The 87,455-nt window shown below is 69.7% G+C and carries 86 protein-coding genes, 2 tRNA genes and 1 pseudogene (1 of these 89 cut by a window edge); 54 read left to right on the top strand and 35 right to left on the bottom strand.

What is annotated here, in order from left to right:
- Positions 1-770 carry the 3' portion of a hydroxymethylbilane synthase gene (gene hemC / locus QSV35_RS15090; RefSeq protein WP_286289631.1) on the top strand. The gene continues 127 nt to the left of window position 1, outside the view, so the window shows 770 of its 897 coding nt (coding positions 128-897); its start codon lies off the left edge, out of view; the stop codon is at positions 768-770.
- Positions 771-791: 21 nt separating this feature from the next.
- Here the strand turns inward: hemC and QSV35_RS15095 are convergent, their stop codons facing one another.
- Entirely contained in the window at positions 792-2,384 is a 1,593-nt protein-coding gene (locus tag QSV35_RS15095) for a dolichyl-phosphate-mannose--protein mannosyltransferase (RefSeq protein ID WP_286289632.1), read from the bottom strand.
- Between the two features lie 95 nt (positions 2,385-2,479).
- Between QSV35_RS15095 and QSV35_RS15100 the strand changes: the two genes are divergently transcribed.
- From QSV35_RS15100 to QSV35_RS15120, 5 genes are all read left to right on the top strand, one after another.
- Entirely contained in the window at positions 2,480-3,697 is a 1,218-nt protein-coding gene (locus tag QSV35_RS15100; RefSeq protein ID WP_286289633.1) for an ATP-binding protein, read from the top strand.
- Entirely contained in the window at positions 3,694-4,743 is a 1,050-nt protein-coding gene (locus QSV35_RS15105) for a tetratricopeptide repeat protein (RefSeq protein WP_286289634.1), read from the top strand. Before QSV35_RS15100 ends, QSV35_RS15105 begins: the two co-directional genes overlap by 4 nt.
- Positions 4,740-5,558 (top strand): 16S rRNA (cytidine(1402)-2'-O)-methyltransferase, encoded by an 819-nt coding sequence (gene rsmI / locus QSV35_RS15110; protein ID WP_286289635.1) that lies wholly within the window; start codon positions 4,740-4,742, stop codon positions 5,556-5,558. Before QSV35_RS15105 ends, rsmI begins: the two co-directional genes overlap by 4 nt.
- A gap of 94 nt (positions 5,559-5,652) precedes the next feature.
- Entirely contained in the window at positions 5,653-7,218 is a 1,566-nt protein-coding gene (metG, locus tag QSV35_RS15115) for a methionine--tRNA ligase (RefSeq protein ID WP_286289636.1), read from the top strand.
- Complete coding sequence (locus QSV35_RS15120; protein WP_286289637.1) at positions 7,215-8,111, top strand: TatD family hydrolase; 897 nt, start codon at positions 7,215-7,217, stop codon at positions 8,109-8,111. Before metG ends, QSV35_RS15120 begins: the two co-directional genes overlap by 4 nt.
- On the opposite strand, the gene QSV35_RS15125 is transcribed toward QSV35_RS15120, so the two are convergent.
- Complete coding sequence (locus tag QSV35_RS15125; RefSeq protein ID WP_286289638.1) at positions 8,090-9,364, bottom strand: MFS transporter; 1,275 nt, start codon at positions 9,362-9,364, stop codon at positions 8,090-8,092. The genes QSV35_RS15120 and QSV35_RS15125 overlap by 22 nt on opposite strands.
- A 45-nt stretch (positions 9,365-9,409) precedes the next feature.
- Entirely contained in the window at positions 9,410-10,876 is a 1,467-nt protein-coding gene (locus QSV35_RS15130) for a sugar porter family MFS transporter (RefSeq protein WP_286289639.1), read from the bottom strand.
- Positions 10,877-10,966: 90 nt separating this feature from the next.
- Between QSV35_RS15130 and rsmA the strand changes: the two genes are divergently transcribed.
- Genes rsmA through QSV35_RS15155 form a run of 5 tightly spaced genes read left to right on the top strand, consistent with a single transcriptional unit; the run spans position 10,967 to position 16,036 of the window.
- Positions 10,967-11,809, top strand: coding sequence for a 16S rRNA (adenine(1518)-N(6)/adenine(1519)-N(6))-dimethyltransferase RsmA (rsmA, locus tag QSV35_RS15135; protein ID WP_286289640.1), 843 nt, complete (start codon positions 10,967-10,969; stop codon positions 11,807-11,809).
- 9 nt (positions 11,810-11,818) lie between these two features.
- Positions 11,819-12,898: an aldo/keto reductase gene (locus QSV35_RS15140; protein WP_286289641.1), complete on the top strand. Its 1,080-nt coding sequence runs from the start codon at positions 11,819-11,821 to the stop codon at positions 12,896-12,898.
- Between the two features lie 18 nt (positions 12,899-12,916).
- A complete protein-coding gene (locus QSV35_RS15145; RefSeq protein WP_286289642.1) occupies positions 12,917-13,846 on the top strand; it encodes a 4-(cytidine 5'-diphospho)-2-C-methyl-D-erythritol kinase in 930 nt (309 codons plus the stop codon).
- Between the two features lie 58 nt (positions 13,847-13,904).
- Positions 13,905-14,195: a DUF427 domain-containing protein gene (locus tag QSV35_RS15150; RefSeq protein WP_286289643.1), complete on the top strand. Its 291-nt coding sequence runs from the start codon at positions 13,905-13,907 to the stop codon at positions 14,193-14,195.
- A 29-nt stretch (positions 14,196-14,224) separates the two neighbouring features.
- A complete protein-coding gene (locus QSV35_RS15155) occupies positions 14,225-16,036 on the top strand; it encodes an ABC-F family ATP-binding cassette domain-containing protein (RefSeq protein WP_286289644.1) in 1,812 nt (603 codons plus the stop codon).
- Between the two features lie 10 nt (positions 16,037-16,046).
- On the opposite strand, the gene gdhA is transcribed toward QSV35_RS15155, so the two are convergent.
- The 3 genes from gdhA to QSV35_RS15170 are packed head-to-tail and all read right to left on the bottom strand — an operon-like array spanning position 16,047 to position 18,417.
- Positions 16,047-17,384, bottom strand: a complete 1,338-nt coding sequence (gene gdhA, locus QSV35_RS15160) for an NADP-specific glutamate dehydrogenase (RefSeq protein WP_286289888.1) — start codon at positions 17,382-17,384, stop codon at positions 16,047-16,049.
- A 17-nt stretch (positions 17,385-17,401) separates the two neighbouring features.
- Positions 17,402-18,007 (bottom strand): helix-turn-helix transcriptional regulator, encoded by a 606-nt coding sequence (locus QSV35_RS15165; RefSeq protein ID WP_286289645.1) that lies wholly within the window; start codon positions 18,005-18,007, stop codon positions 17,402-17,404.
- Positions 18,004-18,417 carry a group III truncated hemoglobin gene (locus QSV35_RS15170; protein ID WP_286289646.1) on the bottom strand — a complete coding sequence of 138 codons (414 nt, stop codon included), beginning with the start codon at positions 18,415-18,417 and terminating at the stop codon, positions 18,004-18,006. Before QSV35_RS15170 ends, QSV35_RS15165 begins: the two co-directional genes overlap by 4 nt.
- 46 nt (positions 18,418-18,463) lie before the next feature.
- Between QSV35_RS15170 and QSV35_RS15175 the strand changes: the two genes are divergently transcribed.
- A complete protein-coding gene (locus QSV35_RS15175; protein WP_286289647.1) occupies positions 18,464-19,075 on the top strand; it encodes a flavin reductase family protein in 612 nt (203 codons plus the stop codon).
- A gap of 10 nt (positions 19,076-19,085) precedes the next feature.
- On the opposite strand, the gene QSV35_RS15180 is transcribed toward QSV35_RS15175, so the two are convergent.
- The gene (locus QSV35_RS15180) at positions 19,086-21,401 is read right to left on the bottom strand and encodes an FdhF/YdeP family oxidoreductase (RefSeq protein WP_286289648.1); all 2,316 of its coding nucleotides are present in this window, start codon (positions 21,399-21,401) and stop codon (positions 19,086-19,088) included.
- Positions 21,402-21,570: 169 nt separating this feature from the next.
- Between QSV35_RS15180 and QSV35_RS15185 the strand changes: the two genes are divergently transcribed.
- A complete protein-coding gene (locus tag QSV35_RS15185) occupies positions 21,571-22,149 on the top strand; it encodes a hypothetical protein (RefSeq protein ID WP_286289649.1) in 579 nt (192 codons plus the stop codon).
- Positions 22,150-22,247: 98 nt separating this feature from the next.
- Here the strand turns inward: QSV35_RS15185 and QSV35_RS15190 are convergent, their stop codons facing one another.
- On the bottom strand, positions 22,248-24,251 hold the full coding sequence (locus QSV35_RS15190; RefSeq protein WP_286289650.1) for a primary-amine oxidase: 2,004 nt from the start codon (positions 24,249-24,251) through the stop codon (positions 22,248-22,250).
- A 59-nt stretch (positions 24,252-24,310) separates the two neighbouring features.
- Entirely contained in the window at positions 24,311-24,808 is a 498-nt protein-coding gene (locus QSV35_RS15195) for a MarR family winged helix-turn-helix transcriptional regulator (protein WP_286289651.1), read from the bottom strand.
- Positions 24,809-24,895: 87 nt separating this feature from the next.
- Here QSV35_RS15195 and QSV35_RS15200 point away from each other — a divergent pair.
- The 6 genes from QSV35_RS15200 (at position 24,896) to QSV35_RS15225 (ending at position 30,447) form a co-directional block, all read left to right on the top strand.
- Positions 24,896-24,967, top strand: a tRNA-Gln gene (locus QSV35_RS15200).
- Between the two features lies 1 nt (position 24,968).
- On the top strand, positions 24,969-26,429 hold the full coding sequence (glmU, locus tag QSV35_RS15205; protein ID WP_286289652.1) for a bifunctional UDP-N-acetylglucosamine diphosphorylase/glucosamine-1-phosphate N-acetyltransferase GlmU: 1,461 nt from the start codon (positions 24,969-24,971) through the stop codon (positions 26,427-26,429).
- Positions 26,404-27,438 (top strand): ribose-phosphate diphosphokinase, encoded by a 1,035-nt coding sequence (locus tag QSV35_RS15210; protein WP_286289653.1) that lies wholly within the window; start codon positions 26,404-26,406, stop codon positions 27,436-27,438. The genes glmU and QSV35_RS15210 overlap by 26 nt, the downstream gene beginning before the upstream one ends.
- A gap of 99 nt (positions 27,439-27,537) precedes the next feature.
- Positions 27,538-27,960, top strand: coding sequence for an FMN-binding protein (locus tag QSV35_RS15215; protein WP_286289654.1), 423 nt, complete (start codon positions 27,538-27,540; stop codon positions 27,958-27,960).
- Entirely contained in the window at positions 27,957-28,829 is an 873-nt protein-coding gene (locus QSV35_RS15220; protein ID WP_419956852.1) for an FAD:protein FMN transferase, read from the top strand. Before QSV35_RS15215 ends, QSV35_RS15220 begins: the two co-directional genes overlap by 4 nt.
- 46 nt (positions 28,830-28,875) lie before the next feature.
- Positions 28,876-30,447, top strand: a complete 1,572-nt coding sequence (locus tag QSV35_RS15225) for an FAD-dependent oxidoreductase (RefSeq protein WP_286289655.1) — start codon at positions 28,876-28,878, stop codon at positions 30,445-30,447.
- A 14-nt stretch (positions 30,448-30,461) separates the two neighbouring features.
- Here QSV35_RS15225 and QSV35_RS15230 read toward each other — a convergent pair whose 3' ends face one another.
- Both QSV35_RS15230 and QSV35_RS15235 read right to left on the bottom strand, forming a co-directional pair.
- Positions 30,462-32,033: a sensor histidine kinase gene (locus tag QSV35_RS15230; protein ID WP_353618983.1), complete on the bottom strand. Its 1,572-nt coding sequence runs from the start codon at positions 32,031-32,033 to the stop codon at positions 30,462-30,464.
- The gene (locus QSV35_RS15235; protein ID WP_286289656.1) at positions 32,030-32,764 is read right to left on the bottom strand and encodes a response regulator transcription factor; all 735 of its coding nucleotides are present in this window, start codon (positions 32,762-32,764) and stop codon (positions 32,030-32,032) included. The genes QSV35_RS15230 and QSV35_RS15235 overlap by 4 nt, the downstream gene beginning before the upstream one ends.
- A 117-nt stretch (positions 32,765-32,881) precedes the next feature.
- Here QSV35_RS15235 and QSV35_RS15240 point away from each other — a divergent pair, with 117 nt between their 5' ends.
- Positions 32,882-34,195 (top strand): FAD-binding oxidoreductase, encoded by a 1,314-nt coding sequence (locus tag QSV35_RS15240; protein WP_286289657.1) that lies wholly within the window; start codon positions 32,882-32,884, stop codon positions 34,193-34,195.
- A gap of 59 nt (positions 34,196-34,254) precedes the next feature.
- On the opposite strand, the gene gndA is transcribed toward QSV35_RS15240, so the two are convergent.
- Positions 34,255-35,703 (bottom strand): NADP-dependent phosphogluconate dehydrogenase, encoded by a 1,449-nt coding sequence (gene gndA, locus QSV35_RS15245; protein WP_286289658.1) that lies wholly within the window; start codon positions 35,701-35,703, stop codon positions 34,255-34,257.
- A gap of 225 nt (positions 35,704-35,928) precedes the next feature.
- On the opposite strand from gndA, the gene QSV35_RS15250 reads away from it, so the two are divergent.
- The 5 genes from QSV35_RS15250 to QSV35_RS15270 all read left to right on the top strand — a co-directional run bounded on the left by QSV35_RS15250 (position 35,929) and on the right by QSV35_RS15270 (position 41,256).
- A complete protein-coding gene (locus QSV35_RS15250; RefSeq protein ID WP_286289659.1) occupies positions 35,929-37,155 on the top strand; it encodes a branched-chain amino acid ABC transporter substrate-binding protein in 1,227 nt (408 codons plus the stop codon).
- 163 nt (positions 37,156-37,318) lie between these two features.
- Positions 37,319-38,305, top strand: coding sequence for a branched-chain amino acid ABC transporter permease (locus QSV35_RS15255; protein WP_419956853.1), 987 nt, complete (start codon positions 37,319-37,321; stop codon positions 38,303-38,305).
- A 107-nt stretch (positions 38,306-38,412) separates the two neighbouring features.
- Positions 38,413-39,486, top strand: coding sequence for a branched-chain amino acid ABC transporter permease (locus QSV35_RS15260; protein WP_286289891.1), 1,074 nt, complete (start codon positions 38,413-38,415; stop codon positions 39,484-39,486).
- Between the two features lie 251 nt (positions 39,487-39,737).
- Positions 39,738-40,556: an ABC transporter ATP-binding protein gene (locus QSV35_RS15265; protein ID WP_286289892.1), complete on the top strand. Its 819-nt coding sequence runs from the start codon at positions 39,738-39,740 to the stop codon at positions 40,554-40,556.
- On the top strand, positions 40,543-41,256 hold the full coding sequence (locus QSV35_RS15270; protein WP_286289661.1) for an ABC transporter ATP-binding protein: 714 nt from the start codon (positions 40,543-40,545) through the stop codon (positions 41,254-41,256). The genes QSV35_RS15265 and QSV35_RS15270 overlap by 14 nt, the downstream gene beginning before the upstream one ends.
- Before the next feature lie 12 nt (positions 41,257-41,268).
- Here the strand turns inward: QSV35_RS15270 and QSV35_RS15275 are convergent, their stop codons facing one another.
- Complete coding sequence (locus QSV35_RS15275) at positions 41,269-41,397, bottom strand: hypothetical protein (RefSeq protein ID WP_286289662.1); 129 nt, start codon at positions 41,395-41,397, stop codon at positions 41,269-41,271.
- 208 nt (positions 41,398-41,605) lie between these two features.
- Here QSV35_RS15275 and QSV35_RS15280 point away from each other — a divergent pair, with 208 nt between their 5' ends.
- Positions 41,606-42,226 (top strand): 50S ribosomal protein L25/general stress protein Ctc, encoded by a 621-nt coding sequence (locus QSV35_RS15280; RefSeq protein ID WP_286289663.1) that lies wholly within the window; start codon positions 41,606-41,608, stop codon positions 42,224-42,226.
- 66 nt (positions 42,227-42,292) lie between these two features.
- Positions 42,293-42,877 carry an aminoacyl-tRNA hydrolase gene (gene pth, locus QSV35_RS15285; protein ID WP_286289664.1) on the top strand — a complete coding sequence of 195 codons (585 nt, stop codon included), beginning with the start codon at positions 42,293-42,295 and terminating at the stop codon, positions 42,875-42,877.
- 15 nt (positions 42,878-42,892) lie between these two features.
- Here the strand turns inward: pth and QSV35_RS15290 are convergent, their stop codons facing one another.
- Positions 42,893-43,546, bottom strand: coding sequence for a hypothetical protein (locus tag QSV35_RS15290; RefSeq protein WP_286289665.1), 654 nt, complete (start codon positions 43,544-43,546; stop codon positions 42,893-42,895).
- An 80-nt stretch (positions 43,547-43,626) separates the two neighbouring features.
- Here QSV35_RS15290 and mfd point away from each other — a divergent pair, with 80 nt between their 5' ends.
- The 4 genes from mfd to QSV35_RS15310 all read left to right on the top strand — a co-directional run bounded on the left by mfd (position 43,627) and on the right by QSV35_RS15310 (position 50,034).
- Positions 43,627-47,214: a transcription-repair coupling factor gene (gene mfd / locus QSV35_RS15295; protein WP_286289666.1), complete on the top strand. Its 3,588-nt coding sequence runs from the start codon at positions 43,627-43,629 to the stop codon at positions 47,212-47,214.
- A gap of 42 nt (positions 47,215-47,256) precedes the next feature.
- On the top strand, positions 47,257-48,951 hold the full coding sequence (locus QSV35_RS15300) for an MFS transporter (RefSeq protein ID WP_286289667.1): 1,695 nt from the start codon (positions 47,257-47,259) through the stop codon (positions 48,949-48,951).
- Between the two features lie 61 nt (positions 48,952-49,012).
- Positions 49,013-49,384: a VOC family protein gene (locus tag QSV35_RS15305; RefSeq protein ID WP_286289668.1), complete on the top strand. Its 372-nt coding sequence runs from the start codon at positions 49,013-49,015 to the stop codon at positions 49,382-49,384.
- A 50-nt stretch (positions 49,385-49,434) separates the two neighbouring features.
- On the top strand, positions 49,435-50,034 hold the full coding sequence (locus QSV35_RS15310; protein ID WP_286289669.1) for a gamma carbonic anhydrase family protein: 600 nt from the start codon (positions 49,435-49,437) through the stop codon (positions 50,032-50,034).
- 31 nt (positions 50,035-50,065) lie between these two features.
- Here the strand turns inward: QSV35_RS15310 and QSV35_RS15315 are convergent, their stop codons facing one another.
- Positions 50,066-51,235, bottom strand: a complete 1,170-nt coding sequence (locus QSV35_RS15315) for a phosphotransferase family protein (protein WP_286289670.1) — start codon at positions 51,233-51,235, stop codon at positions 50,066-50,068.
- Positions 51,236-51,242: 7 nt separating this feature from the next.
- Positions 51,243-53,915 (bottom strand): phosphoenolpyruvate carboxylase, encoded by a 2,673-nt coding sequence (locus QSV35_RS15320; RefSeq protein WP_286289671.1) that lies wholly within the window; start codon positions 53,913-53,915, stop codon positions 51,243-51,245.
- An 84-nt stretch (positions 53,916-53,999) separates the two neighbouring features.
- Here QSV35_RS15320 and QSV35_RS15325 point away from each other — a divergent pair, with 84 nt between their 5' ends.
- Together QSV35_RS15325 and QSV35_RS15330 are read left to right on the top strand one after the other, a co-directional pair.
- Positions 54,000-55,157, top strand: a complete 1,158-nt coding sequence (locus QSV35_RS15325; RefSeq protein WP_286289672.1) for a Na+/H+ antiporter NhaA — start codon at positions 54,000-54,002, stop codon at positions 55,155-55,157.
- Complete coding sequence (locus QSV35_RS15330) at positions 55,154-55,813, top strand: nucleoside triphosphate pyrophosphohydrolase (RefSeq protein ID WP_286289673.1); 660 nt, start codon at positions 55,154-55,156, stop codon at positions 55,811-55,813. The genes QSV35_RS15325 and QSV35_RS15330 overlap by 4 nt, the downstream gene beginning before the upstream one ends.
- A gap of 105 nt (positions 55,814-55,918) precedes the next feature.
- Here QSV35_RS15330 and QSV35_RS15335 read toward each other — a convergent pair whose 3' ends face one another.
- Positions 55,919-56,398, bottom strand: coding sequence for an SRPBCC domain-containing protein (locus tag QSV35_RS15335; RefSeq protein ID WP_286289674.1), 480 nt, complete (start codon positions 56,396-56,398; stop codon positions 55,919-55,921).
- On the bottom strand, positions 56,395-56,724 hold the full coding sequence (locus tag QSV35_RS15340) for an ArsR/SmtB family transcription factor (protein WP_286289893.1): 330 nt from the start codon (positions 56,722-56,724) through the stop codon (positions 56,395-56,397). The genes QSV35_RS15335 and QSV35_RS15340 overlap by 4 nt, the downstream gene beginning before the upstream one ends.
- Before the next feature lie 87 nt (positions 56,725-56,811).
- Here QSV35_RS15340 and QSV35_RS15345 point away from each other — a divergent pair, with 87 nt between their 5' ends.
- The 3 genes from QSV35_RS15345 to QSV35_RS15355 are packed head-to-tail and all read left to right on the top strand — an operon-like array spanning position 56,812 to position 58,915.
- The gene (locus tag QSV35_RS15345; RefSeq protein WP_286289895.1) at positions 56,812-58,074 is read left to right on the top strand and encodes a histidine--tRNA ligase; all 1,263 of its coding nucleotides are present in this window, start codon (positions 56,812-56,814) and stop codon (positions 58,072-58,074) included.
- Between the two features lie 52 nt (positions 58,075-58,126).
- Positions 58,127-58,564 (top strand): YdeI/OmpD-associated family protein, encoded by a 438-nt coding sequence (locus QSV35_RS15350; RefSeq protein ID WP_286289675.1) that lies wholly within the window; start codon positions 58,127-58,129, stop codon positions 58,562-58,564.
- 39 nt (positions 58,565-58,603) lie between these two features.
- Complete coding sequence (locus tag QSV35_RS15355) at positions 58,604-58,915, top strand: hypothetical protein (RefSeq protein ID WP_286289676.1); 312 nt, start codon at positions 58,604-58,606, stop codon at positions 58,913-58,915.
- 12 nt (positions 58,916-58,927) lie between these two features.
- On the opposite strand, the gene QSV35_RS15360 is transcribed toward QSV35_RS15355, so the two are convergent.
- Positions 58,928-59,431 (bottom strand): VOC family protein, encoded by a 504-nt coding sequence (locus QSV35_RS15360; RefSeq protein ID WP_286289677.1) that lies wholly within the window; start codon positions 59,429-59,431, stop codon positions 58,928-58,930.
- 74 nt (positions 59,432-59,505) lie between these two features.
- Here QSV35_RS15360 and QSV35_RS15365 point away from each other — a divergent pair, with 74 nt between their 5' ends.
- The 11 genes from QSV35_RS15365 (at position 59,506) to QSV35_RS15415 (ending at position 68,839) form a co-directional block, all read left to right on the top strand.
- Positions 59,506-60,270: an AraC family transcriptional regulator gene (locus tag QSV35_RS15365; RefSeq protein WP_286289678.1), complete on the top strand. Its 765-nt coding sequence runs from the start codon at positions 59,506-59,508 to the stop codon at positions 60,268-60,270.
- A 60-nt stretch (positions 60,271-60,330) separates the two neighbouring features.
- The gene (locus QSV35_RS15370) at positions 60,331-60,687 is read left to right on the top strand and encodes a GntR family transcriptional regulator (protein WP_286289679.1); all 357 of its coding nucleotides are present in this window, start codon (positions 60,331-60,333) and stop codon (positions 60,685-60,687) included.
- The gene (locus tag QSV35_RS15375; protein WP_286289680.1) at positions 60,677-61,732 is read left to right on the top strand and encodes a DUF1648 domain-containing protein; all 1,056 of its coding nucleotides are present in this window, start codon (positions 60,677-60,679) and stop codon (positions 61,730-61,732) included. The genes QSV35_RS15370 and QSV35_RS15375 overlap by 11 nt, the downstream gene beginning before the upstream one ends.
- A complete protein-coding gene (locus QSV35_RS15380) occupies positions 61,729-62,733 on the top strand; it encodes a CPBP family intramembrane glutamic endopeptidase (RefSeq protein WP_286289681.1) in 1,005 nt (334 codons plus the stop codon). The genes QSV35_RS15375 and QSV35_RS15380 overlap by 4 nt, the downstream gene beginning before the upstream one ends.
- Before the next feature lie 31 nt (positions 62,734-62,764).
- Positions 62,765-63,463: an O-methyltransferase gene (locus QSV35_RS15385; protein WP_286289682.1), complete on the top strand. Its 699-nt coding sequence runs from the start codon at positions 62,765-62,767 to the stop codon at positions 63,461-63,463.
- Positions 63,464-63,577: 114 nt separating this feature from the next.
- On the top strand, positions 63,578-64,858 hold the full coding sequence (gene eno / locus QSV35_RS15390; protein ID WP_286289683.1) for a phosphopyruvate hydratase: 1,281 nt from the start codon (positions 63,578-63,580) through the stop codon (positions 64,856-64,858).
- An 85-nt stretch (positions 64,859-64,943) separates the two neighbouring features.
- On the top strand, positions 64,944-65,372 hold the full coding sequence (locus QSV35_RS15395) for an FtsB family cell division protein (RefSeq protein ID WP_286289684.1): 429 nt from the start codon (positions 64,944-64,946) through the stop codon (positions 65,370-65,372).
- A 60-nt stretch (positions 65,373-65,432) separates the two neighbouring features.
- A complete protein-coding gene (locus QSV35_RS15400; protein ID WP_286289685.1) occupies positions 65,433-65,984 on the top strand; it encodes a DUF501 domain-containing protein in 552 nt (183 codons plus the stop codon).
- Complete coding sequence (locus QSV35_RS15405) at positions 65,981-67,243, top strand: S8 family serine peptidase (protein ID WP_286289686.1); 1,263 nt, start codon at positions 65,981-65,983, stop codon at positions 67,241-67,243. The genes QSV35_RS15400 and QSV35_RS15405 overlap by 4 nt, the downstream gene beginning before the upstream one ends.
- Positions 67,244-67,275: 32 nt before the next feature.
- Positions 67,276-68,697 carry an NAD(P)/FAD-dependent oxidoreductase gene (locus tag QSV35_RS15410; protein ID WP_286289687.1) on the top strand — a complete coding sequence of 474 codons (1,422 nt, stop codon included), beginning with the start codon at positions 67,276-67,278 and terminating at the stop codon, positions 68,695-68,697.
- A 69-nt stretch (positions 68,698-68,766) separates the two neighbouring features.
- Positions 68,767-68,839 (top strand) — tRNA-Leu (locus QSV35_RS15415).
- 666 nt (positions 68,840-69,505) lie between these two features.
- On the opposite strand, the gene QSV35_RS15420 is transcribed toward QSV35_RS15415, so the two are convergent.
- The 3 genes and pseudogenes from QSV35_RS15420 to QSV35_RS15430 all read right to left on the bottom strand — a co-directional run.
- Complete coding sequence (locus QSV35_RS15420; protein ID WP_286289688.1) at positions 69,506-69,985, bottom strand: hypothetical protein; 480 nt, start codon at positions 69,983-69,985, stop codon at positions 69,506-69,508.
- Positions 69,982-70,416 carry a MarR family winged helix-turn-helix transcriptional regulator gene (locus tag QSV35_RS15425; RefSeq protein ID WP_286289689.1) on the bottom strand — a complete coding sequence of 145 codons (435 nt, stop codon included), beginning with the start codon at positions 70,414-70,416 and terminating at the stop codon, positions 69,982-69,984. Before QSV35_RS15425 ends, QSV35_RS15420 begins: the two co-directional genes overlap by 4 nt.
- 107 nt (positions 70,417-70,523) lie before the next feature.
- Positions 70,524-70,751, bottom strand: a pseudogene (locus QSV35_RS15430) (IS30 family transposase); the annotation flags it as partial.
- A gap of 61 nt (positions 70,752-70,812) precedes the next feature.
- On the opposite strand from QSV35_RS15430, the gene QSV35_RS15435 reads away from it, so the two are divergent.
- Genes QSV35_RS15435 through QSV35_RS15445 form a run of 3 tightly spaced genes read left to right on the top strand, consistent with a single transcriptional unit; the run spans position 70,813 to position 72,651 of the window.
- Complete coding sequence (locus QSV35_RS15435; RefSeq protein ID WP_286289690.1) at positions 70,813-71,373, top strand: RNA polymerase sigma factor; 561 nt, start codon at positions 70,813-70,815, stop codon at positions 71,371-71,373.
- Positions 71,363-72,193, top strand: coding sequence for a hypothetical protein (locus QSV35_RS15440; RefSeq protein ID WP_286289691.1), 831 nt, complete (start codon positions 71,363-71,365; stop codon positions 72,191-72,193). Before QSV35_RS15435 ends, QSV35_RS15440 begins: the two co-directional genes overlap by 11 nt.
- Before the next feature lie 38 nt (positions 72,194-72,231).
- Positions 72,232-72,651: a DUF6924 domain-containing protein gene (locus QSV35_RS15445; protein WP_286289692.1), complete on the top strand. Its 420-nt coding sequence runs from the start codon at positions 72,232-72,234 to the stop codon at positions 72,649-72,651.
- A gap of 91 nt (positions 72,652-72,742) precedes the next feature.
- Here QSV35_RS15445 and QSV35_RS15450 read toward each other — a convergent pair whose 3' ends face one another.
- The 3 genes from QSV35_RS15450 to QSV35_RS15460 are packed head-to-tail and all read right to left on the bottom strand — an operon-like array spanning position 72,743 to position 74,657.
- Positions 72,743-72,961, bottom strand: coding sequence for a hypothetical protein (locus tag QSV35_RS15450; RefSeq protein WP_286289693.1), 219 nt, complete (start codon positions 72,959-72,961; stop codon positions 72,743-72,745).
- A 47-nt stretch (positions 72,962-73,008) separates the two neighbouring features.
- Positions 73,009-73,980 (bottom strand): ATP-dependent DNA ligase, encoded by a 972-nt coding sequence (locus QSV35_RS15455; RefSeq protein ID WP_286289694.1) that lies wholly within the window; start codon positions 73,978-73,980, stop codon positions 73,009-73,011.
- Positions 73,981-74,012: 32 nt separating this feature from the next.
- Complete coding sequence (locus QSV35_RS15460; protein WP_286289695.1) at positions 74,013-74,657, bottom strand: hypothetical protein; 645 nt, start codon at positions 74,655-74,657, stop codon at positions 74,013-74,015.
- A gap of 243 nt (positions 74,658-74,900) precedes the next feature.
- Between QSV35_RS15460 and QSV35_RS15465 the strand changes: the two genes are divergently transcribed.
- Both QSV35_RS15465 and QSV35_RS15470 read left to right on the top strand, forming a co-directional pair.
- Positions 74,901-75,380, top strand: coding sequence for a hypothetical protein (locus QSV35_RS15465; protein WP_286289696.1), 480 nt, complete (start codon positions 74,901-74,903; stop codon positions 75,378-75,380).
- A gap of 12 nt (positions 75,381-75,392) precedes the next feature.
- On the top strand, positions 75,393-75,536 hold the full coding sequence (locus tag QSV35_RS15470) for a hypothetical protein (protein ID WP_286289697.1): 144 nt from the start codon (positions 75,393-75,395) through the stop codon (positions 75,534-75,536).
- A gap of 46 nt (positions 75,537-75,582) precedes the next feature.
- On the opposite strand, the gene QSV35_RS15475 is transcribed toward QSV35_RS15470, so the two are convergent.
- Complete coding sequence (locus QSV35_RS15475; protein WP_286289698.1) at positions 75,583-76,008, bottom strand: hypothetical protein; 426 nt, start codon at positions 76,006-76,008, stop codon at positions 75,583-75,585.
- A gap of 267 nt (positions 76,009-76,275) precedes the next feature.
- Here QSV35_RS15475 and QSV35_RS15480 point away from each other — a divergent pair, with 267 nt between their 5' ends.
- Positions 76,276-76,497: a helix-turn-helix domain-containing protein gene (locus QSV35_RS15480; protein WP_286289699.1), complete on the top strand. Its 222-nt coding sequence runs from the start codon at positions 76,276-76,278 to the stop codon at positions 76,495-76,497.
- Positions 76,498-76,649: 152 nt separating this feature from the next.
- On the opposite strand, the gene QSV35_RS15485 is transcribed toward QSV35_RS15480, so the two are convergent.
- Both QSV35_RS15485 and dinB read right to left on the bottom strand, forming a co-directional pair.
- Positions 76,650-77,537 carry a zinc-ribbon domain-containing protein gene (locus QSV35_RS15485; protein ID WP_286289700.1) on the bottom strand — a complete coding sequence of 296 codons (888 nt, stop codon included), beginning with the start codon at positions 77,535-77,537 and terminating at the stop codon, positions 76,650-76,652.
- Positions 77,538-77,576: 39 nt separating this feature from the next.
- Positions 77,577-78,773, bottom strand: a complete 1,197-nt coding sequence (gene dinB / locus QSV35_RS15490) for a DNA polymerase IV (protein WP_286289896.1) — start codon at positions 78,771-78,773, stop codon at positions 77,577-77,579.
- Between the two features lie 218 nt (positions 78,774-78,991).
- On the opposite strand from dinB, the gene QSV35_RS15495 reads away from it, so the two are divergent.
- On the top strand, positions 78,992-79,213 hold the full coding sequence (locus QSV35_RS15495) for a hypothetical protein (protein ID WP_286289701.1): 222 nt from the start codon (positions 78,992-78,994) through the stop codon (positions 79,211-79,213).
- Positions 79,214-79,281: 68 nt separating this feature from the next.
- Here the strand turns inward: QSV35_RS15495 and QSV35_RS15500 are convergent, their stop codons facing one another.
- From QSV35_RS15500 to QSV35_RS15530, 7 genes are read right to left on the bottom strand one after another with little or no spacing between them, the layout of a single operon-like run.
- Positions 79,282-80,454 (bottom strand): glycerate kinase, encoded by a 1,173-nt coding sequence (locus QSV35_RS15500; RefSeq protein WP_286289702.1) that lies wholly within the window; start codon positions 80,452-80,454, stop codon positions 79,282-79,284.
- A complete protein-coding gene (gene glpK / locus QSV35_RS15505; protein WP_419956854.1) occupies positions 80,381-81,967 on the bottom strand; it encodes a glycerol kinase GlpK in 1,587 nt (528 codons plus the stop codon). The genes QSV35_RS15500 and glpK overlap by 74 nt, the downstream gene beginning before the upstream one ends.
- The gene (locus QSV35_RS15510) at positions 81,964-83,694 is read right to left on the bottom strand and encodes a glycerol-3-phosphate dehydrogenase/oxidase (protein ID WP_286289704.1); all 1,731 of its coding nucleotides are present in this window, start codon (positions 83,692-83,694) and stop codon (positions 81,964-81,966) included. Before QSV35_RS15510 ends, glpK begins: the two co-directional genes overlap by 4 nt.
- 14 nt (positions 83,695-83,708) lie before the next feature.
- Positions 83,709-84,569, bottom strand: coding sequence for a fumarylacetoacetate hydrolase family protein (locus tag QSV35_RS15515; protein WP_286289705.1), 861 nt, complete (start codon positions 84,567-84,569; stop codon positions 83,709-83,711).
- Between the two features lie 31 nt (positions 84,570-84,600).
- Positions 84,601-85,665 carry a Gfo/Idh/MocA family protein gene (locus QSV35_RS15520; RefSeq protein ID WP_286289706.1) on the bottom strand — a complete coding sequence of 355 codons (1,065 nt, stop codon included), beginning with the start codon at positions 85,663-85,665 and terminating at the stop codon, positions 84,601-84,603.
- A gap of 40 nt (positions 85,666-85,705) precedes the next feature.
- On the bottom strand, positions 85,706-86,536 hold the full coding sequence (locus QSV35_RS15525; RefSeq protein WP_286289707.1) for a carbohydrate ABC transporter permease: 831 nt from the start codon (positions 86,534-86,536) through the stop codon (positions 85,706-85,708).
- A 3-nt stretch (positions 86,537-86,539) separates the two neighbouring features.
- A complete protein-coding gene (locus tag QSV35_RS15530; RefSeq protein WP_286289708.1) occupies positions 86,540-87,307 on the bottom strand; it encodes a carbohydrate ABC transporter permease in 768 nt (255 codons plus the stop codon).
- Positions 87,308-87,455 lie beyond the last annotated feature (148 nt).

Genomic DNA, 87,455 nt, shown 5'->3' on the forward strand with positions numbered 1-87,455 from the left:
CCTCCCTCGGCGGCACCGGGGTGTTCGCCAAAGCCCTCCGCGACGCACTCCTCGCCGGAGAGATCGACGCCGTCGTGCACTCCTTCAAGGACCTCCCCACCACGCCGACGCCGGGTCTCTCCATCGCCGCCGTCCCGCGTCGCGCCGACGCGCGCGACGCGCTGTGCGCGCGCGACGGACGCACCCTCGAGACCCTTCCCGCGCACGCCCGCGTCGGCACCGGGTCGCCGCGTCGCCGCGCCCAGGTGGCCGAGCGTCGCCCCGACCTCGAGCTCGTCGACATCCGCGGCAACGTCGACACGCGCCTCGGACGGCTCGACGCCGACGACGCCGAGCGCCGGCTGGATGCCGTCATCCTCGCGGTCGCCGGCCTCGAGCGCGTCGGACGGGCGGATGCGATCACCGAGCGCATCGACATCGACGTCTGGCCCACCGCCCCGGCGCAGGGCGCGCTCGCCGTCGAGACGCGCACCGGCGACGAGAAGCTCGTGTCACGTCTCGACCACCGCGCGACCCGCCTGACGGCGACCGCCGAGCGGGGCGTCCTCGCCGAGCTCGAGGCCGGGTGCGCGGCACCCGTGGGAGCACACTCGTTCATCGAGGACGGGATGCTGTTCCTCACGGCACGCGTCTACGCCCCGGACGGCTCAGGCCATCTCACGTCGTCGCACGCGACGGTCCTGCAGAAGGATGCCGCCGAGGACCTTGCGGCGCGCGTGGCCGCCGACCTCCTCGCCGACGGCGCCGCGGAGCTGGCACCTCTGGGCTGACGCGATCGCCGACCCGGGGGATCAGATCCAGGTCTGGATCCAGTTGTGCAGGCGCCAGAAGTCGTACGGGATCGTCATCCCGGTGATCGCCGGGTACCAGAGCGCAGAGACGAGGGCGACCACGATCAGGTAGATCCAGACGACCCGCTGCCCGACCAGTCGCCGATGCCTGTCGCCTGAGGAGGCGCCCGCCAGGGCCTGCAGTGCGAACGTCAGCGCGAGGATGAGGAACGGCAGCATCGCGATCGTGTAGAACTGGAAGATCGTGCGCTCGGGGTACAGGAGCCACGGCACGTACGTCGCGGCGAGCGCGGTGAGGACCACCGCGTAGCGCCAGTCGCGGGCGACGATGAAGCGGTAGACGAGATAGATCGCGGCGGCCACCGACCCCCACCAGATGAGCGGGTTGGGGATGCTCGAGATCGCCTGCACGCAGCTGCTCGCGAACGTGCAGCCGTTCTGGCCGAACTGGTCCTGGTGCCAGTACATCGAGGTCGGGCGGATGAGGAACGGCCACTGCCACGCCGGGCTCGCGTAGGTGTGCGGTGTCGTGAGACCCACGTGGAAGCCGTACATCGCCTGGTGGTAGTTCCACAGGGCGCGAAGCGGAGCGGGCACCCACGACCAGAACCCGCTCGCCGGCGCTTCCGCGGAGGTGCGGTCGTAGCCGCCGGAGGTCACGAGCCATCCGGTCCACGAGACGAGGTAGACGACGAGGGCCGCCGGCACCGCCCACAGGGCGGCGACGAGACCCTGGCGCAGCGAGTCGAGGCCCCACATGACGACGCCCGCGCGACGACGGGCGAGCGCATCCGTCACGATCACATAGATCGCGAACCCGACGAGCACGTACAGGCCCGACCACTTCACCGCCGTGGCTGCACCCAGCGCGATGCCGGCCGCGAGCAGCCATGGCCGGCGCCACAGCACCGGGCCCCAGCGCAGCCGTTCGTCGTCGGCGGTGCGGGCGACGATCAATTCAGCGAGCCGTTCCAGGTGGGAACGCCTGTCGAGCAGGATGAACCACACCGCCAGCAGGATGAAGAACGTGAGGAAGATGTCGAGGATCGACACACGGCTCATGACGATCGCGAGCCCGTCGATCGCCATGAGGAGTCCTGCGACCGTCGCGAACCGCGTCGACCCGGTCATCTCGCGGGCGACGAAGTACAGGACGAGCACCGTCATCGTCCCGACGAACGCGACCGCCACGCGCCACGCGAACGACGACTCGGCGCCGAAGATCCACATCCCGAGGCCGATCAGATACTTGCCGAGCGGCGGGTGCACGACGAAGCTGCCGGTCTTCGTGAAGATGTCGGTGTGACCCGCCGCGAAGTCGCGGTCGGCGTTGTTGGGCCACGTCGACGGATACCCGAGGATCCACTGGCTCCAGGCATCCTTCACGTAATACGTCTCGTCGAACACGAGCGCGTGCGGCTGGGCGAGGTTCCAGAAGCGGAGGATGCCGGCCAGCACGGTGACGAGGATCGGGGCCGCCCAGTCGTAGAACCGCGCACGGCTCGGGTCGGCGTGGATGCGTCCGACCCACCGGTCGTACAGCGACGGGCGCACAGCGGCGTGAGCCAGGAGGGGCTCGTCGATCGACGTCACGGGCACAAGCGTACGAGGTGAACCGATGTGATCGCGGCACGATGCGCACGGCGTAGCATCGCTCTGTCGTCGCTGTCCCTCGGGAAAGGTGTGCGGTGGACCCTCTCATCGACTCATTGCGTCGCGCGATCGAAGCCGCACCGGATGATGTTCCGCTTCGGGTGCATCTCGTCCGGATTCTTCTCGAGAGAGGACACGTCGACGAGGCGAGAGCGCAGGCGGGAGCCGCGATCGCGCTCGCGCCCGCCGATCCCGCCGCGCACGCCGCGATGACTGCTGCCCTCGCGGCCGGTGCGGCGGAGCCGGCGGATGGCGCGCAGGACGCCCGATCCGAGGCGGCAGACTCGGCAGGGACTGCGGGCTTCGATTGGCATGCGGCCGAGGACGACGTGAAGGACGTCGCGGATCCGCTCACGAGCGCTGATCCGTCGGGCATCGACGTCGAGCGCCCGGTCGTCACTCTCGCCGACGTCGGGGGACTGGAGGAGGTGAAGGAACGCCTGGATGCCGCGTTTCTCGCTCCGTTGCGCAACCCCGAGCTGCAGCGTCTCTACGGCAAGCGAGTGCGCGGCGGCCTCTTGATGTACGGGCCACCCGGATGCGGGAAGACGTACATCGCGCGGGCATTGGCCGGCGAGCTGGGCGCACGGTTCCTGTCCGTAGGCATCGCCGACGTCCTCGACCCGTTCGCCGGCGTCAGCGAACAGAACATCCGCAGAGCGTTCGCGCTCGCGCGTCAGAGCTCCCCGTGCGTCCTCTTCCTCGACGAGATCGACGCGCTCGGTCAGAAGCGTTCGCTCGCGCGGAACTCGACCACGATGCGGAACGTGGTCAATCAGCTTCTCGTCGAGATGGACGGCTTCGACGCGAACGACGGCGTGTATGTCCTCGCCGCCACGAACCAGCCCTGGGACGTCGATCCGGCCCTGCGGCGCCCCGGGCGATTCGACCGCACGGTGCTCGTCCTGCCGCCGGACGAGGCTGCGAGGGAAGCGATCTTCCGCAGCGCGCTCGAGGGTCGACCGCTTGAAGGCGGGATCGACTTCGCGAAGCTGGCCAAGCTCACGGCCGGGTTCTCCGGGGCGGACATCGCTGGAGCGTGCGAGCACGCGACCGAGAACGCGCTCCTCGCAAGCGTGCGCTCCGGGGTCGCACGGCCCGTGGGATCGGAGGATCTGGTGGTGGCCATCCGTGCGACGACCCCCTCGACAGGACCGTGGTTGGACAGCGCCCGCAATGTCGTGCAGTTCGGTGTCGACGACGGGACGTTCGTGCAGTTGCGCGCCTACCTCAAGTCCGCCAAGCGCTCGTGAGCAGCGTCCCCAGCGAGAGGCAGCGCGCCGCGCTGTTCATAGACGCCGGCCGGCCGACGGAGGCGATGCAGGTGCTGGGCCCGCTCGCTGCGGCGGATCCGGACGACGCGGAGATTCAGCGACTCATCGCGCGCGCACTCATCGAGTTGCGGCGATTCGGCGAGGCCAGAAGAGCGGCCCGCCGCGCGTTGAGCCTCGAGCCCGGCGATGCCACCGCATACCGGCTCATCGCAGTCGCGTCGATCCGCTCCGGCGATCCCGAGGATGCCGCGCAGGCCGCGCGCACGGCGCGCAAGCTGGCGCCGACGGATTGGCGCACGCATTTCCTCGTCGTACTCGCGGATTGCGCGGCGAAGGGCATCGTGCCCGATACGCGACTATCGGCGGCAGAGGCCCGGAGATTGGCTCCGAACGTCGCCGAGCCGATGTTCGCGGCAGGATTGCTTGCGCAGACGGTCGAAGAATGGGGCGAAGCCGAGCGGTGCTACCGGGAGGCGCTCCGGATCGACCCGATGCACCCGGACGCGCGGAACAACCTCGCCGTGCTCCGGATGCGCAAGGGCGACCACGGGTACGCGGCGCAGACTTTCGCGGATCTCGTGGGAGAGAATCCGAAAGCCGACCGAGCACGGCACAACGTCGCGGTCGCGTACCGGTCAGCAATGCGCTGGGGCATCACGGGAGTTCTCGCGGCGGCGATGATGCGCATGTACGCGGAGCTCGCGCCGCTCGGGGAGGAGGTCGCGCCCGTCGCACTCGCGTTCAGCGCGATCATGACGGGAGGGGCGATCATGGTCGTCCTCGCGATCGGGATACGGTTCGTCGTCAGACTCGGTGCGCGTCGCCGCACGATCCTGACCGCGATCGCACGCGATCCACTCGTCTTCGGATCGGTCGTCGCCCTGGCGATCGCGCTCGTGAGCGTGATCGCCTCCTTCGTCGTGTGGCCGGTCGCGCTGTCCGCAATCGGGCTGGTGGCGGCGTTCGCCTCCAACGTATTCCTCCGGGCGGCTGTCGCGCGGGCCCGCAATAGGCTGGGGCGGTGATCATCCTCGCGGCGACTCCGATCGGCAATCTGGGGGACGCGTCGCGGCGGCTCGTGGAGGCGCTGGAGAACGCGACGGTCGTCGCGGCGGAGGACACCCGGACCACGCAGCGGCTGCTCGCGGCCCTCGGCATCGGCAACCGCCCGCGCCTGGTCGCGCTCCACGACCACAACGAGAAGGAGCGTTCCGGAGACCTGGTCGCGCTCGCGCGGGACGAGGACGTCCTGGTGCTCTCGGACGCGGGGATGCCGACGGTCAGCGACCCCGGCTACGCCCTCGTTGCACTCGCGGCCGCGGAAGGCGTCACGGTCACGGCGATCCCCGGACCGAGCGCCGTCGTCACCGCGCTCGCGGTTTCGGGGCTTCCCACGGACCGGTTCACGTTCGAGGGCTTCCTGCCGCGCAAGCCCGGCGATCGCGGCTCGACCCTGCGGGCGCTGTCGGCCGAGCAGCGCACGATGGTGTTCTTCGAATCGCCCGCGCGGCTCGCCGCATCCCTCGCCGACATGGCCGAGGCGTTCGGCGCCGACCGGTCCGCAGCCGTCTGCCGGGAGCTCACGAAGCTCCACGAGGAGGTCCGGCGAGGCGGCTTGGACGAGCTGGCCGAATGGGCGGACGGCGGGGTCAAGGGCGAGATCGTCGTCGTCGTCGCGGGTGCGGCGGCGCGCGAGGTCGCGTTCGACGACGCCGTGGCGCAGGTCGCGGCGCTCGTCGCCTCCGGGACGCGGCTGAAGGATGCCGCCGGCGAAGTCGCGGGTCACACCGGGCACTCGAGTCGGGAGCTGTACCAGGCCGTCCTCGCGAGCAGAAGCTGAGCGACTGTTACTTTTCCGCTCGCTGAGCGCGCCCTATGACGTGCTTCGGACACACGCGGCGGGACGCAGCATCCGTCCTCACTAGAATTCTCGGGTGAGTTCGTTCTACATCACCACGCCGATCTACTACCCCAGCGACGTGCCGCACATCGGCCACGGCTACACGACCGTCGCCGTGGACACGCTGGCGCGCTGGCACCGTCAGGCGGGCGACGACACCTGGATGCTGACCGGGACGGACGAGCACGGACAGAAGATGCTGCGCGCGGCCGCCGCGAACGGCGCGACGCCCCAGGAGTGGGTGGACAAGCTGGTGGCCGAGTCCTGGTTCCCGCTGCTCAACACGCTCGACGTCGCCAACGACGATTTCATCCGCACGACGCAGGAGCGCCACGAGGAGCGCGTGCAGAAGTTCGTGCAGGCGATCTACGACCGCGGCTACATCTATGCGGGCGAGTTCGAGGCGCTGTACTGCGTCGGGTGCGAGGAGTTCAAGACCGAGTCCGAGATCGTCGACGGCACGGGTCCGTTCGAGGGCCTCAAGGTCTGCGCCATCCACTCGAAGCCGCTCGAGCTCCTGCAGGAGAAGAACTACTTCTTCAAGCTCAGCGAATTCCAGGACCGCCTGCTCGAGCTGTACAAGACGGTGCCGGACTTCGTGCGACCCGAGTCGGCGCGCAACGAAGTGGTCTCGTTCGTCAAGAACGGGCTGAAGGACCTGTCGATCTCGCGCTCGACCTTCGACTGGGGCATCAAGGTGCCGTGGGACGACTCGCACGTCATCTACGTATGGGTCGACGCGCTCCTGAACTACGCCACCGCGATCGGCTACGGCGCCGACGAGTCCGAGTTCGGCCGCCGCTGGCCCGGCTACCACGTCGTGGGCAAGGACATCCTGCGCTTCCACGCGGTGATCTGGCCGGCGATGCTGATGGCCGCGGGCCTCGAGGTGCCCCAGGGCGTCTTCGCCCACGGCTGGCTGCTCGTGGGCGGCGAGAAGATGTCGAAGTCGAAGCTCACCGGCATCGCCCCCACGGAGATCACCGATGTCTTCGGGTCCGACGCGTATCGCTTCTACTTCCTGTCCGCCATCCCGTTCGGCCACGACGGCTCGTTCTCGTGGGAGGACCTGTCCGCCCGCTACCAGGCCGAACTCGCGAACGGATTCGGCAACCTCGCGTCTCGCACGGTCGCGATGATCGAGCGCTACTTCGAGGGGATCGTGCCGCCGCCCGCGGACTACACGGACGGCGACCTGGCGATCCAGAAGACGGTGCGGGATGCCGCGGCCGCCGCGGACGCGGCGATCGAACGGTTCCGCACCGACGAGGCCATCGCCGCGATCTGGACCATCGTGGATGCGCTGAACCTCTACATCACCGAGAACGAGCCCTGGGCGCTCGCGAAGGACGACGCGCAGCGCGCGCGGCTCGGCACCGTCCTGTTCACGGCGGCGGACGGCCTGCGGGCGCTCGCGGTGCTGCTGTCGCCGGTGATGCCGATCGCGACGGACAAGCTGTGGGTCGCGCTCGGTGCGGCGGAGACGATCGGCCGCATCGCCGACCAGCCGATCCGCGAGGCGGGGGAGTGGGGTGTGCTGCGCCCCGGAACCTCGGTGAACGGACTGGCGCCGCTGTTCCCGCGCATCGAGCAGGCATGACCGACCCTTCCAACTACGTCCGGCAGCGCGAGAAGGGCTCGCGCGACGTCAGCTACCCTGACGCGCCCGAGCCCCTCGCGGTGCCGGTGTACGACAACCACTGCCACCTCGAGATCGAGGACGGCCCCTCGACGGGCTCGGGGACCGGACTGTCGCTGGACGATCAGCTGGAGCGCGCTGTCGCCGTCGGCATCGCCGGCGTCGTCCAGGCCGGGGGCGACATCGAGTCGAGCCGGTGGTCGGCATGGGCCGCGGCATCCCATCCGCGCGTCCTCGCCGCCGTCGCGATCCACCCCAACGAGGCGCCCGCCTACGCGGAGGCCGGCCGCCTCGACGAGGCCATCGCGGTGATCGACGAGCTTGCGGCGCAGCCGCGCGTGCGGGCGATCGGCGAGACCGGGCTCGACTTCTTCCGCACCGGCGAGGAGGGCCTGCCCGCCCAGTTCTTCAGCTTCGAGGCGCACATCGCCCTCGCGAAGAAGCACGGCATCGCGATGCAGATCCACGACCGCGATGCGCACGACGCGGTCCTCGAGACCCTCGTGCGCGTGGGAGCGCCCGAGCACACGGTGTTCCACTGCTTCTCCGGCGACGCCGGCATGGCGCGCATCGCGGCGGATGCCGGCTACTACCTGAGCTTCGCCGGCAACGTCACGTTCAAGAACGCCCAGAATCTGCGCGACGCCCTCGCGGTGACGCCGCGCGACCGCATCCTGGTCGAGACGGATGCGCCGTTCCTCACCCCCGTCCCGCACCGCGGTCGGCCGAATGCGCCGTACCTCGTCCCTGTGACGATGCGCTTCCTCGCCGAAGAGCTGGACGCCGACCTGGACGAGCTGTGCGCCCAGGTCGCGGCGAACACCCTCGAGGTCTACGGGGACTTCGAGGACTGAAGCGGCTCCTCCTCGGGCGCGGGCTTGGCCGCTGCGATGTGCGAGATCGACCGCCAGACGAGGAGCAGGGTGATCGCGGATCCGCCGAACGCGAACCACCACGGTGCCGTGAGGCCCCACACCTGGGCGATGAGGCCGCCGAGCAGCTGGCCGACCACCATCCCGCCGAAGACGCCGACCATGTTCACAGAGGCCATGCGACCCTGCAGCTCCATCGGCACGAGGCGCTGGCGCACGGTCGTGGAGATCGTGCCCCACACGAAGGCGTACAGGCCGAAGACGAACATGACCACGAACGCGACGATGCCGGACGAGGTCAGCGCGAAAGTCAGGTGCATGAGCACCTCGAGCGTCAGGCACACGCGCATCAGCGTCGCGAACGAGACGTGCTTCTCGAGCCAGCCGAAGATCCCGACCGCGAGGAGGCCGCCGAGCGCAGAGGCGGTCGTCAAGGCGCCGTAGCCGACCTCGCCGATGTGCAGATAGTCGGTGGCGTACAGGACCAGGACGCTCCAGGGCGCCGACCACGTGATGTTGAAGACGAGGATGATGAGCACCAGCGTGCGCACCGGCGGGTTGTGCCGCAGCCAGTGCAGGCCCTCGCGGATCGGGTGATCCTTCTCACCGGACTCCCGCGTGGCTTCTGTCCGTGCCGGAACAGGCGTCGCCGCGATGCGCGAGATCAGCAGCACCGCGAAAAGCACGCAGACGACCTGCACCGCGAACGGCCAGAATGCTCCGATCGCGAACAGGAAGGCGCCGAGCGGGGGACCTGCCATCTGGTTCGCGACGAGGTAGCCGGCCTGCATCCGAGCGTTGCCGATCCCGAGGTCTTCGCGCCGCACCATCATCGGCAGCAGCGTGTTCGCGGCGGAGTCGACGAAGACCTCCGCCGTGCCGTAGAGGAAGGCGGCGACCAGCACGATCCAGATGTTCGCGATGCCGGTGACAAGGAAGACGCACAGCGCTGCGACCACCGCCCCGCGCAGCGCGTTGGCGAGCATCACCATGCGCCTACGGTCGTGGCGATCCGCGACGGCGCCCGCGTGGAGCCCGAAGACGAGCCACGGGAGGACCGGCATCATCGCGCCGATCGCGACGAGGGCCGGCGCGCCGGACATCGAGGCGATCAGGAGCGGGGATGCCGACAGGGCGATGCCGTCGCCGAGATTGCTCGTCCAGAACGCGCCGAGCAGCCATCGGAAGTCGCGGCCCAGGCGCGGAGGCGCGACGAGGTCGACGACGTTCGGCATCCCTCCATCGTACGAAGGGCGGCCGACATGCGCCGACCCCGCAGGCTACGCCTCCGTCTCGACCACCGGTGCGGGCGCCTTGAAGAACAGCGTCTCGGTCTGCTCGAGCTCCATGCCCTTCGTCTCGGGGATCCGCCACAGCACGTACACGAAGGACAGCGCCGCGAAGATCGCGTACATGAGGTACGTCCCCGACAGGGACCATGCCGACATCACCGGGAACGACACGGTGATGAGGAAGTTCGCGATCCACTGCGCGGCCGCGGCGACGCCGAGGGCCTTGGCCCTGATGCGGCTCGGGAAGATCTCGCCGAGAAGGACCCACACGAGCGGCCCCCACGAGGCGCCGAAGCCGATCACGAAGAGGTTCGCGGCCACGAGTGCGATGGGACCGAACGGTGCGGGAAGCGTCACAGCGCCGCCGGCGCCCTTCACCGCGTACGCGAAGCACAGCGCCATCGAGGCGAGCGAGAGCGTCATGATGATGGATCCGGTGAGGAGGATGGGTTTCCGGCCGACCCGGTCCACGAGGAAGATCGCGATGAGTGTGACGAGCACGTTGACGATGCCCGTGACGACGCTGATGCCGAACGACGCGCTCTCCGGGAATCCGACCGACTGCCACAGCGTCGTCGAGTAATAGAAGATGACGTTGATCCCCACGAACTGCTGGAACACCGACAGGATGATGCCGACCCACACGATCGGCTGCAATCCGAACCTCGGGCCGCGCAGCGACACCCCCGCGTTCTTGCGGTCGGTCTCGATGACGTTGGTGAGCTCCGTCATCGTCTTGTCGAGGTCGGCGGGCGGCACGAGCCGCGCGAAGATCGCGCGCGCCTCGTCGGTGCGTCCCCGCGCGATCAGGTAGCGCGGCGACTCCGGGAGCGTGAACGACAGGATGCCGTAGACGGCGGCCGGGATGACCCCGACGATGAACATCCAGCGCCACGCGTCCAGACCGAACCACAGCGGGCTGTTCGCGCTGCCGGCTGTCCACGCCAGCACGGCGTCCGAGAGCAGCGCGACGAAGATGCCGAGCGTGATCGCGAGCTGCTGCAGCGACGCGAGGCCGCCGCGGATCTGCTTCGGCGCGATCTCGGCGATGTAGGCGGGCGCGATGACCGACGCGATGCCGATGCCGAGGCCGCCGATCACGCGCCACAGGGCGAGGTCCCACACCGCGAAGGCGAGACCGGCGCCGAGCGAGCTGGCGAAGAACATGATCGCTCCGAGAAGCATCACCCGCAGGCGCCCGAACCTGTCCGCGAGGTTGCCGGCGATGATGGCGCCGACCGCGCAGCCCAGCAGCGCGATCGCGACGACGAACCCCGTGACGACGGAGTTCAGCGAGAAGTCGTGCTGGATCGAGTCGACCGCGCCGTTGATGACGGAGGAGTCGAAGCCGAAGAGGAAGCCGCCGACGGCGGCGGCGACGGCGAGTCCCACGGCGCGCTTGCCGTAGGGGCTGCGGAGCGAGAACGCGTTCGCGGGGATGCTTCCGGTGCTCATGCCCGCACCCTATTCCCGCACCGGCGACGGCGCCATGGCCCCGGCGGCGTGTTCCGGGTGGCACAGCGGCCAGAGGCTACAGTGAAACGCATGCCCGTGACCCTCCTCGGCGCCGCCGAGATCCGCGCCCTCGCCGCCGACCTCGACGTCACGCCGACGAAGAAGCTCGGGCAGAACTTCGTCGTCGACGCCAACACGGTGCGCAAGATCGTCCATGTCGCCGGCGTCCAGGCGGGGGAGCGGGTCGTCGAGGTCGGCCCGGGCCTCGGATCGCTGACCCTCGCGATCCTCGAGGCCAGGGCATCCGTCACCGCCGTCGAGATCGACCACCGCCTCGCCGAGCGTCTCCCCGAGACCGCCGCCGAGCACGGTGTCGCCCCCGGCGCGCTGACCGTCGTCGACGCCGATGCGATGCGGGTGACCGACCTGCCCGGGGACCCGACGGTGCTCGTGGCCAACCTGCCGTACAACGTGAGCGTCCCGGTGCTGCTGCACTTCCTCGAGACGTTCCCGCACCTTCAGCGCGGGGTCGTGATGGTGCAGGCCGAGGTCGGCGAACGCCTCGCCGCGCCGCCTGGGTCGAAGACCTACGGCGCGCCGAGCGTGAAGGCCGCGTGGTACGGCCCCTGGCGGCTCGCCGGCACGGTGTCCCGGCAGGTCTTCTGGCCGGTTCCGAACGTCGACAGCGTCCTGGTGGCGTTCGAGCGGGATGCGGAGCCCCGCGGCGACGAGGAGCTCCGTGTCAGCACCTTCCGACTCGTGGATGCGGCGTTCCAGCAGCGCCGCAAGATGCTCCGGCAGGCGCTGTCGCAGGTGCTCGGCGGGTCGGCCGCCGAGGCATCCGCCGTCCTGGAGCGGGCGGGGGTCGCGCCGACGGCGCGCGGCGAGGACCTCACGGTCGACGAGTATGTGCGCATCGCGCAGGCTCGCTAGCCTGGAGCGATGAGCGAGCAGCAGCGCTTCAGCGACAACGTCCCCGATCTCCACCGTCCCTACGCCGCAGCCGCGGACCGATACGCCGGCGCCCGATTCCGCCAGGTCGGCACATCGGGTCTCTACCTGCCCGCGATCTCACTCGGGCTGTGGTGGAACTTCGGCGACAACATCCCGATGGACAACCAGCGGGCGCTCCTGCGCCACGCGTTCGACCGCGGCATCACGCACTTCGACCTGGCGAACAACTACGGCCCGCCGTACGGCTCGGCCGAGAAGAACTTCGGGCGCATCTATGCGGAGGACTTCCGCCCGTACCGCGACGAGCTCATCATCTCCTCGAAGGCCGGCTGGGACATGTGGCCCGGGCCGTACGGCGAGTACGGCTCGCGCAAGTACATCCTCGCGAGCGCCGACCAGTCGCTCGCCCGGATGGGTCTCGATTACGTCGACATCTTCTATTCGCACCGCTTCGACGACGTCACCCCGATCGCCGAGACGATCGGGGCGCTCGACACGCTCGTGCGCCAGGGCAAGGCGCTCTACGTCGGCATCTCGTCCTACAGCGCGGAACGTACGGCGGAGGCGGTCGCCGTCGCCCGCAGCCTCGGCACGCCGCTCGTCATCCACCAGCCGTCGTACTCGATCCTGAACCGGTGGATCGAGGACGGCCTCACCGGCGTCCTGCGCCAGGAGGGCCTGGGTGCGATCGCCTTCACGCCGCTTGCGCAGGGCCTGCTGACCGACAAGTACCTGTCCGGCGGGCACGCCGACCGGTCGCAGAAGCGCGGGTCGCTGCCCGACTCGCCGCTGTCGGAGAAGGGCCTGGCGATCGTGCGCGGGCTCGATGTGATCGCGAAGGAGCGGGGGCAGTCCCTCGCCCAGATGGCGCTCCAGTGGATCCTGCGCGACCCGGTGGTGACCTCCGCGCTCATCGGCGCATCGCGCCCGCAGCAGCTCGATGAGAACCTCGCCGCGCTCGACGGCCCCGCCTTCACGGCGGAGGAGCTGCAGCGCATCGACACCCTCTCGAGCGGCCTCAGCGACGAGGACGACGTGGACCTCTGGGCCGTGTCCTCCACCCTCTGAGGCCGAACCGGAGCTGACGTGAGCGAGGCGCTGACGACCGATCGCGTGCACGTGCGCGCCCCGGGGAAGATCAACGTGTTCTTCGAGGTCGGCGACCTCGACGACCACGGATACCACGAGGTCGCCTCGGCGTATCAGGCCGTGTCCGCGTACGAGGACCTGTGGGCCGAGGCATCCGATCTGTTCACGATCTCCGTGACCGGGACGGTGGATGTCTCGGGCGTCCCGCTCGATGACCGGAACCTCGCCGTGCGCGCCGCGCGCCTGCTCGCGGCGGAGACCGGCTACGGCGGCGGCGTGCACCTCGAGATCCGCAAGGGCGTGCCCGTCGCGGGCGGGATGGGCGGCGGGTCCGCGGATGCGGCGGCCGCCCTCGTCGCGTGCGACGCGCTGTGGGGCACGGGTCTCTCCTCGACGGACCTCCACGCCCTCGGCTCCCGCCTCGGCGCTGACGTCCCGTTCGCGCTGCTGGGCGGCACCGCCGTCGGCACGGGGCGCGGCGACGAGCTCAGCCCGGCGCTCGCGCGCGGGCGATTCGACTGGGTGATCGTGACGAGCGGCGACGGCCTCTCGACGCCCGCCGTGTACAGCGAGCTCGACCGCCACCGCGCCGAGCACGCGGCCGATATCGCCCCCATTCCGCGCCGCCCGGCGGTGGAGCCGGCCGTGCTCCAGGCGCTGCGGGCGGGGGATGCGACGGCCCTCGCCGTCTCCGCACGCAACGACCTGCAGGTCGCAGCGCTCCGCCTGCGTCCGGATCTCGCCGGAGTCCTCGAGCGCGGCGAGCGCTCCGGGGCGCTCGTCGGCATGGTCTCCGGGTCCGGGCCGACCGTCGCGTTCCTCGCGGAGGATGAGGAGTCCGCCATCGATCTCCAGGTGCTGCTCAGCGCCGACGGGTTCGAGGCGCTGCACGTCCACGGTCCGGTTCCCGGCGCGCGCGTGCGCTGAGGAACATCCCGCCGTACCGCGGCGTTGGCGCTGACAAGACGTTCTTGAGGAGGAATCGATGAAGGCAGTGCTCGACGGCGTTGTGATCGCCGAAGCGCCGGAAGAGGAACTGATCTCGATCGAGGGCAACTGGTATTTCCCACCCGAGGCCGTGACCCCGGGGGCACTGGTCGTGAGTCCGACGCCGTATACCTGCCCCTGGAAGGGCGCGGCGACCTACTACACGGTCAACGGGCTCGAGGACCGCGCGTGGTCATACCACGACCCGCGCCCCACCGCCGTCGCGCGCGTAGGCCGCGACTTCGCCCGTTACGTGGCCTTCTGGAGGGGCGTCGAGGTCATCGACTGACCCCAGGCGTCGCCTACGCTGGTAGGGACATGGCGCATCTTCTGGGGGCCGAGGCCCTGCACCTCGAGTACCCGACCCGCGTGGTCTTCGACTCTGTGACACTCGGTGTCGAGGAGGGCGACCGCATCGGGATCGTCGGCCGCAACGGCGACGGCAAGTCGAGCCTGCTCGGGATGCTGGCGGGCCTGCGCAGCCCGGATGCGGGACGCGTGACGATGCGCGGCGGCGTCCGGATCGGCGTGCTCGATCAGGCCGACACCCTCGACGACGACGGCACGGTCGGGTCGACGATCGTCGGAGACACCCCGGAGCACGAATGGGCGGGGGATGCGCGCGTCCGCGACGTCATCGCGGGTCTCGTCGCCGACCTCGACTGGGAGGCGCGCCTGGGCACCCTGTCCGGCGGGCAGCGGCGGCGTGTGGCGCTCGCGCGCCTGCTCGCGGGGGACTGGGACATCCTCTTCCTCGACGAGCCGACGAACCACCTCGACGTCGAGGCGATCGCATGGCTCGCCGACCATGTCAAGCGCCGCTGGGCGCCGAGCGCCGGAGCGCTCCTCGTCGTCACCCACGATCGGTGGTTCCTCGACGAGGTGTGCAACGCCACGTGGGAGGTGCACGACCGCATCGTCGAGCCGTTCGAGGGCGGGTATGCGGCGTACATCCTGCAGCGCGTCGAACGCGACCGGCAGGCCGCATCCATCGAGGCCCGCCGGCAGAACCTCGCCCGCAAGGAGCTCGCGTGGCTCCGCCGGGGAGCGCCCGCCCGCACGAGCAAGCCGAAGTTCCGTATCGACGCGGCGAACGCGCTCATCGCCGACGTCCCCGAGATCCGCAACAAGGTCGCGCTGCAGTCGCTCGCGGTCTCCCGGCTCGGCAAGGACGTCGTCGACCTGCTCGACGCGTCCGTGTCCTACCCCTCGACGGGCTCGGGGACCGACCGCGAGGTGCTGCACCGTGTCGAATGGCGCATCGCGCCGGGGGAGCGCACCGGCATCCTGGGTGTGAACGGCGCCGGGAAGTCGACGCTGCTCGGCCTCGTCGACGGGACGGTCACGCCGACCGAGGGGCGCGTGAAGCGCGGCAAGACGGTGCGCGTGGCCGCCCTCAGCCAGCGGCTCGCGGAGCTCGACGAGCACATGGACGACCCGGTGCGGATCGTCATCGAGCGCCTGCGCACGAGCTACACGATCGGCACAGGGTCCAAGGCGCAGGAGCTCACGCCCGGCCAGCTCCTCGAACGCCTCGGGTTCTCCAGCGCCCAGCTGTCGACGCCCGTCAAGGACCTCTCCGGCGGCCAGCAGCGCCGCCTGCAGCTGCTGCTCATCCTGTTCGACCAGCCCAACGTGCTGATCCTCGACGAGCCGACGAACGACCTCGACACCGACATGCTCGCCGCCCTCGAGGACCTCCTCGACTCGTGGTCGGGGACGCTCCTCGTCGTCTCCCATGACCGCTACTTCATCGAGCGCGTCACCGACCAGCAGTACGCGATCCTCGAGGGGCGCCTCCGGCACCTCCCCGGCGGCATCGACGAGTACCTGCGCCTGCGGGCCGCGCAGGGGCGCGAGCCCCGGTCGGCCGCCGCCGCATCCGCCGCCCCGGTCCCCGCGGGCCTGCAGGGCGCCGAGCGCCGCGCGGTCGAGAAGGAGCTCGCAGCCCTCGAGCGCCGGATGTCGAAGATCCAGGAGCAGATCGACGGCGACCGCACGGCGCTCGCCGAGCACGACCAGTCCGACTACGTCGGCCTCGGCGCGAAGATGTCCGAGATCAGCGCTCTCGAGTCCGAACTCGAGTCCCTCGAGGAACGCTGGCTGGAGCTCGGCGAGCAGCTCGGCTGAAGACCAGCGATCAGATGACGCCGAGGGCGAGCATCGCGTCGGCCACCTGGATGAAGCCCGAGATGTTCGCGCCCGCGACGTACGATCCGGGCGATCCATAACGGTCCGCGGTCTCGAGGCACCGGTCGTGGATCGACGCCATGATCTCGGACAGCCGCTGCTCGGTGTGCTCGAACGTCCAGGAGTCGCGCGACGCGTTCTGCTGCATCTCGAGCCCGCTCGTGGCCACGCCGCCGGCGTTGGCCGCCTTGCCCGGCGCGAAGCGCACGCCCGCCTCGATCAGGATGCGGGTCGCCTCCGGCGTCGTCGGCATGTTGGCGCCCTCGGCGACCACACGGCAGCCGTTCTTGACGAGCGTGACCGCGTGCTCCGCATCCAGCTCGTTCTGCGTCGCGCAGGGCAGGGCGATGTCGCACGCGACATCCCAGATGGTGCCGGAGGCCTGGAACACGGCGCCGTCGCGGTCCTCCGCGTAGTCGGCGATGCGTCCGCGGCGGACGTTCTTGATCTCCTTGAGGAGCTCGAGATCGATGCCGGCCTCGTCCACGACGTAGCCGCTCGAGTCCGAGCAGGCGATGACGGTGCCGCCGAGCTGGTGCACCTTCTCGATCGCGTAGATCGCGACGTTGCCCGAGCCCGACACGACGACGCGCTTGCCCTCGAACGACTCGCTGGTGGTCTTCAGCATCTCGTCGACGAAGAAGACGACGCCATAGCCGGTCGCCTCCGTGCGCACCTGCGAGCCGCCCCACGTGAGGCCCTTGCCTGTGAGCACGCCCGACTCGTAGCGGTTCGTGATGCGCTTGTACTGCCCGAAGAGGTACCCGATCTCGCGGCCGCCGACGCCGATGTCGCCCGCAGGCACGTCGGTGTTCTCGCCGATGTGGCGGTACAGCTCGGTCATGAACGACTGACAGAAGCGCATGACCTCCGCATCCGACCGGCCCTTGGGGTCGAAGTCGGAGCCGCCCTTGCCGCCGCCGATCGGCAGGCCCGTGAGGGCGTTCTTGAAGATCTGCTCGAAGCCGAGGAACTTCACGATCCCGAGGTAGACGCTCGGGTGGAAGCGCAGCCCGCCCTTGTACGGCCCCAGGGCGGAGTTGAACTCGACGCGGAACCCGCGGTTCAGCTGCACGTGGCCGGAGTCGTCGAGCCACGGCACGCGGAAGATGATCTGGCGCTCCGGCTCGCACAGGCGGCGGATGATCTCGGCGTCGGTGTACTCGGGGTGCTTCGAGACGACCGGCCCGAGGCTCTCGAGCACTTCGCGCGTGGCCTGGTGGAACTCGGTCTCCGCGGGGTTGCGGCGCACGACCTCGTCGAAGACGTCGACGAGCCGTTCATCCATAACAGCCATGAATCTCCTTAGCGTCTCCTCGACGCTACCTTGTCGCCGGAGGCCTCCTCGACGTGCGACAGAGCCACGAAGCATCCCTCGGGACCCGCGAACGGGACGAGCTCGGCCCGCGCCGTGCTGCCTTCGAGGACGCGGTCGATGATCCCGCGATGGACTTCGCAGACGATCCCGGGGTGTGCGCGGGCGGCGTCGGCGAACGGGCATGCACGCAGACGGATACCGGCGTCCTCGTGCGCGGGGGCGAATCCGAGCCGCTCGAGCACGGCTGGGAGGCCGGTGGCCTCCGGAAGCCCCGACGCCCACGCGCGCCCCGCCGCGCGTGCTCGCGCCGCGCCGTCGGGCGCGCCGTCGAGCGCATCCGCGAGGGCTGTCACCATGGCCGCGCGCGCGGGGTCGCCTCGGACGCCCGCGGCGGGGGAGTAGCGCACGCGCGGACGTCCGACGGCCCCTTCCGGGTCGGGTGCGCGCATGACGGAGCCACCCGCGACCAGCTGGTCGAGGTGGAAGCGGGCGGTCGTGACGTGGATGCCGGTCGCCTCGGCGACGGCCGCGGCATCCATCGGCCCGCCCGCCTCCGCGAGCAGACGCGCGATCGCCTCGCGGGTGGTCGTCATGACTCGGGACGGCGGGAGAGCGAGACGAACTCGCTCCCGCTCTCACCGCTCAGGCGCCGCTGCAGCGACCCGGCGATGCGGTCCGCCTGCAGCTTGGCGCGTTCTGCGATGGGGCCGTGGAATCGCGCGTCCAGCGTCGCCGTCCACAGCTCGAGCCACCGCTCGAAATGCTCCGCCTCGAGCGGATGCCGCGCGTTCAGCACGTAATGGACCTGCAGCGCGTTGCGCTGGTACTTCCCGGCGCGGAAGAGGACCGTCTCCCAGAAGTCGGCCATGATCGGCAGGTGCCGCTCGAGATCGAGGCGGGCGACGTCGGTGAAGATCGGGCCGAGGAGCGCATCGGCGAAGGCCGCCCGGTAGAAGGCGACGATGTGCTCCTCGATGTCGGTCCGGCCGGCGATGTCATCCACGTGTCATACCGTAGTCGAATAAAAAGGATGCTGATACTTTCAATTCGTGCACACCGTGATCGAGCCGAGCGTCCTCTACGTCGGCACGCCCGCCTACCTGATCGCGACGATGAACCCCGACGGGGCGCCGAACCTGGCCGCTGCGTCGTCCTACTGGGCGCTCGGGCGCATGCTCGTGCTCGGCATCGAGACCGACGGGCAGACGTCGGCCAACCTGCACGCGCACGGAGAGCTGACGGTCTCCTTCCCGTCGGCCGCGCTGTGGCCGTCCCTCGTGCGCCTCTCGACGCTCACGGGGCGCGACCCCGTCCCCGCGCACAAGGCGAAGCGCTATCGGCACGAGCCGGACAAGTTCGCCGCCTCGGGCCTCACGCCGCAGCCCTCCGAGCTCGTCGCCCCGCCGCGGGTCGCGGAGTGCCTGCTGCAGTTCGAGGCACGGGTGCGCCGCCTCACGCCCGGCCTCGACGGCAGCTACGACATGGTCGAGGCGGAGGTCGTCCGCGTGCACGCCGACGAGGCGATCGTCCACGCGAACGGTCAGGTCGACCCGGAGGCGTGGCATCCGCTCGTCTACGCCTTCCGGCACTTCTTCGACCGCGGCTCGGAGGTCGGCTGGCTCGCCTCCAGCCCGACCGCGCCGCATCCGCCGGTCGTCTGACGGGTTCCGCCTAAGCGGCGACGGCGGTCGTCGTCGCCTCGATGCGGATCACCGTCGACTTGGATGCGGGCGTGTTGCTGACCTCCGCGGTCGCCCCGAGCGGGACGAGCGGGTTGGCCTCCGGGAAGTAGGCGGCGGCACATCCGCGCGCGGTCGGGTACGACACCAGCCGGAAGCCGCGGAGCACCCGATCGACGCCATCGGTGAACTCGCTGTGCACGTCGACGCGCTGGCCGTCGGTCAGCTTCAGCGCGGCGATGTCGAGAGGGTTGACGAAGATGACGTCGCGTCCCTGCTTCACGCCCCGATACCTGTCGTTGAGGCTGTAGATCGTCGTGTTGAACTGGTCGTGCGCGCGGATCGTCTGGAGCAGCAGGCGTCCGGGCGGGCATTCCACGACCTGCAGCTCGTTGAGCGTGAACTTCGCCTTGCCGGTGTCCGTCGGGAACGTCCGCGAATCCCGTGGTCCGTGGGCCAGCACGAATCCGCCCTCCTGCCGGATCCTGCCGTTGTAGTCCTCGCACCCCGTGCACACGTGGGCGATGTGGTCGCGGATGCGGTCGTAATCCGCCTCGAACCCGGCCCAGTCGACGTCCACCTTGTCGGCAAGCGTCGCGCGCGCGAGCCGCGTGACGATCGAGATCTCCGACAGGAGGTTCGGCGACACCGGATCGACCTTGCCCCACGACGGATGCACGGCGCACACCGTGTCCTCCACCGAGACGAACTGCTCGCCCGACGCCTGGAGGTCGATCTCGGTCCGTCCCATCGTCGGGAGGATGAGCGCCTCCCGGCCGACGACCGCGTGCGACCTGTTGAGCTTCGTCGACACCTGCACCGTCATCTCGGCCTTCTGGACGGCGCTCTCCGCGACGTCGGTGTCGGAGATCGCGGCGACGAGGTTGCCGCCCAGGGCGAACCACACCGTGACCCGGCCGTCCGCGAGCGCGCGGATGCCGTCGACGCTGTCGACGCCGTCGGCGCGTGGAGGATCGAAGTGGAACTCGTTCTGCAGCTTGTCGAGGAACGCCGGAGGCATCTTCTCCCAGATGCCCATCGTGCGGTCTCCCTGCACGTTGCTGTGGCCGCGGATCGGGGAGGCGCCGGCGCCGGGCCTGCCGATGTTCCCCCGCAGGAGCAGCAGGTTCATGATGTCCTTGATCGTCGCCACGGCCCGCTTGTGCTGGGTGAGCCCCATCGCCCACGTGATGATGACGCGATCGGCGGCGATGTACCGGTCAGCCAGCCCGCCGATCTCGCCGCTCGTGAGGCCCGTCGCCCGAAGCACCTCGACTTCGTCCAGGGCTTCGAGGCTCGCCGCGAACTCGTCGAACCCCTGGCAGTACGTGTCGATGAAGTCGTGGTCGAGCACGGTGCCCGGTGCGGCCTTCTCTGCCTCGAGCACCCTCTTGGCGACCGCCTGCATGAGCGCCTGGTCGCCGCTGAGGCGGATCTGCAGATAGTCGTCCGCGAGGCCGGTGCCCTTGCCGATCCAGCCGTTCACCTTCTGCGGATTCTTGTACCGCATGAGCCCGGCTTCGGGCAGCGGGTTCACTGCGACGATCGTCGCCCCGGCTTTCTTCGCCTCCTCGAGCGCCGTCAGCATGCGGGGGTGATTGCTCCCCGGGTTCTGCCCCATGATGACGATGAGGTCCGCCTGCGCGAAGTCGTCATAGGTCACGGTGGACTTGCCCACGCCGATCGCCTCGCTGAGCGCGGCCCCGGTGGACTCATGGCACATGTTGGAGCAGTCGGGCAGATTGTTGGTCCCGAAGGCCCGCGCGAACAGCTGGTAGACGAAGGCGGCCTCGTTCGAGGTGCGGCCGCTGGTGTAGAACGCGGCGCGGTCGGGGGAGTCCAGCGACCGCAGCTTGTCGCCGATGATCCGGAACGCCTCGTCCCAGCCGATCGGCGTGTAGGCGTCGCTGTCCGCGGCCTTGTAGACGGGCTCGACGAGCCGCCCCTGCATCCCGAGCCAGTAGTCGGACTTCTCCAGCAGCACCGGGATCGGATGCTCCGCCCAGAACGAGGTCGGGACCGTGATGGGCGTCGCCTCCCACGTGACGGCCTTCGCGCCGTTCTCGCAGAACTCCGCGATCTTCCGGTGCGACGGGTCGGGCCATGCGCAGCTCATGCAGTCGAACCCGTCCTTGTGGTTCATCGACGTGAGCAGTCGCGCGGCGCGGGTCGGCCCCATGTCTCGGACGGCAGGCCCGACCGAGTGGGTGATGCCGGGGATGCCGGCGGCCCATTTCTTGGGGGGCGAGATCTGGACGTCCTCGACGTCGTCGATGGCGCGTTCGCTGGGCGCTTCGTGGATCGTCATGCTGCACGTCCTTCCGCAGCAAGGGGGAGACGGACTCACTACCTCGATCGTCGTCCCGCAGGAACAATGCCTGGTCCGTGCGGGCTTGAAGTTGCCTGTGAACCGATCCCGCGCCCCGGGTCGCGCGCATCATGGTAGGCGAGGGGAACTGACCCTAAGAAGGTTCACCATGCAGTTCGCAGTGTCGATGTTCCCGCCTCTGGCACTCGGATTCTTCGGCCTCGGCACCGGCTACCTGATCTACGGCCCCCAGGAACTGATCGGCTGGCCGAAGCGCGACGAGCGCGTCGACCGCGCGACCGGGATCTGGGGCATCTGGATGCCCGGCTTCTGCCAGTTCGTGACCGGGATCATCCTGTTCATAGGCCTCACCTGGTTCCAGGTCTTCAAGGGCGCGCCGCTGTACATGGCCGCGGTCGCGTTCTCCGCGTATGGCATCCACTGGTTCGCCATCGGCTACAACCGCTACCGCGGGAACGACCCGAGACCGAACGCCGGCATGTCGGTCGCGTTCTTCATCCTCTCGGTGGTCGGCCTCGTCGTCTTCTTCGTCTCCGCCGACTGGCCGGTCGGGCTGCTGTTCCTCGGGCTGGCGCTGATCTACCTGTCCGACTTCTTCGCATCGATCGGCATGGCGTGGGGCGAGCGGCTCCTGGGCCTCTTCCACGTCATCACCGGGCTGTGGCTCATGTATCTGATGCTCGCGGTCGCGTTCAACTTCGCACTCGGATGGAAGCTGCCCGTCTGACGGCGCGCATGACAACCGGCCGTCGTCGGCGCACCATTTCTCCCCTCACGCCGCCGACGACGCCGGCGCCGTGCGCTGCGGAGGGGAGCGGCCGGACGTCAGTGGTGGTGGTGCCCGTGCCCGTCGTGATCGTGCTTGTGCCCGTGATGCTCGTGCCCGTGGTGCTCGTGCTCATCGTGCGCCGTGCCGGGCAGGGCCGGGGCGCAGTGGTCGGACGTCGTGCGCGGCGCATCCAGTGAAGGATTGCGGTCGAAGAACCCGAACGGCTTCAGCCAGAACGAGATGGTGTCGGCCGGCATGATCGGCCAGTCCTCGACGCGCGTGATGTGGTGGATGCCGAACACGTACCAGAGCACGACGTCCTCGTCGACGAGCCGCTCGTCGTCGGCGATCCACGCGCTCATGCCGTTGTGGCTGTCGTCGACCGACTGCGTCGGATAGTCGCCCGCGGGCCACATCTCCGTGTCGTGGTGCTTCGTGACCCAGAGCGTGTTCCCGATGACGGGGTTGCGCGTGAGGATCGGCGACGACTCGTCGAACATCGCCGGGAAGGATGCCGTCGGCACGAGCTTGTACGCGACGGGGGCGCCCCACGCGTTGAGCTTGTCCGGATTGGTCACCTTCCAGGAGCGCTGGCGCTCCCACGAGAAGGTGCGGCCGGACTGCGCCTCCGACTCGACGACGGTGGACACCGTGTTGAGGTCGAGCCCCAGGGGGTTCGCCTCGGTGATGGGCGCTGCCACCGAGTCCGACTCGACGACGGTGTTGCGGTCGCCGTCGACGTCGAGGTCGAGGCGGGCGACGAGGAAGTGCTGGTGGAAGGGCGCGTACGTGCGCAGGTCGATCGTCGTGCCGGTCGCGCTCGCGTCGCCCTGCTTCTCCATCGGCGTCGAGACCATGATGCCGGTGGCCCGCACCTCGCACTCGATGTTGCCGTCCTGGTAGAAGCGCCAGTAGATCAGGTACTCGTAGTTCGCGACCGTCGCGTGCGCGGAGAGGACGAACCGGCGCTGGCGGCGCACCTCGGCGCCCGTGTCCGGGTCGACGTGCTTCCACAGCACGGCGTTGTCCTCCTCATGGAGGCACAAGGCGTTCTTGATCTCCCACGGCTGCCCGGCGGTGTCCGGCAGGACCGCATCCAGATAGGTGATCTCGCCGAGGCAGTCGCAGCCGAGCTCGAGCGACGTGCACATGTAGCCGAGGCCCCACTCGCCGATGTCGAACGCCGTGCGGCGGTAGTGGTCGAAGCTCGAGTCGCGGTACGGGACGATCATCTCGGCGAACGACAGCCGGTACGCCACATCCCGCTGCGTCCCCTGGTCGTCGAACGCGACCTGGTAGATCACCGGCCCTTCGCGGTAGTTGAAGCCGACGCGGAACGACCAGTTCTGCCAGCGGATCTCGGTGCCGTCGACCGTGAAGGAGACGCCGTCGGGCTGGACGATCTCCAGCGGCTTGAGGTCCTCGCGCGGCGTGATGCCGCGGAGCTCCGGGACGTACTCGGCGTCGACGTCCGGCATCCCGTAGTCGTGGTGGTCCTCGATCTCGAGCACCTCGAGGGTGTTCATGTCGACGATGATCTTGAGCCCCGACACCGGGTGGGCGTAGGGGTTGCCGCCGGGCATCGCCTTCATCCACAGGTCGATCCAGCCGAGGCGACGGTCACGCCACTGCTCCGGGATGACGGCTCCGCCGTACGTCCACACGTCGAACAGGACGGTGTCGACATCGTGGATGCCGCGCCGCGCGAGCGCGGCCTTGACGTCCGCATTCTCCTTCATCGCGTGATCGCAGTCGTGGTACTCGTCGAGCGTGAAGTTCGGAGTCACGCCGGGCACGTGCGTCCAGGAGTCGACCGACTCGGAGTTCAGATCGACGACCGCCTCGTAGACCTCGTTCGTCTGCTTCTTCCACAGCACCGCAAGCGCGCGCCGCTCGATCGGGTCGCCGTCGCGCCAGGCCTTGACGGCGGTCTTCGGCGGCTCCTGCAGGATGATCGACGCGTAGCGCCAGCCCGCGTCGACCCCGTGCTCGCGGCTGAGGACCGCGGCCGTGCGCGAGAACTCCTCACCGGTCAGCGAATCCAGCGGATGAGCGCCCATGGCATCCCCCTTCGAATGTGAGACTCACTCTGCCCTATGGCGGGGGCCTCACGACAGGGTCAGCCGTCGAAGCCGAGGCTCAGTTTCCGCAGGAGGGCCGCGAGGCGCTCGGCCTCCGCGCGCGACAGGCTCTCCAGCAGGATCGCCTCCGCATCCACGAGCCGGGTGATCGCCGCATCCACCCGCGTACGCCCATCCGCCGTGAGGGTGACGAGGATGCTGCGCCCGTCATCGGGGTCCGCCTCGCGCCGCACGAGCCGTCGCCCGACGAGGCGGTCGATGCGGTTCGTCATCGTGCCGCTGGAGACGAGCGTCTGCTGCAGCAGCTGCTTGGGGCTGAGCTGGTACGGCTCACCCGCGCGGCGCAGCGCCGACAGGACATCCCACTCCCACGACTCCAGGTCGCTGCGGCGGAACGCCTCACGGCGCGACCGGTCGAGGTGCCGCGACAGGCGGTCGACACGGGAGAGCACCTCGAGGGGGGAGAAGTCGAGGTCCGGGCGCTGGCGCAGCCACGCGTCGACGATGCGGTCGACCTCGTCCGTCTCCTGTGCCACGGCTCCATCATCGCAGGCGTCCAGGCACACCGTGGCGGCACGCGCGGCGCAGGCCTGGCAGACTGGAGGACGGTCCCGATGGGGCTTTCCGCCGTGGTGTAACGGCAGCACGACAGCCTTTGGAGCTGTGAGGACCAGGTTCGAATCCTGGCGGCGGAGCATGAGCACCACACCGCTGGCCGTCATCGTCCTCGCCGCAGGGCAGGGCACCCGCATGAAGTCCGCCACCCCGAAGGTCGTCCACTCGATCGGCGGCCGCACGCTCGTCGGGCACGTCCTCGCGACGGCGCGCGCCCTCGAGCCCGCGAGCATCGCGGTCGTTGTGCGCCACGAGCGCGACCTCGTGGCCGCGGCGGTGCTGGCCGAAGAGCCGGCCGCCGTCATCGTCGACCAGGACGAGACGCCCGGCACCGGCCGCGCTGTCGAGGTGGCACTCGCAAGCCTCGGCGGCTTCACCGGCGACGTGCTCGTCCTCTCCGGCGACGTGCCCCTCCTCGAGGTGGGCACGCTGTCCGCCCTCGTCGGCGCGCACCGCTCGAGCGGCGCCGCCGTGACGCTGCTCAGCGCGGTCGTCGACGACCCGACCGGCTACGGTCGCGTCATCCGCGGCGCCGACGGATCGGTCGCCCGCATCGTGGAGCAGAAGGACGCCTCGGCCGCCGAGGCCGCGATCCACGAGATCAACGTGGGTGTCTACGTGTTCCGCGCGGACCCCCTGCGCACTCACCTCCCCTCCGTAGGCACGGGCAACGCGCAGGGGGAGAAGTACCTCACCGACGTCGTCGGGCTCCTGCGCGACGCATCCCTCCCGGTCGCCGCGTCCGTCGCCGCCGATGCGACCGCCGCCCTCGGCGTCAACGACCGCGTGCAGCTGTCGGACGCCGGCCGCACCCTGAACGCGCGCACGGTCCGCTCCTGGCAGCTCGCCGGGGTCACGGTCCTCGACCCTGCGACGACGTGGATCGACGTCACCGCGACGCTCGCGGAGGATGTCACCGTCTTCCCGAACACCCAGATCCTGCGTGCGACGACCGTCGCGACGGGCGCCGCGATCGGTCCGGACACGACGCTCGTGGACACCGAAGTGGGGGCGGGCGCGACGGTCCGCCGCTCGGAGGCGACGCTGGCCGTCATCGGCGCGGGCGCCACCGTCGGACCGTTCTCCTACCTCCGCCCCGGCACGACGCTCGGCGCCGAAGGGAAGATCGGAGCCTTCGTCGAGACGAAGAACGCCGCGATCGGCGACGGCACGAAGCTCCCGCACTTCATCTACGTCGGCGACGCCGAGGTGGGCGACAGCGTGAATCTCGGCGCCGGGACGATCACCGCGAACTACGACGACGTGAACAAGCACCGCACCGTGATCGGCGATGAGGTGCACACCGGCGCGCACACGGTGCTCGTCGCGCCCGTTAGGCTGGGAGACGGCGCAAAGACGGGGGCCGGCGCCGTCGTCCGCAAGGACGTGCCTGCCGGTGCCCTCGCCCTCAGCGTCGCCCCTCAGCGCAACATCGAGGGGTGGGTCGAGAAGAACCGAGCCGGAACGCGCGCCGCTGACCTCGCGGCGAGCGCCCGGACTGCATCGAAGGCGGACGATGGCGCGCAAGAACAAGACCGTTGACCTCGACCGGGAGAACGGCATCGCCCCCGGCATCATCGTCAAGACCAAGAAGCGGCTCGTCGTCGCCTCGGGCCGCTCGCACCCCGAGCTCGCCGCCCAGGTGGCCGAGTCGGTCGGCACGGAGCTCGTGCCCACCGAGTACCGCACCTTCGCGTCCGGCGAGCTGCTGACGCGCTTCGAGGTGTCGATCCGCGGCTGCGATGTCTTCCTCATCCAGTCGTTCGGCCCGCCGGTCAACGAGTGGCTCATGGAGCTGCTCATCATGCTCGACGCCGCCAAGCGCGCTTCTGCCAAGCGCATCACGGTCGTCGCCCCGTACTACCCGTACTCGCGCCAGGACAAGAAGGGGCGCGGGCGCGAGCCGATCAGCGCGCGCCTCGTCGCCGATCTCATCAAGACGGCGGGCGCCGACCGCATCATGAGCGTCGACCTGCACGCCGCGCAGATCCAGGGCTTCTTCGACGGCCCCGTCGATCACCTGTTCGCCAAGCCCGTGCTGCTCGACTACTTCGAGCGCACCCTCTCGGCGGAGGACCGCGAGAAGCTCACCGTCGTGTCGCCCGACACCGGCCGCGTCCGCGTCGCCGACCAGTGGTCGGACAGCCTGGATGCGCCGCTGGCGATCATCCACAAGCGCCGCGACCCCAATGTCGCGAACCAGGTCACGGTCGCCGAGATCGTCGGCCGCGTCCGCGGTCGCGTCTGCCTCCTCGTCGACGACATGATCGACACCGGCGGCACGATCGTCAAGGCCGCCCAGGCGCTCAAGGCGAACGGCGCCGAGCGCGTCATCGTCGCGGCGACCCACGCCGTCTTCAGCGACCCCGCATCCGAGCGCCTGCAGGACTCCGCGATCGACGAGGTCGTCGTCACCGACACGATCCCGCTGTCCGAGGAGAAGCGCTTCCCGACGCTCACGGTGCTGCCGATCGCGCCGCTCCTGGCCCGCGCCATCCACGAGGTCTTCGAGGACGGCTCGGTCACGAGCATGTTCAACGGCGAGGCCTGAGCCCTTCGACCATAGGGAGCGCATAGGGCGGGCCCAGGGGACGCTGGGGCCGTGCGCCTAGCGTGGAAACACGTCGCACGGCCGCAGAAAGGATCAGCCATGCTCCGCCCCTCCGCCCTCCCGAAGCCCGTCCGCATCGGCTCCGCGCTCACGGGCGTCGCCGGCATCGTCGCGCTCGCAGGCTGCACGGCCGGAGCGGGCGGCGCCACCTCCGCCGGTGCGGCGACCTACAAGGACGGCACGTACAGCGCCTCCGGCACGTACCAGACGCCCGAGACGACCGAGACGATCACCGTCTCGATCACGCTCAAGAACGACCTCGTCACGAACGTGCAGGTGACGGGGGAGCCGCGCCGTCCGGAATCGCAGCAGTACCAGTCGCAGTTCATCGGCGGCATCTCCGACGTCGTGGTCGGCAAGGACATCGATCAGCTCTCCGTGAGCCGCGTCGCCGGCTCCTCGCTGACGAGCAACGGCTTCAACCAGGCCCTCGATCAGATCAAGAGCGAGGCGGCGAAGTGATCGCCCCGGCGACCCGCGTCGTGTGGCGGTTCGAGGCGATCGGCACGCTGTGGGAGATCGAGACGGATGCGGAGCTCGGAAGCGCCGCACGGCTCGCGGTCGAGCACGCGATCGCCGACTTCGACCGCGAATGGTCGCGCTTCCGGCCGGACTCGCTCGTGTCGTCGCTCGCGCGCGGAGCGGGCGTCGTGCCTGCGCCCGCCGACGCGGCCGACATGTTCGCGCTGTTCGCCGAGGCCGCGGAGGCGACGGACGGCGCCGTCAACCCCCTCGTCGGCGCGTCCCTCGAGCATCTCGGTTACGACGCCGACTACTCGTTCCGTTCGCGGGGCGCGCTCGCCGCTCCGCGCGACTGGCGTGAGCGCCTCGCCTGGACGGACGATCGCATGATGCTCACGGAGCCTGCGACGATCGACGTCGGCGCACTCGGCAAGGGGCGTCTCGTCGACATCGTGCTCGCGATCGTCTCGCAGTGGACGGAGGGCGACGTCGTCGTGGATGCGAGCGGCGACATCGCGATGACCGGCACGCCGGTGCGGGTCGCCCTCGAGCACCCCTTCGACCCGAATCGGGCGATCGGCGTCGTCGAGGTCGCCGACGGCGCGCTGTGCGCCTCGGCCGTCGGACGTCGTGCGTGGGGTGAAGGACTGCACCACGTCCTGGACGCGCGCACGGGGGTCCCGGTGCGCACGTACGCGGCGACGTGGGCGATCTCGGACTCCGCGATGCGGGCGGATGCGGCCGCGACGGCCCTGTTCTTCGAGGGCGGCCCCGAACTCGCCGCCCGCTGGGGCGTCGAGTGGATCCGGATGACGACGGACGGCCGCGTGGAGTGGTCGCCCGGCAGCCGGGCCGACCTTTTCCTCTGAGCGGATAGCGTGGAGGGGTGATCGTGTCCCCGTCGCCCGCTCTGTCGTGATCGCCAATCTCACCGCGGTCTGGAACCGCGTCTTCGCCCTCCTCGGCCGCGTGTCGATGTACCGCACGGCCTTCCTCGCCCTCGCCGCACTCGCCGTCATCGCCTTCGCGCTCTCGTTCGCGGGGCTCGTCGCGCCGAGCCCGCTCCAGCTCGTCGTGACTGCGGCCGTCCTGGCGATCGTGTGCGGGGCGGTGGATGCCGGCGCCCAGCGTCTCCTGCGCCTGCCGTGGCGTGTCGAGTCCTCGCTCATCACCGCGGGGATCCTGCTGTTCGTCCTGCGCCCGACGATCGACCCCCTGGGCCTCGTCGGCATCGTCGTCGCCGGCGTGGCGGCATCCGGGTCCAAGTACGTCCTGGCCTACCGCGGGCGCCACATCTTCAATCCAGCCGCCGTCGGCGCGGCGGTCGTCGCGATCATCGTGGCCGTCAGCGGTGCCTACGCGCTCGGCGGCCCGTCGTGGTGGGTCGGCACGCCCGCCCTCGGGCCCATCGTGCTGCTGCTCGGACTCGTCGTGCTGATCCGCGCCGAGAAGGTGCGGGTCGTGGCCCTGTTCTGGGTCGTCGCCATCGTCGTGTCGATCGTGCGCACGACGATCCAGGTCGGCGGGGCGATGCCGTTCGGCGACATCGTCGCTCAGCAGCTGTGGTCGTCGCCGTTCCTCTTCCTCGGGGCCTTCATGGTCTCGGAGCCGCTGACCCAGCCGCCGCGACGCTGGCAGGCGCTCACGGTCGCGGCCGTCGTCGGTGTGCTCGCCGGCTGGCCGATCGACCTCGGCGTGATCACACTGGGCCAGGAGCGTGCGCTTCTCATCGGCAACCTCATCGCCTTCGCGTTCTCGGTGCGCTCGGCGGTGCGGCTCGTCCTCGAAGGCCGCTCGAACCCGACGCCGACGACCCAGGAACTCACGTTCCGCACGCGGCGCCGGCTGTCGTTCCTGGCGGGGCAGTTCCTCGAGCTCGAGGTTCCGCACCGCCACCCCGATGCGCGCGGCACGCGTCGGGAGTTCAGCATCGTCTCCGCCCCCGAGGACCAGCCGATCGTGCGCATCGCCTTCCGCGACGATGCGGCAGGATCGCCCCACAAGGCGCAGTCGAGCTACAAGCGGGCGCTGGCGGCCGCATCGCTCGGCGACACGCTCGCCGTCACGGGCGTGTGGGGCGACTTCCTGCTGCCGCGCGGTGCGGACAGCCGCATCCTGCTCGTCGCCGCCGGCATCGGCGTCACGCCGTTCATCTCGCAGCTGCGCCAGCTGCAGGCGACCGGGGTGCGCCGCGACATCGTCCTCGTCTACGCCGCGTCGCAGGCGTCCGAGCTCGCGTACCGCGGCGAGATCGAGGATGCCGGCATCCCCGTCGTCGTCTTCACGCGAGACGAGCCGCGCGACCTGCCCGCGCAGTGGACGTGGGCGGGCGGCACGCGGATCGACGCCGAGGGGCTGCATGCCGCCGTGCCGGACCTCCGCGAGCGCCACGCGCTCGTCTCGGGGCCCGCGGCCCTCATCGCGGACCTCGCCCCGGCGCTCGACCACGCGAAGTCCCTCACGACCGACGCGTTCAGCGGGTACTGAGCCGGTTCGGCCGGTCAGCCCGCCTTGGGCTGCCGCATCGGCAGCCGGACGGTGAACGTCGTGTCGCCGGGGACGCTCTGCACGCTGATCGTGCCGCGGTGCGCCTCGACGATCGCGCGGGCGATCGAGAGGCCGAGACCCGTGCCGCCGGTCTTGCGCGCGCGGGAGCGGTCACCGCGCGAGAAGCGCTCGAACAGCTCGTCACCGATGGCCGGGTCGATCCCGGGGCCGTCGTCGTGCACCGTGATGACCGCCTGCCCGCGCTCCTTGTGCAGCCCGACCGTGACGCACGTGCCTTCCGGCGTGTGCGTGAGCGCGTTGGCGAGGAGGTTCGCGACCACCTGCTGGAGCCGGCCGGCGTCGCCGGAGATCGAGATCGGCTCCTCCGCCAGATCCAGCAGCCACACGTGCTCGGGGCCCGCAGGCCCGGCGTCGCTCACGGCTTCGACGATGAGACGCGTCAGGTCGACCTGGCCGTAGACGAGCTCCTGGCCCTCATCGAGGCGGGCGAGCAGCAGCAGGTCCTCGACGAGGGTCGTCATGCGCAGCGACTGCGCCTGGATGCGCTCGAGCGACGACGACGTGGTCTCCGCGGCGAGCTCCGGAGGAGCCTGCTGCAGCGCGCGGAGGGACAGCTCGGAGTAGCCGCGGATCGAGGCCAGGGGAGTGCGCAGCTCATGGCTCGCGTCGGCGACGAACGTCCGCATCCGCTCCTCGTTGCGCTGGCGTGCGGCCAGCGACGAGTCCACGTGGTCGAGGAGCGTGTTCAGCGCGGCGCCCACGCGCCCGATCTCGGTGCGGTCGTCCGCTTCGTCCACGGGGACGCGCTCGGAGATCGACACCTCGCCCTCGGCCATCGGCAGGGTCGCGACGCGCGTCGCCGTCTCGGCGACGGCGCGCAGGGGCCGGAGGCCGACGCGGATGATGACGGCGATCGCGGAACCGAGGAGCAGGAGTCCGCCGGCCGTGACGAGCGCGACGGTCACGAGGATCTGCGTGACCGTCTCGTTGAGCTCCGAGAGCGGGAGACCGCCGACCACGATGTACTGGTTATTGGGGAGGACCCGAGGCTGAAGCCGGTAGGCCCCCAAGTCGGGGATCTCGACGGTCACGGGCTCGAGTCTGCCGTTCTGGCTGTTGAAGGCCTGGACGACCGCCGCCCGCTGGGCGGTGCTGAGCGCGACGATCCTGCCGTCGGAGTTGATGTAGGCGGCGTCCTGCGACGTCGGCGCTTGCTGGAAGAAGAGGAAGCCTGCCGGGAAGTGACCGAGGTTCAGCACGTCCTCGGCGCCGACGGTGTGCAGCAGCGCCGTGTTGCGCGTGAGCAGCTGGTACTGGTCTGCTGCCACGGAGGTCGAGTCGCCCACCTTGTTGTCCAGGTTCTGCTGCAGCACGCCGCCGAGGACGGCGCTCGTCGCGACGGCGACGGCCACGAGGATGAGCGCGACGAAGCCGGTGATGGTGACCATGAGCCGTGTCTGCAGGGTCCAGGGACGGCGGGCGCGCTGCCACCAGCGCGGGGGAGACGGGCTGCTCGGGATCTCCTCGTCGATGGACGGCGGCGGTGCGGTCTGAACGGCTGTCACTGCGGCGCTTTGATCATGTAGCCGACGCCCCGCACCGTGTGGATGAGGGGCTCGCGGCCCTGATCGATCTTCTTCCGCAGGTAAGAGATGTACAGCTCGACGACGCTGGAGCGCCCGCCGAAGTCGTAGTTCCAGACCCGGTCGAGGATCTGCGCCTTCGAGACGACACGGCGCTGGTTGCGCATGAGGAAGCGCAGCAGCTCGAACTCGGTCGCGGTCAGCTCGATCTCCTCGTCGCTGCGGATGACCTCGTGGCTGTCCTCGTTGAGCGACAGATCGCCCACGCGCAGGATCGGCTCGGCCTCGTTCGCGCGGGCCGTGCCGGCGCGGCGCATGAGGGCGCGCAGGCGCGCGACGACCTCTTCGAGGGAGAACGGCTTGGTCACGTAGTCGTCGCCGCCGGCCGTGAGCCCGGCGACGCGGTCGCCCACGGCATCCTTCGCGGTGAGGAAGAGGACGGGCACCTCATTGCCGGAGTGGCGGAGTCGCTGGAGGACGGACATGCCGTCGAGGTCCGGCATCATGATGTCGAGCACCATCGCGTCGGGCTCGAAGTCCCGCGCCACCTGGAGCGCCTGGAATCCCGAGCCGGCGGCCTTGACGTCCCAGCCCTCCATGCGCAGCGCCATCGAGAGCAGATCGGTCAGCATCTGCTCGTCGTCGACGACGAGGATGCGCGGAGCCGTGCCGTCCGCGCGACGCAGGGTGGTGGAGCTGGCGAGTGTCGACATGCCTTCGATTGTGCTCCGGTCACGGGAGACAATCCATGGTGCACCCTATGTTGTTGCTGTGAATGACATCGCTCGTACCTCTCCGGAGTGTCGGAGGTGCCGGTTAGCTTCTCCGGCATGAGCACAGAACTTCTGAGCGAATCCGTCGCAGGCGCTGTCGTCCGTCCCGGAGACCCGGGGTGGGACGACTCCCGCCTGTTCCACACCGGCATCGGCGAGCCCGACGCGGTGGTCCATGCCGCATCGGTCGCCGACGTGCAGGCGGCCGTGCGCTACGCCGCCGCGCACGATCTTCCCCTTTCGATCCGGGGCGGCGGCCACAGCGCCTGGGGCACGGTCCCCGGCGGCGTCCTCGTCGACCTTGCGGCGCTCTCCGACATCGAGGTGGACGGCACGCGCGTCCACGTCGGGGGCGGCGCCGTGTGGGGCGCTGTCGCGGAGGCGCTCGCCCCGCACGGCATCGCGCTGAGCTCGGGCGACACGGCCTCCGTCGGCGTCGGAGGGCTCGCCCTCGGCGGCGGCATCGGATGGATGGTGCGGTCCTGGGGGCTCGCCTCCGATCAGCTGGTCGGTGCGCAGCTGGTCACGGCCACCGGGGAGGTCGTCGAGGTCGACGACGAGACGCATCCCGACCTCATGTGGGCACTGCGCGGCGGCGGCGGCAACTTCGGTGTCGCGACACGACTCGACTTCGAGGCGCACCCGCTCCCGGCGCTGGTCCACGTGGAGCTCACCGCATCCGTCGCGCCGCGCGACCTGCTGCCGGTGCTGCGCGAGACGCTGGCGGATGCGCCGCGCGAGCTCACGGTGACGTACATGGACGTCCCGCCGATGGATCCGAGCGCGGCTCCCGGTGCGAGGATCGTCGCGTGCTGGATCGGCGGCGACCCCGACGACGCCCGGCGGGCGCTCGCCCCGCTTCTCGCGCTCGACGGCGTGACGGAGGTGTCGTGCGGTGTGAAGCGGTATCGCGACGTCCTGGCAGAGATGCCGGGATACGACCCGGCACGTCCGGTTCCGGGGTTCATCGGCGGCAACACGCTCGCGCCGATCCTCGACGACGGCCTCATCGACGGGCTCGCCCGCTTCCGCGAGCGGTTCCCGGCATCCGTCGTCTTCCTGCGGTCGCTCGGCGGAGCGTACGGCGACGTCGCTCAGGGTGCCACGCCCTTTCCGGCACGGGATGCGACGTGGTTCGTCATGGCGGGGGCGTTCGACGTCCCCGGTGCCGATCGCGACGGCGCCGCGGCCGCGTGGCAGGCGCTGGAGGCGCGGGGGGCGGGCGTCTACGGCAACTTCACCGTCTCGACGTCCCCCGACGTGGTGGCCAAGATGTTCGACGCGGAGACCACGGCACGCCTCGTCGAGGTCAAGCGGACGTGGGATCCGGACAACCTGTTCCGGCGCAACCACAACATCGTGCCGGCCTGAGACGACGAAGGGGGCCGGGCGCACAGCGCCCGGCCCCCTTGGTGATCCGTCGAGCGGACTCAGTGGGTGTCTTCGGCCTCGATCTCGGTGCGGTCACCCGACCACAGGGTGTGGAAGGTGCCCGGCTTGTCGATGCGCTTGTATGTGTGCGCGCCGAAGAAGTCGCGCTGGCCCTGGATGAGCGCGGCGGGGAGGCGCTTGGCGCGCAGCCCGTCGTAGTAGGCGAGCGACGAGGAGAACGCGGGGGAGGGGATGCCGGCATCCGCCGCCGTCGACACGATCCGGCGCCACGCGCCCTGGGCCCGCCCGAGCGCCTCGACGAAGTAGGGCGCGGTCATGAGCACGGCGAGATCGGGCGTCTGCGCGTACGAGTCGGCGATGCGGTTCAGGAACTGCGCCCGGATGATGCACCCGCCGCGCCAGATCTTCGAGATCGCGCCGAGGTCGATGCTCCAGCCGTACTGGGCCGCACCGGCGCGGATCTCGTCGAAGCCCTGCGAATAGGCGACGATCTTCGAGGCGAACAGCGCCAGACGCACGTCCTCGACGAAGGCGTCGGCATCGGCCACGACCAGCGCCTCGGCGGGGCCGGGCAGGACGCCCGAGACGATCCGCTGCTCGGGGTGCGAGGAGAGGGAGCGGGCGAACGTCGCCTCGGCGATGCCGGAGACGGGGACGCCGAGGTCGAGGGCGGTCTGGACGGTCCAGGCGCCGGTGCCCTTGGCTCCGGCCTGGTCGAGGATGACGTCGACGAGCGGTGTGCCGGTCGCGGCATCCACCTGGCGCAGCACCTCGGCGGTGATCTCGATGAGGTACGACTCCAGCTCGCCGCGGTTCCACTCGGCGAAGACGTCGGCGATCTCGGCGGGCGACTTGCCGGTGCCCCGGCGGATCAGGTCGTACGCCTCCGCGATCAGCTGCATGTCCGCGTACTCGATGCCGTTGTGCACCATCTTGACGAAGTGACCGGCGCCGTCGTGGCCGACGTGCGTGACGCAGGGCTCGCCCTCCGCGACCGCGGCGATCGAGCGGAGGATCGGTCCGAGCGTGACCCACGACTCGTCCGAGCCGCCCGGCATGAGCGACGGGCCGAGCAGAGCCCCCTCCTCGCCGCCGGACACGCCCATCCCGACGAAGTTGATGCCGGTGTCGCGCACGGCCTTCTCACGGCGGATCGTGTCGGTGAACAGGGCGTTGCCGCCGTCGACGATGATGTCACCGGGCTCGAAGACGCGCACGAGCTCGTCGATGACCGCGTCGGTCGGGCCTCCGGCCTTCACCATGATGACGGCGGTGCGCGGGACGGAAAGGGATGAGGCGAACTCCTCGTACGAGAAGGCCGGGACGAAGCCGGCCTCCGGGTGCTCGGCGATCAGCTCGTCGGTCTTGGTGCGGCTGCGGTTGTACACCGCCACCGTGTTGCCCTCGCGGCTCGCGAGATTGCGGGCGAGGTTGGATCCCATGACGGCGAGGCCGACGACCCCGATGTTGGCGGCGGCTTCGGGCACAGTGCTCTCCTCGGAAATCGGGTGCGTGGATGCCCTTTCAGCGTAGTGCGCGCCCGGGAGACCCTCCGCGTCGTATGTCGGCGCATCACGGGCGGATACCGATCCGGATGCAATCCAGATCCAACGGGTGCGAGCCGACCGGTTCCGCGATACTCTCGCTCCCACCTTGAACTCGCCGATGAGTGAACCCGCTCTCCGGCGATTCTGAAATCGGAAGGCAATCACATGATTCGAAAGAAGGCAGTGGCGGGGGTGGCCTCCGCGGCCGCTGCACTCCTCCTGCTCGCGGGCTGTGCCAACACGGGCGGCGGCGGTGCGACCGCCAGCGCCAACACCGGCGTCCCGAACATCCCGGCGGTGACCTCGGTGGAGACGCCGAAGAATGCGGTGCTCCCGGCCGGCGACGGCAAAGCGACGTGCCCGGCCACGACGACCATCGCGTACGTCGGGGCGGAGACCGGCCCGAACGCGCAGCTCGGCATCAACATCTACAACGGCATCCAGCTCGCGGTCGACCAGCACAACAAGTCGAACCCGGGCTGCCAGGTCGCGTTCAAGAAGTTCGACACCGAGGGCGACCCCGGCAAGGCCGTCGGCCCCGTGACGCAGGCCGTCAGCGAGGCGGACATCGTCGGCGTCATCGGCCTCCCGTTCTCGGGCGAGTCGAAGGCGACGGGCAACATCTTCCAGCAGCAGGGCCTCGTGCACATCACGCCCTCCGCGACGAACCCGAGCCTGACCAAGAACGGCTGGACGACGTTCTTCCGCGGCCTGGGCAACGACGCGCAGCAGGGTCCGGCCGCCGCGAAGTTCCTCACCGACACGCTGAAGGCCAAGAAGGTCTACCTCGTGCAGGATGACTCGGACTACGGCATCGGCCTCGCCGGCACCACCTCGGCGGCCCTCGGCAGCGCGCTCGTCGGGACCGACAAGGTGACGACCGGCCAGAAGGACTTCTCGGCCACCGTGTCGAAGATCCTCAACGCCAAGCCGGACGCGGTCTACTACGCGGGCTACTACGCCGAGGCGGCTCCGTTCGACCAGCAGCTGGTCAACAAGGGCTTCAAGGGCGCCTTCGTCGGCCCCGACGGTGTGAAGGACGACCAGTTCATCAAGCTGGCCGGCGACGCGTCCTCCAACGCGTTCTTCACCTGCCCCTGCATCCCGGGCGAGCTGCTGACGACCTTCGCCGGCCAGTACCAGACGCTCGCCAACGCGGCGCCGGGCACTTACTCGGTCGAGGGCTACGACGCCGCGACGGTGCTCCTGTCGGGCATCGACAAGGGCAAGCAGTCCCGCGCCGACCTGCTCAGCTGGGTGACGAGCTACGATGCCGACGGCCTCGCCAAGCACTACAAGTGGGACTCCACGGGTGAGCTGCAGGCGCCGGCCGTGTACGGCTACAAGGTCCAGGACGGCAAGATCGCCTACATCGGCCCGATCGGCCAGTAGTTCCGACACGCCGGATGCCGTGGCGGGGTGCGCACACCCCGCCACGGCATCATCGAGTCAGCCGCACACAGACGCAGAGTCGCGTCACACCCGAGGAAGCGGAGCCTGAATGCTCGACCTTGCCCTTGCTTCGGCGCATCTGGCCGTTACGGCCTCTTCCGCCGTGGTCCACACCGACAATTCGTGGATCAACTTCGACGTCAATGCACTCGCCCAGAACTTCTGGAGTGCGACGTTCGACGGCATCACGTTCGGCTCCATCTACGGACTGATCGCCGTCGGCTACACGCTCGTCTACGGCGTGCTGAGCCTCATCAACTTCGCCCACTCGGAGGTGTTCATCGTCGGCGCGTACGGCGTCGTGATCACCCTCACGAGCCTGGGCTTCGGCCCGAGCGCCCCGACGCTCGGACCTGCCGCGATCATCGGGGACCTCCTGCTGGCGTTGGTCGTCGGCATGGCCTGCTCCGCCGCGACGGCACTGCTCATCGAGCGGCTGGCGTATCGGCCCCTGCGCAGACGCAACGCCCCACGCCTCGCGTTCCTGATCACCGCGATCGGCGCGTCGTTCGTCATCCAGTACCTGATCTTCATCATCCGCGGGGCGAACGCCGAGCCGAGCGTCACGATGTTCGTGCAGAACCCGGTCTTCGAGGTCTTCGGCACGACCATCTACGACCAGCAGATCATCATCGTCGTCGCGGCGATCCTGCTCATGGTGAGCACGGACATGTTCATCCGCCGCAGCCGGACGGGCCGCGGCATCCGCGCCGTCGCGCAGGATCCGGACACCGCGACCCTCATGGGTGTGAACAAGGAGCGCGTGATCATGATCACGTTCGTCCTGGGCGGCCTTCTCGCCGGCGCCGCGGCGCTGTTCTACGTGATGCTCGTGCCGTCGGGCGTGATCTACAACGGCGGATTCATCCTCGGCGTCAAGGCGTTCGCGGCGGCCGTCCTCGGTGGCATCGGCAACGTCCGCGGTGCCCTCCTCGGCGGCATCATCCTCGGCGTCATCGGCAACTACGGGCAGATCCTGCTGGGCGACTCGCAGTGGTCGGACGTGGTCGCGTTCGTCGTGCTGGTCCTCGTGCTGCTGATCCGGCCCGAAGGCATCCTCGGCACCACCCTCGGTAGGAGCAAGGCATGAGTTACGATCCGCTGAGCAGCCCCCGCATCATGCCCGACGAGGAGTCGCAGCGTGAGACCATCGAGACGGAGTCCATCGCGACGCCGCGACGCGGACCGTTCCGCAACATGCGCGGCAGGTGGAACGAGCTGTCCCGTCCCACCCAGTGGGCATGGATGGTTCCGGTCGTCGCCATCGCGTTCGCGCTGCCGTATCTGAACTTCTTCCCGCTGACGACGGAGCCCGGCAACAACTGGGCGCTCGCGTGCTTCTCGATGGCGGTGTACGCGCTCGTCGCGGTCGGCCTGAACATCGTGGTCGGCTACGCGGGTCTGCTCGACCTCGGCTACGTGGCCTTCTTCGCCGTCGGCTCGTACACCGCGGCGATGTTCACGAGCCCGGACTCCCCGCTCACCAAGATCCCGTACCTGTGGACGCTGCCGATCGCCATCGCGATCACGATGTTCTTCGGCGTCATCCTCGGCGTCCCGACGCTCCGCCTCCGCGGCGACTACCTCGCGATCGTGACGCTCGGCTTCGGAGAGATCGTCCGCATCCTCGCCACGATCATCCCGGCCATGAAGGGGCAGGTGGGCTTCCAGAACGTCGGCCGGCCGCCCGGAACGGATGCGAACGGCGTCCCGATCTTCTCGAACTCCGCCGGGGTGCCGTGGTACTGGATGACCCTCGTCATCCTCATCGTCGTGATGCTTCTCGTCGGAAACCTCGAGCGCAGCCGCGTCGGCCGCGCGTGGGTCGCGATCCGCGAGGACGAGGATGCCGCGGAGACGATGGGCGTCCCGACCTTCAAGTACAAGGTGTGGGCGTTCGCCATGGGCGCCGGCGTCGGCGGCCTGTCGGGCGCCCTGTTCGCCGGCCAGGTCGGGTTCGTCAACAACCAGAGCTTCACGGTCCAGCAGTCGATCCTGTTCCTCGCCGCCGTCGTCCTCGGCGGTGCGGGCAACAAGGTCGGCGCAGTCCTCGGCGGAGCGATCGTGGCGTACATCCCGCTGCGGTTCACCGCCATCGCCGACTACAAGTACCTGATCTTCGGATTCGCCCTCGTGATCCTGATGATCTTCCGGTCGCAGGGCCTCATCCCGGCGAAGATGCGTCTGCTGGCGTTCGCGCGGCGCGCGATGCACTGGACGCCGGCGCCGCCGCCGAAAGAGAAGCCCGCCGGGGAAGGAGACGCATCGTGAGCGACGACGCACGCGAGAACCCGAACGCCGACGATTTCGCGACCCCGGAGCAGTCGGAGCCGGTCGAAGTGCCGGAGTCGGCGGCTGAGACCGCAGACGAGACGGCCGCAGCGGGCGCCGGCCCGGAAGCGACGGAACGCGCGCAGGAGGAGGCGGAGGAGATCGAGGTCGCCGCGGAGGCCCACGAGCCGGTCGACGACGATGAGATCGGCGCGCCGATCGTCCCCGAGCACGGCGAGGCGCCGCCGCTCGTGGAGGGCGCCGAGTCCGAGCGCGAGCTGGCCGTCGACGTCGGCGAGGTCCTCGTGGAGGTGAAGAACCTCACGATCAAGTTCGGCGGTCTCGCGGCCCTCGACAACGTGTCCTTCGTGATCAAGCGCGGCGAGATCCTCGGGCTCATCGGCCCGAACGGCGCCGGCAAGACGACGTGCTTCAACGCGATGACCGGCGTCTACAAACCGACCACCGGCGACGTCCTCCTCGAGGGGGTCTCCGTGAAGGGGCGCAAGCAGCACCAGATCACGCGCATGGGCATGGCGCGCACGTTCCAGAACATCCGCCTCTTCGGCGAGATGTCCGCTCTCGAGAACGTCGTTGTGGGTCTCGACGCGCGGCACCGCACGTCTGTGCCCGGCGCGCTGCTGCGCATGCCTCGCCATGTGCGCGAAGAGGCCTCGTCGATCGACCGTGGAATGGCGCTGCTGGAGTTCGTCGGCATCGCCCAGCATGCCGAGAAGCGGGCGCGTGAGCTGTCCTACGGCTCTCAGCGCCGACTCGAGATCGCACGAGCCCTCGCGACGGACCCGAAGCTGCTGTGCCTCGATGAGCCCGCCGCCGGCTTCAACCCCGCGGAGAAGGAGGACCTCATGGCCCTCATCCGCACGATCCGCGACGAGGGCTACACCGTCCTGCTCATCGAGCACGACATGAAGCTCGTCATGGGCGTCACCGACCGCATCGTGGTGCTCGAGTTCGGGCGCAAGCTCGCCGACGACGTGCCCACCGCCATCCGCAACGATCCGCGAGTGATCGCCGCCTACCTCGGGGAGCCCGAAGATGACGCTGCTTGAGCTGAAGGACGTCGCCGTCCACTACGGACGGATCAAGGCGATCCACGACATCTCCTTCTCCGTCGACGAGGGTGAGATCGTGTCGCTCATCGGGGCGAACGGCGCCGGCAAGACGACGACGATGCGCACGATCTCGGGCCTGCTGCACCCGTCGAGCGGATCGATCACGTTCGACGGTCAGGACATCACCAAGATGAAGGCGCATCTGCGCGTGCTGCACGGCATCTCGCAGGCGCCCGAGGGACGCGGGATCTTCCCCGGTATGACGGTGCTGGAGAACCTCGACATGGGCACGTTCGGGCTGAAGAGCCGCGCGGGCGTCGCAGAGGCGTACGAGCGGGTGTTCTCGCTGTTCCCGCGGCTCGACGAGCGCAAGAAGCAACTGGGCGGGACGATGTCCGGCGGCGAGCAGCAGATGCTGGCCATCGGGCGGGCCCTCATGTCGCAGCCGCGCGTCCTGCTGCTGGATGAGCCGTCGATGGGTCTCGCGCCCCAGTTCATCCGTCAGATCTTCAACATCATCACCGAGATCAACCAGCAGGGCACGACGGTGCTGCTCGTCGAGCAGAACGCCAACCAGGCTCTTGCGCGCGCCCACCGGGCGTTCGTGCTGGAGACAGGGGCCATCATCCGCTCCGGCTCCGGCAAGGAGCTCCTCGCGGACCCGGCCGTGAAGGAGGCGTACCTCGGCGTCGGATGACGCTGAGGCGGCTCAGTCCTTGCGGTAGGCCTGGCGCCCCATCGACCAGAAGGCGAAGACGGTGCCGACGAGGCCGAGGGCGGCGATGAAGCCGATGATCCCCATGATGGCGCCGGAGAGGGTCACGCTGTCGAACGTCATGGGGTGCCTCCTGGTGCGAAACGGTGCGTGTTCATCGTAGCGGCACGGCTGGTAGACTTTCGGACTGTACTTCGGCGAGGGATGCCGCGCCTGCGCGCCATCCGTGATCGACGCGGTGGAGCAGGGCCTTCAGCTTTCCTCACGCGCGCGCGTTCGAGTCGAGAACAGAAACCGTCCGGGCTCCCACGCCCGCTTGAGGAGAAGAACCATGTCGGAAGACACCAAGGTCCACGCCGAGCTGCGCGACAGCTTCGGCAAGGGCTTCGCCCGCCGCCTGCGCGCCGCGGGCAAGATCCCTGCCGTCATCTACGGCCACGGCACCGACCCGGTGCACGTCGCACTGCCGGGCCACCAGGTCTCGCTGATCGTCCGCCACGCCAACGCCGTGCTCGAGCTCGACGTCGACGGCAAGGAGCTCCTCACGCTCGTCAAGGACGTGCAGAAGGACCCGGTGCACCAGATCATCGAGCACATCGACCTCCTCGTCGTGAAGAAGGGCGAGAAGATCTCGGTCTCCGTCCCGGTCGTCGTGACCGGCGAGTCCGCTGCCGGCACGATCGCGAACCTCGACAACGCGTCCGTCGCGCTCCAGGTCGAGGCGACCCACATCCCTGAGCACATCGAGGTCTCGGTCGAGGGCCTGGAAGACGGCGCGCACGTCACGGCCGGCGACCTGCAGCTGCCCAAGGGCGCGGTCCTCGAGGCCGACCCGGAGACCCTCATCGTCGCGATCTCGGTCCCGGCCGCCGGTGCCGGCGCCGAGACCGAGGAAGAGGCGGAGGCCGACGAGACTGCCGCCGCCGCCGCCGACGAGGCCGCTGCGGAGTAACACTCTGAGACGAGGGGGATGCGGTTCGCCGCATCCCCCTCGTTTCTGCATGGGAAGGATGCGAACGTGGCGCAGACGTGGCTCGTTGTCGGCCTCGGCAACCCCGGACCCCAGTACGAGCTGACCCGGCACAACGTAGGGCAGCTCGTCGTCGACGAGCTCGCCGACCGCCGCAGCGAGCGGTTCTCGGCGCACAAGGGGAACGCGCGCGTCGCGGAGACGTGGCTGCGGCCCGGCGGCCCGAAGGTCGTGCTCGCGAAGCCGAACTCCTTCATGAACGTGTCCGGCGGGCCGGTGTCCGCCCTTGCGAAGTACTACGGCGTGGACCCCGAGCACGTCATCGTCATCCACGACGAGCTCGACATCCCGTTCGACACCGTGAAGCTCAAGATCGGCGGCGGCCACGGCGGACACAACGGGGTCCGCGATGTCGCGAAGGCGCTCGGAACGCCGGACTTCCCGCGCGTGCGCGTGGGCATCGGCCGCCCGCCCGGCCGGCAGGATCCTGCCGACTGGGTGCTCGACCCGTTCAGCTCCGCGGACCGCAAGCAGCTCCCGCTGCTGCTGTCGGACGCCGCGGACGCCGTCGAGAAGCTCATCGACGAGGGCCTGCTCGCGGCTCAGCAGAAGCACCACGCGCCTCGCGCCTGACGTCGTCCGCGCGGGTCAGGCGTTGGGCGGGACGGATGCCGCTGCGCTGACGCCCAGCGTGATGATCAGCACCAGGTAGTAGGCGAACGGCCCGATCGCGGCGATGACGATCGCGGCGACGCCGAACGCCCGCCCGCGGCGTGTCACGACGGCCACGATGCCCTGCGCGATCGCCCACAGGCCGAGCACGGTTCCGCACCAGAACGCGATCTCCGCCATGAGCACGTCGCCGCGGACAGGGATGAGCATGTCGAACCGGGTCGGGTCGTCGAAGAACGTCTGGATGCCGTCGTTCCCGAGCGTCGTGCCGATGCGCCATGCGGCCACCCCCGCGATGATCGGGACGACGACCGTCGCCACGAGCGACAGGACGAACGAGACCGCACCGAGGACGCGCGGCAGCGGGGGCTGCGCCGGAGGCGCGTAGCCCGGGACCGGGGGAGCGGCGTACGGCGCCGCGAAGCCCGACGGTGCAGGCGTGCCATACGCCGGAGGAGCGGGCGGACCCGGCTGCGCCCACGGCGCGGGCTGCCCAGGTGCCGGTGGAACGGGTGCAGGCGGCGCCGGCTGCGGTGCGGGATGGGGCTCCGGTTCAGACTGCGGCGCCGGCCCGGGGTTCGGTGAGCTCGGCGGCGGGGTCTGCGGGGCGCCTGGTCCCTGGTCGGTCACGCGTCCATCCTAGGAGCGTGCCCGCGTGGTCGGGAGGGGCTTCGCGACTGCGTGTCGGGGGTCGAACATAGAATCGTCCGGTGACAGTTCCCGGGATCGCGCGCGCCCTCGCGTCGTCTGCAACGTTCCGCGATGCCGGGGCCACCGCCTCCGTCGACGCCGACCTTTCGCTTGTCGACGGACTCGATGCGCCCCTGCTCGCAACCCTCCTCGAGAAGCGCCGCGGTGGGGGCAAGCCCGGGGTCCTCCTCGCCGTGGCCCCCACGGGTCGTCGCGCCGAGACCCTCGGTGCGGCCCTCCAGGCGCTCCTGCCCGGTGCGGCGGTCCTGCATTTCCCGGCGTGGGAGACGCTGCCGCACGAACGGCTGAGCCCCAGTGCAGAGACCGTGGGCCGCCGCCTCGATGTCCTGCGGACGGTCGACGAGTGGGACGGAACGGCGCCCCTCGTCATCACGGCGTCGGTGCGCGGCGCGCTCCAGCCGCTCGCCGCCGGACTCACCGACCGGGCCCCGATCGCACTGACCGTGGGCGGCCGAGGCTACGACCTCGAGACCGTGACCGCCGAGCTCGTCGAGCGCGCGTACCATCGCGTCGACATGGTGTCGCGCCGCGGCGAGTTCGCGGTGCGCGGCGGCATCCTCGACGTCTTCCCGCCGACCGCCGACCACCCGTCCCGCGTCGAGTTCTTCGGCGACGAGGTCGACCAGATCCGCGCATTCTCGGTCGCGGACCAGCGCAGTCTTCCCGGCGAGGTGCGCGAGGTGGAGCTGCTTGCGGCGCGCGAACTGCTGCTCACCGACGACGTCCGCGCACGGGCGCGGGCGCTCATGGCCGACCTTCCTGGGCTCGCCGGAATGCTCGAGCGCATGGCCGAGGGCATCCCGGTCGAGGGGATGGAATCGCTCACCCCCGTGCTCGTCGAGAACGTGGTGACGCTCGCGCACTACCTCCCCGAGGGCGCCGCGGTCGCGCTCGTCGACCCGGAGAGGTCGGTGACGCGCGCGACGACGCTGTCCGAGACCAATCGGGAGTTCCTGGATGCCGCGTGGAGCGCGGCCGTCGCCGGGGCCGCGACCCCCGTCGACCTCGGCGCGGGCGACTTCGTCTCGCTGCCCGGGCTGCGCGAGGCCGCGAGCGATCGTGGCGGCGTCTGGTGGACGCTCAGCGCGTTCGACTCGGGTTACGCGGACATCGCGGAGGAACTGGAGATCGACGACTCCGAGTTGCGCATCCGTGCGACCGCCGTGCCGTCGTTCCAGGGCAACGTCGAGGGTGCCACCGCACACGTCGGCGAGCTCTTGGCCGCGGGGTGGAGTGTCGTGGTCGCCGCATCCGGCGCGGGCCTCGCCGACCGCGCGCGCGACGTGCTCGCTGAACGCGGCATCGCCGCCCGGCGTGTCGACACCGTGGAGACCGCGCCCGAGCCGGGCGTCGCCCATGTCGTGGTCGCGGCCCTCGAGCGCGGCTTCGAGGCGGAGGGCGCGAAGCTGGCCGTCCTGACCGAGACGGAGTTCTACGGCCGCACGATCGGCAGTGACACGCGGGTCGTCAAGAAGCTCGCGTCGCGCCGGCGGAACGTCGTCGATCCGCTGCAGCTCAAGGCCGGCGACTACGTCGTGCACTCGACGCACGGCATCGGGCGTTTCGTCGAGCTGCAGCAGCGCGAAGTGTCCAGTGGCGGCCGCAACGCGGTCAAGAGCATGCGCGAGTATCTCGTGCTGGAGTACGCGCCGTCCAAGCGCGGGCACCCGGGCGACAAGCTCTACGTGCCCACCGACCAGCTCGACCTGCTGTCGAAGTACGTCGGCGGTGAGGCGCCGGTGCTGTCGAAGATGGGCGGCAGCGACTGGGCTGCGGCCAAGGGCAAGGCCCGCAAGGCCGTGCGCGACATCGCGGTCGAGCTCGTGAAGCTGTACTCGGCGCGTATGGCGGCGAAGGGCTACGCGTTCGGCCCGGACACGCCCTGGCAGCGCGAGCTCGAAGAGGCGTTCCCGTTCGCGGAGACCCCTGACCAGCTTCAGACGATCGACGAGATCAAGGCCGACATGGAGAAGCCGATCCCGATGGACCGGCTGCTGTCCGGCGATGTCGGCTTCGGCAAGACCGAGGTGGCCGTGCGGGCGGCGTTCAAGGCCATCCAGGACGGCAAGCAGGTCGCGATGCTCGTTCCGACGACCCTCCTCGTCAAGCAGCACCTCGAGACCTTCACCGAGCGCTTCGCCGGCTTCCCGGTGAAGGTGCGGCCGCTCTCGCGCTTCCAGACCGACAAGCAGGCGCGCGACACGCTCGAGGGCCTCACCGACGGCACGGTCGACATGGTCATCGGAACGCACCGCATCCTGACCGACAAGGTGATCTTCAAGGACCTCGGTCTCATGATCATCGACGAGGAGCAGCGGTTCGGAGTCGAGCACAAGGACGCGCTGAAGAAGCTCAAGACGAACGTCGACATCCTCGCCATGAGCGCGACGCCCATCCCGCGCACGCTCGAGATGGCCGTCACCGGCATCCGCGAGATGTCGACCCTGCAGACACCGCCGGAGGACCGGCATCCGATCCTCACGTACGTCGGCGCCCGCAGCGACAAGCAGGTCGCCGCCGCGATCCGCCGCGAGCTCCTGCGCGAGGGTCAGGTCTTCTACGTGCACAACCGGGTGCAGTCGATCCAGCGCGTCGCCGCGCACCTGTCCGAGCTCGTGCCCGAGGCGCGCATCGTCGTGGCGCACGGTCAGATGGGCGAGCACCAGCTCGAGCAGGTCGTCGACGACTTCTGGGAGCGGCGCGCCGACGTCCTGGTGTCGACCACGATCATCGAGACCGGCCTCGACATCTCCAACGCCAACACGATCATCATCGACCGCGCCGACAAGTACGGCCTGTCGCAGCTGCACCAGCTGCGTGGGCGCGTCGGCCGTGGGCGTGAGCGTGCGTACGCGTACTTCCTCTATGACGACCTGAAGCCGCTGTCCGAGACGGCGGCCGACCGGCTGGAGACGATCGCCGTCAACAACGACCTCGGCAGCGGGATGCAGGTCGCCCTCAAGGACCTCGAGATCCGCGGCGCGGGCAACATGCTCGGCGCCGAGCAGGCCGGGCACATCGCCGGCGTCGGCTTCGACCTCTACCTGCGCATGATCGGGGAGGCGGTCGCCACATTCCGCGGCGAGGAGGTCGAAGGACCGGCGGAGCTGCGGCTCGAGCTCCCGGTTCAGGCGCGGATCCCGGAGGACTACATCGACAGCGAGCGGCTGCGCCTCGAGGCGTACCAGAAGCTGTCCGCCGCGGCGTCCGCGACCGCCAAGGACGACGCGATCGATCTCGTCGTCGATGAGCTCCGCGACCGGTACGGCGAGCCGCCGTCCGAGGTCGAGGGGCTCCTGGCGGTGGCGCGCCTGCGCCGTCGCGCAGCGCGTGCCGGCCTCGCCGACGTCGTCGCGATGGGGCCCAATCTCCGTGTCGCCCCGGCGAACCTCCCCGACTCGATGCGGGTGCGGCTGCAGCGGCTCTACCCGAAGGCGAAGCTCGTCGCCTCCGGTGAGGCCGTCGTCGTCCCGCTGCCGACCGCCGACGGGGAGCCGCTCGGCGACGTCGATCTCATCTCGTGGGTCGCGCAGCTGCTCGACCAGCTGTGGCCGGTGCCCGCACCCGGGGCGGCGCCGCCCGCCTGATCCCGCTGGCCTCGCGCCGGTCGCAGGCCATAGAGTCGCCGCATGGTCCTGCTGGGGAGTCGGGCTCGCCTCGCCGAGGCCGGGCTGGCGTTCGCCACGACATGGCGGAACGTGAGCCTGCGCCGTGCGCAGCTGAGCTTCTTCGCGATGTGGGTCGCCGAGAGCGCCTTCAGCGTCGCCCTCAGCATCGTGGCGTACAACGCGGGCGGAACGCTGGCGGTGGGGGTCGTGGGTCTCATCACCTTCCTGCCGTCGGCGGTGCTGACGCCTCTCCTCTCGCCCTTCGCCGATCGCGGTCGCCGCGAGCGGGTGCTCGTGATCGTGGAGGTGCTGCGGGGAACGGCGATCGCGGCAGCGGCGGTCGTGGTCGCGCTCGCCGGCCCGGTGTGGATCGTCTTCGTGCTGGCCGCCGCATCCGCCGTACCCGCGACGCTGTACCGGCCTGCCCACTCCGCGCTGCTGCCGACCCTCTGCCGGACGGGGAGGGAGCTCGCGAGCGCCAACGTCGTGCGGGGGCTCCTCGATTCGACCGCGAGCCTCGTCGGACCCCTGATCGCCGCGGTGCTCCTCGCCGTCTCCGACGCGGCGGTCGTGTTCGCGGTCGCCTCCGCCTCCGCGTTCGTCGCCGCCCTGCTCGTCGTCGCGCTCCGCTACGAGGCGCCTCTCGCCGAGGCCCCCGCCCGGCGCCCGGCGCTCCTCCGCGAGGCCCTCGAGGGGCTCGCGGCCGCGTGGCAGAGCCGTGACCTCCGCCTCATCCTGTCGCTCGTCGCCGCCCAGACGCTCACGCGGGGCGCGCTCACGGTGTTCTCCGTCGTGGTCGCGATCCAACTCCTGCACATGGGCGACTCGGGTGCGGGCTCGCTCATGGCCGCACTCGGCGCCGGCGCGGTCATCGGGTCGCTCGCCGCATCCATCCTCGTGAGCACGTGGCGCCTCGGCGCGTGGTTCGCGATCGGCGTCGGCGTGTGGGGGCTGCCGATCGCCCTCATCGGGGTGTTCCCGGAGCAAGCAGCCGCCCTGGTTCTCCTGGCGTTCGTCGGCGTCGCGAACGCGCTCATCGACGCCGCCGGGTTCACCCTGATCGGACGGCTCACCCCGGATGCCGTCATGGCGCGGGTGTTCGGGGTCCTCGAGAGCCTCGTCGCCGTCACGATCGGCATCGGCTCGATCCTCGCCTCGGCGCTCATCGAGTGGTTCGGCATCCAGCCAGCGCTCATCGTCATCGGGCTCATCTGCCCGACGCTCGCGGTCGCGTCGTGGTGGCGCCTGCGCCGCCTCGACCGGTCGGTCGAGGCGCTCGATCACGAGATCGGACTGCTCAAGCGCGTGCCGATGTTCGACCCGCTGCCCCTGCCCGCGATCGAGCAGCTCGCCCGGAGCCTTGAGCCCGTCGCCGTTCCGGAGGGCGGAACCGTCTTCGCGCAGGGGGACATCGGAGACCGCTACTACGTGATCGAGGCCGGAGCGGCGGACGTCGTCGGCGACGGCCGGATCGTGGCGACGCTCGAAACCGGGGACGGGTTCGGCGAGATCGCCCTGCTGCGTCGCTCGCACCGGACGGCGACGGTCCGCGCCCGCACCGCCCTGCGGCTGCGGGCGCTCTCGGCGGAGCGGTTCACGACGGCCGTCCTCGGATACACGCCGAGCTCCCGCGCGGCCGACGCGGGAATGGACGGGGCTCTCGAGCGCTACACGCCGGATGCGGCGGACGCGCCGGACGCGCCGGAAGGGTCTTGAAGGGCGGCGCGCGCAGGTTCAGACTGGCGGCATCCCCAAGTCCTCCCCGGAAGGATGCATCATGCCGCACGGCGACATCACGCACATCGAGATCCCCGTCACCGACTTCGCGGCGGCAGGAGCGTTCTACTCGGCCCTGTTCGGCTGGCAGATCGCCGAGGCGCCCGGCTTCGAGGGCTACCCCATGTGGCAGGCGCCGAACAAGATCTCGGGTGGAGCGTTCACCAAACGCGAAGACGGGTCCACGAGCCCGCTCTCGTACGTCGAGGTCGACTCCATCGACGACACGCTGGCGGCCGCGCGTGCTGCGGGCGGCACCGTCGTCGCCGAGAAGGCGCCCATCACCGACACGAGCTGGTGGGCCGTCGTCGCCGACCCCGACGGCAATACCCTCGGCCTCTACGAGGGCATGACGACGCCGCCCGAGGGGTGACGTCCGCCTCGCCCGGGGCGTGCGTCCCCGGGCTTCGCTAGGGTGTGCACATGCAGTTCGAGCACGTCGGGGCGCAGCCTCGCATCCATCCGGACGCGGTCGTCGCGGCCACCGCGGTCATCAGCGGCGACGTCACGATCGGTGCGGGCTGCCAGATCCTGCACGGAGCCGTCATCACGTCCGAGGGCGGGCCGATCACGCTCGGCGAGCACGTCATCGTGATGGAGAACGCGCTCATCCGAGCGACGTCGGTCAATCCGGTCCACATCGGCGATCACGTGCTCGTGGGGCCCATGGCCAGCATCTCGGGCGCGACGATCGCCGACGAGGTGTTCCTCGCGACCGGTACGCGCATCTTCAACGGCGCGCGCATCGGGGAGCGGTGCGAAGTGCGCATCAACGCGGTCGTCCACCTGCGGACCACGCTGCCGCCCGAAACCGTCGTCCCGATCGGATGGGTCGCGGTCGGCGAGCCGCTCGTGATCCTGCCGCCCGAGCGGCACGCGGATATCTGGGCGTCGCAGCGCGAGCTCGACTTCCCGGGCTACGTCTTCGGGCTCGACAGGGACACCCCCGACCTCATGGTGCAGCTCACCGAGCGCTACGGCTCGAGTCTCGCCCGTCACGCCACGGACCGCCGCATCGACTGAAGCCGCTCGACGGGGCGACCGCGTAAGCCCCTCAGCGCGTGAGCTCGGCCGCGCGAGCCAGCCACATCGCCGGATCCTGCGCGTGGTACGGGTGCTCGGACGGCTCGATCCGATCGAGGAACGCGCGGTACAGCGTCGCCTGTCGCACGGCTGCGTAGGGCCGGACGAGTTCGAGCGCCCGCGCCGGGTCGGAACCCGGTACCGCGCGTCGCCACGCGGCGAGCCAATGCTCCGTGACGCGGGCCGCGAAAGGCGGCGGCATCCGTTCGGTGAACGCAGCCACGTCGAGCAGGGGATGACCGATGCCGCTGTCGCCCCAGTCGAGGATCACGAGGTGATCGTCGTCGCCGCGGACGTTGCCCCCGTGAAAGTCGCCGTGGACGAGGGTGTCGGACAGCCCGCAGGCATCGAGGGACGGCTGCAGCTCCGGGAGTCCGTCGATGATGGTCGAGACGGCGTCGCGGTCGGCGGGTGCGACCTCGGGCGCGAGTCGCAGGGTGCGCTCGGCGACCGGAGCGAGGGATGCGGGCGTCCACGCCGGCATCGGAGGCAGCGTCGCGGGATCCACGGACGTCTGGATGTCGATCAGGAGGTCGACCATCCGGCACGCGGCGCCGATGGGCGGGTCGTACCGGTCGTCGCCCGGCACCTCGGCGATGAGCACGGCATCGGCGGTGCGGGCGATCAGCCGCGGCACCGGGAAAGCGCTCAGGCGTTCGAGCAGGGCGCCTTCGTGCGCGAAGAAGGACGGCACGGCCTTGAGCCACACCGGGCCCGCCGAGGTCGGGAGCATCCACAGCGTGGACAGGTTCCAGCTGCGCACCTGCACGGGGTCGCCGACAGCGGGACGGCCGATGTCGGCCAGAGCCTCCCGGGCCCACGCGAGGTATTCGCCCGGTCCGCCCGGGCGGGCCCATGTCAGCCGCAGCGGGTCGTCGGCGACGAATGCCGGGTCGACCGGGTCGAGCGCGATCGCGGGGATGTCGGCCACCTCGGCGGTGTACACGGCGTCCGGGACCGACCAGGCGGCGATGCGGAGCAGGACGACGTCGATGCCCAGCGCGCCGCGCGCAGCATCCACGATCGCAGCCGCATCCTGCTCGTACGGGCTGTCGATGCGGAAGGCGGCCGTGAGTCCGACCGGGGTGCCGTCGGGGAGGACGAGCGCGAGACGGGCGCGTCGCTCGTCCTGCGGGGTCATCCCGTCATCATCCGGTGTTCTGCAGGCCGGCCGCGACCCCCGACACCGACAGCAGCAGCAGACGCTGCAGGTCGGGGTCCGGCGCCGGCGCATCCTGCGGAGCCTCGCGGAGCGCGCGCAGGGCGCGCAGCTGCAGCAGGGACAGGGCGTCGACGTAGGGGCTGCGCAGCTTCACGGCGCGCTGCAGGATCGGCTTGTTCTCGAGCAGATCGCCGCCCGTCACCCGCGACACCCACGAGCTCGTGAGCTCCATCTCGTCCATGACGAGGGCCGCGAGGTCGTCGCGGTCGCCGAGGTCGAGATAGTGGCGGGCGATCCGCGGATCGGCCTTCGCGAGACTCATGGCGACGTTGTCGATCAGGGTGCGGAACAGCGGCCACCGCGCGTAGGCGGTGCGCAGGCGCTCCTCGTCCCCGACGGCCTCGAGGGCGGTGCCGAGGCCGAACCAGCCCGCGAGGTTGATCCGCGCCTGCGTCCACGCGAACACCCACGGGATCGCGCGGAGGTCCTCGAGCGACTCGACCGACAGCCCGCGGCGCGCGGGGCGCGACCCGAGGGCGAGGAGGCCCAGTTCCTCCATCGGGGTCACGGTCGCGAACCACGGAGCGAAGCCGGGCGCCTTCACGAGGGCGAAGAAGCGCTCGCGGGATGCGGCATCCATCGTCGCCGCGACGTCCGCGTACTGCTCCGCCGCGGTGCTGTTGCGCTCCTCGATCTCGGGGGAGGAGGCGAGGAGGATGGCGGCGCCCACCTGGTCGATGTGCCGCATCGCGATCGCCGGGTCGCCGTAGCGGGCGAAGATGACCTCTCCCTGCTCGGTGAGCTTGAAGCGTCCGTCGACCGAGTGCGGCGGCTGGGCGAGGATCGCACTGTTGGCCGGGCCGCCGCCGCGGCCGAGTGCACCGCCGCGCCCGTGGAAGAGGGTGAGTTCGATCCGCTCGGAGCTCGCCCACGCGGCGATCGCCTCCTGCGCCTCGTACAGGGCGAGGTTGGCAGCGACCGGTCCGACGTCCTTCGACGAGTCGGAGTAGCCGAGCATGACCTCGAGGCGCCGGCCCGTGGCCTCGAGCCGCGCGGCGAACTCGGGGTGCTGCACGATCTCGGCCAGGATGCCGGGCGCCGCCTGCAGGTCGGCGAACGTCTCGAACAGCGGGATGACATCGAGCACCGGAGGCGTGCCGTCGGCGCCGACCGCGTGACGGGCGAGGCGGTGCACGTTCGCGAGGTCGTCGGCCGACTGCGTGAAGGACACGATGTAGCGGCCCGCGGCGCGCGGGCCGAAGCGCTGCTGCAGCCCCGCGATCGTGCGGAAGACCTCGAGCACCTCCTCGGTCTGCGCCGTGGCCGCGGCGCCGGACTCGAGCTCGGCGAGCACCTTCGCGTGCACGGCGGAGTGCTGACGCACCTCGAGCTCGGCGAGGTGGAACCCGTAGGTCTCGACCTGCCAGATGAGCTGCTGCAGGTGTCCGTACGCCTGGCGGAGCGCGCCGGCGCCTGCGAGCGACTCCTGCACGACACGGAGGTCGGTCAGGAGCTCCTCGGGATCGCGGTACGCGAGGTCGGCATCGCGCGTGCGGGTGGCGGCGATCTTGCGTGCGAGGAGCAGCACGATCCGCCGGTGCGGCTCGCCCGGCGAGCGCTTGGCGACGTCTGCCGCCGCATCCTCGTCCGCGTCCCGCAGTCGACGCCACAGGGCCTGGAGCTCGGCGCTCGGGTGAGTGACGGCCTCGTCGAGGGTGAGCACGCGCCCGATGCGGTTCGCGGCTGCCTCCAGGCCCAGCAGTACGTGCTCGGCCGCGATTCCCGCCGCCTTGCGCGTGACGGATGCGGTCACGAACGGGTTCCCGTCGCGGTCGCCTCCGACCCACGAGCCGACGCGCACGAACGGCTTCACGATCGGAGGGGCAGCGCCCGCTCCTGCGCCCTGCAGCAGGTCGTCGATGCGACGGTAGACATGCGGGACGGCGGTGAACAGCGTGTCGTCGAAGACCGTCATCACCGCACGGACCTCGTCCGTCGGCGCCGGCTTCTCCGGGCGCAGGGGCGCCGTGCGCCACAGCGTGTCGATCTCCTCGAGCAGGCGCCGCTCGGCGCGGCGCTTGTCCGCGCCGCCTTCGGCGAGGGCGTCGTACTCGGCGAGCAGGCTCGAGAGACGCCGGATGCTGCTGGACACCGCGCGGCGACGGGCCTCCGTCGGGTGCGCCGTGAAGACGGGGTGGAAGCGCAGCGCCTGGAGCCGGTCGCGCGCGGTCTCCTCCCCGAGCTCGCCGACGAGGTGCGTGTAGGCGGCGGCGATCGAGTCGCCCGGGTCGTCGCGGTCTGCCCGGCCGTTGCGCTCGCGGAGGACGCGGACGCGCTGCTGCTCCTCGGCGAGGTTCGCGAGGTGGAAGTAGACCGTGAACGCGCGGGCGACCTCGTCTGCGCGAGAGATCGAGAACGAGTCCGCGATGCTCGCGGCGCGCGCGAACGCCTCCGGCGTCTCGTCCGTGTACGCCTGGATCGTCGCGACGCGCAGGCGCTCGACATCCTCGAACAGTCCGGGGGAACCGGCCTCCCGCAGCACCCGTCCGAGGAGGGCGCCGAGCACGCGGACGTCCGCGCGCATCTGCTCCGGGATGCGCTCGCCGGCCTCGTATCGTCCGACGAGGTCGATGGCTTCCGTAGGGGTGGGTTCGCGCATGGAACCCACGGTATATGCGTGGGACAGACCGTCCGAATCCGCCCGTTCGTCCGGACGTAACAGGCGCGTCGATAGGCTGTCGGGGTGAACGGGGATGCAGGCGCGAAGAGGTCCCTGCTGCGCTCCGAGCGGTTCCCCGCGATCCTTCTGCTGGCCGCCGCCATCGCCGGGCTCGTCGTCGCCAACACCCCCGTCGGCACCTCCGTCATCGCCTTCGCGCATCAGCACCTCGGCTTCCTGCCGTTCGACCTGTCGCTGACCCATTGGGTCCAGGACGGCCTGCTCGCGATCTTCTTCTTCGGCGTCTCGGTCGAGCTGCAGTTCGAGCTGACGCGCGGCGAGCTGCGCAGCATCCGTCGTGCCGTCCAACCCGCGATCGCCGCTGCCGGCGGCGTCGTCGTCCCCGTCGTGCTGTATCTCGCCCTGTCCGGAGGCGGGGCGGCGGCGTCGGGGTGGCCGATCCCCACCGCGACGGACGTCGCCTTCGCCCTCGGGGTCCTCGCCGTGTTCGGGCGCGGGCTGCCGTCCTCCGTCCGCGTGTTCCTCCTCGCCCTCGCGATCCTCGACGACATCGTCGGCATCGTCCTCATCGCGGTGCTGTACGCGACGGATCTGCAGTTCGGGATGCTGGCGCTCGCGTTCGTGGCGGTCGTGCTGTTCGCGATCCTCTCGCGCGTGGACACGCGGCACGGGGTGCTCCTGGGCATCGGGCTCGGGGTCCTCGCGCTGGCGACCTGGGCGTTCATGCTCCTCTCCGGCGTGCACCCGACGATCGCCGGGGTGCTCCTGGGCCTGGCCATGTCGCAGGATCGCGCGCTCATCACCCGCCACGCGGTCGAGCCGTGGATCAACGGGGTCGTGCTGCCCCTCTTCGCCTTCACGGCTGCGCTGGTGCCGTTCCCGTCGGGATCGGGAGGTCTTCCTCCCGTGTTCTGGGCGGTGCTCGTCGCGCTTCCGGTCGGCAAGCTCGTCGGCATCGCCGGGGCCGCGTGGATCGCACAGCGCGTGCTCGGGGGCGAACGGATGCCCTTCGGCGACCTCGTCGCCGCGGGCGCGCTCGGCGGTATCGGATTCACGGTGTCGCTGCTCCTCGCGAACCTCGCGTTCGCGAGCGACGCCGGGCTGCGGGATGCCGCGACCCTCGGCGTCCTCGCCGGCTCCCTCGTCGCGCTCGTCCTGTCCGCCGCGCTCGTCTTCTGGCGCGCGCGGACGTATCGTCTCGCCGGAAGGGAGACCTCATGACCGACGCACTGCGCGCCGCCGCCGACACGATGCACGCGGTGCGCGACCGCTGCGTGTGGACGCAGCAGATCACCCACCGCGACCTGATCCCGTATCTCGTCGAGGAGAGCGCGGAACTCATCGACGCCGTCGAGGACGGGTCCCGCGCCGACCTCCGCGAGGAGCTCGGCGACCTCCTGTGGCAGGTGCTGTTCCACGCCGAGATCGCCTCGCGCGACCCGGAGGACCCGTTCGACATCGACGACGTCGCCCGCGGGCTCACCGACAAGATGGTGCGCCGGCATCCCCACGTCTTCGGCGATGCCGTCGCGCGCACGCCCGAGGAGGTCCTCGTGCTGTGGAATGCGGCGAAGGCGGCGGAGAAGAGCACGCGCACGAGCGTCCTCGACGGGGTGAGCGAACGGATGCCGTCCCTCGCCCTCGCGCAGAAGCTCCTCGGCAAGGCGGCCTCCGTGGGCGCCTCCCCGCAGGTCGTGGAGCGAGCGGAGCGAGACGAAACGCGGGTGGGTCCGTCGCAGACCGAAGCCGAGCTCGGCGACGCCCTCCTCGCTCTCGTCACCACCGCCCGCGCGAACGGGTGGGATGCGGAGCGGGCGCTGCGCGAGCGGCTGCGCGGCCTCGAGGACGAGATCCGCGCAACCGAGTCGACGCTCTGACTCCGGCCCCCGCCGAAAGCTCCTGTTCTGGCGAGGACAGGACGATCGGCGAAGGATCATCCTGTTCTCGCCGAAACTCCTGTTTCGGGTGAATCGTCCGTGGACTCAGACGAGCGTGGCGAGGAGCGCGTCGATGCGCTCGAAGTCCTCGTCCATGCCGGCATCCATCCCCGACGCGAGCATCGCGTCGCACGCCTCCTTCGACGTGTAGGTCGACGTGACCTCGATGGCGCTTCGGCCGCCCGGGAGGTCGACGAAGCGGAGGGTCTCCAGCGTCGGTCCGGGCTCGCCCTCGTACTCCCACGTGTGGACGATCAGGCCGGGGGAGACCTCGTGGTATGCGCCCCGGAACGCCCACGCGCCGCCGTCGGGCGCCTCGACGACGTAGCGGAACGAGCCGCCCGTCTGCGCATCGAACCGGTCGAGGCGGACGCTCGTGCCCTGCGGGCCCATCCACTGCGAGAAGAGGTCCGCCTCGGTGTGCGCGCGCTGCACGAGCGCCGCGGGTGCGGCGAACTCGCGGCGGTGGAAGATGCTCTGCTCTCCCGTGCGGGTGTGCGCGGTGAGCGATGTGGTCTCGGTCATGCTCTGTCTCCCTGTTCTGGTGCGGTGAGTCCGGCGAGGACGTCGTCGAGGCGTGCGTAGCGCTCCTCGAGGCGGCGGCGCCTCGCATCCATCCATCCGGCGGCCTCGTCGAGGCGCGCCGCCTGGAGGCTGACGCGGCGGGTGCGGCCCTCGCGCCGACGGGTGACGAGGCCTGCGCGCTCGAGGACGTCGATGTGCTGCGAGACGGCCTGGAACGAGATCTCGAACATGCTGACGAGCTCGCCCACGGTCGCGTCGGAGTGCGTGAGCCGGTCGACGATCGTGAGGCGGACCGGATCCCCGATCGCCGCGAACGTCTGCGCCATGGTCACGCGAACTATTATTCAAGCAATCACTTGAATGTCAAGACCTGGAACAATAGGAGCGTGGCATCGGTCAATCCGCCGCGCGGCATGCGCGACTTCCTCCCCGCAGACAAGGCCCGTCGCGAGCGCGTCCTCGCCGTCATCCGCGAGCGCTACCGCGCGCACGGGTTCGATGAGATCGAGACGCCCGTCGTGGAGGAGTATGCGCGCCTGCACGCGGGCATCGGCGGCGACAACGAGAAGCTCGCCTACAACGTGCTCAAGCGCGGGCTGGATGCGGACGCCATCCGCGCCGCGGCCGAGGCGCCCGCGGACCTCACCGACCTGGGCCTGCGCTACGACCTGACCGTGCCGCTCGCGCGCTTCTATGCGAGCAACCGCGGGCAGCTGCCGACGGTGTTCCGGTCGATCCAGATGGCCCCCGTGTGGCGCGCGGAGCGACCGCAGAAGGGCCGCTACCGCCAGTTCGTGCAGTGCGACATCGACGTGATCGGGGATGCCTCGGCCCGCGCCGAGGCGGAGCTCGTGATCGCGACCCTCGACACGGTGGACGCGCTCGGGCTCGAGGGCGGCACGATCCGCATCAACGACCGCCGCGCACTCGACTTCATGCTCGACAGCTTCGGCTTCGATCCGTCCGAGCGTCCCGGCGTCCTCATCACGATCGACAAGCTCGACAAGATCGGGCCGGAGGGCGTCGCTGCCGAGCTGCGCGAACGCGGGGCCACGGCGTCCGCGGTCGACGCGTTCGAGGCGTTCCTGCGCCGCCCGATGACGATGGAGTACAACCCGTACGGCGAGCGGCAGATCCGCAAGGTACTGCCGGACGGGGCGCCCGACGACGTGGTGGCCCACCTCGTCGGCATCGGCGAGGCGGTGCTCGCGGCTCGCGGCGCTTCGAGCCCGATCGGTGACGTCCCGCTCGTGTTCGACCCGTTCCTCGTGCGCGGCATGGGGTACTACACCGGCACGATCTTCGAGCTGGCACACCCGTCGGTCGACTACTCGCTCGGCGGCGGCGGGCGGTACGACGGCATGATCGGTCGCTTCCTCGGCCAAGAGGTGCCCGCGGTGGGCTTCTCCATCGGCTTCGAGCGGATCGTCGACCTCGTCGAGGGGCTCGAGGATGCGGACGCCCGCTCGGTCGTGCTCGTCCACGACCGCGACGTCCCGGTCCCCGAGCTCATCGCGCACAAGGCGGCGCTCGTCGGGGCAGGTGCCCGCGTGAGACTCGAACAGCGGACGAAGAACCTCAAGGCGCTCCTCGAGCGATCGGCCGCCGACGGCTACACCGAGTTCGCGACGGTCGCGCCCGGGGACGCCGAGCTGGAGTTCAAGGCGCTCGACTGAGTCGGGTGCGTCGGCGCTCGACTGAGTCGGGCGCCTTCGGCAGGATGAACGCATGACCCTGCAGATCCACACCGTCCTCGAACCGAACGGGCCCGCGACCGCGATCGAGCTGACCGACGCCCAGGTCGAAGAGCTCGGCGGCGGGAAGCGCGCCGCCGTCGTCGTGACGATCGGCGCGACGACCGTTCGCCTCCGGCTCGGCGTGATGGGCGGAAAGAACCTCATCGGTCTGTCGAAGGCCGCGCGCGCCGAGTTCGGCGTCGAGATCGGCGATACTGTCGACGCCGTCGTCGCCCTCGACGGTGCAGAGCGCGACGTGGTGGTCCCTTCCGACCTCGCGGATGCATTGGCCGCCGCGGGAGTGCGCGCGGCGTTCGACGCCCTGTCGTTCACGCGGCGTAAGGAGCTCGCACGCGGCGTCGCCGAGGCCAAGCGCGCGGACACACGGGAGCGCCGCATCGCGGCCGCGGTCGAGGAGGTCCGCGGCTGACGGCCGCGGACCCGGGATCACGAGACGGACGGAGACGACATGCCCGCAACGCTGACGCTCGCGCACACGACGATCGGTGCGGAGGTGCGCCGCGGCAGGTACGACATCCTCGTCGACGGGAAGCCCGCCGGTTCCGTGGAGATGAACGAGACCGTCGACATCCCCGTCGAGGCGGGCAGCCACACGCTGAAGGTCACAAGCGGCAAGGACTCCAGCCCCACGAAGACGTTCTCCGTCGCCGACGGCGGCGTCGTCCGGTTCCGCGCGACGGGGAAGAGCTTCCTCCCGGTGTTCCTGCTCTCGTTCGTCGTGCGCGGGCTCAGGCTCAACCTCAAGGAGCTGAAGGCCTGAGCCCAGCGGGCATCAGCTCTGCGCTGCGGCCCACTCCGCGACGCGCGCGGTGCTCTCCTCCTCGGAGAGGTCCTCGACGCGCGTCATGATCGACCACCGCACCCCGAACGGGTCGCGGATGCTCGCGTACCGGTCGCCCGAGACGAACGTCGACGGTGCTTCGCGCACGGTCGCGCCCGCCGCCACGGCGCGCTCGACCACCGCGTCGACGTCCGGCACGTAGAGCGCGATCGAGTAGCAGTCCTCGTCGCCTTCGGGCGCGGCCACGAGCCCGTAGGCCGGCATCGGCTCGCCGAGCTGCAGCATGCCGAGCCCGAAGTCGACGCTCGCGTGCACCACCAGGCCGTCGAACTCCGTGGCATCGACGATCCGAGCGCCGTAGACGTCGCGATAGAAGTCGAGCGCCTCCTTCGCACGGCGGACCGCAAGGAAGGGCGTGAGGCTCGTGGCCGTGTTCGGTCGGCCGTTCGTCGTGTGGATGCCGGTCACTCCGTGGATGTTCTCTGTCGTCGTCATGCGTTCAGCCTCCCGGGTGAGGGACACCCGGGGCTTGGAGATTCGCGTCATCCTCCCCGCCCTACGCTGGCATCGTGACGGATCCCAACCGCGGTGTGCTGTATCCGGGAGATCTTCCGCGCTTCACGCGCATCGCCGCGGAGGGCGACGTCGCCGACCTCGTCGAGTGGTTCTGGATCCCGCAGTGGGATCTGCCGGACGGCGTCTCGTCGGCGCAGCGAACGCTCGGCTATCCGGCGGCCAACCTCGTCATCGAGGGGGATGACGTCGGCCTGTGGGGCGCAACCACGCACGTCGCCGAGCGCGTGCTGGAGGGGAGCGGCTGGGCGGTCGGCGCGCTCCTGACCCCCGCCGGCTTCGCCGCGCTCACCGCCGCACCGCGCGACCTCGTCGACACCCATGTGCTTCTCGACGCGCCGGAGGTCGTCGCATCCGTCTCCGCCGTCATGCCGGAGGACCACTCCGCAGCGATCGCGGCGTTCGGCGCATGGCTGGTGGACCGCGCGGGCGCGCTCACCGGAGAGGGACGCCTCGCGAACGACATGGTGCGGATGCTGATGAACGACAGCTCCATCCTCCGCATCGAGGACGCCGCGGCGCGGCTCGCCGTCTCGCCGCGGACGCTCCAGCGTCTCGCGCACCGGACGGTCGGCCTGCCGCCCGCGGCGATCATCCGTCGCCGCCGTCTGCAGGAGGCGGCCCAGCGCGTCCGCGAGGCGCCGGGGGTGCGGCTCGCCGATGTCGCGGCGGAGCTCGGATACGCCGATCAGGCGCACCTCGCGAACGACTTCCGCACGGTGCTCGGTCTCACGGCGTCGGAGTACCGCGAGAACCCCTGACCCCCACCCGTGGTTCCGCACTATAGACATGGATAGTTCTAGTGCATATAGAATAAGTTCATGCTTGTGCGGATCGACCCGGAGAGCGGCGCGCCCCTGTTCGCGCAGGTCGCCGCCTCCGTACGCGCGGATGCCGCGGCCGGTCGGCTCGCGGCAGGCGATCGCCTGCCCGCCGCCCGCGATGTCGCGCAGGCGCTCGGCATGAACGTGCACACCGTGCTGCGCGCCTACCAGGAGCTGCGCGACGAGGGGCTCGTCGACATGCGGCGTGGCCGTGGCGCCGTCGTGACCGAGGCGGCCGCATCCCTCGCCGCGCTCCACGTCGACATCCGCGACCTCGCCGCTCGGGCGCGCGCCCTCGGTCTTTCGCCTGAATCCCTGTCGTCTCTCGTGAAGGAGGCCTCTCGTGACCGCTGAAGGCACTGCACGCTCTGATCGCACTCCGCCCCGTGATCGAGCCGTATCGCGCTTCGTGATCGTGGCCCTCGTGCTGCCGCTCCTGCTCACCGTCGTGTCCGTGGTGGTGCAGCTCCTGCTGATGCCGAGCATGCCCGATCCCGTCGCGACGCACTGGGGGCCCGGCGGTGCGCCGAACGGCTTCGGCTCCGCATGGGTGTCCCCGGTGCTCACGGTCGTCCTCGGGCTCCTGCTGCCCGGGCTCATCGCCATCACCGTGCTGCCCGGGCTCAGGCGCGGGCACCGCGGTGCCGCCTATCGACTCCTCGGCGCGATGGCGCTGGCGCTCGCCGTGCTCGCTGCGGTCCTCATGACCTGGACCTACGCCATGCAGGCGGGGCTCGCGTCGGCGAAGGACGGGCCCTCCGCGACCGTTCCGCTCATCGTCTCGTTCGCGGCCTCCGTCCTCGCCGGCTTCGCGGGCTGGTTCCTCCAGCCGAAGCAGGAGGAGGCCGGCGCCGCGTCCCTCCCGTCGGCGCCCGTGGCGCTCGCGCCGGGAGAACGGGCGGTGTGGATGCAGACGACCACGTCGTCGCGTCCCGCCGTCATCGCGATCACGGCCGCGGTGCTGCTCACCGCCGCACTCACGATCTGGATCGCCTTCACCGGCGAGGCTCGCGCTGCCTGGATCCTCGGGATCGTCACCGTCATCCTGATCGCCGCTGCGGCGTCGACCCTGAGCTTCAACCTCCGGGTGGACGACACCGGCCTCACGGTGACGTCGGTGGTCGGCATCCCGCGGTTCCACGTGCCCCTCGCCGACATCACCGCCGCCCGCGCCACCACGGTCACGCCGATGGCCGACTTCGGCGGCTGGGGGATCCGCTACCTCCCAGGACGCTTCGGGGTCGTGCTGCGCACGGGGCCCGCGATCGAGGTCGCGCGGACGAGCGGACGCCTGTTCGTCGTGACGGCTCCGGATGCGGCGACGGGAGCCGCCTTGCTGACGGCCTTCGCCGACCGCGCCACGAGTACGGAGAGCCCGGAGAAGGAGGTTCGGTCGTGACCGCCGTACCGGCCCCGAACACGGAGCCGTCTGCGCACGCCGGGCCGGTCCCGGCGCCTGCCGCGAACGCGCGGGTGCGATGGGGTGCTGTGGCGGCGTTCTTCGCGATCGCGTGCGGCCTCGCCTGGCTCGTCGTGTCGCCGCTCTGGCTCTCGGGCCGCGGTCTCGCGACCCCGGGTGCGCTGGTGCTGCTGATCGCGATGATGTACACGCCCACGATCGCCGTGCTCATCGTCATGTTCACGTTCAAGGCGCCGGCGTCGGATCGCCTGCGCTCGCTCGGGATGTGGCCGCTGCGGCCTGCGAAGCAGGTCGTGTGGATGATGGTCGTCGGGCTTCTCGCGCCGTTCGTGATCTACGGGGTCGCCGTCGCGATCGCCGGCTCCGTCGGTCTCGTCCGCCTCGATCTCCTCGGCTTCTCCGGAATGGCCGAGAACCTCAAGGCCGCGGCCGCCGCTGTCCCTGCCGGGAAGGCGCTCCCGCCCGTGGGGCTGCTCGTCGTGCTCGAGCTCGTCGCGCTGCCGTTCGGCGCGATCTTCAACGGGCTCGCGACGTTCGGCGAGGAGCTCGGCTGGCGCGGCTGGCTCGTGCCCGCTCTGCGCCCGCTCGGCACGTGGCCCGCGCTCGTGATCTCCGGCGCGATCTGGGGTTTCTGGCATACGCCGATCATCCTGCTCGGTTACGACTTCGGCCGCCGGGATGTCGGAGGCGTCCTGCTCATGATCGGCGCGTGCATCGCGTGGGGCGTGCTGTTCGGGTGGATGCGGCTGCGCAGCGCATCGCTGTGGCCGTCGGTGCTCGCGCACGGGATGCTGAACGCGTCCGCGGGGCTGCTCCTGCTGTTCCGCGCCGCCGGTGCCCCGATCGATCAGATGATCGTCGGGCCGCTCGGGTTCGTCACCTGGGGCGTCCTCGCTGTCGTCGTCATCGTCCTGGCCGCGACGGGTCAGTTCCGCATCCAGCCAGAGCTCGCACCCCGGCGCGTCCGCGTGAAGGCTTGACGCCGGACGCAGGCGCCGCGACGCTGGGGGGATGGCCGAGCTGACCCCCGAGAACTGGCGCCGCGTCGACGCGTACTTCACCGACACGCTCGTCGGGCACGACGAGACCCTCGAGCACGCGGTGGCGGATCAGGATGCGGCGGGCCTGCCCGCGATCGAGGTCGCCCCCGTCGCGGGCAAGCTGATCCATCTCCTCGCCCGCATCAGCGGGGCGCGACGCGTGCTCGAGATCGGCACGCTCGGCGGCTACTCGACGATCTGGCTGGCCCGCGGCGTCCCGGATGACGGCCTCGTCACGACGATCGAGGCCGAGCCCGCCAATGCGGCGATCGCCCGCGCGAGCATCGACCGCGCCGGAGTGGGGCACAAGGTGGAGATCCGCATCGGGCGCGGCGAAGACGTGCTGCCCACCCTCACCGGGCCGTTCGACCTGGTGTTCATCGACGCCGACAAGGAGTCCAACGCGCTCTACCTCGACTGGGCGGCGCGCCTGGGACACCCCGGCACGGTCGTGGTCGTCGACAACACCGCGCGCGGCGGTGACGTCGCGGACCCCGCCGTGACCACGGCACAGATCGAGGGCGTGCGCCGCGGGCTCGCGATGCTCGGCGCCGACCCCCGCTTCGACGCGACCGCGCTGCAGACCCTGGACCGCAAGGGATGGGACGGCGTCGCGATCGCCGTGCTCACCGAGGTGGTCGAGGGGTTCGACGACGTCGGCGAGCCCTGAGCGCGCGGACGGCCACGGTCGTCATGGGATGGGGTGCCGCGGCACCCCGTCACTAGACTCGTGCTCGGACCGACGACGCTCCGAGCAACCCTCACTCAACTCAAGGAGTCCTCCGTGGCACTTATCGAGGCCGTCAACGCGCGCGAGATCCTGGACTCGCGCGGCAACCCGACCGTCGAGGTGGAGGTGCTGCTCGATGACGGCGTCGTCCAGCGCGCCGCCGTCCCGTCCGGGGCATCCACCGGCGCGTTCGAGGCGTACGAACTGCGCGACGGCGACAAGAGCCGCTACGGCGGCAAGGGCGTCCTGAAGGCCGTCGACGCGGTCATCGACGAGCTCGGCCCCGCGATCGAGGGCGTCGACGCCGGCGAGCAGCGCATCATCGACGAGATCCTCATCGAGGTCGACGGCACCGACAACAAGTCGCGCACCGGGGCCAACGCGATCCTCGGCGTCAGCCTCGCGGTCGCGAAGGCCGCCGCCGACAGCGCCGACCTGCCGCTGTTCCGCTACCTCGGCGGTCCGAACGCGCACATCCTCCCCGTGCCGCTGTTCAACGTGATCAACGGCGGCTCGCACGCCGACAACGGCATCGACATGCAGGAGTTCTTCCTCGCCCCCATCGGCGCGGAGAGCTTCGCCGAGGCGCTGCGCTGGGGGACCGAGGTCTACCACGTCCTCAAGGGCGAGCTGAAGGCCGCCGGCTTCGCCACGGGCCTCGGCGACGAGGGCGGCTTCGCGCCCGACCTCCCCAGCAACCGCGAGGGCCTCGACTTCCTCATCAAGGCCATCGAGAAGGCCGGCTTCCACCCGGGCCGCGAGATCGCGCTCGGACTGGATGCGGCCGCGACCGAGTTCTACAACGACGGCGTCTACCGACTCGACGGCAAGGACTGGACGGGTGAGGAGCTCATCGGCTACTACGAGACCCTCGTCGAGGCGTACCCGATCGTCACGATCGAGGACGCCCTCGCCGAGGACGCATGGGACGACTGGAAGACCTTGACCGACCGGCTCGGCTCGAAGATCCAGCTGGTCGGCGACGACCTGTTCGTGACCAACCCGGAGCGCCTGGCGAAGGGCATCGAGCTCGGCGTCGCCAACTCGCTGCTCGTCAAGGTCAACCAGATCGGCACGCTGTCCGAGACGCTGGACGCGATCGAGCTCGCGCACCGCTCGGGCTACACCACGATGCTCTCGCACCGTTCGGGCGAGACCGAAGACACCACGATCGCTGATCTCGTCGTCGCCGTGAACTCGGGTCAGATCAAGAGCGGCGCGCCCGCCCGTTCCGAGCGCGTCGCGAAATACAATCAGCTTCTGCGCATCGAGGAGGAGCTGGGCGACGCGGCGGAGTACATCGGCCGCCGGGCGTTCCGGCGCTTCCAGGGCTGACGCGCACTGAGACGTGACGGAAGGGGGAGACGTGGCACGACCGATGCCTCCCCCTTCCGGCGTCTCGCGACAGCATTCGGCGCGCGTGGACGTCGCACGCTGGCTGGGCGGCATCCGCGTCTCGGGCTTCGCCGCGATCATGCTCGGTCTCGTCGTCCTCGGCGTCTTCGTCCTGGTGCCCACGATCGGCACGTATGCCCAGCAGCAGCAGGAGCTCGCGTCGCTGCGATCGTCCGTCGCGGTCACGAAGGAGCAGGTCGCAGCCCTCGAGCGCGAGCGCGAGCGCTGGAAGGATCCGGCCTACATCACGACGCAGGCCCGGGCGCGCCTCTACTACGTGAAGCCCGGCGAGGTCGTCTACCTCGTCGACAACGACCTGCCGGCGGCCGCGCAGCCGCGCGAGCAGGCGAAGGTCAGCGCGAAGGTCGAGCAGACGCACACGGACTGGATGTCGCAGCTCGTGCGATCGGTCGCCGCGGCCGGTGCCGCGCAGACGGCGACCCCGACGCGCTGACACACCCGCCGCAGGGCCCGTATCGGGCTCGATCCCAGCCGCGGCCGGTACCCTGACGGGGTGACCACGCCCCCCTTCGCCCCTGTCGACGACGCCGACCTGGCCGTGCTGAGCGAGCAGCTCGGCCGCCCCGTGCGCGGTGTCGTGGGGGTCGCGGCGCGCTGCGTCTGCGGCAACCCGACGGTCGTCGCCACGTCTCCACGGTTGCCCGACGGCACGCCGTTCCCGACGTTCTACTACCTGACGCATCCCGCGGCCACCGCCGCGATGTCCGTACTCGAGGCCGACCACGTCATGCGTGAGCTGTCTGAGGAGCTCGACGCCGACGAAGAGCTCCAGGCCGCCTACCGGCGGGCGCACGAGGCGTATCTCGCCGACCGCGAGCAGTTCGGCGAAGTGGCCGAGATCGAGGGGATCTCGGCGGGCGGGATGCCGACGCGCGTCAAGTGCCTGCACGCGCTCGCCGGCCACGCCCTCGCCGCAGGCCCGGGCGTGAATCCGATCGGCGATCGCGCGCTCCTGCGATCGACATGGTCGCCCGACCGCTGCGTATGCGCCGTGCCTGGTGCCGCCGGACAGCGCGCCTCCGGACAGGACGAGTCCGCCGGATGAAGCGGGCGCTGGTGGCGCTTCTCGCGGGGGCCCTCGGGGTGCTCGCGCTGACGGGCGCCGCCGTCCCGCCGGACGACCCGAACGACACCGTCCGCACCTCGGAGTACTGGCTCGACTCGTACGGCATCCGCACGGCGTGGGACAACACGCGGGGTGCGGGCGTGAAGATCGCCGTCATCGACACGGGTGTGGGACACGCACCCGAACTCGACCCCGCCGTCGTCGGCGGGACCGACGTCTCCGGCGTCGGCACGCCGGACGGCCGCACGCCCGTCGGCGCCGTGGACGCCAACCACGGCAGCTGGGTCGCCTCCCTCGCCGCCGGGCGCGGAACGGGGCCCGGCACCGGGATGATCGGCGTCGCGCCGGAAGCGAGCATCCTGTCGATCTCCGTCGGGTTCGGCACGTCCTCGCGCGTGCCGTTCGCCCAGCAGATCGCGGACGCGATGCGCTGGGCGGTCGACCATGGCGCGGACGTCATCAATCTCTCGTTCACGACGAACACGCTGGACTGGGATCCGAGCTGGGACTCCGCATTCCAGTACGCCTTCGACCATGACGTCGTCGTGGTGGTCGCCGCCGGCAACCGCGGCAGCGGAACGACGCGCGTCGGCGCGCCCGCCACGATCCCGGGCGTCCTCACGGTCGCGGGGGTCGATCCGCAGGGCAAGGCGAGCGTCGAGGCATCCACGCAGGGCATCACGATCGGCGTGTCCGCGCCGAGCGAGCAGCTGCTCGGGGTCTCGGCCGACGGGCGGGTCGTGCAGTGGAGCGGGACGAGCGGCGCGGCACCGATCGTCGCGGGCATCGTCGCCCTCGTGCGCGCCGCGCACCCCGACCTCGACGCGAACAACGTCATCGAGCGCATCATCAAGACCGCGCATCCGGCGACGGGGGAGAAGGTTCCGGACGCGATCTACGGCTACGGACTGGTGGATGCCGCGGCCGCGGTGTCCGCATCCGTCCCGAGCGTCTCGTCCAATCCGATGGGCAGTCTCTCGGACTGGGTGCACCTGTACCGGCGCGCGGCCGCGACGACACAGCCGGAGCCGGATGCCACGCCGTACGCCGTGCCGGCGCTGCCGCCCGTTGAGGCGGTGAACCACCCGTCGGCGCTGCTCCCGTCCGAGAACAGCCTGGTGTACGGCACCCTGCCGCTCGCGGCACTCACGGGTGCCGGTATACTAGTGGCGCTCGGCGTCACCGCTGCTGTCCGACGCATCCGATCGGCGCGCACCCCTCGTTCGCCGAGCCGTTGAACCCTAGGAGTTCTCCCCCTGTGACTACCAGCGTGCCCAGGATCCTCATCGTCGGTGGTGGCTACGCGGGCTTCTACACCGCGTGGAAGCTCGAGAAGCACCTCCGCAAGGGCGAGGCAGAGGTGACGATCGTCGACCCGCTGCCCTACATGACCTATCAGCCGTTCCTTCCCGAGGTCGCCGCAGGCTCGATCGAGGCCCGCCACTCCGTGGTCGCCCTCCGTCGCCACCTGAAGCGCACCACCGTCGTGACCGCGAAGGTGACCGGCATCGACCACGCCAACAAGGTCGCCACGATCACGCCGCCGATGGGCGACTCGTGGCAGCACGAGTACGACCAGATCGTCGTCACGGCGGGCGCCGTCTCGCGCACGTTCCCGATCCCGGGCATCGCCGACAACGCGATCGGCCTGAAGACGATCGAGGAGGCCGTCGCCATCCGCGACCGCCTGATGTCGAACTTCGACAAGGCCGCATCCCTGCCCCCGGGCCCCGACCGCGACCGCCTGCTCACCGTCGTCGTCGTCGGCGGCGGCTTCGCCGGCATCGAGGTGTTCGCCGAGCTCCGCTCGCTCGCCTCGTCGCTCGTGTCGAAGTACCCGACGCTCACGTTCGACGACACGCACTTCCACCTCATCGAGGCGATGGGCCGCATCATGCCCGAGGTCTCGCTGAAGACGAGCGAGTGGGTGCTCAAGAACCTCGCGAAGCGCGGCGCCTCGGTGCACCTCGACACGCAGGTCCAGGGCGCCATCGACGGCAACGTCGCGCTGTCGACGGGTGAGGTCATCCCGACCGACCTCATCGTCTGGACCGCCGGCGTCATGGCGAACCCCACCGTCGTGCGCGGCGGCGACCTCCCCGTCGAGGAGCGCGGCCGCATCCGCACCCGCGCCGACCTCCGTGTCGGCTCCGAGGACGAGGTCGTCGAGGGCGCCTGGGCCGCCGGCGACGTCTCCGCGGTGCCAGACCTCACCGGCGGCGGCGTGGGCGGCTACTGCGTGCCCAACGCGCAGCACGCGGTGCGCCAGGCGAAGCTCCTCGCGAAGAACCTCGTCGCGGTCCTCCGCGGCGAGCTGCCGAAGGAGTACTACCACAAGAACATCGGCGCGGTCGCCGGCCTCGGCCTCTGGGTCGGCGTCTTCCAGTCCGGCAACTTCGCTCTCAAGGGCTGGATCGCCTGGCTCGCGCACCGCGGCTACCACGGCCTCGCCATGCCGTCGTGGGAGCGCAAGTGGCGCGTCCTGTGGGGCTGGTGGAACAACTTCTGGCTCGGCCGCGACATGGTCAACCTCGAGACGGTGCAGAACCCGCGCTACGTCTTCGAAGAGTTCGCCGCGCGTCCGCGTCCGCCGAAGCCCGTCGAGGCTCCGGCACCCGCTGCCGCCCCTGCGGCTGCGGCCGGCGGCAGCGCGCCCGCCAAGAAGGCGCCTGCGAAGGTCGCCGCCAACTGAGTTCGAAGGATGCCGCAGGCTCGTCTGAAAGGATGAGCCTGCGGCATCTGCGTTTCTGCTGACCGCCGCGCCCCCATAGCCCAACGGCAGAGGCAGGCGACTTAAAATCGCTTCAGTCTGGGTTCGAATCCCAGTGGGGGCACCGTCCAGGACCCCAACTCCCGCGTCATGACGCGGAAGTTGGAGGTTGATGGGCATGGATGAGGTCGCCCCACTCGGGCTTGCTTGTGGCCGGAAAATGGCCAGAAATACGTCTGTGGGGGACACTCAGAGTGAGCGTCCCCCGCAGTTGGTTGTTCCTCGAGGGGATCAGGCCCATCCTGATTTCGTTGTCGCTCACGTCGCACCGGCCGGTGAACCGGTAGTCCTCCGTGGCCCGTCCCCAGATGGGAAGCGCAAGCGGGAACGCCAGGCGCGACGCCATTGCTTCGTTGACCACGCTGTAGGGAGAAAGCGTCTCGACGATCCCGTTATGGGCGTAGCCGTCGTAGCGCTCCTCGACGCGACCGTCGGGAGGCGCGAGCGCGTATTACAGGGTCGTGGGGGAGACCTCAAGCAGTACCGTCTGGCCGGGTCTACGCCGATTCTGCACTCGACAGTGGCCTGGTACGGCGGCACGAGGACCACTTCATGAGCAATGACATTCCGCGCTGGACCGTTTTGAATGGCGGGTCCCAGTCATCAGGTTCTACGTCTGCACCGTAGCGGACCCCACGAGAGGCAACGCCGCAACGCATCTCGGGGCGATGTTCACGGCTGTCAGGGCCGTTGGCGTCGACGCGAGAAGGGCAGTGTCACTTGTTGATCCTCAACTGAGCGGGACCTTCAGTGGTGCAGCCGCCGCGGCGGGGTGGGGCACGGAGCCGGCGTGTCGGGGGAGCGGAGCCACGTCGGGTTCAACCCAGCCTGCACGGGCTTGGGAGCCGGCCAGGGTGGCCGAGCGGTAGAAGCGGGTGAGCAGCTTCTTGTCGAGCAGCTCCGGGTACAGGTTGATGAAGGTGTCGAAGTCGGGATCGTCGCACTGGTGCACGTGGTAGCCGACCAGTTCGACCCAGGCGCGGCTGACGGTGGCGTTGTACTTCTGAGGGGCGCCGGCGTAACGGGCAGTGCGCTGAATGCCGTCGCTGACGATGTCGACGGCGGTGCTGGTGCCGTAGCGCCGCACGGCGAGCCAAGTGAGCTGGAGATGCTGGCGGTGCCCGAAGCGCTCGGCGGTCGCCATGACCTTGCCCATCAACTGCCCGAACTGCGCCGTGTCGGTGTCGGTGTCGGTGGCCCCTGCGGTCATGACCCCTCCTTGATGAGCGCGTCCAGAACGGAATGGAAGCCTGCGATGGCTCCGGCGGGCAAACCAGCAAGAGCCCGGCTCTCGACATCTGCCAGCGTCTGAGCAACGACCGCGGCCGCTGCCCGCCCCGAGCCGGTCAGCTCAATGAGAACCGACCGGCGATCGTTGGCGCGGGTGGTGCGGGTGATGTGGTCCCGCCGCTCAAGCCGATCCAGCACACTGGTCAGAGTGGTGGGCCGCGCGCCGACCGCTGCGGCCAGCTCCGAGACCGTGCGGCCCCGACCATCGGCCAGGTTCGCCAGGGCGTTGATTTCGGAGGCCGTGAGATCGAGGTCGACCAGCTCCGTGGTGATCAGGTGCAACGTGGCGTGGGTCGCACGCTGCAACGCGAGCAACGCAGACCGGCCAGATAGTACGATTTCGGATGACACGATATCGGATAGTACCATATCGTAGTGTCGGTGGTCCACAACCGACCGCGTCGCCGGTCCGCCGCAGCAGTGTCGGACGCACGATGATGCTCTCATTCCGAGGCGCACAGTTCGTCGGCGACGGCGTCGAGCTCGGCCTCGGTGTATCCGCCCAGCGGCGTGCCTTTCGGGAAGTACTGGCGCAGCAGCCCGTTGGTGTTCTCATTGATGCCCCGCTGCCAGGGTGAGTGCAGGTCGCAGAAGAACACCTCGATCCCGGTATCGATCCGCACGTGTTCCCAGTCCCGCATCTCGGGGCCCTGATCCCAGGTGAGCGTGCGGCGCGGTCCTGTCGGTGTTGCAGTAGGTCGGTTCGTCGGTATGTAACGTTTGGTGGTCGAGTGGACACTACATAGCGTGACGGGTGATGACGAGGCGTTGTGGGCGAGAGCGGTCCGCGGGGATGGTGAAGCGTTCGGTGTCGTCTTCGATCGGCATCGGGATCGCGTCCGCCGCCACGTCACCGGGCTTGTGGCGGTGCCCGCCGATGCTGACGACGTGCTCGCCGTGGTGTTCCTCGAGGCCTGGCGTAAGCGTGACGTGATTCGGTTCGTCGACGGGTCGATCCTGCCGTGGCTGCTGCGGACCGCGACCTACACGTCGAGCAACCTTGCCCGTGCGAGCAGGCGGTACCGCCAAGCGTTGCAACGGCTTCCCCCGCCCGACAATCCAGTCGCGGACCGGGTCGATGAGCCGCACCCTGTGATGGCGGTCCTGAACACGATGTCCGTGACCGACCAGGAAGTCATCACTTTGTGCGTGCTCGAGGAGTTGTCAGCGGAGGACGCCGCGCGTGTCCTCGGCGTCCGCGCGGGCACGGTACGCACGCGGCTCACGCGCGCGAAAGCGCGCCTGCGACAGCGGTTCGATCCGCATACCCGTGAACTCCGCACAGAAGAGGCGACCAATGTCCAGTGAACTCACCACGCGGGATCGTCAGCTGCGAGAGATGCTCGTGGCCACTGCCGCAGCGGCGCCCACCGGCCCCACCCCTCGACGCCGGACGATCATCCTGTCCCTGATCGCGTGCGTCGCGGCGGGCGTGCTCACCGGCGGCGCCGTCTCGGCAACCGCGTTCACCGCCCCCGCCGTGTCGACCACGGTCAGCATCGATGACATGACCCGCGACCTGGTCCGTGACAACACGAAGCTGTTCGGGACGCCGTTCATCATCACAGGGCAGGGCGAGACGACCGTCATCCTCGGCGAACAACCCCAGGGTGCGACCGACCTCATCGTCGCGTTCCACTGTGTGGATCCCGGCACATTCGGCTTCGAGGTCGACGGGAGGAACGCGGGGACCACAACATGCGACCGCGAGGCGACCGGAGCGACCAATGGCGGAAGTCTCATCCCGATCGCGTCTGCCACGGCCGGGGACCACCGCCTGAGCATCCAAACTGGACGATCGGCCCGGTACGTCCTCTGGGCGTCGTGGGCGGCGCCGGCACCCCTGCCCGCGCCATCAGACGCGCAGCGGGAGGCGCTGGCGGACGGAGTCGTAACCGAAGCCGAGTACCGCGACGGATTCGCCCGCTACCGGCAATGCATGGCCGACGCCGGCTACCCGCTTGCCAACGTCGACGAGAGCGGCACCATCATCAGCTATGTCAATATCGGCGCCGCCGTCTGGTCAGGCGCCGAGGACCGCTGCTACACGGAAGAATTCGGCGGCCTGGATGCGGCATGGCAAGTTGCGCAGGAGGGCGATTCCGGCACGACCCGACCCACACCATGAGCTCTCGCAGTGTCGCGGCGCCACGGCTGACTCGTCTCATGGCTCAGCTGCCGATCTCAGACACGTCATTTCTTGTCCGAACCGACGCGGACCACAGCGATGCGTGGGAACGCCTGATCAGCGCCGTCAGGACAGAGACGAAAGACGGGTTCCGTGCCTATGTCGATTTCGTGGACGACGCACGCTGGTACCGCGGCACTGAGGATCAATTGCGAGCGGCCGCGCCGCGTCACGAGATGATGCCCTCCGTGCTGTTCATCGCCGATGACCTCACTCTTACGACGGAAGGTCTTCTTGTTCTCGTGGTCGATCTCGATGAACGTCGGACCGGATTCCGGTACGTCGCCTCTGCGCTCTGTCAGATCGAGAACAACCTCAACATCGCCAACATGGACTGGGAAGAGTTCGAGGGTGCGACCGACGCTCAACGTGTCTTCCACGGCTTCCCCGAGGTGTGACTGAGCTCGACCGCGACACGACGCCGAGCGACGACCTCGAGCTGAGACGGCCGCGCGCCGACCCGGTCGCAATAGCGGGCGACCCAGGACGCTAGTCGGTCACATCTTCATCCGAGCCCTGCCGGCCGTCCTGGAGCCGTCGTTGCCGTCGGCGCTCGTTGATCGCCATCGTGACGATCGGAGCTGCGACCATGCCGAGCACGCCCGCGACCACGGGGTAGAACCACGGCGTCGCAGCCAGGGCCGCCGGAAGGTACACCACGACGCCCACGATGCCGAGGAAGCCGGCCATGAATGAGTCGTCGAGCATAGCCGCACGCTAGTGCAACTTCCCGGAAGTCGCGCGCAGAGTGCCAGTCAGCTGGGCAACGGCTCGTCGGGCCTCACCCGGACGAACCGCACGCTGTGCCGGAACGACGTCGCTGTGCGTGCCGAGTCAGCGGAGACCTCCGCCACTACGGGCTCGACAAGAGTGAGCCGTACGGGCTCCTGGGCTGACGAGAACGGTCCAAGCCGGCCGGGCGAGAGCACCTCGGGCCACGGGTGCTCCCCGGTCGGCGGACGCAGCAGCTCGCCGAGGCTCCGGGCTTGCTCCGGCCGAAGGGCCGCCGACTGGCCGGCGATTCTCAGCTCGCCGTCGACAACGAGCCCGACCACCACGGCCTCCGGTCTCTCGATCGGGCCGATGACCGCACCGATGACGACGTCGACGGTCTCGCGTCGCTTCACCTTGATCCAGAGGCGCCGCCCGGGCAGATACCGCTGAGCGCCGCCCTTGACGACGAGCCCCTCGATCCCGGCGGGCGCCATGTCTGCGAACCAGCCGTCGGCCACTGACTTGTCTCGCGTCATCGGCGACAGAGCGATCGGAGGCCGGACGTGCTCAAGCGCAAGCTCGCACAGCTCACGGCGCTCGTCGTAGGCCAGCCGGCGCACGTCCGTCCCGTCGAGCGCGAGCACATCGAACAGCACCAGGCTTGCGGGCAGCTCGCGGGAAAGCCGGCCAGCTCCGCGGGCACCAGTGCTCTGGCGCCGCAAAAGCGCTTCGAAGGAGAGCCGGTCGTCCTGCCAGATCACGAGCTCACCATCGAACAGCGAACCAGTGGGCAGCTGCCGGCCGGCAGCTGCGATCTCGGGGAAGATCCCCGTCAAGTCAGACCCACGACGGGACCACAGGGACACGACCGCGTCGCTGACGATCGTGACCCGGAACCCGTCCCACTTCGGTTCGTACCTGCATCCGCCGGGGAGGACGCCGGGCTCTGGGATCTGCGCTGCTGCGTGGGCGAGCACGACCTCTGGTGGGAAGCGAACTGATGCCGGGATCACCGGGTGGCTTCCGCTCTTCTTTCGGGTGGCGGCTACTTGGTCGGATCCCGGCTGACCCGTCGGTAGTAGCGGCCAAGGGACAGAGCCAGAGGCGCACCGATGAGGTAGCAACCGACCGCGGCGGGCACTGTCAGGGCGGTGAGTGAGGGCGCAGTCACGACCTCGACCGCACTCGCGATCGAGAGGATGATCCCGATCGTGATGATGACCAGGCCGACGACTGTGGTGTTCCAGACTCGTGCGGGTGTGCGGTCGCGGAACTCGGCGATCGAACTCGCCGGGGGTGGCTTCTGGCCGAGCCGTATCTTCTCCAGGTTGGCCAGGAACGTGGTGATCGACTCCGATCCGCCGCGCAGGAGGGCAGGAGGTACCGGGCTGTCGTCGCCAGCGCGTTGCGGGGCAAGGTATCGCCCGGCGGCTAATGTTGCTTGCTTGGACCATCGGAGGGCCTTTACTAGGTAGGTGAGGAATCCAGCCAGCAGCACGGTGGCGACCAGGACCCCGAAGTCGAAGACCACCCAATTGCGCAGGGCCTCGGAGACGGCGACGGTGGCGGGGAACAGGACCAATTCGACGAGGAAAAGGGTCACGGCGATGCGGGCGAACCTTTGACTCTGCCGCCATGCGGCTGACGCGTCAGGGCCGATGAGGTCGGTCAGGTCACTCTGTGACGACATTTCGCTCCCCGTTTACGAGCTCCGAGGAGAACGGTACTCGGCCGCACTTCTTGGGTGTGGTCGAGTTCGTAGGAATCAGGGCCGGTTCTTCCCCTGTAGAAGAGTTCGAGCCGCCCCAACCAGGACTCGTGGGTCTGGCCCGACTCCTTGTCGACATAGGTGTCGAACTCTAAGGCGTGGACCCCCTTGCGGCGTCGACCGAGATGCTGTATCGATGTGGTCACCGTCGGAGTGGGGACTGAGATGGCCACGTTCACTGAAGCGCAACTCGAAACGGCCAGTGCGCAACTGGACCTGCTCAATACCGAGCTCGACACGGCGCTCGCGACGCAGTCTTCGACCAGTAGCGCGATCGACAGTCGGGCGGGATTGCTGACCGGAGCCTCGGCGATTCTCGGGACGGTGCAGGTGACAGCGACCTCTTCGCCGTGGTTGAGCATCGCACTGATCCTGACCGGACTGGCGATTGCCGTCGGTCTCTTCGTCGTGTGGCAGCGATGGGACTACGCGCTCGAGCTGCCCAAGGTGGAGCTGATGCTCCTCTCACGCACGCCCAAGGAGGCGTTGTATCGCCTCATCCAGGAGAAGCAGTGGGTTCTGGCGACCCGGCAGGGCGGCGTGGAGCGTCGCGCACGATGGCTCTTCGCCGGATATGTCGTCTTGGCGTTGAGTCTTGTGGCGTGGCTCGTGCTGTCGTTCATCCCTGGGGGAATCCCGAAGTAGAGAGCAGCGGCCATGACACTCATCCCACCTTTGGACGACGATAAGCCCGGGTCTGCGTCGAAAAAGATGCCGACGTTGGCACCGGACCGCGTCGACATCGACGCACACTTCGACAAGGTCGAGGAAGTGGCCGAGAAGCCTGCCGAACCCGCCTGACAAGGTGCGGATCTGGTTGCGAGGCGATACAACGCCACGCTGAGTCTCAACTTGTGCCACCAGGCGTCGCCTCAACATCGTGCACTTCACCTTGCGGGTTTTGCGTACATTGCCGGCTGCGGATGTCTTCGGCTGCCGCATGCAATCGGCCGGATGCGCGGTGAGGGACCGGCTTGCGTACTCGGCGGTACAGGTTGTATTTCTGCATGACGCCGTCGATCTCTTCATCACTTGCGCGCCACGGGCGGCGGTGGTCGGCGATCGTTACCAGTCCGAGCAGCGCAACCGGATTCTCCGCCGTGAAACGCGCGAACGAGGTCTTGGCGACGAACAACTCGCCGTGCTGTTCGACCGTGAATCCAAGGCTCTGGAGCACAAGAATCGCTGGCACGAGGGTGTCTCCGGCGTGGGAAATGTCGACGCCCTCCCGCGCGAGGTACGTGACAACACAGCGATACGGGACGCTGGGCATCCACCCGCGTCGCATTCGATGTCCGGATCGCCTCGGTGCTCAAACTGATAGTGGAAGCAGACGTAGTGCATCCGCTCAAATACGTCGAATTGCGGAGCGGAGGCGACCACTGGCCGACCACACCGTCGACACACGAGGGCATCTGTCGTGCGGCCACAGTATCCGGAGCGCGTGAACGACCGGCCCCCGATTGCGGATCGACTATGAGGCGCGTACCCAGGTCTGCTCTCGAAGCTGGGGGAATGGCGCTCCCGGTGCCCTGATCGCGTGGAACGGATCGATGGCACGGCGGGCGAGATCATCGGCGCGCGAGTCCGCCAACGGCGTCTTCATTCCGGGTCGTCGCAGCGGGCGCTGGCTGACCTTTCTCAAATCGACGTGTCACATGTGGCCCGTATCGGGACCGGTGTGTCGAACCTCGCCGTCTCGACGTTGATCCGGGTTTCGGCCGCACTCGACACCACGGCGGACCCGCTATTCTGCCGGTAACGCGGGAGCACCAGTGCCCTGAACCTGGATCGCTTCAGTCGCAGCAGCAGAACGGCTCGCGCCTGCCGAATGGGGGAACAGATCGAGTATCTGGGGCAGGTGGGCTCACGCGGTCGACGGCTTAGCAGCGTCGAGGCTCGCCAGGTTCGTCGCTAGGCCAGATACGCGTCGACGAGCAGCGGCCCGCGGATATCCCTCAGAGCGTCGATGAGGCGCTCGAGCCCCTTCCGATTCCACGCCGACATCTGCAGGTCGTGCGGTCCGAGAGGTTCGAGCTTGCCGGTTCGGATTCTCACGACCTCCCATCCCGCAGCCCGCAGCGAGCGGTCCTTACGGCGGTCGGCGTCCGCGCGTCGGCCGACATGCTCGAGGCCGTGCCGGCCGGTGCTGTCGTACTCGATGGCGATGCGCAACTCCGGCAGCAGGATGTCCGGCCAGACCTCCAGGTGGTCGAAGAACGGGCGCGCCACTCGCACCGCGTTCAATCCCAGTGTCATCGCGAGCCGGGCGAGCAGGTCTGCGCGCACCTGTGCTTCCACGGCCGACGCGGGCTTGGGTGCGCACTCGGACCGGAACGGATCCCCGACCGGCAGGACAGGTGTCTTGAGGCACAGCTGCAGCTTCCGGGGCGGCTTCCGCGGCCGCAGGAGCGTGCGCTCGACCGGGTTCGCGATCGCAGCCGGAACCGGGGAGCCGGGAAGCGCCACGGTGTCGCGCATCGGCAGAGCACGGGCGGGCCGGGCGAGGTCCGCGCACTCAGGACACCAGGCGGAGCGGCGGCGTTGGCGTCCCGGGCGGTTGCGCTGCTCGTCGGGGGTGGCCGCGAAGGTGTGGCCGGCCTCGCACTGCCACAGGAGCAGTACGTCGGCCGCGGGTGGGATCTGGCTCAGGACGATGCCGGCGTTGAGCTCAGGGTGGTACTGGCGCACGAGGGCCGGGAACGACGCCCACACCTCCCGGTAGCTCCCGACCGGGTAGGGGATCGCGGCGCCCTTGGAGAACTGGCGCCGCGCCCACCACAGTTCGACCCGTTCCGCCATGGGAGCAGGGTACGCGCGGCCGCCGACATCCTCCCCGACTCACTCATGTTCCGGCAGCAGCGGCGCCGACCAGCCGGGATCGCGACCGAGCTGCGCGGCCCGGGCGACGGAGGCTGCCCCGAAGCGGTCGCGCACGGCGTCGAGCACCGAGTCGAGGCGGACCCCCTCGTCCCAGTCGATCGGGAGTTCCGGCTGCGCGCGGTCGGCGCGACCGAGGTGCGACAGCGAGACCCCGATGAGGGTGATGCCGCGTTCTGCGATCTCGGGCTGAGCTGCGGCAAGCAGGCCTTGGGAGACCGCGAGCAGCACGGCCGTGCGGTCGGTCGGCGCGGGGAAGGTGCGCGACCGTGTGGCCTTCGCGAAGTCGCCGTAGCGGAGGCGGAGCACGACCGTGCGGCAGACGCGGTCGTGGTCGCGCAGGCGGCGGGCGAGCCGATCGACGATCTGGGTGAGGATGAGCTCGAGTTCGCCGGCGGAGGGCGGGCGGCTGCCGAGCGCCCGCTGCGAACCGATGGATCCGCGGCGACGCGTGCTGTCGACGGGGCGTGGATCGCGCAACCGGGCGAGCGCGTGCAGGTGCGCTCCGGCGGCCTTGCCGAGCAGCCTCTCGGCGGTCGCGGCTTCCAGATCCGCCAGCTGCCCGACGGTGTGGATGCCGAGCCGGTGCAGCTTCTCGGCCGTCACCGCCCCGACGCCCCACAACCGCTCCACGGGGAGCGGCAGGAGGAACTCCTGCTCCCGCTCGGGCTCGACGACGAGCAGCCCATCGGGCTTGCTGACGGCGCTCGCGACCTTGGCGAGGAACTTGGTGCGGGCGACTCCGACCGAGATCGCCAGGCCGACCTCCGCGCGCACCCGCTCCCGCAGCCCCACCGCGATGTGCTCGGGCGTACCCGCGAGGCGTCTCAGTCCGCCGACCTCAAGGAACGCCTCGTCGATCGAGAGGCCCTCCACGAGGGGCGTCGTGTCGCGGAAGATCGCGAACACGGCCCGGCTGGCCGCGGAGTACGCCTCCATCCGCGGCGGGACGACCACAGCATCGGGACACAGCTCGCGCGCCTGCCGGCCGCCCATCGCCGTGCGCACGCCACGGGCCTTGGCCTCGTAGCTCGCCGCCAGCACCACGCCGCCCCCGACGATGACCGGCCGGCCGCGCAGCTCGGGCGCGTCACGCTGCTCGACAGAGGCATAGAAGGCGTCGAGGTCGGCGTGGAGCACGGTCGCCTCGCCCCGCATCCCGTCCTCCCGCCCGTTGTCTTCCCAGCGGATCATCGCACGCACCACAGACATGGGGCGGGCAGCGGAAGGTCATGCGCCGGCCCGGACACCCACCATGTTCAGACCCGTCCCGAGATCCGATCGGCCACGCTGAGGACTCTACCCGAACTAGTAACAGTGTTCTATGGTGTTAACCCATAAACTCGCCGACTATCGAACAGCATGCGACGATCTGGATGGTTGACGACCTCCCCACGCGGATGGTCTACGCGGGCCACCGCTGGCGGATCACCGACACCCCGACCCGGATGCGCGAGTCCGTCTGGGCGGCCCCCCGCGAGCACCAACATGGCCTGTACGGGTGGAGGTTTCAGGCTACCGACGAAGAAGGACACGCCGTCGTCTTCGATGTCTGCGAGGCGGACGACGGGTGGCACGTCCACCACATGTGGGATTGACCGTGCGAGCATGTCGCGCCGGAGCCGTCGGAGCGGCCGGAGCCCGAATGGCCGGGGAGCGCGACTGTTCATGGTCCATGAAAGATGCGCGCGATGCGGGATCCCGCAGCCTGTGCCCAGATGGACGGATTCCGAAGAGCTTCCTCACTGCTGCCGGCGATGTCCGTCAGACTCACGTGCGGGGTTCCCGGGTCGTGGAGGATGCGGCCCGCGATGATGGCGCCCCGCACTCCCATCCGCTCCGCGCGGTCGAGGATGCTGCCCACGACCTTGCCGCGCCTGCTCTGGCTGTCGAACGACCCCTCTCCGGTGATGACCAGATCGGCGGACGCGATGCCCGTGTCGAGATCTGTGATCTCCGCCACCCGGTCCGCACCGGACACGATCTCCGCGCCGTACGCAACGTGGAAGCCGTACGCCGTGCCGCCGGCCGCGCCGGCGCCGATGAGCTGCGGGGGTGCGCCGCAGATTTCAGCGAAGTGCGCGAGTGCTGAGTCCAGGATGGCGACGTCGCCCAGGCTCGCTCCCTTCTGCGGACCGAAGACCGCCGCAGCACCTGAGGGACCTGTCAGCGGGGAGGTGACGTCGGTCAGCAGAGTCACGCCTCCGGGGATCTCAAGGAGCGAGCGGGTATCGATCGAGGCGATCCCGCTCAGTCCGATCCCGCCTTCGCCGACAGGGTCGCCGTGACAGTCGGTCGCTTTCAAGCCAAGGGCGCGAAGCGCTCCGACTCCGGCGTCGGTCGAGGCGCTGCCGCCGAGGCAGATCCACACGGCTGTCGCCCCTTGTGAAAGTGCGGCGCGGATCGTCTCGCCGAGTCCGCGTGTGGTGGCCCCGAGGGGGTCGAGAGAGCCCATGAGCGGGAGACCGGACATCTGTGCGAGGTCGAGCACGGCGGTTCGATCGGGGAGCATGAACCACTCGCCCCGGGTGTCCCTCCCATCAGGGCCGGTGACCGATTCGATCACATGGGCGACCGAGCCTTCGACGGCCGCCGCAATCACGGCCGCGGTCCCCTCCCCGCCGTCCCCCATGGCACGTCGGACGACGTCATCGTTCGGCCGGACATCCTTCCAGCCTGCGGCGACGGCGGCCGCCACGGAAGAAGAGTCGATCGACCCCTTGAAGGAGTCCATCGCAATCAGTACGCGCACGTGTGAGGTCCAATCAACGCTGAGATGGGCGCGACGAGTGAACTGCGTCGCCGTCAGGCCCGCCCTCCGAGCGGTCGCGTGGGTCATGGGCCTGGGATCCTGCCCAGCCGAGGCTGCGCTGAACCGCGTCAGCCCATTGTGCTCGCGTCGCGGTGCGCCAGCTCGGGGTGCGGGTGGGCGTCCAACTGTCGTGGTCCTGGATCGTCGGCGCGGCCTGACGATCGGCCCAGAGCCCGATGCCGACACCAGCGGCCAGGGCGGCACCGTAGGCGGTCATCTCGAGCATCCGAGGTCTCCGGACAGGGATGCCGAGGATGTCGGCCTGGATCTGCATGAGCAGCGCGTTGCTGGTGGCGCCACCGTCGACGCTGAGCTCGTCGATCCTCAGTCCGCTGTCCTGCTGCGCGGCGTCGGACACATCCGCAACCTGATGGGCAATGGCGTCCAGCCCCGCTCGGACGATGTGCTCGCGACCGGCATACGAGGTCAGCCCGAGGATGGCCCCGCGCGCATCTGGTCTCCAGTGTGGAGCGAACAGGCCCGAGAACGCGGGGACGAGGACGATCCCTGCGGAGTCCTCGACGCTCGCGGCAAGGCGTTCCGAGTCGCGGACGTCGTCGAGTACCCGGAGCCGATCACGCAGCCACTGGAACAATGATCCCGCGACAGCGATAGAACCTTCGAGTGCGTAGGTGACGGGTGATCCGGCCTGCTGGAATGCGGCGGTGGGGAGGAGCCCGCTGTCGGACAGGACGGCGCCGGTCCCGGTATGCGACATGACGAAGCCACCGGTGCCGTAGGTGCATTTCGCCTGCCCCGGCGTGGTGATCCCGTGCCCGTACAGTGCCGCCTGCTGATCGCCGACGAGGGCTGCGACCGCGACGCCGTCGAGGGGACCTCCCGTGCGCACGAGACCGAATCGGTCGGCCGAGGGATGGATCTCGGGCAGGAGCGAGCGTGGAATGCGCAGCGCGGCGAGCAGGTCATCATCCCACCGCAGTGCGCGGATGTCCATGAGGGCGGTGCGGCTCGCGTTCGTGACATCCGTGGAGTGCACGCCGCCCACGGACCCGCCGGTGAGGTTCCACAGCAGCCACGTGTCCATCGTCCCGAACATGAGGTGCCCCGCGTCGGCGGCCTCGCGAACGCCCGGCACGTTGTCGAGGATCCACATCAGCTTCGTCACCGAGAAGTACGACGAGAGCTGCAACCCCGTGCGCCGACGGACTTCGGTGCCTCCTACGGCACGGTCGATGCCGTCGATCTGCTGCGCCGTCCTGACGTCCTGCCAGACGATCGCGGGCGCGACCGGTCTACCGTCTCTGCGATCCCACACGACCGTCGTCTCGCGCTGGTTCGCGATGCCGACGGCAGCGACGTCACGGGTCGCGAGCGCGGCACGGTCAAGGGCTTCCGCGATCACGTGACGGGCGTTGTGCCAGACCTCCAGCGCGTCGTGCTCCACCCATCCGGGCTGCGGCGTGAACTGCGCGTGCGGGATCTGGCTAGTCGATACAGGCGAGCCGGTGGCGTCGAACACCATTGCGCGTGTGCTCGTCGTGCCGTGGTCGAGGGCAAGAACGTGATCCACGGCTTTCATCCGGGCAGTCGCGACGGTGCGGCGGTCAGATCCACACCGTGGAGATCGCGCAGGATGCCGACGACTCGCGCGACCTCGGAGTCGCGTTCGGAATCATTCCATTCGAGTGTCGAAGCAACGATGTCCGCGACCTCTTGGACGAGAGCGATGGTGACTCGGCCTTCGAACGCCAACGAGGTTCGGCGGAGGAACAGATCGTCGAGGTGGACGACGGACTCGCCGGCGGTGAGGTGGCGAATCTCCTCGCATGAGTAGGCGGGCGCATGTGTCAGGGGAGTGTCGGCATTGTTCGCGATCCGGGCGAGGAGTGATTCTGCCGAGGTACCGTAGCGCTCGAGGAGCTCGCGGGCCCTGTCGTGATCGACTGCCGCGGCGTGAGAATCGAGCCAGGCTGTCACTTCCGATTCCGTGGTGGGGTAGTCCCTGCCGCCGCCGATGGGGGCGTCGGTCGTGTCGACGCGCTCGCGCCGGCCGAGCTCGTCGAGCACGTGGCCGGCGAGTTCGACCGCGAGGGCTCGGAAGGTGGTCCACTTGCCGCCGACCACACTGAGCACCGTGCGGCCGAGCCGGCCCGCATCGGGGCGTTCCTCGATGCGGTAGTCGCGGCTGACTGAACCCTGGGCTACGTCGCCGTGCGCGGGAAGGGGTCTCACCCCGGCGAAGCGGTAGACGATGTGCGAGGGGTCGACGTCGATACCGGGGAGTACGGAGCCGATCAGGTCGATGAAGTAGTCGACCTCCGCGTCGGTGCAGACGATGGGGTCACCGATGCGGTGGTCGATGTCGGTGGTGCCGACCAGCACGCGCTCACCGATCGGAAGGATCAGGACGATGCGGCCATCGCTGTGCTCGAAGAACAGCTCACGGCCCTGTGTAGCAGCGAGAAGCTCGGGGTGTTCGAGGACGATATGCGAGCCCTTGGTTCCGCCCATGTACCAGGTCGGCTGCCCAAGGTCCGAGTTGGTGGCATCGGTCCACGGCCCTGTCGCGTTGACGATCACGTCCGCGTCGATGGAGAACTCGTGGCCGCTTACCCGGTCGCGGATGCGAATCCCGGTCGCGTCGAGATCGACGGCCTCGGCGTAGTTCACCGCTCGGACTCCGGGTCCCGCGGCGAGAGCGTCGGCGAGCACATCGAGCGCGAGGCGTTCGGGGCTCGGCATGACCGCGTCATAGTAGGTCGCGGCGTACTTCACCCTGGGGTTCAGCGCGGGCAGCTCACGCAGTGCGGTGCGGCGGCTGACGAATCGGTGCCGCGGCACCGTGCGCCCGGCGCCCGAGTAGGCATCGTAGAACGTGAGACCGACCTTGATCACGAGGGCTCCACGTTCCCGGCCGGGCCGCTTGGCGCCGGTGAGAAACGCCAGTCCGGCCGACACCAGGCCGGAGAACGTGGAGTAGACGGGGATCGTGGTCGGCTGCGGGTGCACGCGATGCGGTGCGAGGCGGAGGAGCGCGTTGCGTTCCTGGACGGACTCGCGAACGAGACGGAACTCCCCGTTCTCGAGGTAGCGGATACCGCCGTGGACCATGTGCGACGAGCCGGCCGAGGCGCCCGAGACGAAATCGTCCCGTTCGATGAGCGTGACGTCGACTCCCTGAAGCGCCAGCTCTCGCAGCAGCCCCAGGCCGTTGATTCCGCCGCCGATGATCAGCACGTCAGCGCGCGGTCGTTCCCGCAGCGAATCCAGAACGGCCGGCCGAGATCGCGGTGCATTCGTTCCCACGCGGGCTCTCCTTCTCACCGGGACGGGGAGATCGTCTGACGCTGGTTGCCGAGACCGGTGATCCCGAGTTCGACGACGTCTCCGGGGACCAGCCATGCGGGTGCGGCCATTCCGAGAGCCACTCCGGGCGGTGTTCCGGTGTTGATCAGGTCGCCGGGTTCCAGCACCATGAACTGGCTGACGTACCGGACGACGGAGATCGGGTCGAAGATCATCGTCGCGGTGGACCCGTTCTGACGTGCCGTGCCGTTGACAGTCAGCCACAGGTCGAGTGCGGCGAGGTCGGGCAGCTCGTCCGGAGTGACCAGCCACGGGCCCGCCGGGTTGAACGTCTCCGCCGACTTGCCCTTCATCCACTGGCCGCCGCGCTCGTTCTGGAACGCGCGTTCGCTGACGTCGTTGACGACCAGGAAGCCGGCGATAGCGGCCCGCGCCTCATCGTCGTCTTCGAGGTAGGAAGCGCGCGCGCCGATCACAATCCCGAGTTCGACCTCCCAGTCCAGCTTCGAACCGCCGCGCGGGTACCGGATGTCGTCGTACGGCCCGACCAGCGTGTTCGGGGACTTGCTGAAGAGGATGGGTTCCTCCGGGATCGCCTGTCCGGTCTCATGGGCGTGGTCGGCGTAATTGAGCCCGACGCACACGATCTGGTGCGGGCGTGCGATGGGCGCGCCGATACGCTCTCCGGCGAAGGCGGACACGAGGCCGCCGGACACCCGCCTCTCGACGACGTCACGGATCCTCTCCTGCCATCCCGGTGTGAAGAAGTCTTCGTTGAAGTCCCCTGCGACATCCGAGACGTCGACGTAGTGATCCTCGTCGACGCGGATGACCGGCTTCTCGCGCCTCGCGGGCCCGATGCGCATCAGCTTCATGACGTGGCTCCTCGGGGTCCGGCGGTCGTCATCACAGTGCCTGCCGGGTGATGTCGGCCATGGAGACGGGCTCGCCGGTGCGGATCGACCGGTATGCGGCGTCCACCGCGGCGAGGGCGTAGACGGCGTCGCGGTTGTCGATCAGCGGCGGGACTCCATCGATCAGGGAGGTGATGAAGTCGGTCACCTCGCGCAGCACCGACTCGAAGTGCCATCCACCGGGATGCCAGGCGTCCGGCCCGAAGGGGACTTCATCGATGACGGTCCCCTCGTAGTCGTGCGCGCCGCGGAACAGCTTGACGACGGGGTTCGCCATCTGATCGATGAGGATGCCGCCGCGGGTGCCGTAGAGCTCCAGCCGTTCGCTGTGCGGGATCTCTGAGATCGACGTGAACGTGCAGGAGAAGTGCGCACCCGATCGCAGCTGTCCGGTGATCTCGGCGGTGTCTTCGATCTCGTTCGGCAGGGCGAGGAGCTTCTTGCCGACACCGCGCAGCGACTCGATCTCTCCGAGCAGCCAGGTGATCAGGTAGAACGAGTGCGCGCCGGTGTCGAGGACGAGCCCCCCGCCGAGGTCGTACGAGCACCGCCAGTTGTCCGGGTCGGAGAGGTGGGCCTTCTCATTCGAACGGAGAGTCGTTCGCACGTGCAGGACGTCCCCGATCTCGCCGGCCTCGATCAGTCGGTGCGCCGCCTGGTAGGCGGCCATGTATCGGGAGTTCTCGGCGATCATGAAGTGCACGCCGGCTTCCTTCGCCTTGCGCTGGATGGTCAGTGCGCCATCGAAGTTCGGTGCGACGGGCTTTTCGATGAGGAGGTGCTTGCCTGCATCCAGGACCTTCGTTGCCACGTCGATGTGCAGGAAGTGGGGGAGGATGACGTCGATGACGTCGATGTCGGGGTCTGCGATCAGCGCGTCGATGTCGTCGGCGACGCGGCCGCCGAACTCTTCGGCGAATGCCTCGGCGACAGCGCGGTTGGCATCGCAGACTGCGGCGATCTCGACGAGCCCGCCCATCTGCAGGTAGGCGGTGGCGTGGGTGCGGGAGATGAGGCCGAGGCCGGCGATGCCGACGCGTACGGGGGTGGAGGTCATGGAGGGCCTTTCGGTGGTCGGGAGGTGCAGTAGGTGGGCGTCAGCCCTTGACGGCGCCGGCGAGGACGTCGGACCCGTAGCGGCGCTGAAGGATGTAGTAGATGAGCATGACGGGGAGCGCGACGATGATCGCGGCCGCACAGGTGACCTGGTAATTGGCGCCGTACTGGAGGCCGACGAAGAAGTTCAGCGCGGCCGGTGCCATCTGCAGTTGCGGGTTCGTGATCATGACGATCGCGAGGAGCAGGTTGTTCCAGGTCCAGATGAACAGGATGGTGGCCAGCGCGAAGATCGGTGACCCGGCGGTGGGGACGATGATCTTCCACAGCGTCTGCCACCGCGTTGCGCCGTCCGTGTGCGCTGAGTCGATCAGCTCGCGCGGGAAGGCGCGGAAGAACGCCGCCATCCAGAGCGTTCCGAACGCCATCGATCCGCCGATGTCCGGCAAGATCATCGCCCAGTAGGTGTCGAGCAGCCCGATCGCACGGAACTCGTAGTACAGGGGAATGATCGTGGCCTCGTACGGCACGATGAGGCCGAGCAGCAGCAGCGCGAAGAGGACTCCGGACCCGCGGAACCGCATCGTCCCGAACGAGTAGCCGGTGAAGATGGAGAACACGACGGAGATGGGGACCACGGCGATCGCCAGGATCAGGCTGTTGAGCATGGATCGGCCGATGCCTGCCTGGGTGTCCGTCCAGGCGCGGATGAAGCTGTCGAGCGTCCACGGCGACGGCCAGGCCAGCCCGCTCACGGCGGCGTTCGGGCTGTTGAACGCGACCAGGATGGTGGAGATCAGCGGATAGATCGCGAAAACGGCGAAGACGTAGAGGATGACGTAGGAGAGGACTTGTCCTCGAGGGGCGCGCATGGCTCAGTCCTTCCGAGAGAGGATGCCGTTGATGATGGCGACCCCGGCGAACGTGACGATGGTGATGAGCATGGCGAGCGCGGCGCCGCGGCCGATCAGTCCGTTGATGAACACGTCGCGGTACATCATCAGCGAAGGGGTGGTGGTGGTGTAGCCGGGGCCGCCCTGCGTCATCATGAGCGGCAGGTCGAACGTCCGCATCGCCATGATGAACGTCATCACCAACGACACCCGGAGCTCGTTCTTCACGCCCGGGAGCGTCACGGCGAAGAACTCGCGCACCGGGCCGGCGCCGTCCATGCGCGCCGCCTCGTAGAGCTCCTTCGGGATGTGCTGGATGCCCGAGAGAAGCATCACGGTGACGAAGCCGAACGTCGCCCAGAACGCGACGACTCCCAGAGAGGGGAGCGCCCAGGTGAAGTCGCCGAGGAACGCCTTCTTCGCACCGGGCCCGAAGACTGCCCCGATGACGGTGTTGATCGTGCCGTCGGTCGCATACAGCCACCGCCACGCGATGGCCACGACGGCCAGCGCGATCGTGTAGGGGAGGAAGAAGACGAATCGGAAGAAGCTCAGGCCCCGGATGCGGGTGCGGGCGATGAGTCCGGCCAGGACCAGCGCCGCCGCGACGGGAAGGAGGCATCCGAAGGCGATGAACGCGATCGATACCGCGAACGCGGCACCGGTCTGCGGGTCGCTCAGGAGCTGCGTGTAGTTGCTGATGCCGACCCAGACCTCGGGGAGGAGCCCGTCCCAGTCGGTGAAGGACAACCGCGCCGTCTGCGCGATCGGGACCAGGACGAAAGCCGCGTAGAACGCGAATCCCGGGAGCAGGTAGACGTACGGCGCGACGCCGTCGCCGTGGGGGGGGGGGCCCGCGGGGGGGGGGGGCCGCCCCCACCGGGGGGGGGGGGTGTTG

It is taken from the genome of Microbacterium candidum (assembly GCF_030315975.1).
Lineage (GTDB): Bacteria > Actinomycetota > Actinomycetes > Actinomycetales > Microbacteriaceae > Microbacterium > Microbacterium candidum.

Coding starts and splice junctions, on each gene's coding strand:
- QSV35_RS15405 (WP_286289686.1), top strand. CDS start 65,981: ATGAAGCGGGCGCTGGTGGCGCTTCTCGCGGGGGCCCTCGGGGTGCTC.
- QSV35_RS15250 (WP_286289659.1), top strand. CDS start 35,929: ATGATTCGAAAGAAGGCAGTGGCGGGGGTGGCCTCCGCGGCCGCTGCA.
- QSV35_RS15300 (WP_286289667.1), top strand. CDS start 47,257: ATGGTCCTGCTGGGGAGTCGGGCTCGCCTCGCCGAGGCCGGGCTGGCG.
- QSV35_RS15355 (WP_286289676.1), top strand. CDS start 58,604: ATGCCCGCAACGCTGACGCTCGCGCACACGACGATCGGTGCGGAGGTG.
- QSV35_RS15320 (WP_286289671.1), bottom strand. CDS start 53,915: ATGCGCGAACCCACCCCTACGGAAGCCATCGACCTCGTCGGACGATAC.
- QSV35_RS15210 (WP_286289653.1), top strand. CDS start 26,404: ATGGCGCGCAAGAACAAGACCGTTGACCTCGACCGGGAGAACGGCATC.
- QSV35_RS15440 (WP_286289691.1), top strand. CDS start 71,363: ATGTCCAGTGAACTCACCACGCGGGATCGTCAGCTGCGAGAGATGCTC.
- QSV35_RS15445 (WP_286289692.1), top strand. CDS start 72,232: ATGGCTCAGCTGCCGATCTCAGACACGTCATTTCTTGTCCGAACCGAC.
- QSV35_RS15515 (WP_286289705.1), bottom strand. CDS start 84,569: ATGAAGCTGATGCGCATCGGGCCCGCGAGGCGCGAGAAGCCGGTCATC.
- QSV35_RS15240 (WP_286289657.1), top strand. CDS start 32,882: ATGAGCACAGAACTTCTGAGCGAATCCGTCGCAGGCGCTGTCGTCCGT.
- QSV35_RS15340 (WP_286289893.1), bottom strand. CDS start 56,724: ATGGCGCAGACGTTCGCGGCGATCGGGGATCCGGTCCGCCTCACGATC.
- QSV35_RS15385 (WP_286289682.1), top strand. CDS start 62,765: ATGGCCGAGCTGACCCCCGAGAACTGGCGCCGCGTCGACGCGTACTTC.
- QSV35_RS15180 (WP_286289648.1), bottom strand. CDS start 21,401: ATGACGATCCACGAAGCGCCCAGCGAACGCGCCATCGACGACGTCGAG.
- QSV35_RS15475 (WP_286289698.1), bottom strand. CDS start 76,008: ATGCCCAGCGTCCCGTATCGCTGTGTTGTCACGTACCTCGCGCGGGAG.
- QSV35_RS15335 (WP_286289674.1), bottom strand. CDS start 56,398: ATGACCGAGACCACATCGCTCACCGCGCACACCCGCACGGGAGAGCAG.
- QSV35_RS15270 (WP_286289661.1), top strand. CDS start 40,543: ATGACGCTGCTTGAGCTGAAGGACGTCGCCGTCCACTACGGACGGATC.
- QSV35_RS15140 (WP_286289641.1), top strand. CDS start 11,819: ATGAGCGAGCAGCAGCGCTTCAGCGACAACGTCCCCGATCTCCACCGT.
- QSV35_RS15370 (WP_286289679.1), top strand. CDS start 60,331: ATGCTTGTGCGGATCGACCCGGAGAGCGGCGCGCCCCTGTTCGCGCAG.
- QSV35_RS15470 (WP_286289697.1), top strand. CDS start 75,393: ATGACACTCATCCCACCTTTGGACGACGATAAGCCCGGGTCTGCGTCG.
- gdhA (WP_286289888.1), bottom strand. CDS start 17,384: ATGGATGAACGGCTCGTCGACGTCTTCGACGAGGTCGTGCGCCGCAAC.
- QSV35_RS15345 (WP_286289895.1), top strand. CDS start 56,812: ATGCGCGACTTCCTCCCCGCAGACAAGGCCCGTCGCGAGCGCGTCCTC.
- QSV35_RS15235 (WP_286289656.1), bottom strand. CDS start 32,764: ATGTCGACACTCGCCAGCTCCACCACCCTGCGTCGCGCGGACGGCACG.
- QSV35_RS15525 (WP_286289707.1), bottom strand. CDS start 86,536: ATGCGCGCCCCTCGAGGACAAGTCCTCTCCTACGTCATCCTCTACGTC.
- QSV35_RS15120 (WP_286289637.1), top strand. CDS start 7,215: ATGACCGACCCTTCCAACTACGTCCGGCAGCGCGAGAAGGGCTCGCGC.
- QSV35_RS15215 (WP_286289654.1), top strand. CDS start 27,538: ATGCTCCGCCCCTCCGCCCTCCCGAAGCCCGTCCGCATCGGCTCCGCG.
- QSV35_RS15155 (WP_286289644.1), top strand. CDS start 14,225: ATGGCGCATCTTCTGGGGGCCGAGGCCCTGCACCTCGAGTACCCGACC.
- dinB (WP_286289896.1), bottom strand. CDS start 78,773: ATGCGGGGCGAGGCGACCGTGCTCCACGCCGACCTCGACGCCTTCTAT.
- QSV35_RS15350 (WP_286289675.1), top strand. CDS start 58,127: ATGACCCTGCAGATCCACACCGTCCTCGAACCGAACGGGCCCGCGACC.
- QSV35_RS15130 (WP_286289639.1), bottom strand. CDS start 10,876: ATGAGCACCGGAAGCATCCCCGCGAACGCGTTCTCGCTCCGCAGCCCC.
- QSV35_RS15330 (WP_286289673.1), top strand. CDS start 55,154: ATGACCGACGCACTGCGCGCCGCCGCCGACACGATGCACGCGGTGCGC.
- QSV35_RS15275 (WP_286289662.1), bottom strand. CDS start 41,397: ATGACGTTCGACAGCGTGACCCTCTCCGGCGCCATCATGGGGATCATC.
- glmU (WP_286289652.1), top strand. CDS start 24,969: ATGAGCACCACACCGCTGGCCGTCATCGTCCTCGCCGCAGGGCAGGGC.
- QSV35_RS15315 (WP_286289670.1), bottom strand. CDS start 51,235: ATGACCCCGCAGGACGAGCGACGCGCCCGTCTCGCGCTCGTCCTCCCC.
- QSV35_RS15420 (WP_286289688.1), bottom strand. CDS start 69,985: ATGACCGCAGGGGCCACCGACACCGACACCGACACGGCGCAGTTCGGG.
- QSV35_RS15260 (WP_286289891.1), top strand. CDS start 38,413: ATGCGCGGCAGGTGGAACGAGCTGTCCCGTCCCACCCAGTGGGCATGG.
- QSV35_RS15165 (WP_286289645.1), bottom strand. CDS start 18,007: ATGACGACCACCCGCGAGGCGATCGCGCGTCTGCTCGCGGAGGCGGGC.
- QSV35_RS15450 (WP_286289693.1), bottom strand. CDS start 72,961: ATGCTCGACGACTCATTCATGGCCGGCTTCCTCGGCATCGTGGGCGTC.
- QSV35_RS15485 (WP_286289700.1), bottom strand. CDS start 77,537: ATGGCGGAACGGGTCGAACTGTGGTGGGCGCGGCGCCAGTTCTCCAAG.
- QSV35_RS15150 (WP_286289643.1), top strand. CDS start 13,905: ATGAAGGCAGTGCTCGACGGCGTTGTGATCGCCGAAGCGCCGGAAGAG.
- QSV35_RS15495 (WP_286289701.1), top strand. CDS start 78,992: ATGGTTGACGACCTCCCCACGCGGATGGTCTACGCGGGCCACCGCTGG.
- QSV35_RS15185 (WP_286289649.1), top strand. CDS start 21,571: ATGCAGTTCGCAGTGTCGATGTTCCCGCCTCTGGCACTCGGATTCTTC.
- QSV35_RS15305 (WP_286289668.1), top strand. CDS start 49,013: ATGCCGCACGGCGACATCACGCACATCGAGATCCCCGTCACCGACTTC.
- QSV35_RS15360 (WP_286289677.1), bottom strand. CDS start 59,431: ATGACGACGACAGAGAACATCCACGGAGTGACCGGCATCCACACGACG.
- QSV35_RS15310 (WP_286289669.1), top strand. CDS start 49,435: ATGCAGTTCGAGCACGTCGGGGCGCAGCCTCGCATCCATCCGGACGCG.
- QSV35_RS15125 (WP_286289638.1), bottom strand. CDS start 9,364: ATGCCGAACGTCGTCGACCTCGTCGCGCCTCCGCGCCTGGGCCGCGAC.
- rsmA (WP_286289640.1), top strand. CDS start 10,967: ATGCCCGTGACCCTCCTCGGCGCCGCCGAGATCCGCGCCCTCGCCGCC.
- QSV35_RS15460 (WP_286289695.1), bottom strand. CDS start 74,657: ATGTCGTCACAGAGTGACCTGACCGACCTCATCGGCCCTGACGCGTCA.
- QSV35_RS15190 (WP_286289650.1), bottom strand. CDS start 24,251: ATGGGCGCTCATCCGCTGGATTCGCTGACCGGTGAGGAGTTCTCGCGC.
- glpK (WP_419956854.1), bottom strand. CDS start 81,967: ATGAAAGCCGTGGATCACGTTCTTGCCCTCGACCACGGCACGACGAGC.
- QSV35_RS15465 (WP_286289696.1), top strand. CDS start 74,901: ATGGCCACGTTCACTGAAGCGCAACTCGAAACGGCCAGTGCGCAACTG.
- QSV35_RS15500 (WP_286289702.1), bottom strand. CDS start 80,454: ATGACCCACGCGACCGCTCGGAGGGCGGGCCTGACGGCGACGCAGTTC.
- QSV35_RS15520 (WP_286289706.1), bottom strand. CDS start 85,665: ATGACCTCCACCCCCGTACGCGTCGGCATCGCCGGCCTCGGCCTCATC.
- QSV35_RS15280 (WP_286289663.1), top strand. CDS start 41,606: ATGTCGGAAGACACCAAGGTCCACGCCGAGCTGCGCGACAGCTTCGGC.